Source organism: Rhizobium metallidurans, assembly GCF_014196505.1.
In the GTDB taxonomy this organism is placed as follows: Bacteria; Pseudomonadota; Alphaproteobacteria; order Rhizobiales; family Rhizobiaceae; genus Rhizobium; species Rhizobium metallidurans.
Genome location: NZ_JACIDW010000011.1, coordinates 1 through 111644, shown reverse-complemented (window position 1 = coordinate 111644; position 111644 = coordinate 1). Strand labels below are relative to the sequence as shown.

At 63.2% G+C, this 111644-nt stretch carries 113 protein-coding genes and 1 tRNA gene (1 of these 114 running past the window's edge); 69 read left to right on the top strand and 45 right to left on the bottom strand.

Annotated elements, in window-relative coordinates; all coding sequences use genetic code 11:
* A protein-coding gene (locus GGQ67_RS16665; RefSeq protein WP_183901262.1) for an ABC transporter permease crosses the window boundary here: on the top strand, positions 1–231 show its final stretch. 744 nt of this gene lie to the left of the window's left edge; 231 of the gene's 975 nt are visible here — the last part of the coding sequence; its start codon lies off the left edge, out of view; its stop codon occupies positions 229–231.
* 61 nt (positions 232–292) lie between these two features.
* Entirely contained in the window at positions 293–1309 is a 1017-nt protein-coding gene (locus GGQ67_RS16660) for a zinc-binding alcohol dehydrogenase family protein (protein ID WP_183901261.1), read from the top strand.
* On the opposite strand, the gene GGQ67_RS16655 is transcribed toward GGQ67_RS16660, so the two are convergent.
* Positions 1306–2028, bottom strand: coding sequence for a copper homeostasis protein CutC (locus GGQ67_RS16655; protein ID WP_183901260.1), 723 nt, complete (start codon positions 2026–2028; stop codon positions 1306–1308). The genes GGQ67_RS16660 and GGQ67_RS16655 overlap by 4 nt on opposite strands.
* 284 nt (positions 2029–2312) lie before the next feature.
* Here GGQ67_RS16655 and osmF point away from each other — a divergent pair, with 284 nt between their 5' ends.
* The 6 genes from osmF to GGQ67_RS16625 all read left to right on the top strand — a co-directional run bounded on the left by osmF (position 2313) and on the right by GGQ67_RS16625 (position 9052).
* Complete coding sequence (osmF, locus tag GGQ67_RS16650) at positions 2313–3221, top strand: glycine betaine ABC transporter substrate-binding protein OsmF (protein ID WP_183901259.1); 909 nt, start codon at positions 2313–2315, stop codon at positions 3219–3221.
* Between the two features lie 64 nt (positions 3222–3285).
* On the top strand, positions 3286–4452 hold the full coding sequence (locus GGQ67_RS16645; protein ID WP_183901258.1) for an ABC transporter permease: 1167 nt from the start codon (positions 3286–3288) through the stop codon (positions 4450–4452).
* Positions 4449–5393 carry an ABC transporter ATP-binding protein gene (locus GGQ67_RS16640; protein ID WP_183901257.1) on the top strand — a complete coding sequence of 315 codons (945 nt, stop codon included), beginning with the start codon at positions 4449–4451 and terminating at the stop codon, positions 5391–5393. The genes GGQ67_RS16645 and GGQ67_RS16640 overlap by 4 nt, the downstream gene beginning before the upstream one ends.
* Positions 5390–6139 carry an ABC transporter permease gene (locus GGQ67_RS16635; protein WP_183901256.1) on the top strand — a complete coding sequence of 250 codons (750 nt, stop codon included), beginning with the start codon at positions 5390–5392 and terminating at the stop codon, positions 6137–6139. The genes GGQ67_RS16640 and GGQ67_RS16635 overlap by 4 nt, the downstream gene beginning before the upstream one ends.
* Before the next feature lie 45 nt (positions 6140–6184).
* Entirely contained in the window at positions 6185–6580 is a 396-nt protein-coding gene (locus GGQ67_RS16630; RefSeq protein WP_183901255.1) for a VOC family protein, read from the top strand.
* 9 nt (positions 6581–6589) lie between these two features.
* On the top strand, positions 6590–9052 hold the full coding sequence (locus tag GGQ67_RS16625) for a glycoside hydrolase family 2 protein (protein ID WP_183901254.1): 2463 nt from the start codon (positions 6590–6592) through the stop codon (positions 9050–9052).
* Positions 9053–9163: 111 nt separating this feature from the next.
* Here the strand turns inward: GGQ67_RS16625 and GGQ67_RS16620 are convergent, their stop codons facing one another.
* The gene (locus tag GGQ67_RS16620) at positions 9164–9556 is read right to left on the bottom strand and encodes a PRC-barrel domain-containing protein (RefSeq protein WP_183901252.1); all 393 of its coding nucleotides are present in this window, start codon (positions 9554–9556) and stop codon (positions 9164–9166) included.
* 267 nt (positions 9557–9823) lie between these two features.
* Here GGQ67_RS16620 and GGQ67_RS16615 point away from each other — a divergent pair, with 267 nt between their 5' ends.
* Positions 9824–11524, top strand: coding sequence for a long-chain fatty acid--CoA ligase (locus GGQ67_RS16615; protein WP_183901250.1), 1701 nt, complete (start codon positions 9824–9826; stop codon positions 11522–11524).
* 420 nt (positions 11525–11944) lie between these two features.
* Entirely contained in the window at positions 11945–13570 is a 1626-nt protein-coding gene (gene pgi / locus GGQ67_RS16610) for a glucose-6-phosphate isomerase (RefSeq protein WP_183901248.1), read from the top strand.
* Positions 13571–13667: 97 nt separating this feature from the next.
* Here pgi and GGQ67_RS16605 read toward each other — a convergent pair whose 3' ends face one another.
* Both GGQ67_RS16605 and GGQ67_RS16600 read right to left on the bottom strand, forming a co-directional pair.
* Complete coding sequence (locus GGQ67_RS16605; protein ID WP_183901247.1) at positions 13668–13811, bottom strand: hypothetical protein; 144 nt, start codon at positions 13809–13811, stop codon at positions 13668–13670.
* A 95-nt stretch (positions 13812–13906) separates the two neighbouring features.
* Positions 13907–14770, bottom strand: a complete 864-nt coding sequence (locus GGQ67_RS16600) for a DMT family transporter (protein ID WP_183901245.1) — start codon at positions 14768–14770, stop codon at positions 13907–13909.
* Positions 14771–14860: 90 nt separating this feature from the next.
* On the opposite strand from GGQ67_RS16600, the gene GGQ67_RS16595 reads away from it, so the two are divergent.
* Entirely contained in the window at positions 14861–16291 is a 1431-nt protein-coding gene (locus GGQ67_RS16595) for an aminotransferase-like domain-containing protein (protein WP_183901244.1), read from the top strand.
* A gap of 83 nt (positions 16292–16374) precedes the next feature.
* Positions 16375–17175, top strand: coding sequence for an alpha/beta fold hydrolase (locus GGQ67_RS16590; protein WP_183901299.1), 801 nt, complete (start codon positions 16375–16377; stop codon positions 17173–17175).
* A gap of 3 nt (positions 17176–17178) precedes the next feature.
* On the opposite strand, the gene GGQ67_RS16585 is transcribed toward GGQ67_RS16590, so the two are convergent.
* Both GGQ67_RS16585 and GGQ67_RS16580 read right to left on the bottom strand, forming a co-directional pair.
* On the bottom strand, positions 17179–18105 hold the full coding sequence (locus tag GGQ67_RS16585) for a carbohydrate kinase family protein (RefSeq protein WP_183901243.1): 927 nt from the start codon (positions 18103–18105) through the stop codon (positions 17179–17181).
* 91 nt (positions 18106–18196) lie between these two features.
* The gene (locus GGQ67_RS16580; RefSeq protein WP_183901242.1) at positions 18197–18886 is read right to left on the bottom strand and encodes an orotate phosphoribosyltransferase; all 690 of its coding nucleotides are present in this window, start codon (positions 18884–18886) and stop codon (positions 18197–18199) included.
* Positions 18887–19319: 433 nt separating this feature from the next.
* Here GGQ67_RS16580 and GGQ67_RS16575 point away from each other — a divergent pair, with 433 nt between their 5' ends.
* Together GGQ67_RS16575 and GGQ67_RS16570 are read left to right on the top strand one after the other, a co-directional pair.
* Entirely contained in the window at positions 19320–20222 is a 903-nt protein-coding gene (locus GGQ67_RS16575; protein WP_183901241.1) for a GGDEF domain-containing protein, read from the top strand.
* Positions 20223–20331: 109 nt separating this feature from the next.
* The gene (locus GGQ67_RS16570; RefSeq protein WP_183901240.1) at positions 20332–21603 is read left to right on the top strand and encodes an MgtC/SapB family protein; all 1272 of its coding nucleotides are present in this window, start codon (positions 20332–20334) and stop codon (positions 21601–21603) included.
* Between the two features lie 10 nt (positions 21604–21613).
* On the opposite strand, the gene GGQ67_RS16565 is transcribed toward GGQ67_RS16570, so the two are convergent.
* The 6 genes from GGQ67_RS16565 to GGQ67_RS16540 all read right to left on the bottom strand — a co-directional run bounded on the left by GGQ67_RS16565 (position 21614) and on the right by GGQ67_RS16540 (position 27892).
* Positions 21614–22792: a GGDEF domain-containing protein gene (locus tag GGQ67_RS16565; protein WP_183901239.1), complete on the bottom strand. Its 1179-nt coding sequence runs from the start codon at positions 22790–22792 to the stop codon at positions 21614–21616.
* 182 nt (positions 22793–22974) lie between these two features.
* Positions 22975–24015, bottom strand: a complete 1041-nt coding sequence (gene pyrC / locus GGQ67_RS16560; RefSeq protein WP_183901238.1) for a dihydroorotase — start codon at positions 24013–24015, stop codon at positions 22975–22977.
* Positions 24016–24118: 103 nt separating this feature from the next.
* On the bottom strand, positions 24119–24745 hold the full coding sequence (locus tag GGQ67_RS16555) for a nucleoside triphosphate hydrolase (RefSeq protein WP_111561617.1): 627 nt from the start codon (positions 24743–24745) through the stop codon (positions 24119–24121).
* Positions 24742–25524, bottom strand: coding sequence for an ATP-binding cassette domain-containing protein (locus tag GGQ67_RS16550; RefSeq protein WP_183901237.1), 783 nt, complete (start codon positions 25522–25524; stop codon positions 24742–24744). The genes GGQ67_RS16555 and GGQ67_RS16550 overlap by 4 nt, the downstream gene beginning before the upstream one ends.
* The gene (locus tag GGQ67_RS16545; RefSeq protein ID WP_183901236.1) at positions 25524–26603 is read right to left on the bottom strand and encodes an ABC transporter permease; all 1080 of its coding nucleotides are present in this window, start codon (positions 26601–26603) and stop codon (positions 25524–25526) included. The genes GGQ67_RS16550 and GGQ67_RS16545 overlap by 1 nt, the downstream gene beginning before the upstream one ends.
* A 263-nt stretch (positions 26604–26866) precedes the next feature.
* The gene (locus tag GGQ67_RS16540) at positions 26867–27892 is read right to left on the bottom strand and encodes a sugar ABC transporter substrate-binding protein (RefSeq protein ID WP_183901235.1); all 1026 of its coding nucleotides are present in this window, start codon (positions 27890–27892) and stop codon (positions 26867–26869) included.
* 234 nt (positions 27893–28126) lie between these two features.
* Here GGQ67_RS16540 and GGQ67_RS16535 point away from each other — a divergent pair, with 234 nt between their 5' ends.
* Complete coding sequence (locus GGQ67_RS16535) at positions 28127–29374, top strand: ROK family transcriptional regulator (RefSeq protein WP_183901234.1); 1248 nt, start codon at positions 28127–28129, stop codon at positions 29372–29374.
* Positions 29358–29834, top strand: a complete 477-nt coding sequence (locus GGQ67_RS16530) for an RbsD/FucU family protein (protein ID WP_183901233.1) — start codon at positions 29358–29360, stop codon at positions 29832–29834. The genes GGQ67_RS16535 and GGQ67_RS16530 overlap by 17 nt, the downstream gene beginning before the upstream one ends.
* An 18-nt stretch (positions 29835–29852) precedes the next feature.
* On the opposite strand, the gene GGQ67_RS16525 is transcribed toward GGQ67_RS16530, so the two are convergent.
* The 4 genes from GGQ67_RS16525 to GGQ67_RS16510 form a co-directional block, all read right to left on the bottom strand.
* Positions 29853–30890, bottom strand: coding sequence for a 4-hydroxyproline epimerase (locus tag GGQ67_RS16525; protein WP_183901232.1), 1038 nt, complete (start codon positions 30888–30890; stop codon positions 29853–29855).
* A gap of 61 nt (positions 30891–30951) precedes the next feature.
* Positions 30952–32199, bottom strand: a complete 1248-nt coding sequence (locus tag GGQ67_RS16520) for an NAD(P)/FAD-dependent oxidoreductase (protein WP_183901231.1) — start codon at positions 32197–32199, stop codon at positions 30952–30954.
* Positions 32200–32721: 522 nt separating this feature from the next.
* A complete protein-coding gene (locus GGQ67_RS16515) occupies positions 32722–33096 on the bottom strand; it encodes a surface protein (protein WP_183901230.1) in 375 nt (124 codons plus the stop codon).
* A gap of 130 nt (positions 33097–33226) precedes the next feature.
* The gene (locus GGQ67_RS16510) at positions 33227–33553 is read right to left on the bottom strand and encodes a hypothetical protein (protein ID WP_183901229.1); all 327 of its coding nucleotides are present in this window, start codon (positions 33551–33553) and stop codon (positions 33227–33229) included.
* A 143-nt stretch (positions 33554–33696) separates the two neighbouring features.
* Between GGQ67_RS16510 and GGQ67_RS16505 the strand changes: the two genes are divergently transcribed.
* A complete protein-coding gene (locus GGQ67_RS16505; RefSeq protein ID WP_183901301.1) occupies positions 33697–33909 on the top strand; it encodes a hypothetical protein in 213 nt (70 codons plus the stop codon).
* Positions 33910–34008: 99 nt separating this feature from the next.
* Here the strand turns inward: GGQ67_RS16505 and GGQ67_RS16500 are convergent.
* From GGQ67_RS16500 to GGQ67_RS16490, 3 genes are all read right to left on the bottom strand, one after another.
* Positions 34009–34085: transfer RNA gene (locus tag GGQ67_RS16500), tRNA-Arg, on the bottom strand.
* Positions 34086–34207: 122 nt separating this feature from the next.
* On the bottom strand, positions 34208–35734 hold the full coding sequence (locus GGQ67_RS16495; protein ID WP_183901228.1) for an ATP-binding protein: 1527 nt from the start codon (positions 35732–35734) through the stop codon (positions 34208–34210).
* A gap of 154 nt (positions 35735–35888) precedes the next feature.
* On the bottom strand, positions 35889–37886 hold the full coding sequence (locus GGQ67_RS16490) for a methyl-accepting chemotaxis protein (RefSeq protein WP_183901227.1): 1998 nt from the start codon (positions 37884–37886) through the stop codon (positions 35889–35891).
* Between the two features lie 448 nt (positions 37887–38334).
* On the opposite strand from GGQ67_RS16490, the gene rpmH reads away from it, so the two are divergent.
* The 4 genes from rpmH to yihA all read left to right on the top strand — a co-directional run bounded on the left by rpmH (position 38335) and on the right by yihA (position 41485).
* On the top strand, positions 38335–38469 hold the full coding sequence (gene rpmH, locus GGQ67_RS16485) for a 50S ribosomal protein L34 (RefSeq protein ID WP_065689331.1): 135 nt from the start codon (positions 38335–38337) through the stop codon (positions 38467–38469).
* 20 nt (positions 38470–38489) lie between these two features.
* On the top strand, positions 38490–38891 hold the full coding sequence (gene rnpA, locus GGQ67_RS16480) for a ribonuclease P protein component (RefSeq protein ID WP_183901226.1): 402 nt from the start codon (positions 38490–38492) through the stop codon (positions 38889–38891).
* Entirely contained in the window at positions 38891–40690 is a 1800-nt protein-coding gene (gene yidC / locus GGQ67_RS16475) for a membrane protein insertase YidC (protein ID WP_183901225.1), read from the top strand. The genes rnpA and yidC overlap by 1 nt, the downstream gene beginning before the upstream one ends.
* A gap of 138 nt (positions 40691–40828) precedes the next feature.
* On the top strand, positions 40829–41485 hold the full coding sequence (gene yihA / locus GGQ67_RS16470; protein WP_183901224.1) for a ribosome biogenesis GTP-binding protein YihA/YsxC: 657 nt from the start codon (positions 40829–40831) through the stop codon (positions 41483–41485).
* 52 nt (positions 41486–41537) lie between these two features.
* Here the strand turns inward: yihA and GGQ67_RS16465 are convergent, their stop codons facing one another.
* From GGQ67_RS16465 to GGQ67_RS16455, 3 genes are all read right to left on the bottom strand, one after another.
* A complete protein-coding gene (locus GGQ67_RS16465) occupies positions 41538–42095 on the bottom strand; it encodes a fasciclin domain-containing protein (RefSeq protein WP_183901223.1) in 558 nt (185 codons plus the stop codon).
* 105 nt (positions 42096–42200) lie between these two features.
* Positions 42201–42929 (bottom strand): anti-sigma factor, encoded by a 729-nt coding sequence (locus GGQ67_RS16460; RefSeq protein WP_183901222.1) that lies wholly within the window; start codon positions 42927–42929, stop codon positions 42201–42203.
* The gene (locus tag GGQ67_RS16455) at positions 42926–43465 is read right to left on the bottom strand and encodes a sigma-70 family RNA polymerase sigma factor (RefSeq protein ID WP_183901221.1); all 540 of its coding nucleotides are present in this window, start codon (positions 43463–43465) and stop codon (positions 42926–42928) included. The genes GGQ67_RS16460 and GGQ67_RS16455 overlap by 4 nt, the downstream gene beginning before the upstream one ends.
* Before the next feature lie 160 nt (positions 43466–43625).
* Here GGQ67_RS16455 and argB point away from each other — a divergent pair, with 160 nt between their 5' ends.
* Positions 43626–44519 (top strand): acetylglutamate kinase, encoded by an 894-nt coding sequence (gene argB, locus GGQ67_RS16450; RefSeq protein ID WP_183901220.1) that lies wholly within the window; start codon positions 43626–43628, stop codon positions 44517–44519.
* Between the two features lie 221 nt (positions 44520–44740).
* Here argB and GGQ67_RS16445 read toward each other — a convergent pair whose 3' ends face one another.
* The gene (locus tag GGQ67_RS16445) at positions 44741–45511 is read right to left on the bottom strand and encodes an isocitrate lyase/PEP mutase family protein (RefSeq protein WP_183901219.1); all 771 of its coding nucleotides are present in this window, start codon (positions 45509–45511) and stop codon (positions 44741–44743) included.
* A gap of 120 nt (positions 45512–45631) precedes the next feature.
* Here GGQ67_RS16445 and GGQ67_RS16440 point away from each other — a divergent pair, with 120 nt between their 5' ends.
* From GGQ67_RS16440 to GGQ67_RS16430, 3 genes are all read left to right on the top strand, one after another.
* Positions 45632–46339, top strand: a complete 708-nt coding sequence (locus tag GGQ67_RS16440) for a pyrimidine 5'-nucleotidase (protein ID WP_183901218.1) — start codon at positions 45632–45634, stop codon at positions 46337–46339.
* A gap of 110 nt (positions 46340–46449) precedes the next feature.
* Complete coding sequence (locus GGQ67_RS16435) at positions 46450–47091, top strand: EF-hand domain-containing protein (RefSeq protein WP_183901217.1); 642 nt, start codon at positions 46450–46452, stop codon at positions 47089–47091.
* A gap of 108 nt (positions 47092–47199) precedes the next feature.
* A complete protein-coding gene (locus GGQ67_RS16430) occupies positions 47200–47619 on the top strand; it encodes a DUF2442 domain-containing protein (RefSeq protein WP_183901216.1) in 420 nt (139 codons plus the stop codon).
* A gap of 16 nt (positions 47620–47635) precedes the next feature.
* Here the strand turns inward: GGQ67_RS16430 and GGQ67_RS16425 are convergent, their stop codons facing one another.
* Positions 47636–48502 carry an LOG family protein gene (locus GGQ67_RS16425; protein ID WP_183901215.1) on the bottom strand — a complete coding sequence of 289 codons (867 nt, stop codon included), beginning with the start codon at positions 48500–48502 and terminating at the stop codon, positions 47636–47638.
* Positions 48503–48690: 188 nt separating this feature from the next.
* Here GGQ67_RS16425 and dapD point away from each other — a divergent pair, with 188 nt between their 5' ends.
* The 3 genes from dapD to GGQ67_RS16410 all read left to right on the top strand — a co-directional run bounded on the left by dapD (position 48691) and on the right by GGQ67_RS16410 (position 51485).
* Entirely contained in the window at positions 48691–49551 is an 861-nt protein-coding gene (dapD, locus tag GGQ67_RS16420; RefSeq protein ID WP_183901214.1) for a 2,3,4,5-tetrahydropyridine-2,6-dicarboxylate N-succinyltransferase, read from the top strand.
* 157 nt (positions 49552–49708) lie between these two features.
* Positions 49709–50902 (top strand): succinyl-diaminopimelate desuccinylase, encoded by a 1194-nt coding sequence (gene dapE, locus GGQ67_RS16415; protein WP_183901213.1) that lies wholly within the window; start codon positions 49709–49711, stop codon positions 50900–50902.
* On the top strand, positions 50889–51485 hold the full coding sequence (locus GGQ67_RS16410; RefSeq protein ID WP_183901212.1) for a hypothetical protein: 597 nt from the start codon (positions 50889–50891) through the stop codon (positions 51483–51485). Before dapE ends, GGQ67_RS16410 begins: the two co-directional genes overlap by 14 nt.
* Here the strand turns inward: GGQ67_RS16410 and arsC are convergent.
* The 7 genes from arsC to GGQ67_RS16375 all read right to left on the bottom strand — a co-directional run bounded on the left by arsC (position 51482) and on the right by GGQ67_RS16375 (position 56536).
* The gene (gene arsC, locus GGQ67_RS16405) at positions 51482–51883 is read right to left on the bottom strand and encodes an arsenate reductase (glutaredoxin) (protein ID WP_183901211.1); all 402 of its coding nucleotides are present in this window, start codon (positions 51881–51883) and stop codon (positions 51482–51484) included. The genes GGQ67_RS16410 and arsC overlap by 4 nt on opposite strands.
* Entirely contained in the window at positions 51861–52667 is an 807-nt protein-coding gene (gene truA, locus GGQ67_RS16400; protein WP_183901210.1) for a tRNA pseudouridine(38-40) synthase TruA, read from the bottom strand. Before truA ends, arsC begins: the two co-directional genes overlap by 23 nt.
* Positions 52667–53602 (bottom strand): methionyl-tRNA formyltransferase, encoded by a 936-nt coding sequence (fmt, locus tag GGQ67_RS16395; RefSeq protein ID WP_183901209.1) that lies wholly within the window; start codon positions 53600–53602, stop codon positions 52667–52669. The genes truA and fmt overlap by 1 nt, the downstream gene beginning before the upstream one ends.
* 41 nt (positions 53603–53643) lie before the next feature.
* Positions 53644–54063, bottom strand: a complete 420-nt coding sequence (locus GGQ67_RS16390; RefSeq protein ID WP_183901208.1) for a type II toxin-antitoxin system VapC family toxin — start codon at positions 54061–54063, stop codon at positions 53644–53646.
* Complete coding sequence (locus GGQ67_RS16385; protein ID WP_183901207.1) at positions 54060–54356, bottom strand: FitA-like ribbon-helix-helix domain-containing protein; 297 nt, start codon at positions 54354–54356, stop codon at positions 54060–54062. Before GGQ67_RS16385 ends, GGQ67_RS16390 begins: the two co-directional genes overlap by 4 nt.
* Positions 54357–54421: 65 nt before the next feature.
* On the bottom strand, positions 54422–54940 hold the full coding sequence (gene def, locus GGQ67_RS16380) for a peptide deformylase (RefSeq protein ID WP_183901206.1): 519 nt from the start codon (positions 54938–54940) through the stop codon (positions 54422–54424).
* Positions 54941–55036: 96 nt separating this feature from the next.
* On the bottom strand, positions 55037–56536 hold the full coding sequence (locus GGQ67_RS16375) for a globin-coupled sensor protein (RefSeq protein ID WP_183901205.1): 1500 nt from the start codon (positions 56534–56536) through the stop codon (positions 55037–55039).
* Between the two features lie 194 nt (positions 56537–56730).
* Here GGQ67_RS16375 and GGQ67_RS16370 point away from each other — a divergent pair, with 194 nt between their 5' ends.
* From GGQ67_RS16370 to GGQ67_RS16360, 3 genes are all read left to right on the top strand, one after another.
* Complete coding sequence (locus GGQ67_RS16370; protein WP_183901204.1) at positions 56731–57954, top strand: DNA recombination protein RmuC; 1224 nt, start codon at positions 56731–56733, stop codon at positions 57952–57954.
* Positions 57955–58005: 51 nt separating this feature from the next.
* Positions 58006–58905, top strand: a complete 900-nt coding sequence (locus GGQ67_RS16365; RefSeq protein ID WP_183901203.1) for a ribokinase — start codon at positions 58006–58008, stop codon at positions 58903–58905.
* Positions 58906–59131: 226 nt separating this feature from the next.
* Positions 59132–61495 carry a methyl-accepting chemotaxis protein gene (locus GGQ67_RS16360; protein ID WP_183901202.1) on the top strand — a complete coding sequence of 788 codons (2364 nt, stop codon included), beginning with the start codon at positions 59132–59134 and terminating at the stop codon, positions 61493–61495.
* 74 nt (positions 61496–61569) lie between these two features.
* On the opposite strand, the gene ptsN is transcribed toward GGQ67_RS16360, so the two are convergent.
* From ptsN to lptC, 6 genes are all read right to left on the bottom strand, one after another.
* Complete coding sequence (gene ptsN, locus GGQ67_RS16355; RefSeq protein WP_183901201.1) at positions 61570–62034, bottom strand: PTS IIA-like nitrogen regulatory protein PtsN; 465 nt, start codon at positions 62032–62034, stop codon at positions 61570–61572.
* Positions 62035–62096: 62 nt separating this feature from the next.
* Complete coding sequence (gene hpf, locus GGQ67_RS16350; protein ID WP_026282950.1) at positions 62097–62672, bottom strand: ribosome hibernation-promoting factor, HPF/YfiA family; 576 nt, start codon at positions 62670–62672, stop codon at positions 62097–62099.
* 256 nt (positions 62673–62928) lie between these two features.
* A complete protein-coding gene (rpoN, locus tag GGQ67_RS16345; RefSeq protein ID WP_183901200.1) occupies positions 62929–64491 on the bottom strand; it encodes an RNA polymerase factor sigma-54 in 1563 nt (520 codons plus the stop codon).
* A gap of 175 nt (positions 64492–64666) precedes the next feature.
* A complete protein-coding gene (gene lptB, locus GGQ67_RS16340; protein WP_183901199.1) occupies positions 64667–65452 on the bottom strand; it encodes an LPS export ABC transporter ATP-binding protein in 786 nt (261 codons plus the stop codon).
* 37 nt (positions 65453–65489) lie between these two features.
* The gene (locus tag GGQ67_RS16335; protein WP_183901198.1) at positions 65490–66110 is read right to left on the bottom strand and encodes an LptA/OstA family protein; all 621 of its coding nucleotides are present in this window, start codon (positions 66108–66110) and stop codon (positions 65490–65492) included.
* A 13-nt stretch (positions 66111–66123) separates the two neighbouring features.
* Positions 66124–66789 carry an LPS export ABC transporter periplasmic protein LptC gene (gene lptC / locus GGQ67_RS16330; protein ID WP_183901197.1) on the bottom strand — a complete coding sequence of 222 codons (666 nt, stop codon included), beginning with the start codon at positions 66787–66789 and terminating at the stop codon, positions 66124–66126.
* A gap of 211 nt (positions 66790–67000) precedes the next feature.
* On the opposite strand from lptC, the gene sppA reads away from it, so the two are divergent.
* The 4 genes from sppA (at position 67001) to GGQ67_RS16310 (ending at position 69811) form a co-directional block, all read left to right on the top strand.
* Entirely contained in the window at positions 67001–67951 is a 951-nt protein-coding gene (sppA, locus tag GGQ67_RS16325; RefSeq protein WP_183901196.1) for a signal peptide peptidase SppA, read from the top strand.
* 29 nt (positions 67952–67980) lie between these two features.
* Positions 67981–68280 (top strand): integration host factor subunit beta, encoded by a 300-nt coding sequence (locus GGQ67_RS16320; RefSeq protein ID WP_018898213.1) that lies wholly within the window; start codon positions 67981–67983, stop codon positions 68278–68280.
* Between the two features lie 122 nt (positions 68281–68402).
* Positions 68403–68735, top strand: coding sequence for a LapA family protein (locus GGQ67_RS16315; RefSeq protein WP_183901195.1), 333 nt, complete (start codon positions 68403–68405; stop codon positions 68733–68735).
* A 170-nt stretch (positions 68736–68905) separates the two neighbouring features.
* On the top strand, positions 68906–69811 hold the full coding sequence (locus GGQ67_RS16310) for a S1C family serine protease (protein ID WP_183901194.1): 906 nt from the start codon (positions 68906–68908) through the stop codon (positions 69809–69811).
* A gap of 5 nt (positions 69812–69816) precedes the next feature.
* On the opposite strand, the gene GGQ67_RS16305 is transcribed toward GGQ67_RS16310, so the two are convergent.
* Positions 69817–70254 carry a GNAT family N-acetyltransferase gene (locus GGQ67_RS16305; protein WP_183901193.1) on the bottom strand — a complete coding sequence of 146 codons (438 nt, stop codon included), beginning with the start codon at positions 70252–70254 and terminating at the stop codon, positions 69817–69819.
* A gap of 70 nt (positions 70255–70324) precedes the next feature.
* A complete protein-coding gene (locus tag GGQ67_RS16300) occupies positions 70325–70777 on the bottom strand; it encodes an SRPBCC family protein (protein WP_183901192.1) in 453 nt (150 codons plus the stop codon).
* A 117-nt stretch (positions 70778–70894) separates the two neighbouring features.
* Between GGQ67_RS16300 and GGQ67_RS16295 the strand changes: the two genes are divergently transcribed.
* The 5 genes from GGQ67_RS16295 (at position 70895) to olsB (ending at position 76677) form a co-directional block, all read left to right on the top strand.
* Positions 70895–71998: a class I SAM-dependent methyltransferase gene (locus tag GGQ67_RS16295; RefSeq protein WP_183901191.1), complete on the top strand. Its 1104-nt coding sequence runs from the start codon at positions 70895–70897 to the stop codon at positions 71996–71998.
* Positions 71995–72855, top strand: a complete 861-nt coding sequence (locus GGQ67_RS16290; RefSeq protein ID WP_183901190.1) for a TrmH family RNA methyltransferase — start codon at positions 71995–71997, stop codon at positions 72853–72855. The genes GGQ67_RS16295 and GGQ67_RS16290 overlap by 4 nt, the downstream gene beginning before the upstream one ends.
* Entirely contained in the window at positions 72852–73355 is a 504-nt protein-coding gene (gene lspA / locus GGQ67_RS16285) for a signal peptidase II (protein WP_183901189.1), read from the top strand. Before GGQ67_RS16290 ends, lspA begins: the two co-directional genes overlap by 4 nt.
* A 55-nt stretch (positions 73356–73410) precedes the next feature.
* Complete coding sequence (locus GGQ67_RS16280) at positions 73411–75693, top strand: hybrid sensor histidine kinase/response regulator (RefSeq protein ID WP_183901188.1); 2283 nt, start codon at positions 73411–73413, stop codon at positions 75691–75693.
* Between the two features lie 108 nt (positions 75694–75801).
* Positions 75802–76677 carry a l-ornithine N(alpha)-acyltransferase gene (gene olsB, locus GGQ67_RS16275; protein ID WP_183901187.1) on the top strand — a complete coding sequence of 292 codons (876 nt, stop codon included), beginning with the start codon at positions 75802–75804 and terminating at the stop codon, positions 76675–76677.
* A gap of 223 nt (positions 76678–76900) precedes the next feature.
* Here the strand turns inward: olsB and GGQ67_RS16270 are convergent, their stop codons facing one another.
* Positions 76901–79183 carry an NADP-dependent malic enzyme gene (locus GGQ67_RS16270; protein ID WP_183901186.1) on the bottom strand — a complete coding sequence of 761 codons (2283 nt, stop codon included), beginning with the start codon at positions 79181–79183 and terminating at the stop codon, positions 76901–76903.
* Between the two features lie 305 nt (positions 79184–79488).
* Here GGQ67_RS16270 and mutS point away from each other — a divergent pair, with 305 nt between their 5' ends.
* The 4 genes from mutS to murJ all read left to right on the top strand — a co-directional run bounded on the left by mutS (position 79489) and on the right by murJ (position 87266).
* Positions 79489–82209 (top strand): DNA mismatch repair protein MutS, encoded by a 2721-nt coding sequence (mutS, locus tag GGQ67_RS16265; protein ID WP_210279674.1) that lies wholly within the window; start codon positions 79489–79491, stop codon positions 82207–82209.
* A gap of 4 nt (positions 82210–82213) precedes the next feature.
* Entirely contained in the window at positions 82214–82489 is a 276-nt protein-coding gene (locus GGQ67_RS16260) for a hypothetical protein (protein WP_183901184.1), read from the top strand.
* Between the two features lie 110 nt (positions 82490–82599).
* Positions 82600–85476: a [protein-PII] uridylyltransferase gene (locus tag GGQ67_RS16255; protein ID WP_183901183.1), complete on the top strand. Its 2877-nt coding sequence runs from the start codon at positions 82600–82602 to the stop codon at positions 85474–85476.
* Positions 85477–85682: 206 nt separating this feature from the next.
* Positions 85683–87266: a murein biosynthesis integral membrane protein MurJ gene (gene murJ, locus GGQ67_RS16250; RefSeq protein ID WP_183901182.1), complete on the top strand. Its 1584-nt coding sequence runs from the start codon at positions 85683–85685 to the stop codon at positions 87264–87266.
* A gap of 28 nt (positions 87267–87294) precedes the next feature.
* Here the strand turns inward: murJ and GGQ67_RS16245 are convergent, their stop codons facing one another.
* The gene (locus GGQ67_RS16245) at positions 87295–87717 is read right to left on the bottom strand and encodes a YcbK family protein (RefSeq protein ID WP_183901298.1); all 423 of its coding nucleotides are present in this window, start codon (positions 87715–87717) and stop codon (positions 87295–87297) included.
* 865 nt (positions 87718–88582) lie between these two features.
* Between GGQ67_RS16245 and GGQ67_RS16240 the strand changes: the two genes are divergently transcribed.
* The 19 genes from GGQ67_RS16240 to trmB all read left to right on the top strand — a co-directional run bounded on the left by GGQ67_RS16240 (position 88583) and on the right by trmB (position 103643).
* Entirely contained in the window at positions 88583–88987 is a 405-nt protein-coding gene (locus GGQ67_RS16240) for a VOC family protein (RefSeq protein ID WP_183901181.1), read from the top strand.
* Positions 88988–89075: 88 nt separating this feature from the next.
* Entirely contained in the window at positions 89076–90140 is a 1065-nt protein-coding gene (gene trpS / locus GGQ67_RS16235; RefSeq protein WP_183901180.1) for a tryptophan--tRNA ligase, read from the top strand.
* Between the two features lie 110 nt (positions 90141–90250).
* The gene (locus tag GGQ67_RS16230) at positions 90251–90682 is read left to right on the top strand and encodes a cupin domain-containing protein (RefSeq protein WP_183901179.1); all 432 of its coding nucleotides are present in this window, start codon (positions 90251–90253) and stop codon (positions 90680–90682) included.
* Between the two features lie 89 nt (positions 90683–90771).
* Positions 90772–91263: a universal stress protein gene (locus tag GGQ67_RS16225; protein WP_112943828.1), complete on the top strand. Its 492-nt coding sequence runs from the start codon at positions 90772–90774 to the stop codon at positions 91261–91263.
* 110 nt (positions 91264–91373) lie between these two features.
* Positions 91374–91940 carry a NifU family protein gene (locus GGQ67_RS16220; protein ID WP_183901178.1) on the top strand — a complete coding sequence of 189 codons (567 nt, stop codon included), beginning with the start codon at positions 91374–91376 and terminating at the stop codon, positions 91938–91940.
* 96 nt (positions 91941–92036) lie between these two features.
* A complete protein-coding gene (gene tsaB / locus GGQ67_RS16215) occupies positions 92037–92696 on the top strand; it encodes a tRNA (adenosine(37)-N6)-threonylcarbamoyltransferase complex dimerization subunit type 1 TsaB (protein WP_183901177.1) in 660 nt (219 codons plus the stop codon).
* Positions 92693–93193 (top strand): GNAT family N-acetyltransferase, encoded by a 501-nt coding sequence (locus GGQ67_RS16210; RefSeq protein ID WP_183901176.1) that lies wholly within the window; start codon positions 92693–92695, stop codon positions 93191–93193. Before tsaB ends, GGQ67_RS16210 begins: the two co-directional genes overlap by 4 nt.
* Positions 93194–93229: 36 nt before the next feature.
* Entirely contained in the window at positions 93230–93658 is a 429-nt protein-coding gene (locus GGQ67_RS16205) for a Fur family transcriptional regulator (RefSeq protein WP_183901175.1), read from the top strand.
* A gap of 30 nt (positions 93659–93688) precedes the next feature.
* Positions 93689–94489 carry a lyso-ornithine lipid O-acyltransferase gene (gene olsA, locus GGQ67_RS16200; RefSeq protein WP_183901297.1) on the top strand — a complete coding sequence of 267 codons (801 nt, stop codon included), beginning with the start codon at positions 93689–93691 and terminating at the stop codon, positions 94487–94489.
* Between the two features lie 41 nt (positions 94490–94530).
* Positions 94531–94824, top strand: coding sequence for a BrnT family toxin (locus GGQ67_RS16195; protein ID WP_183901174.1), 294 nt, complete (start codon positions 94531–94533; stop codon positions 94822–94824).
* Entirely contained in the window at positions 94802–95083 is a 282-nt protein-coding gene (locus tag GGQ67_RS16190; RefSeq protein ID WP_183901173.1) for a BrnA antitoxin family protein, read from the top strand. The genes GGQ67_RS16195 and GGQ67_RS16190 overlap by 23 nt, the downstream gene beginning before the upstream one ends.
* Positions 95084–95125: 42 nt before the next feature.
* Positions 95126–96535, top strand: a complete 1410-nt coding sequence (gene miaB, locus GGQ67_RS16185) for a tRNA (N6-isopentenyl adenosine(37)-C2)-methylthiotransferase MiaB (protein ID WP_183901172.1) — start codon at positions 95126–95128, stop codon at positions 96533–96535.
* 18 nt (positions 96536–96553) lie between these two features.
* Positions 96554–97606 carry a PhoH family protein gene (locus GGQ67_RS16180; protein WP_111561572.1) on the top strand — a complete coding sequence of 351 codons (1053 nt, stop codon included), beginning with the start codon at positions 96554–96556 and terminating at the stop codon, positions 97604–97606.
* Positions 97606–98121 (top strand): rRNA maturation RNase YbeY, encoded by a 516-nt coding sequence (gene ybeY / locus GGQ67_RS16175; protein WP_183901171.1) that lies wholly within the window; start codon positions 97606–97608, stop codon positions 98119–98121. The genes GGQ67_RS16180 and ybeY overlap by 1 nt, the downstream gene beginning before the upstream one ends.
* Entirely contained in the window at positions 98118–99266 is a 1149-nt protein-coding gene (locus GGQ67_RS16170) for a hemolysin family protein (protein ID WP_183901170.1), read from the top strand. The genes ybeY and GGQ67_RS16170 overlap by 4 nt, the downstream gene beginning before the upstream one ends.
* A gap of 78 nt (positions 99267–99344) precedes the next feature.
* Positions 99345–100946: an apolipoprotein N-acyltransferase gene (lnt, locus tag GGQ67_RS16165; protein WP_183901169.1), complete on the top strand. Its 1602-nt coding sequence runs from the start codon at positions 99345–99347 to the stop codon at positions 100944–100946.
* 150 nt (positions 100947–101096) lie between these two features.
* Positions 101097–101516 carry a helix-turn-helix domain-containing protein gene (locus tag GGQ67_RS16160; protein WP_018898182.1) on the top strand — a complete coding sequence of 140 codons (420 nt, stop codon included), beginning with the start codon at positions 101097–101099 and terminating at the stop codon, positions 101514–101516.
* A gap of 180 nt (positions 101517–101696) precedes the next feature.
* Entirely contained in the window at positions 101697–102938 is a 1242-nt protein-coding gene (metK, locus tag GGQ67_RS16155; protein ID WP_183901168.1) for a methionine adenosyltransferase, read from the top strand.
* A 3-nt stretch (positions 102939–102941) separates the two neighbouring features.
* Positions 102942–103643, top strand: a complete 702-nt coding sequence (gene trmB / locus GGQ67_RS16150) for a tRNA (guanine(46)-N(7))-methyltransferase TrmB (RefSeq protein ID WP_183901167.1) — start codon at positions 102942–102944, stop codon at positions 103641–103643.
* A gap of 98 nt (positions 103644–103741) precedes the next feature.
* Here the strand turns inward: trmB and GGQ67_RS16145 are convergent, their stop codons facing one another.
* Positions 103742–103999, bottom strand: a complete 258-nt coding sequence (locus GGQ67_RS16145; RefSeq protein WP_018898177.1) for a BQ00720 family protein — start codon at positions 103997–103999, stop codon at positions 103742–103744.
* Positions 104000–104049: 50 nt separating this feature from the next.
* Complete coding sequence (locus tag GGQ67_RS16140) at positions 104050–104481, bottom strand: Hsp20 family protein (protein WP_183901166.1); 432 nt, start codon at positions 104479–104481, stop codon at positions 104050–104052.
* A 276-nt stretch (positions 104482–104757) separates the two neighbouring features.
* Here GGQ67_RS16140 and GGQ67_RS16135 point away from each other — a divergent pair, with 276 nt between their 5' ends.
* The gene (locus GGQ67_RS16135) at positions 104758–105702 is read left to right on the top strand and encodes a nucleoside hydrolase (RefSeq protein WP_183901165.1); all 945 of its coding nucleotides are present in this window, start codon (positions 104758–104760) and stop codon (positions 105700–105702) included.
* A 44-nt stretch (positions 105703–105746) separates the two neighbouring features.
* Here the strand turns inward: GGQ67_RS16135 and grpE are convergent, their stop codons facing one another.
* Complete coding sequence (gene grpE, locus GGQ67_RS16130; RefSeq protein WP_183901164.1) at positions 105747–106367, bottom strand: nucleotide exchange factor GrpE; 621 nt, start codon at positions 106365–106367, stop codon at positions 105747–105749.
* 219 nt (positions 106368–106586) lie between these two features.
* Here grpE and GGQ67_RS16125 point away from each other — a divergent pair, with 219 nt between their 5' ends.
* Positions 106587–107021, top strand: coding sequence for a GFA family protein (locus tag GGQ67_RS16125; RefSeq protein ID WP_183901163.1), 435 nt, complete (start codon positions 106587–106589; stop codon positions 107019–107021).
* A gap of 2 nt (positions 107022–107023) precedes the next feature.
* Here GGQ67_RS16125 and hrcA read toward each other — a convergent pair whose 3' ends face one another.
* Positions 107024–108112: a heat-inducible transcriptional repressor HrcA gene (gene hrcA, locus GGQ67_RS16120; protein WP_183901162.1), complete on the bottom strand. Its 1089-nt coding sequence runs from the start codon at positions 108110–108112 to the stop codon at positions 107024–107026.
* A gap of 183 nt (positions 108113–108295) precedes the next feature.
* Between hrcA and rph the strand changes: the two genes are divergently transcribed.
* From rph to hemW, 4 genes are all read left to right on the top strand, one after another.
* Complete coding sequence (rph, locus tag GGQ67_RS16115) at positions 108296–109012, top strand: ribonuclease PH (protein ID WP_112982013.1); 717 nt, start codon at positions 108296–108298, stop codon at positions 109010–109012.
* 195 nt (positions 109013–109207) lie between these two features.
* A complete protein-coding gene (locus GGQ67_RS16110) occupies positions 109208–109612 on the top strand; it encodes a VOC family protein (RefSeq protein ID WP_183901161.1) in 405 nt (134 codons plus the stop codon).
* A gap of 9 nt (positions 109613–109621) precedes the next feature.
* Positions 109622–110266: an RdgB/HAM1 family non-canonical purine NTP pyrophosphatase gene (rdgB, locus tag GGQ67_RS16105; protein WP_183901160.1), complete on the top strand. Its 645-nt coding sequence runs from the start codon at positions 109622–109624 to the stop codon at positions 110264–110266.
* Between the two features lie 8 nt (positions 110267–110274).
* Complete coding sequence (gene hemW, locus GGQ67_RS16100) at positions 110275–111477, top strand: radical SAM family heme chaperone HemW (RefSeq protein ID WP_183901159.1); 1203 nt, start codon at positions 110275–110277, stop codon at positions 111475–111477.
* Positions 111478–111644: the final 167 nt, after the last annotated feature.

Here is a 111644-nt window from a genome sequence, read left to right as displayed (position 1 = left end):
GCGGACGGCTGGGAACTGCAGGCGATCGCCTCGTCGGTCATCGGCGGCACCTCGCTGTTCGGCGCGGTCGGCTCCGTGCATGGCCCGCTGATCGGCGCCTTCATCCTCGCCACGATCAACAACGGCGCGAACCTGCTCAACGTCAATTCGTTCTGGCAGCGCATCATCACCGGCCTCTTGATCATCGTGATCGTCTACTTCGACCAGCTGCGCCGTCGCCGCAGCTCCTGAACGCCAATATAAGGCGCCGGCCTTGCCGCCGGCTTCCTTTCAATCGAATGCAGGATCCGTCATGAAAGCCGTGCTTTGCCAACAACCGGGTGTTCTCGAGATCGTCGAGCGCCCCTCCCCCGGCACGCCGGCTCCAGGCTGGGCGCGGCTCGCCGTCAGCCATGTCGGCATCTGCGGCACCGACTACCATATCTTCGAGGGCAAGCATCCGTTTCTCGAATATCCGCGGGTGATAGGCCACGAGATCTCCGCGACCGTGGTGGAAACCGGCGCCGGCGTCGAGATCGCGGTCGGCACGCCTGTCATCGTCAATCCATATATCTCGTGCGGCCAATGCGTGGCCTGCCGCAAGGACAAGGCGAACTGCTGCATCAATATCAAGGTGCTCGGCGTCCACACGGACGGGGCGCTCTGCGAGGAGATCACGGTTCCGGCGGGCAATCTCTATGCGGCCCAGGGGCTGAGCCTGGAGGCGGCGGCGACGGTGGAATTCCTGGCGATCGGGGCGCATGCCGTGCGCCGATCGCTTTCGCCTGAAGGCTCGCGCGCGCTGGTCATCGGCGCCGGTCCGATCGGCCTTGGGGCCGCGATCTTTTCGCGGATCGCCGGCCATGACGTGACCTTGCTCGACACCAGTGCCGAGCGGCTGGAGATGGCCGCCGAACGCTTCGGCTTCGCATCCGGCATCATCGCCGACGATACGACGCTCGACGCGGTCAAGGCGAAAACCGGCGGGGACGGCTTCGACGTCGTTTTCGACGCGACCGGCTACGGCCCGTCGATGGAAAAGGCGTTCCAGTTCGTCGCGCATGGCGGCGCGCTGGTTCTGGTCAGCGTCGTGAAGGACGATATCCGCTTTTCGGACCCCGAGTTCCACAAACGCGAGATGATGGTGATCGGCAGCCGCAACGCGACGCGGATCGATTTCGAGCATGTGGCGGCCTCGATCGCCAACGGCCTCGTGCCAGTGGACCGGCTGATCACCCACCGCACGACGCTTTCCGATACGCCGCGCGATCTGGCGCGCTGGGCGCATGAGAAGAGCGGCCTGATCAAGGCCGTCATCAAAGTCGGCTAAAGACTGTCGATCGCCTCGCGCATCTGGCGCACGATGGACGCGTCCGTCCGGTTGGGCGATGCGGCCTCGAAACCGAAGGCGACGGCGCGGGGATCGACATTGCTCACAGGCGAGCTGCAGGAGCCGTGAATTTCGCGGGCGCCGGTGGCGCGCAGGATCTGCGGCGCGTTGGCGGGGCGCACGCCGCTGCCCGGCATGATCGATATCCGCCCGGCCGCCTTCCTCGACAGCCGCGTCAATGTTTCCAGGCCGTCGATGGCCTTGGGAATGCAGCCGGAAGTGAGGATGCGCTCGCAGCCGAGCTCGACGGCCTGCTCCAAGGCCGCGTCGGGATCGGGAACGAGATCGAAGGCGCGATGCAGGGTCGAGCCGAGGCCGGCGGCATGCGCTTTCAAGCGGCGCAGCAGCGGCATGTCGAGCGTGCCGTCCTCACGGTTTGCCCCGATGACCACGCCGGCGAGGCCGAAGGCTCTGACGGCATCGATATCCGCCATCATCGCCGCTTCGTCGCCGCTGTCGAACACGAAGGGGCCGGCATGCGGGCGGATCATCGCGTAGACGGGGATGGGCGCGGCGGCGGCCGCCTTCATCATGCCGGCGACAGGCGTGAGCCCGCCGATTTCAAGCGCCGAGCACAGTTCGATACGATCGGCGCCGCCTTCTATGGCCGCCGCCAGACCGCGCGGGCTATCCACGCATACCTCAAGCAAGATTGTCACGCTTTCCTCCCTCGTACCCTCATGATCGTCCAAGCCTAAGCCTGATCTTCCGGTTAGCATCGCAGAGTTGGATTTGCGAGCGGAGACCTGAAGACAGCAACCATCGATCGATTGGACATTATCGTGAACAGTATTTTCGCAATCGCATCGATTTTTCAATCGTACACACTATGTCAGTTAAACATTGGATCGGTCGCCGACAGCCAGCTGTCTTCGCCGGGGAGTCTGTAGCGGTTCGCCTTGCGCCAAGGCTTGCCGCGCTTTCAAGGAATAAGGGGATGGTCATGCTGAAAAGAATAGCCCTTGCGGTATCGCTCTGCGCACTGACTGCAGGTGCGGTGCAGGCGGCGGATGTCGTGGTGTCTTCGAAGATCGACACGGAGGGCACGCTGCTCGGCAACGTGATCGCGCTGGCGCTCAACGCCAATGGCATCAAGACGAAGGACCGCATCGCGCTCGGCGCCACGCCCGTGGTGCGCAAGGCGATCACCGCTGGCGAGATCGACATCTATCCCGAATACACCGGCAATGCCGGCTTCTTCTTCAACAAGCCCGACGATGCCGCCTGGAAGAACATCCAGCAGGGCTACGACATGGCCAAGAAGCTGGATTACGACGCCAACAAGATCGTCTGGCTGACGCCCTCGCCCGCCAACAACACATGGGCGATCGCCGTGCGCAACGATGTTGCCGGGAAAAACAAGCTGAAGAGCATGTCCGATTTCGGCAAGTGGGTTGCCGGTGGCGGCGAGGCCAAGCTGGTGGCCTCGGCCGAGTTCGTCAACACCGCCGGCGCGCTGCCGGCGTTCCAGACGACATATGGCTTCACACTGAAGCCGGAGCAGGAAATCGTGCTCTCGGGCGGTGATACCGCCGCGACGATCAAGGCCGCCGCCGACCAGACGAACGGCGCCAATTCCGCCATGGTCTACGGCACTGACGGCGCGATCGAGGCCGCCGAGCTCACCGTTCTCGAAGACGACAAGAGCGTGCAGCAGGTCTATGCGCCGACGCCGATCATCCGCGAGGAGGTCCTGAAGGCCAACCCGAAGATAGAAGAAATCCTGGCGCCGATCTTCAAGAGCCTGACGGCCGACGAGCTGCGCAAGCTGAACGGCAAGATCCAGGTCGATGGCGAGCCGGCGAAGAGCGTTGCCGAGGCCTACCTGAAGGAAAAAGGCTTCCTGAAGTAATCGCCGACGCTCCGTATCCAGCCATGGGTGCGGAGCCGTTTTGCTTCCAGGCTGGGATGGATCGATGGAAGAAACCTTAGCGGTCCGCAGACTGGACCGGCTCGGCGTCGTTCTCGTGGCGGCAGGCGTCGTTGCGGCGGGATTGCTGCCATTCATCTACGTGAAGGCGAACCGGATCGCATCGGGCAAGCCGATGCTGCTGATGCAGCTTCTGGACCAGCCCGCCGTCCTAATCCTCACACTGCTCCTCGTTCTCTCGGCCGGCGCGGTGCTGTTTCTCGAAAACGCCTATGCGCGGCTTGCGATCTCGACGCTCTGCCTGGCGGCATTGCTGGCTGCGATCGGCTTCGTGGCGACGTCGTTTACGCCGGAAGGCAGCACGGCGGCGCGCATGACGCCGGGCGGTGGGTTCTGGGTGCTGCTCGCGGTGACGGCGCTGATCATATCGGATGCGCTGGTAAAGGTGCGGCTGCGCCCATGGATGCGGGTCGCGGCGCTCATCGCCTACGCCTGTCTGCTCGGTGTTTTTCTCTGGTCGGGGCTGCTCGACAGTCTCTCGATCATGCGCGAATTCGCCAATCGCGGCGACCAGTTCTGGGCCGAGGCGTGGACGCATGTGCAGCTGGCCTTCGGGTCGCTGGCGATCTCGGTCTTGATCGGCCTGCCGCTCGGCATCGCCTGTTTCTGGGTGCCCAGGCTTCGCGCGGCGCTCTTGCAGGGGTTGAGCCTGATCCAGACGATCCCGAGCCTCGCGCTCTTCGGCCTGCTGATGCTGCCGCTCGGCTATCTCGCGGCGCAAGTTCCGCTGGCTGCCGCGATCGGGATCAGCGGCATCGGCGCGGCCCCCGCGTTGATCGCGCTGGTGCTCTACTCGCTGCTGCCGATCGTGGCCAACACGGTGGTCGGTCTCGAGGGCGTCGATCCTGCCGTGCGCGACGCAGCCGCCGGCATGGGGCTGACGCGGCGCCAGATCCTCACCGGCATCGATTTGCCGCTGGCGCTGCCCGTCATCCTCACCGGTATCCGCATCGTGCTGGTGCAGGCGATCGGGCTGGTAACGGTGGCCGCGCTGATCGGCGGTGGCGGGTTCGGCGTCTTCATCTTCCAGGGGCTTGGCCAGACGGCCATGGACCTCGTTCTCCTCGGCGCCGTGCCGACCGTCATCTTCGCCTTTTCCTCGGCCGTCATTCTCGATGCGGTCGCCGACAGCATACGGGGACCTGCCGCATGAGCATGATCGACATCCGCAACGTCACCAAGCGCTACGGCGATACGACCGTGGTCGACAACGTGTCGATGGCGGTCGAGAAGGGCGAGATCACCGTCATCGTCGGCACCTCGGGCTCCGGCAAGTCGACGCTGATCCGGATGATCAACCGGCTGGTGCCGATGACCTCGGGCGAAATCCGCGTCGGCGGGCGCAACGTGGCCGATGTGCCGGAGACGGAACTGCGTCGCAATATCGGCTACGTGATCCAGGGCAACGGCCTCTTTCCACACCGCACGGTGGCGCAGAACATCGCGACGGTGCCGCAGCTGCTCGGCTGGGAGCGTGGCAGGATCGATGCGCGCGTCGACGAACTGCTCGGCCTATTCAATCTCGAGCCCAAATCCTTCGCCAGGAAATATCCGCATCAGCTTTCCGGAGGCGAGCAGCAGCGCGTCGGCGTCGCGCGGGCGCTGGCGGCGGGGCCGGAGGTGCTGATCATGGACGAACCCTTCGGCGCGCTCGATCCCGTCATTCGCGGCAAGGCGCAGGACGACCTTCTGGCGATCCAGAAGCAGTTCGGGACGACGATCATTCTCGTCACCCACGACATGGACGAGGCCTTCCACCTCGGCAACCGGATCGCGGTGATGCGCGGTGGCGGGCTGCTGCAATATTCGACGCCGGAGAAGATCATTACCGAACCCGCCGACCCCTTCGTGCAGCAGCTGACCGGAACGACGGACCGGGCGCTGAAGCGCATGTCGCTGCTGCCGCTGACATCGGGCATGGCGCCCGCCAAGGCCGGGCTCGACCACGGCCTGCCGCAATCGCTCAGCCTGCGCGACGCGCTGGCTGAGATGATCTGGCAGGGGATCGACGAGGCGGCCGTCGAAAACGAGAAGAAGGCGGCCATCGGCTCGATCTCGATGTCGCACCTGCTGGAGCTGGGCCGCAAGGAATGAAGCTGCTGACCGCCAATCTCTTTCGCGTCGCGGCCTTGGCGCTGCTCCTGATCCTGTTGTTCCGGACGGAGTGGCTGTCCTTCCTGCTGACGCCGCTCACCAAGAACGACGCGCCCGCCGTCTACACGCAAAGCAGCCTACCGCTTCTGGCGCTCGGGCATCTGCAATTGGTGCTGATCTCGATTGTCGGGAGCGCCGTGGTCGCCATTCTGGGCGGCGTTTTCGTGACGCGGCGGAGCGGCGCCGATTTCCTGCCGCTGTCGCGCGCCATCGCCAATGCCGGACAGACCTTTCCGCCGGTCGCGGTGCTGGCGCTGGCTGTGCCGGCCATGGGCTTCGGCGCCGGGCCGACGCTGGTAGCGCTGTTTCTCTACGGGCTGCTGCCGATCTTCGAGAACACCATTTCCGGCCTGCGCCAGGTGTCTCCCGCCGTGCTCGATGCCGCCGACGGCATGGGCATGAACCCGACGCAGCGGCTGTTCCAGGTGGAGCTCCCCCTGGCGCTGCCGCTGATCATCGAGGGCGTGAAGGTGGCGACCGTGATCAATATCGGAACGGCGACGATCGGCTCGACGGTGGCGGCCAAGGGGCTTGGGGAAGTGATCATCGCCGGGCTGATATCGGATAACACCGCCTTCATCCTGCAGGGCGGCCTGATCGTCGGGCTGATGGCGCTCCTGATCTATGACGCGGTGGGACTGGCGGAAAGCGCGATGACGCGAAGAATGGGCTTGCACACCGCCTAAGGCAGCAGCTACCGAAGCGGCCTGATACGCACGATGGAGGCAGCCTTGGCCAAGATGATTCACTCGATGATCCGCGTTCTCGACGAAGCGCGCTCGGTCGAATTCTACGGCAAGGTCTTCGGGCTCGAGGTCGCCGACCGCATCGACTTCGACACCTTCACGCTGATCTATCTCAGCAACAGCGAGACCGGCTTCGAGCTTGAACTGACCGTCAACAAGGGCCGCGTTGAACCCTATAATCTCGGCGACGGCTACGGGCATCTGGCGGTGTCGGTCGACGAGGTCGCCGTGGAGCACAAGCGGCTGACGGAAGCCGGGCTCAATCCCGGCAAGCTCACGGAACTCAACCGCGACGGCAAGCTGCTTGCCCTGTTCTTCTTCATCACCGATCCCGACGGCTACAAGATCGAAGTCCTGCAGCGCCACGGCCGCTATCTCTAAGAGACCCCGATGATATCAAAGACAGACCTGCATACCGGCTGGACCCTCAACTGCAACGTTGCAGGAAAGCCTGATCTGCCGAAAGCGGTGCCGGCGCATGTGCCCGGATGCGTGCATCTTGACCTTCTGGCGAGCAGGTTGATCCCCGACCCCTATGTCGATGTCAACGAGATCACCAATGACTGGATCGGCCGCGAGGACTGGACCTATCATTGCGGCTTCGACGCATCGCCCGATGCCGATCTCGTGCAGGAGCTTGTCTTCGACGGGCTGGATACGGTGGCGACGATCTCGCTCAATGGCGAAGAGATCGGCCAGACGTTCAACATGCACCGGACCTACCGCTTCGACGTCTCCGATCGCCTGAAGGCCGAGGGCAACGAGCTGGTCGTGACCTTCCGCTCGGCGTACGCCTACGGCGGGGAGATGGAAGCGCATTATGGCTACCGACCGAACAACTATCCCGGCCCCGGCAACCTGATGCGCAAGATGGCCTGCAATTTCGGCTGGGACTGGGGGCCGACGCTGGTGACGGCGGGGATCTGGAAGCCGGTGCGGCTGGAGCGCTGGGCTAAGGCGCGGCTTGCCGAAACGCTGGTTTCGGCGACGCTTGCCGGTGGAGACGGGCTGGTGACGGTGCGGGCAAGGATCGCGCGCGCTGGCGACGCCGGCGACGCCGGCGACTGCCGCATCACGGCGAGCATCGGCGGCGTCATGCATAGCGAGATCGTCGCGGCCGGAAGCGACGAGGTCAGTTTTCAGGTGCGCGTGCCCTCGCCGCAAATCTGGTGGCCGCATCATCTCGGCGCGCAGCCGCTTTATCCGCTGCGGGTCGAACTGCTCGATGGCAAGAGCGATGAACTGCTCGACGACTATGTGAAGCAGATCGGCTTCCGATCGGTGCGGCTCGACACCTCCCCGGACGCGCATGGCTCGGCCTTTACCTTCGTGATCAACGACGTGCCGCTGTTTGTCTGCGGCGCCAACTGGATCCCCGACGATTGCTTCCCCTCGCGGGTCACGGCCGAGCGCTATGCCTCGCGGATCGACGAGGCGAAGGCCGCCAACATCAACCTGTTGCGGGTATGGGGCGGCGGCATCTTCGAGCGGGACGAATTCTACGAGGAATGCGACCGCGTGGGCATGCTGGTGTGGCAGGATTTCCTGTTTGCCTGCGCTTCCTATCCCGAGGAGGAGCCGCTTCGTGGCGAGGTCGAGGCGGAGGTGCGCGACAACGTCGCGCGGCTGATGCCGCATCCGTCCCTGATCGTCTGGAACGGCAACAACGAGAATATCTGGGGCTTCGACGAGTGGGGCTGGCGGCCGATCATCAAGGACGGCGAGAGCTGGGGGCTCGGCTACTATCTCGATATCCTGCCGAGGCTCTGCGCCGAGCTCGATCCCGACCGACCCTACTATCCCGGCAGCCCCTATTCCGGCACGATGGAGATCGAGCCGAACGCGGATGCGCATGGGTGCAAGCACATCTGGGATGTGTGGAACGACGTGGGCTACGAGATCTACCGCAACTATATCCCGCGCTTCTGCTCCGAATTCGGCTGGCAGGCACCGCCCAACTGGGCGACACTGGAAGAAAGCGTGCACGACGCGCCGCTGACGCCCGTCTCCAACGGCGTCTTCCATCACCAGAAGGCGACGCAGGGCAACGACAAACTGATCCGTGGGTTGGCCGGCCATCTGCCCGAGCCACGGACGATGGACGACTGGCACTTCGCAACGCAGCTGAACCAGGCGCGCGCCATCCGCTTCGCGGTCGAGCACATGCGCTCGCATCGCGATATCTGCAAGGGTGCGGTCGTCTGGCAGTTCAACGACTGCTGGCCGGTGACGTCCTGGGCGGCACTGGATTCGGCAGGCCGACGCAAGCCGCTGTGGTATGCCATGCGGCAGGCTTTCGATCCCAGGCTTCTGACGATCCAGCCGCGCGAAGGCGGGCTCGCCGCCGTTGCCGTCAACGAGCGGACGCTGTTCTGGCGGGCGAAGATATCGGGCAAGCGGCTGCGGCTCGATGGAACTGTTCTGGCCGAGTTCGAATTCTGGCGGCTGCTCTGCGACCGGTTCGAGGCGAAGGCATTCACGCTGCCTCAGGATATCGCGACCGCCGACGATCCCGGCAATGAAATGGTCGTCGTCGATATGCTGGACCGGCGGGCGTTTCACTATTTCGTCGAGGATATCGACCTCAAGCTGCCGAAGCCGGAGATGAGGATCGAGGTCAGCAAGCGGGAGGGCGGTTACGCGGTCGCGGTGACCGCCGTAAGCCTGCTGAAGGATCTCTGCCTGATGGCCGACCGTCTCGATCCGGATGCGGTGGTGGATACGATGCTGATCACGCTTCTACCGGGCGAGACGCATGTGTTCGAGGTGGATACGCCGGCGGCGATCGGTGTGGCCGATATCGTGGTGGGGACGGTGCTGCGTTCGGCCAACGATCTCGTTTCAGCGGCTTGAGATAGACCGGCGCAATTCATGCAAAAACCTCCGACTTTCGCCGGAGGTTTTTGTGGCCGTCGGTGGATCCCGCACGCGGCGGGACCCTTCCGTTCCGGCCTCGCGGGAGACTTACATCCAGTAGGGCGGCACGCCGTAGTAGTCATAGACGCGGCGGCCGTTGTCGTTGTACCAGGTGTCGTCATCATCCGCGTAGCTTGGCGCGCCTTCGATCTGTTCCTTGGTCAGGTCGATGCGGTAGCCATCCAGCTGCGTATCGTAGGACAGCTTTTCCCAGGGCAGCGGATAGTGATCGTGGCCGATGCCCATGAAGCCGCCGAAGCTCAGCACCGCATAGGCGACGCGGCCATCCCTCTTCCCGAGGATCAGGCGCTCGATCGAGCCGATGTGCTTGCCATCGGCGCCGTAGACACGGGTCCCTTCCACGCGGTCGCTGGCGATCAGCGTGTGCGTATCCTTGACGTTCGGGTCGCGAAGGGTCTTGTCGTTGTCCTGTTGCAGCATGTCTCTACTCCCTTTCGGTTGGTTCCTCGTGCCTGGCTGTCGTTGCGCCAAGCGTATGAATTGAAAACGTCGCCCGATGCCCGTTGTTCCCGAATTTGATCCGCAATTTTGGCGGGCGTCGCAATATTGACGTTTACGTCAAGGTTATTGTAGCTTCATGTTGCTTGAACCATTCGAGCAATGACATAAGCTGCCGTATTGGAGGATGGAGGATCATCCAGTAGTTTCGACGGGCGCCCCGCCGGCAGCGACAGGGAGAGAGACACGATGAACAGCATTTCCGCCCATCCTGGCGGTGAAAGGCCCGATAAGCCGTGGCTTGCCACCTATCCGGCGATCGTACCGGCCGAGCTTCCGGCGCTGGAATACGAATCACTGGCGGAGTTGCTTGAGGAATCCTGCGTGCGTTATGCCGACCGCATCGCCTTTTCCAGCATGGGCAAAACGCTCACCTATCGCCAGCTGGAAAGCCAGACTCGCAAGATCGCGGCATGGCTGCAGGCAAGCAGCCTGCAGAAGGGCGATCGCGTCGCGGTGATGATGCCGAACGTGCTGCAGAACCCGATCGCCGTCTATGGCATCCTGCGCGCCGGGCTTGTGGTGGTGAACGTCAACCCGCTCTATACGCCGCGCGAACTGGAACACCAGCTGCGCGATTCCGGCGCCAAGGCGATCTTCGTTCTGGAGAACTTCGCCCATACCGTTCAGCAGGTGCTTGATCATACCGACGTGCGCCATGTGGTGGTGACCTCGCTCGGCGAAATGCTCGGCGCCAAGGGGCTGATCGTCAATCTTCTCGTCCGCAAGGTGAAGAAGCTCGTTCCCGCATGGTCTATCCCACGGCACAAGACTTTCAAGCAGGTGCTTGGCGAGGGTGACGGCGCGACGCTGAAGCCATCAGGTCTTGTCGGCAGCGACATTGCCTTCCTGCAATATACCGGCGGCACGACAGGGATCGCCAAGGGCGCCGTGCTGACGCACAAGAACCTCTTGTCGAACAAGCTGCAGCTGGAACTCTGGCTGAAATCCGCCTTCGAGAAGCGCCAGCGGCCGGATGTGCTGAACTTCCTCTGCGCGCTGCCGCTCTACCATATCTTCGCGCTGACGGTGAATTCGCTGATGGGCATGTCGCTTGGCGCCCATAACATTCTTGTCGCCAATCCGCGCGACATCCCTGCCCTGGTGCGCGAATTCTCCAAATCCAACGTCCATGTCTTCCCAGGGCTCAACACGCTGTTCAACGCGCTGATGAACAATCCCGATTTCGCCAAGGTCGACTTCTCGTCGCTGGTGATTTCGCTCGGCGGCGGCATGGCCGTGCAGCGGCCGGTGGCGGAGCGCTGGCTGACGATCACGGGATCGCATATCACCGAGGGATACGGTCTTTCCGAGACATCGCCGGTCGCCACCGCCAACCGCTTCGATTCGCCCGAATTCACCGGCTCGATCGGTCTGCCGATCTCCTCCACCGATCTCGATATCCGCAACGAGGACGACGCGTCGCTGCCACTCGGCGAGATTGGCGAGATCTGCATTCGCGGACCGCAGGTGATGGCCGGTTACTGGAACAAGCCGGAAGAGACGGCGCGCGCCATGACCCCCGACGGCTATTTCCGCACCGGCGACATGGGCTTCATGGATGCCCGCGGCTACACCAAGATCGTCGACCGCAAGAAGGACATGATCCTCGTCTCCGGCTTCAACGTCTATCCAAACGAGATCGAGGAAGTGGCGGCGATGCACCCGGGCATCCTGGAAGCCGCCGCCGTTGGCGTGGCCGATGGGCATTCCGGCGAGGCGGTGAAACTCTTCGTGGTGCGCAAGGATCCTGACCTGACCGAGGCGGATGTGAAGGCGCATTGCGTGGCCAACCTTACCAACTACAAGCGGCCGCGCTTCATCGAGTTCCGCACCGAACTGCCGAAGTCGCCGGTCGGCAAGATCCTGCGCAAGGATCTGCGCACGTAATATTTTCACAATTGAGCACAACCCAAAACTGTGCTGCTATCCGCTTGTTTTGAGGCAGAAGCAGCACAGGTCGCGGCGATGCGACCTATCGGCGAGGATGGGTCGCGCCGACTTCGGCAAGAGCCTTGCCATCAGAACGGGAGGTGATGATATGTGGTTTCGACCGCTTAGCGTCACGCTTACGGTAAGGAAAACCCGGACGAGCTGGTCACTCAGCGTCCGGGTCACATTCCATACCTAAGTAAGCGCAGCAGGTGGAGTTACCGCTCCGCCTGCAACCTCTCCAATATAGCCCGACTGCGCTGGCGTATCAAGCGCGACGTGCGCACGCATTTTATGAATAGTTTCGGACACAACTTGATTTGCACCCGGTAAAGCGAATAGTTTCCGCGACCCTCACGCCCTGCAAAGGAGCCTCCCATGAATGCCATCGTCGACCAACTGAAAAGCACCGCGGCTGCCACCAAGGCCACCGATATCCGTGCTGCCTTCGCGGCCGATCCGAAACGCTTTTCGCGCTTCACCGCCTCGCTCGACGACCTCCTGATGGATTTCTCGAAGACATCAGTGAACGACGAAGTGCTGGCCCTTCTGGTCAAGCTCGCCGAGACCGGTGGCGTCGAGGCCAAGCGCGACGAGATGTTCTCGGGCAAGGCGATCAACTTCACCGAAAACCGCGCAGTGCTGCACACCGCCCTTCGCAACCGCTCGAACACCCCGGTTCTGGTTGACGGCAAGGACGTGATGCCTGACGTCAACGGCGTGCTCGCTGCCATGGGCAAATTCGCCGACGGCATCCGCTCGGGCGCGCTGAAGGGCGCGACCGGCAAGGCGATCACCGACGTCATCAACATCGGCATCGGCGGCTCCGACCTCGGCCCCGTCATGGCGACGCTGGCGCTGGCGCCTTATCATGACGGCCCGCGCGCGCACTTCGTCTCCAACATCGATGGCGCGCATATCGCCGACATCCTGAAGCTGGTGCAGCCGGAAACGACGCTCTTCATCGTCGCGTCCAAGACCTTCACCACCATCGAGACGATGACGAACGCCCAGACGGCGCGTAAGTTCATCGCCGATGCGCTCGGCGAAGCCGCCGTTCAGCATCACTTCGCGGCCGTCTCGACGGCGCTGGACAAGGTTGCCGCCTTCGGCATCGAGAGCGAACGCGTGTTCGGCTTCTGGGATTGGGTCGGCGGCCGCTACTCGATCTGGTCGGCCATCGGCCTGCCGCTGATGATCGCCGTTGGCCCCGAGAACTTCGGCAAGTTTCTCGATGGCGCGCATTCGATCGACAACCACTTCCGCACGGCGCCGATCGCCAAGAACCTGCCGATCCTGCTCGGCCTCATTGGCTTCTACAATCGCAACGTCCTCGGCTACGCCACCCGCGCGATCCTGCCCTACGACCAGCGCCTGTCGCGCTTCCCTGCTTACCTGCAGCAGCTCGACATGGAATCGAACGGCAAGGGCGTGACCATCGACGGCACGCCGGTCGAGGGCAATTCCGGCCCCGTCGTCTGGGGCGAACCCGGCACCAACGGCCAGCACGCCTTCTACCAGCTGATCCACCAGGGTACGAGCGTGATCCCGGCCGAGTTCATGATCGCCGCCAACGGCTTCGAGCCGGAGCTGCGCCACCAGCACCAGCTTTTGATGGCAAACTGCATCGCGCAGTCGGAAGCGCTGATGAAGGGCCGCACCTTCGAGGAGGCCAAGAAGCAGCTGACCGACAAGGGCATGGACGACAAGCAGGCCGATTTCATCGCGCCGCACCGCGTCTTCACCGGCAACCGCCCGTCGATCACCTTCGTCTATGACAAGCTGACGCCGTTTGCCTTCGGCCGCCTCGTGGCACTCTACGAACACCGCGTCTTCGTCGAAGGCGTGCTGTTCCGCATCAACTCCTTCGACCAGTGGGGCGTCGAGCTCGGCAAGGAACTGGCGACCGGCCTGCTGCCCGTCATCGAAGGCAAGGAAAGCGCTGCCGGCCACGATTCGTCGACGCAGGGCCTCGTTGCCGAACTGGCGAAGCTCGCCAAGTAACGCGCGCAACGTTCAACAAACGCTCCCGTGGTGACCGCCGCGGGAGCGTTTTCTATTTGGGCGATATGACTGCCTCAGGACCACCCCTTGATGGCGGTCAGGGCCTGGCGCCCTTGCCTGATGGTACGGTGCTCGCGGCCTGCTTGACCTGCGATCCCGGCTGCGAGGCGACTGCCGGAGCGGACTTGTCCTTCTTCGGCTTGCGCGCTTCACGCGTGCTACGGATTTGACCCTTTGCCATTTCAAGCTCCCTGATTGCGCCACACCGAGCGATGCGGCGCAATCAGCAGGCGCGCTTACGCGGCAAAATGCAAATCCATTCTCACCTGCAACGCGCTAACGAGCGAACTTCTTGGCGCCGGCAACACAGCCGACGATGGCGATGGTGACGACGAGCATGATGGGGCTGACCTGCTCACGCAGCAGCGTGGCCGCCAAGAGCAGGCCGAAGAAGGGCTGCAGCAGTTGCAGCTGGCCGACACCCGCGATGCCGCCCTGCGCCAGACCGCGATACCAGAAGAAGAAGCCGATCAGCATGCTGAACAGCGAGACATAGGCGAGGCCCGCCCAGGCGGGCGCAGCGATCACCGCAAACGACGGCGGCAGATTGACGAGCGCGAGCGCCAGCATGACGGGCAGCGAGACAACCAGCGCCCAGGAGATGACCTGCCAGCCGCCGAGCCGGCGCGACAGCTTGGCGCCCTCGGCATAGCCAAGGCCACAGGCGATGATGGCGGCCAGCATCAGGAGATCGCCGAGCGGGGCAGCGGTTACGCCTTGCGACAGGGCGAAACCCGCGACCAGCGCGCTGCCGAGGCAGGAGAAGATCCAGAAGGCCGGATGCGGACGCTCGCCACCCCTAATGACGCCGAAGATCGCGGTCGAGAGCGGCAGCAGGCCGATGAAGACGATGGAGTGCGCCGAGGTGACGCGGGTGAGCGCCAGCGCGGTCAGCAGCGGGAAGCCGATGACGACGCCGAAGGCGACGATAACAAGCGACGGGAGGTCGCTCAGCGACGGCCGCCTTTCGCGAAACAGCGCGAGCAACGCCAGCGCGATCAGCCCGGCGATCGCCGCGCGGGCGACGGTGAGAAAGACGGGATCGAAGCCCATCACCGCCATGCGCGTCGCGGGCAGCGAGCCGCTGAAGATCAGAACACCGATAAAACCATTCAACCAACCGGCCGCCGTGCGGTCCATGGCACACTCCTTCACGATCAATAGCCATCTTATGGTCCTTCACGGCGTGGCCATGCCAGTTACGGTATGGTACGGTTTCGCCAAACTGTTATGCACCGGAGAGCAGTACGGATGGCCGATAACGTAGTCGTTGGCACGACCCGCGTGGCGATGGTGATGAACACGATCAGGCAGCGCATCGCCGGCCGCAGCCTGACGGCGGGGGCGAAGCTGCCCTCGGTGCGGGCGCTTGCGGGGTCGCTGAAGATTTCGACATCGACCGTCGTCGAGGCCTATGAGCGGCTGGTTGCCGAGGGCGCGATCCTGTCGCGGCCGGGCTCCGGCTTCTATGTCGCCAACCAGGCCGCCCCCTTCGCGCTGTCGGAAGTCGGGCCACGTCTCGATCGGGAGATCGATCCGTTCTGGGTGTCGCGCCAGTCTCTGGAGGCGGGCGATATCGGGTTGAAACCGGGCTGCGGCTGGCTGCCGCCGGCATGGCTTCCGGAGGATGGCGTTCGGCGCGCCGTGCGGGCGCTGGCGCGCGCCGACGGGCCGGTGCTGCTTGCCTACGGATCGCCGCTCGGATTGCCGCCGCTCAGGCAGCTGATCGCGCGGCGGATGGCCGACAAGGGGATCGGCGCCTCGCCCGACCAGATCATCCTGACGGAGTCAGGCATCCAGGCGATCGACCTGCTCTGCCGCTTCCTGATCGAGCCGGGCGATACCGTGATGGTCGATGATCCCTGCTATTTCAATTTCCACGCCCTGCTGCGCGCCCACCGCGCCAAGATCGTCAGCGTGCCCTACACGCCCTCCGGCCCCGATATCGACGTCTTCGCCCGCGTGGTGGCCGAACACCGGCCGAAGCTCTACGTGACCAATTCGGCGCTGCATAACCCGACCGGCGCCATCCTCTCGCCGGTAACCGCGCATCGGGTGCTGAAGATTGCCGAGCAGTTCGACCTGACGATCATCGAGGACGATATCTTCACCGATTTCGAGCACGTGACGGCGCCACGGCTCGCCGCCTTCGACGGGCTGGAGCGCGTCATCCATATCGGCAGTTTCTCGAAGACGCTGTCGGCCTCGGCGCGCTGCGGCTTCATCGCCGCCAAGCCGGACTGGATCGGCGGACTGACGGATCTGAAGATCGCCACCTCGTTCGGCGGCGGGCGGCATGCGGCGCAACTGGTCTTGAGCGTGCTCAGTGACGGCAGCTATCGCAAGCATATCGACACACTGCGTAGCCGGCTATCGAAGACGATGTTCGATGTCTCGGGCAAGCTCAAGAACCTCGGCATCGTGCCCTGGATCGAGCCGCAAGCGGGGATGTTTCTGTGGTGCCGGCTGCCAGATGGCATCGACGCCGCCGATGTGGCGCGCGCCGCACTGGAGCGGGACGTGGTGCTGGCGCCGGGCAATGCGTTCAGCCTGTCGCAGACGGCGACCGATTTCATGCGGTTCAATGTTTCGCAGACGGAAGACCCGAGGGTTTACGAGGTACTGCGCGAGGCCATGAAGGCGGCGCGGGGCAAGGCTTAGTTCGGGCGGCGCGACGATAATTTAGGTCGAGGTGTCGAGATCAAGCCGCGTCATCCGTCTAAAGAGAATGAAGGATTGGGAGGATCGATATGACCGACGACGAGCTGGAGCGATTTGCGGCACAGGGAGCGGAGGCTTTGCCTGAAGGTGACGACGGCATGGTCACGCATGATGGCGCCAATATCTGGTACAGCGCCTATGGCTCCGGGCCGGCTGTGATCCTGCTGCATGGCGGGCTCGGGAATAGCGGCAACTGGGGCTACCAGGTGCCGGCGCTGTTGCGATCAGGGCGGCGCGTGGTGGTGATCGACAGCCGTGGGCACGGCCGCAGCACGCGGGACGGCAAGCCCTATACCTACGAGCTGATGGCATCGGACGTGCTTGCCGTGATGGATCATCTGGAGATCGACAAGGCAGCGCTTGTCGGCTGGAGCGATGGGGCGTGCACGGCGGTGATCCTCGCCGACCAGCACCCTGAGCGTGTCGACGGCGTGTTCTTTTTCGCCTGCAGCATGGACCCATCAGGCGTAAAGCCCTTCGTGCCGACGCCCGTGATCGATCGCTGCTTCAACAGGCATCGGATGGACTACGAGGCGCTCTCGCCGACGCCGGATCAGTTCGACCGTTTCGTCGAGGATGTGAGCCTGATGATGTCGACCGAGCCGAATTATTCGGCGGCCGACCTGAACCGCATCCGTGTGCCGGTAACGGTGGTGCTCGGCGACAAGGACGAGTTCATCAAGCCGGAACATGCCGCCCATCTGGTGCGCAGCATTCCCGGCGCGACCTTCGTGCCGCTGGAGGGCGTCAGCCACTTCGCGCCGCTGCAGCGGCCCGATGAGTTCAATCGGACCGTGCTCGGCTTCCTCGATCAATTGCCGTGAGGCTCAGAGGCCGATCTCGTTGGCCCATGGCGGGTTGGCGCCGGCGCGGGAGACGGTGACGGCGGCGGCCTTGGCGCCGAGCGAAAGCGCGTTCTGCAGCGCCTTTTCGTCGAGCGAGGCAACCTGCGCCTTGGTGAGCAGACCATCCATTTTCAGCGAAGCGAGAACGCCGGCATCGAAGGTATCGCCGGCGCCGACGGTGTCGATCACCGTGACGCGCTGGCTGGGAACGGTAACCTTGCGCTGGCTCGTGTAGCCCGTCGCGCCCTCGGCGCCCTTGGTGATGACGACGAGCTTGGCGCCGTGCTGAAGCCAGTGGGCGGCGAGATCGTCATGGCTGCCGTCCATGCCGAACCATTCCAGGTCCTCGTCGGAGAATTTCAGGATGTCGGACTTGGCGGCCATTCGCTTGATGCGCGCCATGTGCGCCTGCTTGTCCTTGATGAAGCCGGGGCGGATGTTCGGGTCGAGCGAGATGACACGGCTGGCCGCCTCGCGGTCGAGCAGCGCCTCGTAGGTTTCGCCGCAGGGGCTGGGGATCAGGCTGATGGCGCCGAAGTGCAACGCCTCGCAATCATCGCCGAGGACGGGCAGATCGTCTGTGGTGATCATGCGGCCGGCGGTGCCTTCGTCATAGAAGGCGTAGGTCGCCTGGCCGTTGACCAGCTTGACGAAGGCGAGCGTCGACGGGCGCTGCGCGATGGCGCAGAGGCTGAAGTCGACATTGCTCGCCTTCAGCGTCTCCTGCAGGATTTCGCCCATCATGTCGTCGGCGAGACCGGTGAAGAAAGAAGTCGGAATGCCCAGACGCCCAAGCGCGATCGCCGTGTTGAAGATGGCGCCGCCGGCATAGGGGGCGAAGCCCTTTTCGCCGAGCGTCGTCTCCCGCGGCAGCATGTCGATCAACGCTTCTCCACAGCACAAAATCATGTCCGTCTCCCAAGGGCATTACGATCCGTCGATGCTCAATTGGATTAGATAACTTCGTGGCAAAAGCAAAGCGCCGTGAGCAATTATTCACTCAAAGTGATGAAATACCGCCGTTGCGGCCGGACCATGCGAGCGGCGCGTCGAGGAAGGATTCCACCTCGTTCAACGTGTTCTGATCGAACAGCTGCTGCTCCTTGGCGACGGCCAGCACATCGCGCCAGGTGGCGATGTAATGCAGCTTGACCTTGCCATCGGCGAAGCGCAGCGCGCCTTCATCGAAGATGCCGTAATAGAAGAGCGCGATGCCATGATCGACAATGCCGCCGGCGGCGCGCACCGCGTCGATGAACTTGAACATGCTGCCGCCCGCCGTCGTCAGGTCCTCGATGACGAGAACGCGCGAACCCTCGGGCATGTTGCCCTCGATCTGGGCGTTGCGGCCGTGGCCCTTCGGCTGCTTGCGGACATAGATCATCGGCAGGCCGAGGCGGTCGGCGAGAAGAGCGGCGAAGGGGATGCCCGCGGTTTCGCCGCCGGCGATGCAATCGAACTTCTCGAAGCCCGCCTCGCGCAACACGACGCTGGCGGCGAAGTCCATGACCGTCGAGCGGATGCGCGGGAAGGAGAGAAGCTTGCGGCAGTCAATATAGACGGGGCTCGCCATGCCGGAGGCGAACTTGTAGGGCTGGGTGGCATTGAAGTGAACGGCCTTGATCTCCCAGAGCATCTTGGCCACCAGTTCGGCCATGACTTTGCGGTCGGTGAATGTTGCCTGGATCATCGTTCTCTCCTTGCCTCGATCTTGTGCTCAAACTTATGGGCCAATAGCAGCAAGTGGGGCAAGTTTCCAGAACGCGCGAGGCTCAAAGGCAAGAATGGCAATTGCACGCGCCTGCGTTGCCGTTGAAGCCGTCTTTCGCCTTGCCAAACTGTCCGCCCGACGAACGCGCCACGGCACGGCCATTTCACCGTTTTCGCGAGGCGTACTCCGGGAGAAAAACCATCGCTGGTATTTCCGTTGCGGACAACTTAAATTTCCACAACCTGTTCATAATTTTAGACATTCATCATACGTATTGTTCGACAGGCATTTGCATGGAGCACGATGCCCGATGAAGCCTAGAACGCTCAAATTTGAATGATTTCGTTAACAACGGGGTGAAACTTCCCGCGCCATTTTCGCTGCGCCCAAAGACACCATGAAGGAGTCCAGAATGCGCCTCACGAGGTTCACACCGTTCCAGCAGTTCAACCAATCGCTGACCCTCAAAATCTTCTCCATTTGCTTCGTCTCGACGCACGTGCCGCTGCTGGCGCTCGTCGTTTATCTCGTCACCGGCTTTCGGAGCGAGGCGACGCCCGTGCTTGTCCTCGTGCTGGCGGCGACGCTGATCGGCACGGCCTTTTGCCTGGCATGCGTCTGGGCATTCATCCGGCCGTTGCACCAGATCGCGGGCGTGGTCGAAACCTACCGCTCCACCGGCGTCGTGAAGTCGGTCCGCAGCCAGCGCAAGGACGAGGTCGGGATCGTGACCAACGGTATCTCGATCCTGATCAAGGAACTCGACGCGACGCTGGCGCAATTGCGCCGGCAGGCGACCACCGACGTCCTGACCGGCCTCGGCAACCGCCGCTGGCTGAAGGATATCGGAGCGCTGGAGATTGCCCGCGCCGCGCGCGAACGGGCGCCGATCTCGGTCGTGGTCTTCGATCTCGATCACTTCAAGTCGATCAACGACCAGTTCGGCCACGACGTCGGCGACCAGGTGCTGGTGATGGCCGGCGCCACGATCCAGCACAATCTGCGGCCCTATGATATCGCCGCGCGCATCGGCGGCGAGGAGTTCTGCCTGGTGCTGCCGCGCACGGATATCGATGCCGCGGTCAACATCGCCAACAGGCTGCGCATGCAGTTCGAAAGCAAGGCCGTCGGCCCGTTGCCGGCCAAGCGCGTGACGGCAAGCTTCGGCGTCTATCGCGGCGATCCCGCCAGCGAAACGCTGAAGTCCATGCTGACGGCGGCCGACCGGGAGCTCTACGCCGCCAAGAACGGTGGCCGCAACATGGTTCGCTCGGCGGTCGCCCTGTCGATCAGGGACGCGAAGATCCGTGCCTGATCATGCCCGCGTCAATGCGCCGGCGCGACACGGCGGGTCGGCTCTAATGCGCCAATGGTTTCAAATGTTTGCGCTTGCTTAGCGGCGCGGCGGCGATATCGTGCAGGGCATGGACCATATCGAACTCTTCCGCCGTCTCGGCGTGGCGCTTGCCATCGGCCTGCTCGTGGGTGTCGAGCGGGGCTGGACCGAGCGCGACGTGCGCGTTGGCGGGCGCACCGCCGGGCTTCGGACGTTCGGCCTCACCGGCTTTCTCGGCGGCATCGTCGGCACGCTGCAGCCGCTGACCGGCCCGTTCCTGCCGGCCACGATCGCCGTTCTTCTCGGCGCCGTCTACATCGCGGGCAAGTGGCAGGAGGCGATCGAGGACAAGGATTACGGCATCACGTCCATCATCGCGGCCCTTTGCGTGTTCGCGCTCGGCATGCTTGCCGCCCTTGGCGACCTGATAACGGCAGGGGCCGGCGCGGTCGCGGTCACCGTCGTGCTCGCGGCCCGCACCAGCCTTCACGGCTTCCTGCAGGGGCTGACATGGGTGGAGCTGCGGTCGGCGCTGATGCTGCTGGCCATGACTGTCATCGCTCTGCCGCTGCTGCCGGACAAGGCGCTCGACCCCTGGGGCGCGCTCAACCCCTATTCGCTCTGGCTTCTGACGATCACCATCGCTGCGCTGTCGTTCGCCGGCTACGTGGCCATCCGGCTCATGGGATCGAGCCGCGGGATATTGCTCGCGGGAGCGGCCGGCGGGCTCGTCTCCTCCACCGCGCTGACGCTCTCCTTCGCACGCTATTCGATGGAAGCCCCGCAAGGGGCGCGGCATCTGGCGGCGGGAGCGGCGATAGCAGGCGCGCTGTCCTTCGCGCGCGTTCTCGTCATCGCCAGCGCCCTTTCGCTCGCCATGTTCGCGCCGCTCTCGTCGGCGCTCATCCCCGCCATCATCGGCTTCCTGGCAACCAGCCTGTTTCTGGCCTGGCGCTCCGGCTCCTCGACGCAGGCACCGAAGATCGAGCTGACCAATCCGTTCGAGCTCCGGACGGTGATCTCCTTCGCGCTGCTGCTCGGGCTGATCAGCCTCGTCTCGAAGATCGCGACCGAATATGTCGGCGCCTCGGCACTTTACGTCGTCGCCGCCATTTCCGGTCTCGTCGATGTAGACGCGATCACGCTCTCGACCGTGCGCCTCGTGGGCACGGCGATCAGCGCCACGACGGCGGCCGACGTGACGCTGATCGCCGTTCTGGTCAACATGGTGACGAAGGTGGCCTTGGCCTTTACCGCCGGACGCCGAGACTATGCCGTGACGCTCGGGCTCGCCTCGGCGGTGGCCATCCTGCTCGGGGCGGTCGGATATCTGTCGACGCGCGGCCTTTGGGCTGCCTGAGGCGAGCGGGTCAAGAGGCGGTGCGGGCCGTGTCGGTCGGGACGGCCTGAAGGTGGCTCGCAAGCTCGACACGGTTGCGGCCGGCGCGCTTGGCCGCATAGAGCGCCTTGTCGGCGGCGCTCAGCATGGCATCGAATGGCAGCGGCTTGGTGCGACCGGATGCGACGCCGACGCTGACGGTGCACTTGCACAGCTCTCCGTCGATGTCGAGTTCGCGTTCCTCGAACGCCTTTCGGATGCGCTCGGCCACGATTTCGGCACGGCCAGGCATGACCTCGTGCAGCACCATGGCGAACTCTTCCCCACCGTGACGGGCAACCGTGTCGCTCAGCCGGCAATTGGCGGTCAATTCGGCGGCGAAGATCTTGAGGACGCGGTCGCCGACCGCGTGACCGAAGCTGTCGTTGATCGACTTGAAATGGTCGATGTCGAAGACCAGCACCGCCGTCGTCGGCCCCATGACGCCGGCGCCGTGGCGATCGAAGAGCGCGCGGCGGTTAAGCAGGCCGGTCAACGGATCGGTTGCCGCGTCGATGCGATGGCGGGCGGCCATGCGCCATTGGTGCAAGGCAAGCGACAGCGCGCCGATGCCGGTCATGCTGGCGATGCAGACGGCGAGGCTGAGATCTTCCGCCCAGTTCTTGGGAGCCACTCCAAGGACGAGCTTGCCCTGATAGATCAGGACAACGGCGCAGAGAACGAACGAAAAGGCCGTCAGGCAGTAAAGGGCGGTAATCCCCGTCAGCGGCACGGCGGCCTCGGATCGCGCGCGCCAGTATTGATAGGCGGTGGCGAACAGGAACGCGGCAATGACGGTGTTGTCGATGATGAAGGCCAGACCGTCGTAGCCGAGCAACATCGGCAGCGACGCCGCCACCGTTGTGAGAGCGGCAGAGGCCGCCACGCGCATGCGCGGGAACTTTCCCGATCGGAACTGGCACCCGGCCCCCCACACCATCGCGAAGCCGGGAAAGAGGAGCGCGAAATTGACGATGCCGACGGTCACGTTCGGCTGGTCGACATAGAGCCCATAGGCAAAGATGCCGCTGACGATCAGAATGAGGCCGATCCCGCAGGCCAGCAGAAATGTTTCGGTCCGCCGGGCAATCCAGCTCGCCAGCACGGTAATGGCGAGACATGCCGCCGAGACCGCCAACGCGGTCAGCAATGAATTATAGTCAAGCGTCATGCTTTGAACTCCGCGGCTTCTGCCACGCTTTCTCTTTCAGAAAATGGAATTCGCCCGAGAGCGAATGTGTTATCAATTTCGTTAAAAAAACATGTAATTAAAGCATAGATGTTAGCGTAATAACATATCTGTGCGGAAAGATACTCTCCTCCCAGTAGAAAATTATGGGTTTACGAGCGCTGTCAGCGCTCGACATCCCAGTGAAGCGGGAACATGGGGTCGAATACGGTCACGGGACCGGCGCCGGTCTCGATCCTGGCCGGAAACGACACAGGCTCGGCGCGCTTCACCAGCGTTATTCTTTCCTCGTTGACAGGAAGGCCATACCAGGCCGGGCCGTTCAGCGACGCGAAGGCTTCCAGTCGGTCGAGGGCATTGTCCTGTTCGAAGACGTGGGCAAGGCAGCTCATCGTGTTGATCGAGGTGTAGATGCCGGCGCAGCCACAGCCGCATTCCTTGAGCGGGTCGACATGTGGGGCGGAATCGGTGCCGAGGAAGAAGCGGGCGTCGCCGCTCGTGGCGGCCTGACGCAGCGCGACACGGTGATGTTCGCGCTTGGCGACCGGCAGGCAGTAATAGTGCGGACGAATGCCGCCGACGAGTATGGCGTTGCGGTTGATGATTAGGTGGTGGGTGGTGATCGAGCCGGCGAGGTTGCGCTCGGCCGACTTGATGTAGTCGATGCCGTCCTTGGTGGTGACGTGTTCCATCGTCACCTTCAGCTCCGGCAGGCGCTTGCGCAACGGGTCGAGCACGGTTTCGATGAAGACGGCTTCGCGATCGAAGATATCGACGTCCGATGTCGTGACTTCACCATGGACGCAAAGCGGAAGGCCGATCTTGGCCATGCGCTCGAGGACCGGCATGGCCTTGTCGATATCGCGCACGCCGCCATGCGAGTTGGTGGTGGCGCCGGCTGGATACAGCTTGACGGCGGTGATCAGGCCGCTCGTCTTGCCCTTCTCCACGTCGTCGGGATCGGTGTGCTCCGTGAGATAAAGCGTCATCAGCGGCTCGAAGCGATCGCCCTTTGGCAGCGCGGCCATGATGCGGCCGCGATAGGCCTCGGCGTCCACCGTCGTGACGACCGGCGGCACGACGTTCGGCATGATGATGGCGCGGGCGAAGTCGCGGCTTGAATCGGCGATCACGCCTTCCAACATGGCGCCATCACGCAGGTGAAGATGCCAATCATCGGGGCGGCGGATGGTGATCGATTGCATGACTGTAACTCCGGCAAGGCTGCGCTTCAGGCTCAGTCTTGGGAATTACATCCAAGCATGTTCGATGGCAAATGGTTTGCCCATCGCAGCCGGGCAAATGCGATCAGGCGATCTCGAGGGTGACGTCGGCGCGTCGGCGATTGCCGAGAATGAGGCGGCCGTTCGGAAGGTCGTTCTCATAGACCTTGCGCGCCGACTCCTCCTCGCTCAGCTTGTAGCCGCGCCAGCGCGCCCACAACCGCTCCTCGAGCACCTCGATCGGCGGGGCGAGCATGATAGAATAATCGAAGACGCCTTCGAGCTCCGCCCACTTGCCGAGGCTGAAAAGCAGGTAGTTGCCCTCGACGATGATGAAGCGATGCTCCGGGCCGATGGGCCGCGCCGAGGCGATGGCGAGTTCGCGCGAGCGATCGAACACCGGCACCAACACTTCCTGATCGGCCAGGCGAACGGCGCGGATGATATCGAGGAAGCCGCGCACGTCGAAGGTCTCGGGGATGCCCTTGCGGGCAAGCTGGCCGCGCTCGATCAGGATGGCATTGTCCATGTGGAAGCCGTCCATCGGCAAGACTGCCGCCGTTTCGCCGCCGGCGCGCAAGGCGTCGGCGATGTGGTCTGCCATGGTGGACTTGCCGGCGCCGGGCGGACCGGCGATGGCGATCAGAAAGCGCTTTGCGTCGCCGGCGCGGGCAAGAACCTCGCCGGCGATATCCTCGATCGTCATCGTCATGCGGCAACAGGCTCCGTAGGAACTGACTTGGCGCCGGTCATGAAGGCGACGGCATCCGACATTGTGTATTCCTTCGGATTGATGACCGTCAAGCGACGCCCGAGGCGGTGGATGTGGATGCGATCCGCCACCTCGAAGACATGCGGCATGTTGTGCGAGATCAGCACGATCGGGATGCCGCGCGAGCGGACGTCGAGGATGAGTTCCAGCACGCGCCGGCTTTCCTTGACGCCCAATGCCGCCGTCGGCTCGTCGAGGATGATGACCTTGGAGCCGAAGGCAGCGGCGCGTGCAACCGCCACGCCCTGGCGCTGGCCGCCGGAGAGGGTTTCGACCGCCTGGTTGATGTTCTGGATGGTCATCAGGCCGAGCTCGGTGAGCTTCTGCCGCGCCATCTTTTCCATCGCCGAGTGATCGAGCTTGCGCATGACCTTGCCCATGAAGCCCGGTTTGCGGATTTCGCGGCCGAGGAACATGTTGTCGGCGATCGACAGCGCCGGCGACAGGGCAAGGTTCTGGTAGACGGTCTCGATGCCGGCCTTTCTGGCTTCCATCGGCGAATGGAAGTTGATCGGCTGGCCCTCCAACCGGATCTCGCCTTCGTCGGGGCGCACGGCGCCCGAGATCGCCTTGATGAGCGAGGACTTGCCGGCGCCGTTGTCGCCGATCACGGCCAGGATTTCGCCCGGATAGAGATCGAAATCGGCATGATCGAGGGCGGTGACGCGGCCGTAGCGCTTGACGAGACCACGCGCCATGAGAAGGGGTTCGGTAGCCATCAGCCTGCTGCCTTTCTGATCCACTGGTCGATTGCGACGGCGACGATGATGAGGACGCCGATCAAGAGGTAGGTCCATTGCACGTCCGTGCCGAGCAGGCGCAGACCGAGCGAGAAGACGCCGACGATGAGCGCGCCGAACATCATGCCGAGCACGGAGCCGCGACCGCCGAAGAGCGAGATGCCGCCGATCACCACCGCCGTGATGCTTTCGATGTTGGCGAACTGGCCGGCGGTGGGCGATACCGAGCCGATGCGGCCGATGAGGGCCCAGCCGGCGAGCGCACAGATGATGCCTGACAGCACATAGACCGAGATCAGCATGCGCTTGACGTTGACACCCGACAGCTCCGCCGCTTCCGGATCGTCACCGACGGCATAGAGATGGCGGCCCCAGGGCGTATGGTTCAGCACGTACCAGAGGAAGGCCACCAGCAGCACCATGGCGATGACGCCATAGGTGAAGACCGCGCCGCCGATGCGGAAGGTATCACCGAAGAGCTGGAGGAGCGGCGCCGTGGTTTCGATTTCCTGGGCGCGGATCGTCTCGTTGGCGGAGTAGAGGAAGTTGGTCGCGAGAACGATCTGCCACATGCCGAGCGTGACGATGAAGGGCGGCAGCTTCATGCGGGCGACGAGCCAGCCATTGATGAAGCCGCAGATCGCTCCGACGGCGAAGCCGCAGAGGATGGCGAGCTCGACCGGAAGGCCGTAGCGAAAGACGAACTGGCCCATGACGACCGAGGACAGCACCATGATGGCGCCGACCGACAGATCGATGCCCGCCGTCATGATGACAAGCGTCTGCGCGGCGCCAACGATGCCCGTAATCGCCACCTGCTGAAGAATGAGCGTCAGCGAGAAGGCGGAGAAGAACTTGGTGCCCAACAGGGCGCCGAAGATGACCAGCGACAGCACGAGCACGATCAGCGATACCGCCGATGGGCTCGAATGCAGGAAATGCCGGAACTTTTGAAGGAAACTCTTGTCGTCCGTGTCGAACGAGGCGACGTCGGTCGAACTGTCCTTGAGGACTTTTTCGTAATCGTGATGCGGCGATGCCGCGGTTGGCTCACTCATGGATGTTCCTCCCGGAATCCTGTCCGCCGTGCGTGCGCGGGACGATTGCATGTGAGTGGTGGTCTTTCCCCAGGCTGCCTTGCGTCCGCCTGGGGTGACAGTCGTTGCACCGGGAAAGTCCCCCTCTGGCCTGCCGGCCATCTCCCCCACAAGGGGGGAGAAGACTTGCGGCACCCCCTCGCCTCAATCGAGGCTCAGCGGGTCCCGCCAGGTTAGGCCCTCCCCTTGTGGGGAGGGTTGGGAGGGGTCTCAGGCCCGATCGCTTAGCCCCAGCACTTGCCGAGGCCTTCCTTGGTGTCGATCGACTTGACGCCGGAGACCGGCTTGTCGGTGACGAGCGTGACGCCGGTGTCGAAGAAGTTCTTGCCTTCGGTCGGCTTCGGCTTTTCGCCGCTGTCGGCGAACTTCTTGATCGCCTCGATGCCGAGTGCCGCCATCTGCAGCGGATACTGCTGCGAGGTGGCGCCGATGACGCCGTCGGCGACGTTCTTGACACCCGGGCAACCACCGTCGACGGAGACGATCAGCACGTCCTTCTCACGGCCGACGGCCTTCAGCGCTTCATAGGCGCCGGCGGCAGCCGGTTCGTTGATGGTGTGGACGACGTTGATGGTCGGGTCCTTCTGGAGAAGGTTTTCCATCGCGGTACGGCCGCCTTCCTCGTTGCCGTTGGTGATGTCGTGGCCGACGACGCGCTTGTCGTCCTCGTCGCCGATCTTGTTCGGGTCCTTCGGATCGATGCCGAAGCCCATCATGAAGCCCTGGTCGCGGAGCACGTCGACCGATGGCTGCGACGGGGTCAGATCGAGGAAGGCAACCTTGGCGTCAGCGGCCTTGTCGCCCAGCGTTTCCTTGGCCCACTGGCCGATCAGCTTGCCGGCGAGCAGGTTGTCGGTGGCAAAGGTCATGTCGGCGCTGTCGATCGGCTCAAGCGGGGTGTCGAGCGCGATGACGAGCAGGCCGGCGTCGCGGGCCTTCTTGACGTTCGGCACGATGCCCTTGGTGTCGGAAGCAGCAATCAGGATACCCTTGGCGCCATCGGCGATGCAGGTTTCGATCGCGGCCACCTGGCTTTCCGAGTCACCATCGATCTTGCCGGCATAGGACTTCAGGTTGACGCCGAGTTCCTTGGCCTTGGCGGTCGCGCCTTCCTTCATCTTGACGAAGAAGGGGTTGGTGTCGGTCTTGGTGATCAGGCAGGCGGAGACGTCCGCGGCCTTTGCGGGCGCCGAGAAGGCGACGCCGAGAGCCAGCGCGGCGAGCGCGGTGGAAAGCACTGATTTCTTCATTTACTCCTCCCAGAGTGTAGCCGGACCGCCCCATGGCTTGCCGGAATTTTAAAGCACGAACACCGCCTCAGACGACCGCTGATGGCTTCCTCCAAGCCGTTTCGTGCTGTTTACGGTACTAATTAAGGGCGAAAGAATTTGGCTTGTCAATAAATAAATCCAATTGAATTATTAATTCCCTGTGGCATGCTCGGCGAAAATAACGCATAGGCCGATCAACGGGAGGAATGGCCAATGTCGTCGATGAGAGGTCCGGTTCACTTGCCGGCCCAGCTGCCAGGTGTCAGCCCGGCAGGCGGCGCGAACCAGGTTCGGGTTCGCGCCTACAATGAAAGACTGGTGCTTTCTTTGGTGCGCCTGCATGGCGCCCAGTCGAAGGCGGATATCGCACGCCGCACGGGCCTTTCGGCGCAGACCGTATCGGTGATCATGCGGGTGCTGGAAAAGGAAGGGCTGCTTTCGCGCGGCGAGCCGATCCGCGGACGCGTCGGGCAACCCTCGGTTCCGATGCGGCTCAATCCGGATGCGGTCTATTCCTTTGGCGTGAAGATGGGGCGGCGCAGCGCCGACCTGGTACTGATGGATTTCGTCGGTAAGATCCGCATGCAGCTGCATGTCACCTACGCCTACCCCCTGCCCGACCTGTTTCTCAAATTCATCGTATCAGGCATACAGGAACTGGAAAGCCGGTTGAGCGCGGACGAGCGCAGCCGGATCGCCGGCGTCGGCATCGCGGCACCTTTCGAATTGTGGAACTGGGAAGAGGAAGTGGGCTCGCCCAAGGGCGCGATGGACGTCTGGCGCGATTACGACCTGCATGCCGAGGTGGCGGCGAGCCTCCCCTACCCTGTCTATCTGCAGAACGACGCGACCAGCGCCTGTGGCGCGGAACTCGTCTTCGGCATCGGCCCGCAGCATCCCGATTTCGTCTATTTCTTCATCGGCTCCTTCATCGGCGGCGGCATCGTTCTGAACTCGGCGATCTTTTCCGGCCGCACGGGGACCGCCGGCGCCATCGGCCCGTTGCCAGTGCGCGGGAAGAACGGCGAGACGCTGCAGCTGCTCGAGGTCGCCTCGATCTTCGTGCTCGAAAACATGCTGCGCGAACGCGGCATCGATCCGGAACCACTCTGGTATTCGGCCGACGACTGGATCGACTTCGGCGAGCCGCTCGAATTGTGGATACAAGACACCGCCAAGGCGCTGGCGCAGGGCATCGTCGCGGCCGCCTCGATCATCGATTTCAGCGCCGCCGTCATCGATGGCGGGTTCCCGCCCTGGGTTCGCGAACGGATCGTTCAGGCGACGATATACGAAGCGGACAATCTCGACCTGCAGGGCGTCGTCATGCCCGATATCATCGAAGGCGCGGTGGGTGCCCACGCGCGCGCCATCGGCGGCGCCAGCCTGCCGATCTTCGCCCGCTATCTGACCGACCAGAACGTGCTCTTCAAGGAGGTGGAGAATGCTGAAGGGACTTAACCCGATCCTGAGCCCGGAGCTGCTCTCGACGCTTCGCGCCATGGGCCATGGCGACGAGATCGCCATCGTCGACGGCAACTATCCGGGCCTCGAGGACGCGCGGCGGCTGATCCGGCTCGATGGGCACGGCATCATCCCCGTGCTCGACGCCGTGCTCAGCGTGCTGCCGATCGACGAGTTCGTACCGGAGGCGATCTTCCGCGCCACGGTGAAGGGCGAGCGCGACAAGCTCGACCCCGTGCACGAGGAGATGATCGATTGCTGCGCGCATTACGAGCCGCACCGACAGGTGGTGCCGCTGGTCGGGCCGGATTTCTACAATAGGGTGAAGGCCGCGCATGCGCTGATCCAGACCAGCGAGCCGCGCCTCTACGCCAACATCATCCTGCGCAAGGGCGTGATCCATCCGGGCAAGCCGGGCGACAGGAGCAAAGCCCAGGTCGACCCGTTTCCTTACTGACGGCGGCTGGGCCGGCGATCAGATCTCTCCGGCGAGCGGCCCCCAGACATCCGTCAGTGCGAAGCCGCCGGGATGCGGATCGAAGGGATCGAGCGCCACCTGCGACAGGCCGAAGGTGAAGCCGCGTCCCGTGATCGTCGGGATGACGGCCGGGCGGCCGGCGACGGTGGTCTCGGCCAGAAGCCCGATCTCGAATTCGGAATCGATGATCGAGCGCGACTTGAAGACATCGCCGACCTTCGCCTTGCCGCGCGCATGCAGCGTCGCGAGATTGGCGGAGTTGCCGGTGCCGCAGGGCGAGCGATCGGCCCGGCCCGGCCACATGGTGGTGCAGGTGCGCACCGTGCCATCGGCCTCGAGATCGCGGAACATGACATAGGCCACGCCCGAGATCGCCGGGATTTCCGGGTGCACGACCTTGATCTCGCGGTTGATCCTTTCCTTGATCACCATGCCGGCGGCTACCAGGGCGGCGGCATTGGACTTGGCGATCGTCAGACCGATCTGGCCGACATCGACAAGCGCGTAGAAGATGCCGCCGTAGCAGAGGTCGAGCTTGATCGTGCCCCACTGCTCGGTCTCCAAGGACACATCGAGCTCGTGCACGAAGGACGGCACCATTGTCAGTTTGACCGTTTCGCAGCGGCCATCGCGGCAGGTGGCGGTCGCCTTGACGAGGCCGGCCGCCGTTTCCAGCGTGACCACCGTTTCCGGCTCGTGCATCTCGACGATACCGGATTCGAGCAACGCCGTGGTGACGCAGATCGAGTTCGAGCCGGAGCTTGCATGCGCCTGATCGGGCTGCAGGATGATGAAGGCGGCGTCGGCATCCGGATGCTTGGGCGGCAGCAGCAGATTGACGGAGCCGATCGGCGCGCCGCGCGGCTCGAGGCAGAGGAAGCGGCGAAGCTCCTGGCCCTTCGGATCTGTGTTCAGCCAGTGCAGCTGCTCGGCAACGGTGTTGCCCGGGATCTTCGGAACGCCGCCGATCGCGACCTTTCCGATCTCACCTTCGGCGTGAACATCCAGAAGCTGGATCGTGCGCTTCCATCTCATCGGCGTCTCCCATCATCCGCCGGCAGGGCGACCCCGTCGCCGCCGGCTCTCATGTTATGTCTCAATAGCGGTCGATACGGAACGGCGTCATGTCGACGGCGGGTCTGGCTCCCGTCACCATATCCGCGATCAGCCGCGCGGTGGTGGCCGAATAAGTGAGGCCGAGATGGCCGTGACCGGTCGCGTACCAGACGCCCTGCATTTTCGAGGACGGCGAGATGATCGGGATCGTATCGGGCAGCGCCGGGCGATGGCCCATCCACTCGCTGGCGTCCTTGACCTCAAGGCCCGGCACGGCGCGCTGGGCATGACGCACGAGGACGCGGGCGCGGCGAAAATCGGGCGCGGCATCCAGCCCCGCCAGCTCGACATTGCCGCCGACGCGGATGCCGCCAGCCGTCGGCGTGATCATGAAGGCGCGGTGCGGCCAGATCACCGAATAGCGCATCGAGACGCCCGGCTGCATGATCTGCGTGTGGTAGCCGCGCTCGGTCTCGAGCGGGATGGGCTCGCCGAGCTTTTGCGCCAGGAAGCGCGTGTGAACGCCTGCCGCCAGCACGACGAAATCGGCCGCGATACGCTCGCCGTTTTCAAGCAGCACGACGGAGGTGCCGTCGGCATTCTTCTCGACCGTGCGCGCGGCGCCGGACACGAAGGTCGCGCCGCGTTCGCGGGCGGCGGCGGCGAGCTTGACCACCAGGCGATAGGGATCGCGGATGGTCTTGTTGTCGGGCAGCAGAACCGCCTTGGCGATCGACGGCGAGAGCGAGGGCTCCAGATCGCGGATGGCGGCGCCTTCGAGCACGTCGAAATCGAAGCCGTAGCGGCGCATGAAATCGATATGGCCGCGATCGCCTGTAAATTCCGCCTCGGTCTCGTAGATCGCCAGGCAGCCTTCGTCGGTCATCAGATCGGGTGCCGCGATCGTATCCAGCATGGCGCGGAAATCGGCGAGCGCGGGATTTGAAAGGCTCATGCCCGCATCCTCGATGTCACGCAGCCGCGAGGGCCTGCCGGCGGCGATGAAGCGCAGGAACCAAGGCGCCATCTTCAAGGCATAGGCGGGACGCAGCCAGACGGGGCCTTCGGGATCGAGCAGCCAGCGGGGTATCTTGCGCCAGGTATTGGGACCGGAGCCGGCGGCGAAATCGAGCGCGATGCTGGCCATGTTGCCGTAAGAGGTACCGCGCCCGGGCTCGCCCTTGTCGATCAGCGTCACCTGCAGGCCGCGCCGCTGCAATTCGAGCGCGATCGCAGCACCGATGACACCTGCGCCAACTACCGCGACCGTCCGTTTCCTATCGTTCATTTCCTCACCGCCCATTCGCGCGGCGGACCATGCCGCCGACCGCACTGTGATATATCAGAACCCAGGCGACTTCCATCTGAATTTTCGGCACGCCCAACCGCCGCCAAATGGCGCTACCTTGATGGCGACGATGGCGCCGCCGAATCAAGAATGCAGGTCAGCAATTAAAATCGGGAAGAGAGGTCCGAAATAGAAAAGAGCCCGGTGCGGGAGGAGGTGCACCGGGCTCTTGATCCTGACTGACAACTGGGAGGAGGAGTGTTGTCAGTCCGATGAAGGAGCGCTGGGAGGAGGAGTGCGCTGCCTTCGAGGAGATAGATAGCCTATGATTTCGATCAGGAATAGGGAGATTCCCGCAACGCAGCAATGCACAAAACGCATAACATGGGGATCGGGACCGTTAAACGCCGTCGGCTTGTGCACATCATTTCATCAAATCAACCAAGGCTTGAGCAATTTCAGCTTGAGTTCCCACTTGAAGGGTCGAAGGCGACGGCATGGGCCGCCGCCTTCGCGACAACTTTACCAGCCGTTGCCGCACGGCATCGAGCCGTCGCCATTGGTGCCGCCGAATGTACCCTGACAATAGGTCTGGCTGTGCATCGGTTGCATCTGGGTGGGCACCGGCCGCTGGGTGATCGATCCGGTGGTTTGGCGGTCGATGCCGAAGGCGGCGTCCGGATACCAGTAGCCATCGGTGTGGCGGCGGGTGCCGGGACGCTCGGTGCGCGAGCCGCGATAGCCGTTCCAATAGCCCGGCTGGGTCTGCGCCACCTGGACGACCGACGCCTGCTGCATGGACGAGCCGGCCGGCGCGGCCTGAACGGGCATCGCCGCCGAAAGCGCCGCGATGAGGCCAAGCGACAGGGCGGATGGGATATGACGGGAGATTTTCATGATAAACCCTCCTTCAGGTTCACATGAGGAAAATGCCGTCTGAACTTGCAAAGTTCCGCGCCTGCACGCGCGCTCCAACAGTCGTGATCGCAGGCGATTGCGCGTGATCCGGGCCTCTACCGCCGGCCGTCTACTGATCGTAGATCGCGCGGTAGCCCTGGCTGGAAATGCAGGTGACATACTGACGGCGCGCCGCCGCCCTCGCCTGCGCTTCCTGATTGGCGGGATCGATCGCGTAGCGCGACATCTGCGCCCGCGCCTCGTATTGCCGGCGCGCTTCACCATACATGACGTTGCCCTCGGCGACGCACATGGTGTGCGCGATGCCCGGCGGATTGAGCGGCGGGTCGAGCGGATTGACGGGCGACAGCATCGGCCCGTTGGCGCGATCGACGCAACCGGCCAAGGCTGCCGCCGACGCCAAAAACACCAGTCCACGAACCATATTGCTCAGCATTCAATCTCTCCGGCCCGCGGCCACGGCACTTCCTGCCCAAACGGCATCTTGCGGAGACAATCGTCTGGCAACATTGTGCCAGGCTAGCGCCGGGCAAAATGCCCGCGTCGCGTGGATGCCAACACCGAAACGGAGGATTGAACGTGACAGCCATTCAAGACGACCTCTCATCCGACAGCCCCTCGCATCCGGAGGAGATGAAATCGGTCTTCGACCTTCGCGTCGGAAAGCACATCACGCTACAGGGTAGCGCCAGAACAACGCCCGCCGGCGTCATCAGCACGGCGATCGCCGTGGCGGCGATGACGTTCGCCGTGGGGTATCTGATTTCGTCGGTCAATCGGCGGCGGTGGTGAGACGGGTTGAGAATAGGCGTCCGGGAACGGCATCGGAATGCGTGGAAACGCGACCGATTTTCAAACTGACTGGAAGCCCTGAAATATAATGGAAGTTGATGGCGCACCCGAAGAGATTCGAACTCCTGACCCCCAGATTCGTAGTCTGGTGCTCTATCCAGCTGAGCTACGGGTGCGTCTGCAGCGGTGTGTCCCGCTGGCGTGAGCGGTTCTCTAAAGGGTCATCTGAACGAATGCAATAGGGTTTGTAAAAAAAGTGACGTCTTTCTTGTCGGGCAACCGGGATCGCGGGATCGCATCACTTTTCGGACAGGCTGCGGCCGCGATAATCCTCCAGGGACACCGGGCGATCCGGGATTTCGATGCGGAACTGCGTGCCGATCGAAGGCTTTTCCACAAGCGCGATGGTGCCGCCGTGGGCCAGCACCAGCTCGCGGGCGATGGCAAGGCCGAGGCCGGTGCCACCGGAGCGGGCGGAGCCGCGGAAGGCGGCGAAGAGGTTCTGGCGGGCCTTCTGCGGCATGCCGGGACCGGTGTCGTCGACGGTGATGCTGACGACGCTGCCGATGCGGTGAGCCGAGACGGTGATGCGCCGCGGCGTGTCGCCGGCACTGCCCCCGCCATTGCCTGATGTCAGTGCCTGCAACGCGTTGCGACACAGATTGTGAACCACCCGGAACAGCTGTTCGTTGTCGGCATCCACCTCCAGATCGGCGCCGATCTGCTCGACGAATTCGACGCCGCTCTGCGGATCGATCGCCAGCATGTCGCGGACATCCTCGACAAGCGTGATCACCCGCACGAGGCGGCGGCGGGGCGCCGATTCGCTGGCCTGGCCATAGGAGAGAACTTCGGTCGTGTAGCCGACGGCGCGGTCGATGGTGCGCAGCAGCTTCGGAGCGAAGCGCTTCACCATCGGATCATCGACGTCGACCAGGCGGTCGGACATCAGCTGCGCGGAGGCGAGGATATTGCGCATGTCATGGTTGATCTTGGAGACGGCCAGACCGAGGGCCGCGAGATTGCTCTGCTGCTTCAGCGTCTTCTGCAGCTGCAGCTGCATGGCGGTCAGGTGGCGGCCGGCGATCGCCAGCTCGTCGCGTCCGCCTTCGCCGACAAAGACATGCTGCGGATTTTCAGGATCGGCGGAAAACTGCTGCATGCTGCCCGTCAGCCTGCGGATCGGCCTGATCAGAATGCGGTTGATCGCGAAGAAGACCAGCGTCGCGGTAAACAGCGCGATCATGATCGACAACATGAAGACGTTGCGCGCGTAGAGCAGCATCGCATTGCGCAGATACTTGTCCCTCATCAGCACTTCGACGCCGATATTGGTGTCCCGCACCGGACCATAGACGCGAATCATCCGGTCCCCGCCAAAGACGAGCGTGTCGAGCGCATCGCGAATGGCGGTGACGGGAGGCACGCTGGTCAGGTCGTACTGCGCGTCGACCGACGCCGGCATGTCCCAGGTGGCGAGCAGGCGCGAGGTACCGTCCTTGCGCAGCACGATCGCCTTCGTGCCCGTCGCTTCCAAGGTCTGCCTCTGCAGGTCGGCCGGAAGATCCGCGGGCTGCAGGCCATCGATGGCAATGGCGGCGCCGGCCGCGGCGTTCAACCGCTCGTCCAGCCAGCGCAGGCGCATCGACGCCACGGAGGGAAAGAAGATCAGCACTTCGGCAAGCATGATGCAGACGACCGTCAGCCACAGCAGCTTGCCGGATATGCCGCCGAATATGCCGACGGGCCGGCAGGCGGCTCGCGCGGCATCGGTCACCGTGGTCAGTGCTTCGGGAACAGTTTGGCCTTGATCAGGGGCGGGCATCGCTTCTCGTCCAACGGGCGTCTCGCGCCACGACTACAATCTCTATATTAGACGATTCCGCGCCGCGTTCAAATCTTTGCGAGCGGTGCGACATATTGCCGAAACGCGAACGCCGCCCGAAGGCGGCGCTCTCAGTCATCTCGGCATCGCGAAATCAGAATTCTTCCCAGCTCTGATCGACCGCGGCGTTGCCGTTGAAGGCGCGGGCAACGTTGCCCATGGCGCGGCGGGCGGGCGAGGCAACCGGCCGATGTTCCTCGTATCTGGCGACGGCAACGGGTGCCGCCTGCTGCACGTTGGACACCTTGAAGCGCGAGATCAGGCGCACGAGGCTATCGGCTTCGGACGACAGCTTGTGCGTGGCGGCCGAGGTCTCCTCGACCATGGCGGCATTCTGCTGCGTCACCTGGTCCATCTGGTTGACGGCGGTGTTGACCTCCTTGAGGCCGGTCGACTGCTCCTTGGCCGCCGTGGCGATCGAGTGGATATGGTCGTTGATCGCATTGACACGGCGTTCGATCTGCGAGAGCGCGTCGCCGGTTTCCTGCACCAGCTTGACGCCGATCTGGACTTCGCCGCCGGATTTGGTGATCAGGCCCTTGATGTCCTTGGCGGCCGTTGCCGAGCGCTGGGCGAGCTCGCGGACTTCCTGCGCGACGACGGCAAAGCCCTTGCCGGCTTCACCGGCGCGCGCGGCCTCGACACCGGCGTTCAGCGCCAGAAGGTTGGTCTGGAAGGCGATCTCGTCGATGACGTTGATGATCTGGCTGATTTCGCGCGATGCCTGCTCGATGCGGCCCATGGCATCGACGGCGTTGCGAACGACGACGCCCGACTTGCCGGCATCGTCCTTGGCCTCGGAAACCATGACGCTGGCTTCCTGGGCGCGATCTGTCGAGTTGTTGACGACGGCCGTGATCTCATCCAGCGCGGCGGAGGTCTCTTCCAGCGCCGCCGCCTGCTGTTCGGTGCGCTTGGAGAGGTCGTCGCTGGCGGAGCGCAGCTCGTTGGTGTTGCCGTGGAAGCCCTCGGCGGTTTCGCGCACTTCGCGCATGGTCGATTGCAGCGTGGCGAAGGTGCTGTTGACGTTCTTCTGCAATTCCGCGAAGGCGCCCTGGAAATTGCCGCGCATGGTCTGCGTCAGGTCGCCTTCCGAGAGGCTGGCGATGACGCGGCGGGTTTCGCCGACGCCGCCATCGACGCCCGACAGCAGGTGATTGATGTTGCTGGCGAACTGGTTGAGGTTCTCGTCGCCGTAGTCCTTGTCGATCCGGCGCGAGAAATCGCCGGCGGCGGCGGCGGCCACCACGACCGACATGCTGGACTGCAGGTCGTCGCTCTTGGCGCGCATGGCCGCTTCCTGGGCATTCATGCGGCGCACGGCAAGGCCATTTTCCTTGAACACGGCAACGGCCGCGGCCATCTCGCCGATCTCGTCGTTGCGGCCGGGGAACGGAACTTCGGTATCGAAGTTGCCGTCGGCGACATTGTTGATGGCTTCGGTGACTTTCTTGATCGGACGGGAAAGATGGATGGTGCCGACATAAAGACCCATGCCGATGCCGGCCGCGATGCCAACGCCGGTGATGCCGAGAACCAGCCACAGGATCGACGTGCGGAAGCTTTCGACTTCCTCGTTGACGGCGTCAAGCGTTGCCCTGTCGGTGGCGACAACCGCGTCGATCTCGGCCTGGAAGGCCTTGCGGTTGGCGCGGTTGGCGTCGTTGTTGCCCTGCTCGTTGGCGGCTTGCGGGCTGACTTCCGTGCCGAGACGCGCGGTTTCCGCGCGGAAGGTCCGGAATTCGGCGGCGCGCGCCTTGAGCTTGCTGAACGCCTCCATCTGATTTTCCGGAACCAGAGGCGTCCAGGATGCGATGGTGGCGTCCACCTGATCGAGGGCTGCAAGCAGACCCTTGGCGAAGCTTGCGGCTTCCTTCGTGGAGGGGGCGCCATAGATGCCGCGCGCTTCCATCACGGTCGCGGTCACATAACGGTTCAAGCGCTCGCCGGAATAGGCACGGCTGGCGGCATCCTCGTAGGCGGTGAGATTTTCGTTGTAGCGCTGCACGGCCCAAAGAGCCGTCGCGCCGATAACCAGCGCGACACAAGACATGGCGCAGACAAGTATGTTGATCTTAACTCGAATTTTCAAAGGACCCCCCCAATAAACATAGAAGCCGAAAACTGGATGCCCGGCCGTTGCTTCAAATTGGGCTAAAACAATTAATGTTGAATTTCCGATACTTTCGTCGGCTACTATAAAAAATCACCTGTAAACGATGATTGCCGCCGATATTTTTTCGCGGGAAAAGTATATAAACCGATTGAACGCACGTTTTGGCTGCATAAAAAGAATAAAATGATAGCGACCATGATATTGACCGGTCGACGCAATCATTAACAGCAATCGCTAATTTTCACACTCAAATGGCGAGCAGGCGGGATTCTGGCTGGTATAATTGACTTTCGCGACCTTCGTCCGTATAAGCCGCCGCACGTCCGGTCACACAAGGCTTTTTGAGCCTCTCGCCGTTCGAAAAACAACGCTCCTTGCATTATGCAAATTCAAGAAGGGCCGCACTCCGCGGTGATTAAAATAAATGAAGCGTACTTACCAACCTTCCAAGCTTGTTCGCAAGCGTCGTCACGGTTTCCGTGCACGTATGGCTACCAAGGGCGGCCGTAAGGTCATCGTTGCTCGTCGCGGCCGCGGCCGCAAGCGTCTTTCGGCCTAAGGCCGGAAGTGCCCGATCAGATGACGGGCGATCCGACGACCAAAGATCCCAAAATAACTGCCGGGCGGCTGAAAAGCCGCCCGCAGTTTCTTGCTGTTCGCAATGGCGAAAAACGCAGGGGTGGATTCTTCCTTCTCGAGGTGCTCGACAGGAAGGAACCCGACACCGAAGCCCGCGTCGGCTTCACCGTCACCAAGAAGCACGGCAACGCAGTCGAGAGAAACCGCATGCGGCGGCGCCTGAAAGAGGCGGTGCGACTTCATGCAGGGTTTGCAATGCAGCCCGGACACGACTATGTGGTTGTCGCGCGAAGGGACGTGCTCCAAGCATCCTTCAAAGAATTAGCCGCTGAGCTCAAGGCTCGCGTCCAGACGAAGCCGAAACACAAGCGGTCCGGAGACGGCCGCCCCAGGAACGTATGATGCAAAACAACCGCAACTACTTCATTGCGATCGCCCTCTCCGTGCTGATCGTTCTCGGGTGGCAATTCCTTTACATGAATCCGCGCATCGAAGCGCAGCGCAAGGCCGAGCTTGCCCAGAAGGCACAGCAGACGACCCAGCAGACGCAGACACCGGCAGCCAACGGGGCAGCCGGTGGCGCGCAGCCGGGCGGCGCTGCTCCGACAGGCCAGGCACCGGCCACCACGTCGCTTGCCGACGCGCTCGCCAAGAACCCGCGCGTCGTCATCGACACCGCGGCACTGACCGGCTCGATCAACCTTGCCGGCGGCCGCCTCGACGACCTGAAGCTCAAGGGCTACCGCGAGACGGTCGACGACACCAGCCCGCTCATCACGCTCTTCAGCCCGTCCGAGACCAAGGATGGCTACTTCACCGAGCTCGGCTACATCGGCGACGCCAATACCGGCAATGTTCCCGGTCCCTCGACGCTCTGGACGGCCCCCGAAGGCGCCAAGCTGACCGAGAAGACCCCTGTTACCCTGACCTACACCAACGACAAGGGCATCACCTTCGCCCGCACGATCGCGGTTGACGAACGCTACATGTTCACGATCACCGACAAGATCACCAATGCCGGTCAGGCAGCCGCGGCACTTTCCTCCTATGGCCGCATAACGCGCTACAACAAGCCGGCTGTTGCTCCGACCTACGTTCTGCATGAAGGCTTCATCGGCGTCATCGGCGACGATGGCCTGATCGAAAGCAAGTATACGGCCGTCGAGAAGGAAGCCGTGACGCCGGCAACGGCGACCGGCGGCTGGCTCGGGATCACCGACAAGTATTGGGCCGCGACGATCATTCCGCCGCAGACGACCGCCTACGACGCTCGCTTCAGCCACTTCACGGATGGGCAGCCGCGCTTCCAGGCCGACTACAAGCAGAACGCCGTGACGGTCGCCCCCGGCCAGACGCTCGAATTGAAGAACCTCGTCTTCGCCGGCGCTAAGGAAGTTCCCGTCATCGACGGTTACGAAGCCACTTACCAGATCCCGCGCTTCGACCGCCTGATCGACTGGGGCTGGTTCTACTTCCTGACGAAGCCGATGTTCAAACTGATGGACTTCTTCTTCCGTTACTTCGGCAACTTCGGCGTCGCGATCCTGATGACCACGATCGTCGTCAAGGCGCTGTTCTTCCCGCTCGCCAGCAAGCAGTACGCTTCGATGGCGAACATGAAGCGCGTGCAGCCGAAGATGGAGGAGCTGAAGGCGAAGTTCGGCGACGACCGCATGGCGCTGCAACAGGCGACCATGGCGCTCTACAAGGAAGAGAAGATCAATCCGATCGCCGGTTGCTGGCCGATCGCGCTGCAGATCCCGATCTTCTTCTCGCTCTACAAGGTGATCTACATCACCATCGAGATGCGGCATGCACCGTTCTTCGGCTGGATTCAGGACCTTTCGGCGCCCGATCCGACCTCGTTCATCAACCTGTTCGGCCTGCTGCCGTTCGCCGCTCCGACCTTCCTGCATCTCGGCGTCTGGCCGCTGATCATGGGCGTCACCATGTTCCTGCAGATGCGCATGAACCCGACCCCGCCCGATCCGACGCAGGCGATGATCTTCAACTGGATGCCGCTGGTCTTCACCTTCATGCTGGCAAGCTTCCCGGCCGGTCTGGTCATCTACTGGGCCTGGAACAACACGCTTTCGGTGATGCAGCAGGCGGTGATCATGCGCCGCCACGGCGTGAAGATCGAGCTCTTCGACAATCTGAAGGGGCTGTTCAAGCGAAAGCCGGCGCCGACGGAAAAATAGCGACAAGCCCTGCTTCGGCGGGGCTTTTTCTTTTGTGGCATCCCGCTTTTCAGGACATTCTTCGCTGCCGGTTGACAAAATCGCCCGAAACCTGAATGCCATAGGTTCACTGGAATTGGACGCGCTGGAAAAGGCCGAATGACCGACAACAACGACAAGCCCCTCTTCGGCCGCCCCTGGATCTTCATCCGCGGCGTGCCGTCCCTGAAGTTTCTGCCGCCTGAAGGGCCGGCCGAGGTCGCCTTCGCCGGCCGCTCGAATGTCGGCAAGTCGTCGCTGATCAACGCGCTCGTCGGCCAGCATGGTCTGGCGCGCACCTCCAACACGCCGGGCCGCACGCAGGAACTGAACTATTTCGTGCCCGAGGGCTATTCCGGAGAGGCCGGCGATCTGCCGCCGATGGCGCTCGTCGACATGCCGGGCTACGGCTACGCCAAGGCGCCCAAGGAGCATGTCGACGCCTGGACCAAGCTGGTGTTCGACTACCTGCGCGGGCGCGCGACGCTGAAGCGCGTCTATGTGCTGATCGACAGCCGCCACGGCATCAAGAAGAACGACGACGAGGTTCTCGACCTGCTCGACAAGGCCGCCGTCTCCTATCAGGTGGTCCTGACCAAGACCGACAAGATCAAGCCGCCAGCCGTGGTCAAGCTCCTGGCGGAGACGGCCGAAAAGATCAAGAAACGCCCCGCCGCCTATCCCGGCATCATCGCCACCTCCTCGGAGAAGAGCGAGGGGCTGGACGATCTGCGCGCGGCGATCGCGCTGACCGTTGGCGTCGACAACTGGAAGTGAAAGAGGCGCCCCGGGCATATGGGGCGCCCCCCGTTGCTGCCTGAACTATCGGTTACATCTTCGGCAGCAGAACCTTGTCGACGACGTGGATGACGCCGTTCGACTGCTTGACGTCGGCGATCGTGACATTGGCGACACCGCCGCTCTCGTCGGTCAGCGTGATCTTGCCCATGCTTTCCTTGGCCTTCAGCACGCAGCCGCCGACGGTCTTGATGTCGTGCTCGCCACCGTCATCCTTGATCATCTTGGCGACGGTCTTGGCCATCGCGTCGGCGGCAACGACGTGGCAGGTGAGAATCTTCACGAGCTTTGCCTTGTTCTCCGGCTTCAGCAGCGTATCGACGGTGCCGGCGGGCAGTGCCGCGAAGGCTTCGTTGGTCGGCGCGAAGACCGTGAACGGACCCTTGCCTTCGAGCGTCGAGACCAGGCCGGCTGCCTTGACGGCGGCCACGAGCGTCGTGTGATCCTTCGACTTCATGGCATTTTCGACGATGTTCTTGGTCGGATACATGGCGGCGCCGCCGACCATCGGGTTCTTGGCCTGCGCGGTGAAAGCGATTGCGGATACGGCGACTGCAAGGGCTGCCGTGCGCAGCGCGGACTTGATCATGACTGTTCTCCTCATCAGTCCGCTCGCGGGTCGCCGGCTGAATGCATCGGCGTCGCACGGACATGAGGATCTACGAAGGGTGGATGGAAAAAGTTTCAGCCTGTCTCACGGCCGGCGCGCGGCGCCGCTTGCGACCACGGGGCCGGTCGGCGCGCCCGTCGGCGAGCCGCCGAAGGGCTCGAGGCTGACCGCGAAATTCGTGCCCTCGCCGATCGCGGAGCGCATGTCCACGGGGATCACCAGTTCGCCATCGCCGCCTTCTCCCGCGGCGAAGATGCCGAGCGATTTCGGCGTGCCGCTCTCGGGCAGCAACCACAGTTCGAGCGACTTCTCCTCCGGCTTGCCCGCTGCGACCGGAACGATCCGCATCCGGCCGGTCTGCGCCTCGTAAGACGCGAGCAGATTGACCTGGCCGGCGGGTGCCGACAATTGAGCGACCAGCGGCGGGACGGTCGGCTTCAACGGCGAGACCGTCGCCACCGTCAGCGACAATGCCGCCGAGGTGATGACGAGCGAGACGGCGGCGAGACAGCGCCAGAAGAAGATGGAGTTCCAGACGCCCCTGCCCGGCGCGGCGACCTGCTGCGGTACGCCGAACAGACGCGCTTCGACCTGCTTGAAGGTTTCCTGACTGGGGGTAACGGCATCGTAGTCGTCGTTGAACGTTGAGAGGTTCGCTTCCCAGCGACCGACGATCGCCGCGAACTGCCGGTCGACGCGCATGCGGTCCTCGACGACACGGCGATCCTGAAAAGACAGAACGCCGAGAACATACTCGCCGGCGAGTACCTCATCGCGGGAGCGACCTCCCTTGCTTTGATCGGACGACGTCATCGTTCCAGGCACTCTCTCAGCTTCAATAGGCTGCGCCGCAGCCATGTGCGCATCGTATTCAGGGGCACGCCGAACTCATCGGCCAGTTCCTGATAGCTCAGCCCTTCGACATAAGCCCGCCTGACCGCCACCGCGCGATCAGCTTCCAACTGTTCCATGCAGGTGTCAATCCGCCTTCCTTCATCGCGGATCACAGTTGTATCCTCGGGACTGAGTTCGCCATCTGCAAGGTCATATGCACTGCCCAGTTCATCCGCGACCGGCTTGCGGCTTCTCAGAGTATCGATCGCCTGGTTGCGCGCTATCGCGGCAAGCCAGGATGAAGGCGTTCCCGAAGAGACCGCGAAGGCCGAAGCGCGCTGCCAGATCTTGATGTAGACCTCCTGCAGTGCTTCCTCCGCCTCCGTCCTGTCCTTCAAGATACGCAGACAGATGGCGAAAAGTTTCGGGCTTGTCTGGCGATAGAGGGCTGTGAACGCCTGCCGGTCGCGCATTGCGACCCTACCGATCAACGCTGCGATTTCCTCGCTCGTCATGCCACGCCTCTTGCCCGATCTCCCTGCTAACTATGGAGGAGCCGGCGCGCTTGGCAAGACGGCGCGCGCCGGCAAATAGCGCAAACTTATCCGCTCTTGATTATTCCATCTGTCAAAAACTTGCGATAAAAGGCCGCAACCATTTTCCGCGGGGTATCCGATGACCGAGACCGAGACCGAAAGCGTAATCCAGGCACGGCTGCTGGCGCAGGCGCTGCCCTTCATGCAGCGTTACGAGAACAAGACGATCGTCGTGAAATACGGCGGCCATGCGATGGGCAATCCCGAGCTCGGCAAGGCGTTTGCCAGCGATATCGCGCTCCTGAAGCAATCGGGCGTCAATCCGATCGTCGTTCACGGCGGCGGACCGCAGATCGGCGCCATGCTGACGAAGATGGGCATCGAATCGAAATTCGAAGGCGGCCTGCGCGTCACCGACGCCAAGACGGTCGAGATCGTCGAGATGGTTCTCGCCGGCTCGATCAACAAGGAAATCGTCGCCCTCATCAACCAGACGGGCGAATGGGCGATCGGCCTGTGCGGCAAGGACGGCAACATGGTCTTCGCCGAAAAGGCGCGCAAGACCATCAAGGACCCGGATAGCAACATCGAGCGCGTGCTCGACCTCGGCTTCGTCGGCGAGGTCGTGGAAGTCGACCGGACGCTGATCGACCTGCTCGCCCGCTCGGAAATGATCCCCGTCATCGCCCCGGTCGCCCCGGGCCGCGACGGCGCGACCTATAACATCAACGCCGATACCTTCGCAGGCGCGATCGCCGGGGCGCTCAACGCGACGCGCCTCCTGTTCCTCACCGACGTTCCCGGCGTGCTCGACAAGCAGGGCAACCTGATCAAGGAACTCTCCGTCTCGCAGGCGCACCAGCTGATCGCCGACGGCACGATTTCCGGCGGCATGATCCCGAAGGTCGAAACCTGCATCGACGCCATCAAGGCCGGCGTCCAGGGCGTCGTCATCCTCAACGGCAAGACCGCCCATTCCGTGCTGCTCGAGATCTTCACCGAGCGCGGCGCGGGAACGCTGATCGTTCCCTGAGGGCGGTATTTTTTCTGCTGCGGTCGGGATGAAGTCCCCTCCCCAACCCCTCCCCACAAGGGGGAGGGGCTAACTTGTTGCGCCCTTTGTGCCATCTCACATCATCAGCATATGTCTAGAGGCTTCGGTCTCGTGGAGAGGGCGCGCCCAGCAAGCCCCTCCCCCTTGTGGGGAGGGGTTGGGGAGGGCTCTATCTTACGTCTATCTCACAGGGGTCTACCTCACAGCGTCCCGTAAACCGCCGCAGCCGCTTCTTTCAACTTCTCCATCATCGCCCTGTACGGCCCCGGCCCATAGCTGACACGGGCGACGCCGAGCTTCGCCAGCGTCTTCACATCAGGCGCGCCCGGCCGCATCATGATGTTCACCGGCAGCGGCGACGCGGCGCAGATCTTCTCGATCAAGGCTTCATCGATAAGCCACGGCACGAAGAAACCATCGGCACCAGCGGCCGCATAGGCCTTGCCACGCTCCAGCGCCTCCTCGACCAGACCGGCATGTTTCGAAAGATCGCCCTCGCGCAAGAACAGGTCGGTGCGCGCATTGATGAAGAAGGGGATGCCGCGGCGATCCGCCATCTCGCGGATGGCGCGGATGCGAGCGGCCTGCTTCTCGACCGGGTGCAGCCCATCACCGCCCACCACCTGATCCTCGAAATTGATGCCGATCGCGCCGGCATCGATCAGTTGCTCGACATTCGCGGCGGCGCCTAAGGGATCGGTGGAATAGCCGCCCTCGAAATCGACGGAGAGCGGCAGGTCGTTGGCCGCGGTGATCTGGCGGGTCGTTGCGACCAGCGCTTCCATCGGGATCTTCTCGCCATCGCCATAGCCCTGCGCGGCCGCGACCGACCAGCTGCCGGTCGCCAGCGCCTTGGCGCCGGCCTCGGTCACGGCCTTTGCCGTTCCCGCGTCCCACACATTGTAGAGAACGACAGGATTGCCCTTCTGGTGCAGCGCGCCGAACGTCTTTGCCTTCTCAGCCTGTTTCATCGTCTCCTCCTCACTTCGTGTGCCGGAAAGCTAGTGCGATCACGTAAGGCGATCAATCAACGGGCGTGAATGGTCGCATTCCGGATTTCAATCGAACGCGACGCGTGCCATAAGGCAGGCATGAGCAAGATCGATCGCACGCCCACCCATTCCGACTTCGCGCATGTGACAGAGTGGGTCTTCGACCTCGACAACACACTCTATCCGCATCACGTCAATCTGTTCGCGCAGATCGACACGAACATGACGTCCTATGTCTCGACGCTGCTGCAAATGGAGCGCAATGAGGCGCGCAAGCTGCAGAAGCAGTATTATCTGGAGCATGGCACGACGCTGCAGGGGCTGATGATCCACCACGGCGTCGACCCCAACGACTTCCTGGAGAAGGCGCATGCGATCGATTATTCCAGCCTGACGGCGCAGCCGGAACTGGGCGCCGCGATCAAATCCCTGCCGGGCCGCAAGTTCATCTTCACCAATGGCAGCGTCAAGCATGCGGAAATGGCGGCCGGCGCCCTCGGCATTCTCGACCATTTCGACGACATCTTCGATATCGTCGCGGCGGAATTCGTGCCGAAGCCGGCGCAGGAAACCTATGACAAGTTCACCCAGCTGAAGCGCGTCGAGACGCGCAAGGCGGCGATGTTCGAGGATCTGCCGCGCAACCTGACAGTGCCCAAGGCGCTTGGCATGCAGACCGTTCTCCTAGTGCCCAACAACCTCGAGGACACGGTCGTCGAGTGGTGGGAAAAGACCAGCGGCGAGGACGACCACATCGACTTCGTGACCGACGATCTCACTGATTTCCTTGGCAAGATCTCGGGCTAAATTACGAAAGTTTCATCCAGCTTACCGATGTTTAACTGGGTAATCGGGCGAGCGCGCCCTACCTTTTCGTCTGTGATCCGCATTGAGATCGCACAGTGAAAGGAACCCAAATGTCTCGGAACAAGCTGATACTGGCCGCACTTTCCTCCGTCCTGATCGTCGGTGCCGCAGCCGGCAGCAGTTTTGCCGCGCCCGGCGACAAGCAGAAGCATCCGCAGAAGCCCCGTCACATGATGATGGGCGGCGAAATGCGCGGACCTGTCATGCGCGAAGTCGTCTTCGTGCGCATGCTGCAGCAGTTCGACACCAACAAGGATGGCCAGATCTCCAAGGACGAAGCCACGACCGGCATGACGACGATCTTCGCGGCGATCGATACCGACAATGACGGCTCGCTGACACCAGGGGAAATCCGCAAGTATCAGGAAGCGCAGATCGCCAAGATCAAGGCATCCGCGGACGACATGGCCGCCGACGACGAAGCACCACCGGCACCGCCGCCGGCCGATGCCGACGCGGGCCAGCCCGCACCGCCGCAGCCCGAAGCCAACCGTGGTCCCGGCCGCAACGGCATGCGCGGCCCCGGCATGATGCGCGACCTGATGCTGATGCAGCGGATCGACACCGACGAGAACGGCCAGATTTCCAAGCAGGAAGCCGAAGCGGCCTTCGAGAAGTTCTTCACGCGCATGGACACCAACAAGGACGGCGTCATCTCGATCGCCGACATGCCGCAACGCCCGTTCCTGTAAGACCGGGCCTGTAAGGCAGGAAACGACCGACAACCGAGCCCGCCGCGACCATCGCGGCGGGCTTTTCGTGCAATTGAAATACCCAAGTTGTTGGGTTATTTTTTTGCCATGGCCACAAACAAGATCACCGACGCCGAACTCGCGGAGGCGAAGCAGCGCTGGGAGGCGGAGCGTGCCGAACGACCGATACCCGCGACGGTTCGCTTCGACGCCGCTTCGGAGCGCATCATCCTGGATTTCACCAATGGCGCATCGTTTATCTTCCCCGCGCGGGCGCTGCAGGGATTGGAAGAGGCGACCGTGGCCGAGCTTGCGGAGGTCGAACTGCTTGGCGAAACCGGCCTTCACTGGGAAAGCCTCGATGCCGACTACACGATATCAGGCCTGATGAACGGCGTGTTCGGCACCAGAAGCTTCATGGAGGCGCAACGCCGTGGCGGGCAATCCCGCTCGCCCGCGAAAGCGGCCGCCAGCCGGGCGAACGGCGCCAAGGGCGGCCGGCCGAAGAAGGCCGGCGACGCCCCGTGAGCGGCCCTTGAGCGCCCTACTCCGGGTGCTCGTAGAATTCCTGAATGATCTTCCAAGCGGCGTCGGCGGTGTCGACGAAGCTGATCAGGTTGACGTCGTCGGGCGCGATCGTGCCGAATTCGGCAAGCGCGTCGAAATTGACGATGCTTTTCCAGAATTTTTCACCGAAGAGGATGAGCGGCATCTTTTCCATGCGGCCTGTCTGGATCAGCGTCAGGCACTCGAAGAATTCGTCCAGCGTGCCGAAGCCGCCCGGGAAGACGGCGATCGCCTTGGCGCGCATCATGAAATGCATCTTGCGGATGGCGAAGTAGTGGAAGTTGAAGCTGAGTTCCGGCGTCACATAGACGTTCGGCGCCTGCTCATGCGGCAGCACGATGTTGAGACCGATGGAGGGCGCGCCCTCGTCGGCGGCACCCCGGTTACCCGCCTCCATCACGCCCGGACCGCCGCCGGTCACGACGACATATTCGTGGAAATCGAAGCCGGCGGCGTGTTTCGAGCACAGGCGGGCGAACTTGCGCGCCTCGTCGTAATAGACGGACGCCGCTTCCAGATTGGTGCGCTGGGTTTCGTTGCGGGCAGCCCAGGCGCTCTGGCCGGGCGCCGGAATACGGGCGCCGCCGAACATCACGACGGTCGACTTGATGCCGAGCTCGGTGAGCAGCATCTCGGGCTTCAGCAGCTCCAGTTGCAGGCGGATCGGCCGCAGTTCCTCGCGGCACAGGAAGTCCTGATCGGCATAGGCAAGGCGATAGGCCGGCGACAGGGTCTGCGGCGTTTTCGGCACGGCTTCGGCGCGCTGCTTGTCTGTCTCGCTTGATTTCAACGGATCCCAGACGCCGTCCTTGCGCCGCAACCTGCCGTTTTTCGCCTTTGTCATTCCAATGCCTTTCAGTCCTGCGGCAGCACCTGCCGTATGTCGTTGCGCAGCCGTGATCGGGAACCCGGCCGTCCCGAAAAATCATTCCATTTTAGCCCTGCATGCGATAGAGCAGATCGCATCCCGCCAATCACAATTCCCGGAGGCCCTCGCCTCCAACGATAAAGATCGAAGTTTAAGGAATTCTCATGAGCGCCACCGACCTCTCCGCCCTCGAAAAGACCCTCGAAGCCGCCTTCGACAACCGCGACAGCGTCAACACCTCGACCAAGGGCGACGTGCGCGATGCGGTCGAAACCGCGCTCGAGCTTCTCGACGGCGGCAAGGTGCGCGTGGCCGAGCGCGGCGCCGACGGCGTCTGGAAGGTCAATCAGTGGCTGAAGAAGGCCGTTCTCCTGTCCTTCCGCCTGAACGACATGGAAGTCGTCAAGGGCGGTTCCGGCAATTCGACCTGGTGGGACAAGGTGCCGTCGAAGTTCGAGAACTGGGGCGAAAACGAATACCGCGCCGCCGGCTTCCGCGCCGTGCCGAACTGCGTCGTGCGCCGCTCGGCCCATATCGGCAAGAACGTCGTGCTGATGCCGTCCTTCGTCAACCTCGGCGCCTTCGTCGACGAGGGCACGATGGTCGACACCTGGGCCACCGTCGGCTCCTGCGCGCAGATCGGCAAGCACGTGCATCTCTCGGGCGGCGTCGGCATCGGCGGCGTGCTCGAGCCGATGCAGGCCGGCCCGACCATCATCGAAGACAATTGCTTCATCGGCGCCCGTTCGGAAGTCGTCGAGGGCTGCATCATCCGCGAGGGCTCGGTTCTCGGCATGGGCGTCTACATCGGCAAGTCGACGAAGATCGTCAACCGCGCCACCGGCGACGTCTTCTACGGCGAAGTACCACCCTACTCGGTCGTCGTCGCCGGCTCGATGCCATCGGGCAACGCCACCATGCCGAACGGCCTTGCCGCGCCGCATCTCTACTGCGCCGTGATCGTCAAGACGGTCGACGAGAAGACCCGCTCGAAGACCGGCATCAACGAACTGCTGCGCGACTGATCAAGACCCGATCCGGTGCCGCGCGTGAACGATCCCATGCGCGGCAACGCACCGGTTTCCGCCCGATATCGAGCCGGTGAAAGCCGGACGCGGCTTTCACCGGGCGCAACTCTTCCTTGCCTTTTCTTTGCCATTACCGCCGGATAGTTCCACTGTCATGACCGCTACCGATCCCATTGCCAATCTCCAGACCCTGATCCGCTGCCCATCCGTTACGCCCGCCGAAGGCGGCGCGCTTTCGGCGCTGGAAGCCATGCTGTCGCCGCTCGGCTTCAAGGTCGACAAGGTCAAGGCGACTGAGCCGGGCACGCCGGATATCGAGAACCTTTACGCCCGGCTCGGCAATGACGGCCCGCACCTGATGTTTGCAGGCCATACCGATGTCGTGCCCGTGGGCGACGAAGGCGCGTGGACGCATCCGCCCTTTGCCGCCGAGATAGCGGGCGGCGAGCTGTTCGGCCGTGGCGCGGTCGACATGAAGGGCGGCATCGCCTGCTTCGTGGCCGCGATCGCCCGCCATATCGAAAAGCATGGCGCGCCTGATGGATCCGTGTCCTTCCTGATCACCGGTGACGAGGAAGGTCCCGCCATCAACGGCACGATCAAGCTTCTGCAATGGGCGGCCGAGCGCGGCGAGCGCTGGGATGCCTGCCTTGTCGGCGAGCCGACCAACCCGAACAAGCTAGGCGATATGATCAAGATCGGCCGCCGCGGATCGCTGACGGGCAAGATCACCGCCCATGGCGTGCAGGGGCATGCCGCCTACCCGCATCTGGCCGATAACGCCGTGCGCGGCATCCTGCAATTGACGCAGGCATTGATGCACCCGCCCTTCGATGCCGGCACCGAGAACTTCCAGCCTTCCAACCTCGAAGTGACGACCGTCGATGTCGGCAATCCAGCGACGAACGTGGTTCCGGCCAAGGCGACGGCGAGCTTCAACATCCGCTTCAACGACACCTGGACGGCGGAAACGCTGCAACAGGAGATCATCCGCCGCCTCGACGCCGCCGCCTCCGAAGGCGTGCTCCGGCCGGGTCGTGCTCCGTTCAAATACGATCTCGTCTGGGCGGAGCGCCCGAGCCACGTCTTCCTCACGCGCAACAACGCGCTGATCGCCTCGCTGTCTTCGGCGATCGAAAGCGTGACAGGCCAGTCGCCGGCGCTGTCGACCACGGGCGGCACGTCGGATGCGCGCTTCATCAAGGATTATTGCCCCGTCGTCGAGTTCGGCCTCGTGGGTCAAACCATGCACATGGTCGACGAACGCGTCGTGGTTGATGACCTCGAGCGGCTGACCGTCGTCTATGAAACCTTCATCGCGCGCTGGTTCGAGAATGCCGGGATTTAGGGAAGTCCAATATTATCTGGCCGGCCTCTGGTTGCTGATCCGAATGGATCCGGCCGGCTTCCGCTTTCTCGACATGTCGGACCGGGGCGTCAACCGCTCCTTCTGGGCCTTCGTCTGGTGCCTGCCGCCGATGGGGATTTCGTGGCTCTGGTGGCGCGAATCCTTCCTGCGCACGATGCCGCCGCAAACGGATGTCAGCCCGGTCTTCTATTTTCGCCTGGGGCTGGTGGAGGCGGCGAACTGGTTCGTGCCGCTGGTGCTGGCAGGCCTGCTGCTGCTGATCATGAAGAAAGGCGAGCGCTTCGGCCATGTGATCGTCAGCGTCAACTGGCTGGGCGTGCCGCTCTCCTATATCAACGGCCTGCTGCTGGCGCTGGTGTTCTTCTTGCCCGGCACGATCGGCATCGTCTCGCTGCTGCTGCTCGCCTTCATGCTGGCCCAGGTCTTCGCCATCGCCCGCATCCTCAGGATGATCTTCAACGGCAACGGCCCGCTGATCGGCGCGATGACCCTCGTGCTGTTCGTGCCGGCGCTGATGCTGTCGGAATTCATGCAGCGGTTCCTGGGGATCTACCCGGTTTAAGGGCCGCCGACGATCTCGCCGTCTTCCTTGGTGAAGACGCCGATCGGGTTCTCCAGGATTTCCAGCACGACTTCCGACGGGCGACAGAGGCGAGTGCCTTTGGCGGTCCGGACGATCGGGCGGTTGATGAGGATCGGGTGGGCGAGCATGGCGTCGAGGAGGTGTTCGTCGTCGAGATCCGGATCGGCAAGGCCGAGGTCGTGGTAGGGCGTGCCCTTCTCCCTGAGCAGCGCGCGGGCGGGGATGCCCATTTCGGCGATCAGCGCGACCAGCGTCTCGCGGCGCGGCGTGTTCTTCAGATATTCGATGATAACCGGTTCCTCGCCCGACTGGCGGATCATGGCCAGCACGTTGCGCGAGGTGCCGCAGGCGGGATTATGATAGATCGTCGTCGTCATCGGTTGTTTCCGTTTCCTGTCTGCGGTCGACGATCACGTCGGGATAATCGACCTGCATGAAATAGAGCCCGTCGGGCGGAGCGACCGGGCCGCAGGCCTTGCGGTCCCTCGCCTCCAGCGCCGCGCGCACATCATCCGGCGTCCAGCGCCCCTCGCCCGCGAGCTTCAGCGTGCCGGCGAAGGAGCGGATCTGGTTGTGCAGGAAGCTTTGCGCGGTGGCGCGGATTTCGATGAGATCGCCTGATCGCGTCACATCCAGACGGTCGAGCGTGCGCACCGGGCTGTTGGCCTGGCAATGGGCGGAGCGGAAGGTGGTGAAATCGTGCTTTCCCACCAGCGTCTGGGCGGCGGCGTGCATGACCTCGTGATCCATGGTCTTCGCCACGAACCATGCCTTGCCGGCCTCCAGCGCCAGCGGCGCACGGCGGCTGATGATGCGGTAAAGATAGTGGCGGCGCAGCGCCGAGAACCGTGCGTCGAAGAATTCGCTGGCGCTTGTCACATCGAGGATCGCGACGCGCTCGCCTGCCAGCCTCAGATGCGCGTTCAGCGCGTTCTGCAGCTTGAAGGGCGACCATTCCCTGGAGAGGTCGGCATGGACGACCTGGCCCATGGCATGCACGCCGGAATCGGTGCGGCCTGCACCGCGGATCGACACCACATCGCCGCTGGCCGACAGGATGGCCTTCTCGATCGCGCCTTGCACCGAGGGACCATTCTCCTGCCGCTGCCAGCCGACATATTGCGAGCCGTCATATTCGACGATCATGCGATAGCGGAACATCAGGCGAGCCTCGTGCCCTTGGCAAGCGGCGTGCCGCGCAGGAAGTCGGCGGCTGCCAACGGCTTGCCGCCGGCCTTCTGCAGCTTGGTCAATCTCACGGCGCCGGTGCCGCAGGCGACGACGAGATGGTCGCTCAACAGTTCACCCGCAGCGCCCGATCCCTCGGCGCGCTCGGAGCCCAGCACCTTGACGCGCTCGGGCTTGCCGCCGAACTCAAGCTCGAACCAGGCGCCCGGAAACGGCGCCAGGCCGCGAATGTGGTTGTGAACGTCGGCGGCGTCACGGGAGAAATCGATACGCGTCTCGGCCTTGTCGATCTTCGACGCGTAGAGCACGCCCTCCCCGGGCTGCGGCGTCAGCGGCAGATCGTCCATCTCGAGCTTGACCATGGCCTCGGCCATCGCCCTGGCGCCCGTGAGCATCAACCGGTCGTGCAACTCGCCCGACGTCATGTTTTCGCCGATCGCCACTTCGCTGGTGATGGCGACGGCGCCGGTGTCCAGGCCCTTGTCCATCTTCATCACCATCATGCCGGTCTTTTCGTCTCCGGCCATGATCGCGCGCTGGATGGGGGCGGCGCCGCGCCAGCGCGGGAGCAGCGAGGCGTGGCCGTTGTAGCAGCCATATCGCGTGCCGTTGAGGATCGCTTCGGGAAGCAGCAGCCCGTAGGCGACGACGACGGCGACGTCGGCTTTATGGGCGGCGAAGCGCTCGCGCTCTTCCGGATCCTTGAAATTGACGGGCGTGAAGACCGGCAGGCCCAGGAGCTCGGCCGCCTGATGCACCGGCGACTTCTGCAGATCCAGCCCGCGACGCCCGCCGGGACGCGGCGGCTGGGTGTAGACGGCGAGGATCGTATGGCCGGCATCGACCAGCGCGCGCAGCGTCGGAACGGAGAACTCGGGCGTACCCATGAAGACGATGCGAAGAGACATTGTGTGCCGCCAATTCCTGGCTCAAAGGCCAATCTTGAAGATCAGCCGCCTTCAAACGGGTTTACGAGCTTGAGATCAAGCCCTTCGAAGTCTTTTGTGTTGCGCGTGGCGAGCGTGGCGCCGTGGATGAGGCAGATTGATGCGATCATGGCGTCCTGTACAGAAATCGGCCGACCGACGGATTCGCGGCGGGCGAGGAGCTTGCCTGTTTCGATTGCCATGTGCCGCTCAAGCGCAAGGATACGGCCGCCGTAGGCGGCCAACACCTCGTCGAGCTTGTCCTTATATCGCAGCGAGGCGGACCGAAGCCAAAAGCGTTCGGCCCCGTAGGATTGCTCCATGATGGTGACGTCGGTCAGATAGAGATCCGACATGCTTTGCGCCGCGAACCAAGCTTCGACTAAAAGGCTCGGCGTTGGTTTGCTCGTCTCGGATATGACGTTGGTATCCAGAACAATCATTCCGTAGCTTCGAACGGGCGGCCGAAGTCCTTCTTTCGCTTCGCCTCGATCTCGTCCATGATCTTCGCGTATTCCTCGGCTTCGCGAGCTTCCGCTTCGTTTTTCGGCGCAAGGATTTCGCGCATGGCTTCCCATGCCGACTTCGTCGGCACATCGGCCTTTGCACTATCGATTATGGCCTTCTGCAAGAGGTTCTTCGCTTCATCGGAAAGGCTGTTGCCGCTCTTCTCGGCGCGCGCGGAAATATCGCGCTTCAACGCGTCCGAGATATTGCGGATCAGAAGATCACCCATCGGCACCTCCTATTTTGATATCACTGATATCATAGAAGAACCGAGCGGCATTTTCAACCTTCAGCTCAGATCGCCTTGGTGGTCTTGGAGGCCTTGGTGAACTTCTTGATGACCATCTCGCGCTTCAGGCGGGAGATGTGATCGATGAAGAGCACGCCGTTCAGGTGGTCGATCTCGTGCTGCAGGCAGGTGGCGAGCAGGCTGTCTGCTTCCATCGTCTGCTCCTTGCCGTCGCGGTCGAGATACTTGACGCCCACGGTCGCCGGGCGCTCGACCTCGGCATAGTAATCGGGAATCGAGAGGCAGCCCTCTTCATAGACCGAGCGCTCGTCGGAGGAGGTGACGATCTCGGGATTGATGAAGACGAGCGGCTGCTTTTCCTCGCCCTCGCGCGAGACGTCGATGACGAGCATACGGCGCGCAACGCCGATCTGGATGGCGGCGAGCCCGATACCAGGAGCATCGTACATGGTCTCCAGCATGTCGTCGGCGAGACGCTGCAGATCGCTGTCGACGCGCTCGACCGGCTTGGAAACCTGGCGAAGCAACGGATCGGGAAGAATGATGAGTGGCTTGATGGTCATGGCGTTCCCATAACGCATCTTTTTGCGGGATGGAATTATCCGAAAGCCGGAGGCGGCGCTTTTTTACGCCGCCGTCGTCATTTCGACACTTTCGCCTCAGGCGGCGCGGCGCGGCGCCTCGTGGGCCGGTCGCGTGGCGCCACCGATGCGGAAGCGCTCGAGCAGGCCGACCAGGCCTTCCACCTCGTTGCGGAGGCGGCGGGTTTCGGCGGACGTGCGCTCGACCATTCCCGAATTCTGCTGGGTGATGGTGTCCATGTTGCGGATGGCGACGCTGACCTCGTTGACGCCGGTCGCCTGATCGCGGGCGGCGGCGGCGATATCGGCGACGAAGCTGTTGATGATGTCGATACGATCGATCATGTCGCTCAGGGATTCACCGGTGCTGCTGACGATGTCGACACCCTGATTCACCTGCGCGGAGCTCTCGGAGATCAGCTTCTTGATCTCCTTGGCGGCATCGGCCGAGCGCTGCGCCAGCTGGCGGACTTCCTGGGCGACGACGGCAAAACCCTTGCCCGCCTCGCCGGCGCGCGCCGCTTCGACGCCTGCGTTCAGCGCGAGAAGGTTTGTCTGGAAGGCGATGTCGTCGATGACGCCGATGATCTTGGTGATCTCGCTCGACGACTTCTCGATGCCGGCCATGGCGGAGACGGCGCTGGTGACCAGTTCGCCGGAGTTCTTCGCCTTCTGTTGTGTTTCGCGCACGGCCGCGGACGCCTTCTCGGCGTTGGATGCCGTCTGGCCGACGCTGACGGAGAGCTGCTGCAGCGCGGCCGAGCTTTCCTCGACGCCGGCTGCCTGCTGGGCGGTGCGCAGCGCCAGATCGTCGGAGCCCTTGGCGATCACATCGGTGCCGCGCAGGATCTCGCCGGACGTGCTGCGAACCGATGCGAAGGAGGCGCGCAGCGCCGCGACGGCGCGGTTGTAATCGTCGCCCATGTCCTTGAAGTTGCCCGGCAGATCATCGGGCAAGGTGGCTTCGAGATCACCGCGCGACAGAGCTTCGAGACCACGGCGCAGATGGCTTAGCGCCATCGCCTGATCGGCTTCCGCCTTCTGGCGCTCCTCCTCGAGCTTCAGCCGCTTTTCTTCGAGCGCTTCGAGATAAACCGAGATCGAGTAGTCCATGTCCAGCATCGCGGCCTTGACGACGGCGGTCAGCTTTTCGGCGAGCAGCTTGCCCTGACCGCGACCGAAGCGCGATGGCCATTCCTTGGCCATCAGGCCCTTGATCAGATCGCTCATCAAGAGCGCGTAGCCGCCGATGTACCAGCGTGGCTCGAGGCCGATGCGCGCATGCGTCTTGCCGACCGCGACGACGCCCTTGACGTAGGCTTCGTCGAAGTTGCCGCCCGCGAGATTGGCCCAGTGGGTCTCCTGCCGCGACTTGGCATGGTTCATGTGCGATTTATCGGAAAAGAAGCTCGCGACCTGAGGCGTGCGCGCCAGCTTTCCGTAGAACCGGTCGAGCGCCCCACCCAGCATTTCCGAAATCGCCGGCCGCATCTGGCGGAGCGATTGACGCGCGCTGTCATCCAGCTCGATGAAATCGAGACGCTGCTTAAGACCGTTTTCTGGCTGCTGGCTGCTCATAATATATATCTGCTTCTTCATGTGATGAGGTGCAATTTGCGCGCAGCTTTTGCCGAATATAGTTTCGTAAGCGTTAAATTACCCCGTCATTTCTTAGCTGGCATTCGTGTGGCATCTCCCGCGCAAAGGTGGGCCGATCAATCATGTTCACGTTTTGATCTGGAAAGGCCGTGCGAATTTGCTATGGTGCGCGCATGACAACCAGCACCGACTCGCTCTCCGCCACCCTTTCAGGCTTCAGCCCCATGTCGCTCGCCCTTGCCGGCGCGGCCCTTGCGGCACTGATCGTGCTGATGATCATCCTTCTCGTTCGTGGCGGCCAGCTGCGGCGCGAACAGGCGGAAGAGGCGCTGGAGCGCGCCGCCGAAGCGGATGAGCGGATGAGGGAGCTGTTGCGGATCCAATCGGAAATGCAGGGGCGGATGGCCGCGATGGCGGAGGTGTTCGGTTCCCGGCAGTCGGAACTCAACCAGGCGATCAGCCAGCGTCTGGACGGCATGTCGCAGCGCGTCAGCTCGACCATAACGGAGCAGACCAAGTCCACGCATGAAAACCTCCGGAAGCTGCAGGAGCGGCTGGCGGTGATCGATGCGGCGCAGAACAACATCCAGACGCTCGCCAAGGATGTCGTCGGGCTGCAGGCGATCCTGTCCAACAAGCAGACGCGCGGCGCCTTCGGCCAGTCGCGCATGGAGACGATCGTAGCCGACGGCCTGCCGATCGGCGCCTATGCCTTCCAGCAGACGCTCGGCAACGGCTCGCGCCCGGATTGCACCATTCGCATGCCCAATGGCGCGCCGCCGCTGGTGATCGATGCCAAATTCCCGCTCGAGGCATGGAACGCCATTCGCGAAGCCGGCGGGCCGGAGCTTGCCAAGGCCGCGTCGCAGCAGTTTCGCCGGGACATGGATATCCATATCCGCGATATCGCGGAGAAATATCTGATCCAGGGCGAAACCCAGGATACCGCGTTCCTGTTCGTGCCGTCGGAATCGATCTTCGCGGAAATTCACGAGAATTTCGAGACGATCGTGCAGAAGGCGCATCGCGCCCGCGTGGTCATCGTTTCGCCCTCGCTGCTGATGTTGTCTATCCAGGTCATCCAGGCGGTGTTGAAGGATCAGCGGATGCAGGCGCAGGCGCATGTCATCCAGGGCGAGGTCGCCAATCTTATGGACGATCTCGGCCGCCTCGACGATCGCGTTCGCAAGCTGCAAGGGCATTTCGCCATGGCGCAGAAGGATGTCGACATGATCGTCACCTCCGCCGACAAGCTGACCAGACGCGGCGCCAAGATCGAGGCGCTGGAATTCGAAGGCGCGGAGGCGGGCCGCGCGGCGGACGAGGAAGCGCCCGCGTCGAAATCCGTCGAGAGCAGGACGGGACTTCTCAAGCTGAGGGTGGTTGACGACGAGTGACGCCTTCGGCAGTGTCGCGCCCGACAGAGAACTGGAAGGGACACCCGCAGCATGATCACCGTTTTCGGCTCCATCAACATGGACCTCATCGCCACGACGCAACGGCTTCCGAAGCCGGGCGAGACGGTGGCCGGCAACGGCTTTTCGACGGCGGCGGGCGGCAAGGGCGCCAACCAGGCGCTGGCCGCGCGTCGCGCCGGACGCAGCGTGACCATGGCGGGCGCGGTCGGCCATGACGGCTTCTCCGACGAAGCGCTTGCCCTCCTCAAGGAGGCCGGTACCGATCTCCAGTCCGTCAAGCGCGCGGACCAGCCGACGGGAACCGCGATCATCCTCGTGGGTGGCGATGGCGAAAACATGATCGCCGTCGTGCCGGGCGCGAACGGCACGGTCACGCCGCGGGATGCGGAACAGGCCGTCGGCGCGATGAGCAAAGGCGACGTGCTGATGCTGCAGTTCGAAATTCCGCCGGCGTCGGTCGAACGCGCGCTTGTCGCCGCCCGCGCCAAGGGGGTGACGACGATCCTCAATCTCGCGCCGCTCATTGCGGATGCCGGGCGTCTCGGGCGCCTCGCCGATATCGTCATTGCCAACGAAACCGAGTTCGAGCTTCTGGCCGGGCAGGAAAACATGAGTGCCGAGGATCGCGAGGCCGCATTGAGGCGCCTCAATGCCGAGACAGGACAGACGCTGATCGTCACGCTTGGCGGCGATGGCGTGGTGGCGATCCGGGACGGCGCGATATCGCGTGCGAAGGGGCTGAAGATCGAGCCGGTGGATACGGTCGGCGCGGGCGATACCTTCTGCGGATACTTCGCCGCCAGCCTCGACGAAGGGCTCGATTTCGAGCCCGCGCTTCGCCGCGCGGCCGTTGCCGGCTCGCTCGCATGCCTCAAGCCGGGTGCCCAGCCATCCATCCCTTCGCGGGATGACGTCGCAAACAAACTATAAGCATTATCAACCGGCGACATCGGCGCCGCGTTTGCTTGCGATGGGGCGAAAATTCATCGCATTTCACTCAAATTTAACAGGTTTCCGGCGATCTTCCGCGTGATCGCCGGCTCCCTTCTCCAGGGGATACGGCACTCGCCACGGCGGCTCCATGATGAAGCCCGCCCTTGCTTCTTGTGCCGGCGGATGCCTTGCCCGGCCCATCCTTGATCTCCCCGAGGAATCCATGTTCATCTTTCGCATGAAATCGCTTGCGGCCAAACTCATTGTGATCACCGGCAGCGCGATCGCGCTGGTTCTGTTGATCTCCAATTTCTTCCTCATCAACCAGACACGTGATCGCGTGGACACGCTGACCATGGATCAGGCCAATCTCGAGGCAAAGGCAATCGCCAACGAAGTTGCTTCCTCGGTCGGCGAACTCGCCGGCGCGGCGCGCTCCATGGCCGGCGTGATCGGCCGAGGCCAGGAAGGCAAGTATCTCGACCGCAAGGCGATCGTCGATATGCTGAAGGCCAATGTCGAGCGCAACCAGTTCGCCTTCGGCAGCTGGTTCGGCGAAGAGCCGAACGCATTCGACGGCCAGTCGCCGTCGTTCGCCGGCCGCACGGATCTCGGCTCGGACAAGACGGGCGCTTTCAATGCCTACTGGACCAAGAAGAAGGATGGCGGCTTCACCTTCTCCGTCTTCGGGTCGGACTACAAGGCCGAATGGTATAGCCTGGCCGCCGCAAGCAAGAAGGGCGCGATCTCCTCGCCTTACGCTGAAGCCACCACCGGCGAGAACACCGCGATGACCTCCATCGCCTACCCGGTCATGTCTGGTGGCAAGATGATCGGCGTCAGCGGCGTCGATATCTCGCTCAAGGCTCTGTCCGACAAGCTCGGCGGATTGAAGCCGTTCGGCACCGGCCGCGTGACCCTGCTCTCGCAGGGCGGCAACTGGATCGTCCCGCCAGCCAAGGATCTGGCAATGAAGCCCTACGAGGGTGAGGGTACCGATGCCGTGAAGAGCGGTCTTGCGACCCTTACACCCTCCATCGTCAAGGATCTCTCGGTCGATGGCGGCGAGCTGTTCGACCGCGTGGTCTATCCCTTCGCGCTGCCCGACGTGAACACGAACTGGGTCATCCTCGTCGATGTGCCGCACAGCGCGGTCGCCGGGCCGGTGCAGGACCAGACCTTCATGATGATCGTGGCAGGCATCATCGTTCTGGCCGCTGTCATGCTGGCGCTCTACTTCGCCGTCCGCACCTTCGTGCAGAAGCCGCTCGGTGGCCTCGTCGCCGGCGTCAGGATGCTGAGCGAGGGCCGCTATGACCAGCCGGTTACCGGCCAGGAACGTTCGGACGAGACGGGTTCGGTCGCCAAGGCGCTCGAAGGCTTCCGCCACGCGCTGGCCGACAGCCGCCGTCTCGAAGCCGAGGCCAGGACCCAGCGCCAGGAAGCGGAAGACGAGCGTGGTCGTTCGGAAAGCGAGCGCCAGCAGTCGGTTTCGCTGCAGCGCCAGATCGTCTCGATCGTCGGCGCCGGTCTTTCGGAGCTGTCGCAGGGCAATCTCGGCCACCGCATTACCGACGACTTCCCGGGCGAGTACAACAAGCTGAAGCAGGACTTCAACGCCGCCTTGGCCGCGCTCGAAGAGACCATCACGACGATGAACCTCAGCGTCGTCAACATCGGTTCCGGCACCAGCGAAATCAGCGGCAGCGCCTCGGATCTCGCCAAGCGCACCGAGCAGCAGGCGGCAAGCCTGGAAGAGACGGCAGCGGCTCTGAACGAGCTGACCGCGCAGGTCAATTCCAGCGCCGACAATGCCCGTACGGCCGCCGACAACGTCAACCATGCCTGCGAGGATGCGGAGCGCTCCGGCGATGTCGTGCGCAAGGCGATCGCCTCGATGCACGGCATCGAGCAGTCCTCCACCGAGGTCTCGCGCATCATCGGCGTCATCGACGAGATCGCGTTCCAGACCAACCTGCTGGCGCTCAACGCGGGCGTCGAGGCCGCGCGTGCCGGTGAAGCCGGCAAGGGCTTCGCCGTCGTTGCCCAGGAAGTTCGCGAACTGGCCCAGCGTTCGGCGAACGCCGCCAAGGAGATCAAGACGCTGATCAACACCTCGGCCGTCCAGGTCAAGGAGGGCGTCGATCTCGTCGGCCGCGCCGGCGATACGCTGCACAACATCTCCGAGCAGGTGATGCGCATCAACGGTCTGATCCGGGAAATCTCGGCATCGGCCAGCGAGCAGGCGATCGGCCTCAAGGAAGTCAGCCAGGCGATGAACCAGATGGACCAGGTGACGCAGCAGAACGCCGCCATGGTCGAGGAGACGACCGCGGCCAGCGTGACGCTGAACGAGGAGGCACAGACGCTGCAGCAGCTGGTCGCCCGCTTCCGCGTCGGCAACGGCAACCACGCGTCATCCCTGCGCTCCACGGCCCAGCAGATGCGGGCACCGACGCCGGCACCAAGCTACCGTCCGTCGTCGCAGCCGAGCTACCGCCAGGCAGCCACCCCCGCTCCGCGCCGCGCCGTCGCGCAGTCGCACGGATCGGCGGCCGTCGCGCAGGACAATTGGGAAGAGTTCTGAGCCGATCGACTGAGCCAAAACAAAGAGAGGCGCCGGAGCGATCCGGCGCCTCTCTTCATTTGAATCGGAGATGATCAGGCCGCGTTGGAGGTCTGTTCCTCGTTGAGGAAGGCATAGATCGCCGAGGCGCTGTCGGTGGCGCGCAGCTTGGCCACGAGATCGTGGTCGCGCAGCACGCGGGCGATGCGCGAGAGCGCCTTCAGATGATCGGCGCCGGCGCCTTCCGGCGCCAGAAGCAGGAAGACCAGATCGACCGGCTGATCGTCCAGCGCTTCGAAATCGACCGGCTGTTCGAGACGCGCGAAGATGCCGACGATGGAATTGACGCTTGCCAGCTTGCCGTGCGGAATGGCGATACCATTGCCGACACCGGTGGAACCAAGCCGCTCGCGCTGCAGGACGACGTCAAAGATCTCGCGCTCGGACAGCCCGGTGACTTTCGACGCCTTGGCCGACAATTCCTGCAGGAGCTGTTTCTTGGAGTTGACCCTGAGAGCGGGAATGATCGCATTCTGCTGCAGCAAATCTGCCAAAGCCATTTCTTTTTCCTTTTGTGCCAAGCCGGGGGAGCGGCAGATGCCCGCCGCTCCGCTCCGTTGCCTCAGCTTTTGATGTTGGCTGCGTCTATCCAGCCAATGTTGCCGTCGTGCCGACGGTAAACGATGTTCAACTGTTCGTTACCCGGGCTGCGGAAGAGCAGCAGGGGCTCGTCCGTCATGTCGAGCGCCATCACGGCGGTCGCGACGGACATGGTCTTCATCTGCTTGGTGCTTTCGGCAACGATCGCCGGTGCGAAATCATCGGCGATCTCGTCGTCATGATCCGGCATGCCATCCATGACGGTGTAGGCGACTTCGGCAAAACCATTCAGATGATTCCCGGCATGGTGATCCTTGAGCTTGCGCTTGTAACGGCGAAGTCGCTTCTCGATACGCTCGGAAGCGGCGTCGAATGCCAATTGAGGGTCCATTGCCTCGCCAGCCGCGTGCAAAATCACGCCACTGTCGAGATGAACCTTGCAATCGGCGGCGAAACGGGCGTTGGCCTTTTGTACGATCACTTGACCAGAATACCCTCCGTCGAAGTATTTCGTGACGGCCACGGCAATTTGGTCCTCTATCCGCTGACGGAACGAGTCACCAATTTCCATATGTTTACCGGATACACGCACACTCATGGAGTTTCCCTTCTTATGTGGTTTGCGAGTACCAGTTTACGCCAAGCCTGACTCTCATCCAAGCACTTCGCGCAATCTCAAGCAAGATCGGCCGAAGTTCTCGGCTGTGGGCGCCCTTTGGATTGATGGGGATAACCTCTAACGCCAGTCACAGCGTCAATTTGGCGCGGCTTCTAGCCAGAAGTTACCAAAAAGTCAACACGGGCCCTGTTTTCTCGCGGGGGCGGGACGCGTCGGCCGGAACAGACCGAACTCTTCAGAAGCCCGCGACCTTCGCGAGCGCTCGCTTTTCCCGCCGGCGCTGGACGGAGGAAGCGATATTCATGGCTTCACGATACTTCGCCACCGTCCGGCGAGCAAGCTCCACCCCACTCCCCTTTAGGATGTCTACGATATCATCATCTGAGAGTACGGCGTCGGGGCTCTCCTGCGCGATCAGCGCGCGGATCCTGTGACGCACGGCCTCGGCCGAATGGCTGTCGCCGCCTTCGACCGCGCTGATCGACACCGTGAAGAAATATTTGAGCTCGAACAGGCCGCGCGGCGTCAGCATGTACTTGTTCGACGTCACGCGGCTGACGGTCGATTCATGCATCTTGATCGCCTCGGCCACCGTCTTCAGGTTGAGCGGGCGCAGGTGATCGACGCCGTGGAGCAGGAAGGCATCCTGCTGGCGGACGATTTCGGTCGCCACCTTCATGATCGTCTTGGCGCGCTGATCGAGGCTGCGCGTCAGCCAGTTGGCCGTCTGCAGGCACTCCGACAGGAAAGCGTGGTCGTCGCCGTTCTTGGTGACCTTGGCGAAATAGGCCTGGTTCACGAGGACACGCGGCAGCGTATCCGGGTTCAGTTCCACCAGCCAGCTGCCATCGGAGCTCGGCCGCACGACGACGTCGGGCATGATCGCTTCGGACACCGCCGTCTCGAAGCCGCTGCCCGGCTTGGGGTTCAGCTGGCGGATCTCGCTCAGCATGTCGAGGAGGTCCTCTTCGTCGACGCCGCAGAGCCGCTTCAGCGTCGCGAAGTCACGACGGGCCAGCAATTCGAGATTGCCGACGAAAGCCTGCATGGCCGGATCGAGGCGGTCCTTCTGGCGAAGCTGGATCGCCAGGCATTCCGATAGATTGCGCGCGAAAACGCCGGGCGGATCGAGCGTCTGCAGCGTGGCCAAAACCCGCTCGACATCGGCCATGCCGGCGCCGAGCCGTTCGGCCGCTTCATTCAGATCGGCATGGAGATAACCTGCCTCGTCCAGCTGGTCGGCGAGATACTGGCCGATAAGCTGGTCGCCCATATCGGGCAGGACGAAAGGCATCTGCTGGGCAAGATGGTCGCGCAGCGAGACCTGGCCGGCGACGAAATCGTCGAGGTCGTAGCCATCCGCCCCCTCGCCGCCGCCCGGCATCGATTTCCACTGGCTGATCAGTTCGGGCGCGTCGGGCCGCTGCGGCACGCCGTCGTCGGGAAAGACGTTGGCGTAGTTGGCGTCGAGTTCGTCGCTCATCCTGACGGCGCCGGCGCCATCGGCGCGATCGGACCAGTCACCCGACATGACTTCGGAGCGGCTGTCGTATTCTTCGTCGAAGCTTTGTTCTTCGGCCTGCCGGGAATGGCCATCGTCGTCATCGCCGGCGCGATCACTGCCCGTTTCGGCGTCATTTGACGGAAACTCGAGCAGTGGATTCTTTTCGACTTCCTGGGCGATGAACTGGGTGAGTTCGAAGTGCGTCATCTGAAGCAGCTGGATGGATTGCATCAGCTGTGGTGTCATCACCAGCGATTGGCTTTGGCGCAGGTATAAATTGGCCGAAAGTGCCATGATGGACGCAAAACTCCCGCTCGGTTCCTCCGGGAAACAGTGTCCTATAACGGGGCCAAGACCACTGATATCCAAGTTGGCCCAAAAATTGCTTTTTTATGCTATTTGGTCAAGCGGAACTATGCGGGAAGGTGAATTTCCGCTGCGAAGGCCCCGCGATTACATGGGTGAGCTATCAGAGGCTGAAGTTGTCGCCGAGATAAAGCCTGCGGACTTCCGCATTGTTGACAATATCGTTCGCCCGACCATGCGTCAGCACTTCGCCGGCATGGATAATATAGGCACGATCGATCAGGCCGAGCGTCTCGCGGACATTGTGGTCGGTAATCAAGACACCGATGCCGCGCGCCGTCAGATGGTGGACGAGGTTCTGGATGTCCGACACCGAGATCGGATCGACACCGGCGAAAGGCTCGTCGAGCAGCATGAATGTCGGGTCGGTGGCCAGCGCGCGGGCGATTTCCAGGCGCCGGCGCTCACCGCCGGACAGGGATACGGCGGCGCTCTTGCGCAGCTTGCGGATGTGAAACTCGTCGAGAAGTTCGTCGAGCTTCTTCTCGCGCTGCGCCCTGTCCTTCACATGCACCTCGAGGACGGCGCGGATGTTTTCCTCGACCGTCAGCCCGCGAAAGATCGAGGCTTCCTGCGGCAGATATCCGACGCCGAGGCGCGAGCGGCGATACATCGGCATCGACGTGACGTCGTTGCCGTCGATCTCGATCGTGCCCTCGTCGACGGGGACCAGACCGGTGATCATGTAGAAACAGGTCGTCTTGCCGGCACCGTTCGGGCCGAGAAGGCCCACGGCCTCGCCACGACGCACGACCAGCGAAACGCCGTTGACGACGCGCCGGGTGCTGTATGTCTTCGTCAGACCGCGCGCGATCAGGGTGCCCTGATAGCGGCTCTTGTCAACGGCACCGCCATCTGCGGCGGCCTGTTGCCCGGTCTTGCCGAACATATTCGATAGCGAGAATAATTTCACGTGCTGGCCGGGGTCAGTTCTTTTTCTGGGATTGCGGATCGAGCTGAATCTGGACGCGGCCCCCGCAGCTTTCCAGTTGTGCCTGACCCGTCGCCATCTGCACCGTCAGCTGGCATCCTGTGAAGACGTTTCCGCCATCCGTCAGAACGACCTTGTCGCCCTTCAGGACGAAGAGCTGCTTTGCCATGTCGAACGAACCGTTGTCGGCGGTCGCGGTCTGCGTGCCGGAGGTGAGGAACACCTTGTTCGAGACGAGGATGCGGTCGATGTCGGCGCTGCTCGACGAGAGGCCGGATGCCGGTGTCGCGCTTTCGGCGGCCTTGGTGGCCGGCGCGCTACCATCGGTGGCGGCATCCTTCGCCTTGTAGAACACCCGCATTTGACCGGCCTGCAACGTGGTCGTCCCCTGGACGACCTTCACGTTGCCGGTGAAATCGGCGATGCGTTCCTGATCCTTGATCTCGAGCTTGTCGCTTTCGATCTGGATCGGCTGATCCTTGTTGAGCTGCAGCCCGCTCATCTGGCTGGTTGTCGCCTGCGCCATCGCGGCTCCGGCCAACAGCAGGAGTGCAAGCGCACCGTTCGTGAATACTGCGCCCGCCTTGCGGGTAGAAATGCGACAATCTTTTGCCATGGTGACCCGGGTGTTAAGTGCCCTGTTTGCGAATAACGGTGGGATTCACGTTCATTCGAACGCTCCCCTCGAACGTGATCGTCCGTCCCTTATCTGTCATCTTGAGCGAGCGCGCAACAACAGAAGCGCCATCTTTTTTGATGTCGACGGGGTCGCTGGTGATGAGCTTTCCGCCTTTGACATCGACCTGCGCCGTCTGGAACTTGGCGGTCAGGCCGTCACTCATGTTGATGACGAAGGGCGAGGTGATATTGAGGTTGTCGGTCGCGCGGTCATAATCGGCGGTTGTCGCCTCGACGCGGGCGACCAGATCGTCCTTGACCGGAACCACGGCCTTGACGGTTTCGAGCGAGATCAGGTTCGGATTCTTGATGTCCTGCAGCGCCCGTTCGGCGAGCATCGAATAGTTGATGCCGGCGGCGTTGCGACCGGCGATCGCCGGTTTCAGCATCACGACCTTGCCGTTCTCGATCTTGGCGCCCTCGATCTTGATGTTCTCGGGCAGATAGGTGCGGATCACCGAGACGCCGATGAAGGCGAGCGAGACGATCACGGCGGCGACAGGCAGCAGAACCTTCAGCCGGCGGACGCGCTGGGAGTGAAACCGCGCCGCGCCATAGGCGCTTTGCGCAGGCTTGGCATAGGCAGCCTGCCCGCCATTATCCAAGGTGTTGAGCATTCATTCGGTCCGTGTCGATGATAGGACGGCGCATATAGGGAGCGCTTTCGCCCGATCACAGTTCGTTTCGCATTATTACACTGACTTGCCAATATGGATTTTTTTCTGCAACAAGCAAGAAAACCGCAAAACCAATCGACACAGCGTTTCCGCATATCTATTGCACTCTACGTCAAAAGAGTTGTGTGAGACTTGCCGACCGGAGGAATAGATGGACAGTTCCATGATCGCGGATCGCCGCAGACTACGCCGCAAGGTCGGCTTCTGGCGGGTGGTGGCCGTGCTGCTGCTGCTCGGGCTCGCGCTCGCCCTTTACGGCTTCCTGTTCGCCGACAACGCCAACCGGCGCCCGCATGTTGCGCGGGTGACGATCTCCGGCCTGATCACCGACGACAAGGAACTGCTCGAGCGTCTGGACAAGATCAAGGACGACGATGCGGTGAAGGCGCTCGTCGTTTCCATTTCCTCGCCCGGCGGGACGACCTATGGCGGCGAGCGGATCTTCAAGGCGATCCGCGCGATCGCGGCCAAGAAGCCCGTGGTCTCCGACATCCGCACGCTCGCGGCATCGGCCGGCTACATGATCGCCACCGCCGGCGATACGATCATCGCCGGCGACAGCTCGATCACCGGCTCGATCGGGGTGATCTTCCAGTATCCGCAGGTCAAGCCTCTGCTCGACAAGCTCGGCGTCTCGATGGAGTCGATCAAGTCCTCGCCGCTGAAGGCGGAACCCTCGCCCTTCAATGCGGCGAGCGACGACGCCAAGGCGATGATCAACAACATGGTCGTCGATAGCTACGCATGGTTCGTCGATCTGGTCGCCGATCGCCGCAAGCTTCCACGCGAGGACGTGCTGAAACTGGCCGACGGCAGCATCTTCACCGGACGCCAGGCGTTCAAGGCAAAGCTTGTCGACCAGCTCGGCGGCGACGACGAAATCCGGGCGTATCTGGCCACCAAGAACGTCAGCAAGGACCTGCCCGAGATCGATTGGAACAAGAAGAGCACCACGCCGTTCCTGCTCGCAGGCGCGGCCTCGCAGATCCTGACGCTTCTCGGATACGGCGATCTCGCCAGAAGCCAGGACCTCACGGGAATTCTGCCGCAGAAGTTGCTTCTTGACGGGCTCGTTTCAGTTTGGCAGGTTGGCAATGATTGATAAGAAATCAATAATTTAAGGGGGCCACCGTGATCAAGTCCGAGCTGGTGCAGATAGTTGCGGCTCGCAACCCGCATCTTTACCATCGCGATGTGGAAAATATCGTGAACGCGGTTCTCGACGAGATCACCGATGCGCTGGCGGCGGGCAACCGCGTCGAGCTGCGCGGTTTCGGCGCCTTTTCGGTCAAGAACCGTCCCTCGCGCTCGGGCCGCAACCCGCGTACCGGCGATACCGTGTTCGTCGAGGAGAAGTGGGTTCCGTTCTTCAAGACCGGCAAGGAGCTGCGCGAGCGGCTGAACCCCGGACAGGCCGACCAGGACGATTGATCGCCGCCCGCCTCACACGCCCGCGACGAAACCGCACTTGAACTTCACGACAGCTTTTCTATCCTGTGGCTGAAACAACGCGCCGCTTTTTACGAGCGTGCGCAAGCATGTGGAGGCCTGCGATGGCGAAGAAGATTATCAACCTCCTGATTTTGCTGCCGCTCGGCATCATCCTGATCATTTTTTGCGTCGCCAACCGGCAGAGCGTGACGTTGGCGTTCAATCCGTTCCGGCCCGAGGACCAGGTGCTGTCGCTATCGGCGCCCTTCTTCGTCTTCCTGTTCATCGCGCTCATCATCGGCATGTTCGCGGGCTCGGCGGTTACCTGGGTGAACCAGGGCAAGCATCGCAAGCGGGCGCGCAACGAGGCCAAGGAGGCCGTTCGCTGGCAGGGCGAAGCCGACCGTCACAAGGCGCGCTCCGAAGACATCGCCGGACAGCTGCCGTCACGCTAACACTTCAAGTTTTTCAGCATTGCCTGACATAATGCGCCCGGTGATTTCGGCTTGCCAAGGCCTTGCACCGCGCCACCTGTCTTCATAGCTATGTCCAATAGAACCCGTTGCGGCCGTCTTTGGAAAAGCAGTTTCACTGCCTCAGCGCGTCGCTTCATGAGGATGAAACCATGAACACAGATCAGATCCTGAAATCGGTCGTCGCCGTCCGCAGCACCATACCCGATGACGCCTTCACGGCTGATACGCTGGGTACGCGGCGCGAGGGCAACGGCGTGGTCATCAAGGACAGCGGTCTGGTGCTGACGATCGGCTATCTGATCACCGAGGCCGAGGAAGTGTGGCTCACCGCCCATGACGGGCGGGTCGTGGCGGCCGATCCGCTCGGCTATGACCAGGAGACCGGCTTCGGCCTCTTGCAGGCGCTCGGCCCCCTCAACCTGCCGGCGCTGGAATTCGGGGACGCGACGGCGGCCGAGCTTGGGCAGGCCGTGATGCTGATCGACGGGACCGGCGAGTTCGTCGATGCCAGGATCGTCGCCAAGCAGGAATTCGCCGGCTACTGGGAATATCTGCTTGACGAAGCGATCTTCACCACGCCCGCGCACCCCTCCTGGGGCGGGGCGGCGCTTGTCGATGGCGAGGGCAAGCTGATCGGGATCGGTTCGCTGCGATTGCAGATGAGCCAGGGCGGTGATGTGGCCGATATCAACATGATCGTCCCGATCAACCTGCTGACACCCATTCTCGACGACCTGACGACGCGCGGCCAGGTCAACAAGCCGGCACGCCCCTGGCTCGGCGCGTTCTCGGCCGAAAGCAACGGCGACGTGATCGTGATGAGCGTCGCCGAGGGCAGCCCGGCGGATCAGGCCGGGCTCAAACGCGGCGACGTCATCTCGGAAATCCGCGACGGAGAGGTCGACGGGCTGGCCGACTTCTACCGCAAGATCTGGAGCAGCGGCCCGGCCGGCGCAGAGATCCCCATGCGCATCCTGAGGGATGGCCGCGAGGCGTGGCTGCGCGTGCACTCCGCCGATCGCAACAGCTTCCTGCGCAAGCCGCAGATGCAGTGACAGTCTCAGCGCTCGGGAAAGAAGGTCATCTCTTCGTATTCGCCTTCACGCGATGCCCCCTTGCCGGTCACCACGAAGCCATGGGCGCGATAAAAGGCCTTGGCACGCTCGTTGCGGTCGAGACATTTCAGCCGGTAGGTCTTGTCGGGCCAATAGGGCAGCGCCCTTAGAAGAGACTGGCCGACGCCGATGCCGCGATACTGTTTCCTGATATAGAGCATGTGGATGAAGTCGTCGGGCGACCATAGCGTCATGAAGCCCGATATCTCGCCGTCCGGCATTTCGGCGAGCCACAGCAGTTCGCCCTGCGTGTGCGCCGCGAAATCCTCGTGGCGGAAAGCCTGCGGATCGACCCAGGTGAAGGTATCGCGACGCACCGCGAGATAGATATCCGCGAGCTCTTCCAGGTCTGCCTTTTCTGGCGATCGGATGATCCAGTGCATGGCTATGGATGTAGCCGAGACGGCAGGGGCTGCCAATTGCCTCGTTGGTCTCTTGTTCGGCAACGGCCTCTTATTCCGCTGCCTTGGCACTGACGGCCGCGTTGAAATCGGAAAAGAAGCGTTGCGCGAGCTTTTGCGACGAGGAATCGATCAGCCTGGCGCCAAGCTGGGCGATCTTGCCGCCGACATCGGCGCCGGCGCGAAAATGCAGGATGGTTTCGCCGCCATCGTCCTCCAGCGTTACATCGGCCGATCCCCTGGCGAAGCCGGCGATGCTGCCCTTGCCTTCCGCCGTAAGCGTGTAGCTCAATGGCGCATCGATGTTGGAGACGCGGATTTCGCCGGTAAAAGTCAGCGGCACCATGCCGATCTTGACCCTGATCGTGGCGACGAGCTCGTTCGGACCCGTAAACTCCAGCGACTGGCAGCCGGGAATGCATTCCTTGAGGATATCGGGATCGTTGAGGCCAGCCCACACGACGTCGCGCGGCGCGGTGATACGCTCTTGTCCGACGAAGTCCATCACAATCCTCCCATTTTCACGTCATCGAACATATCGCGGCGGGAAAGCGCTTTGCCAAGGTGAAAATGGGATGCTATTTGCACGGGCTCTATCAAATTCAGCACGCGGAACACCACGTTGAGACAAAAAGAACGCCGGCCGGGCCAGAAATCCGGCACGGGCCCCGCCAGTGGACGCCGCGGCGACGAGCGCGGCAACAGCCGCCCGCCGAAGCCGGCGAACAGGCCCGCGCCCCCGCAACAGGCCGCGCGCGAGCCCGCCTCCGCGCCAGCGGCGCCGGAGCGCCCATTGATGGAGCGCAGCGGCGAGCGCCCGCCCGAGCGCGTTCCCGTCATTCTCGAATCCCTCGGCGCCGGCGATTTCCATCTGATCGACAGCGGTAACGGGGAGAAGCTCGAGCAATACGGCCCCTACCGGATCATTCGCCCGGAAGGACAGGCGCTGTGGAAGCCGTCGTTTCCCAGCCATGTCTGGGACAAGGTCGACGCGGCCTTTACCGGCGACACCGACGAGGAAGGGACCGGCCGCTGGCGTTTTCCCAAGGAAGCGCTGGGCGAGACCTGGCCGCTCAACCTTCTCGGCGTCGATTTCCTCGGCCGCTTCACGTCGTTTCGCCATGTCGGCGTGTTTCCCGAGCAGATCGTTCACTGGACGTGGATGAAGCAGCAGGTCGAAGCCGCCGGCCGGCCGCTGAAGGTGCTGAACCTTTTCGGCTACACGGGCGTTGCCTCGCTGGTGGCGGCCGCGGCCGGCGCCGAGGTCACGCATGTCGATGCCTCCAAGAAGGCGATCGGCTGGGCGCGCGAGAACCAGGCGCTGAGCGGGCTTGAAAAAGCGCCGATCCGCTGGATCTGCGAAGACGCGATGAAGTTCATCCTGCGCGAGGAGCGCCGCGGAAACAGCTACGACATCATTCTGACGGACCCGCCGAAGTTCGGCCGCGGACCGAATGGCGAAGTCTGGCATCTGTTCGAGCACCTGCCCGTCATGCTCGACATCTGCCGCGAGATCCTGTCGCCGAAGGCGGTCGGCCTCGTGCTGACAGCCTATTCGATCCGCGCCAGCTTCTATTCCATCCATGAGCTGATGCGCGAGACGATGCGCGGCGCCGGCGGCGTGGTCGAATCCGGAGAGCTGGTGATCCGCGAGGCCGGACTTGACGGCAACACGCCGGGCCGCGCGCTCTCCACGTCCCTCTTTTCCCGCTGGGTGCCGAAATGAGCCACGAACACCGCGACAATGGTCCCCGCAGGGTCGGCCAGGTGAAGGAAGTCACCTCGCTTGCCAATCCGATCATCAAGGACATCAAGGCGCTCAGCGACAAGAAGACCCGCGAGCAGAGCGGCACCTTCATGGCCGAGGGCCTGAAGCTCGTCATCGACGCGATCGAGCTCGGCTGGACGATCCGCACGCTTGTCTACGCCAAGGCCGCGAAGGGCAAGCCGCTGGTCGAACAGATGGCGGCGAAAACGGTTGCCTCCGGCGGGCTGGTGCTCGAGGTCAGCGAAAAGGTTCTCTCCTCGATCACCCGCCGCGACAATCCGCAGATGGTGGTCGGCGTGTTCGAAAACCGCTGGAAGCCGCTGCGCGACATTCGCCCGGCCAAGGGCGAGACATGGATCGCGCTCGACCGCGTTCGCGATCCCGGCAATCTCGGCACGATCATCCGCACCGCCGACGCGGCCGGCGCTTCCGGCGTCATCCTGGTCGGCGAGACCACCGACCCGTTCTCGCTAGAGACGGTGCGCGCCACGATGGGCTCGGTCTTCGCCATGCCCGTCTCGCGGGCGACGCCGGAGGAGTTCATCGCCTGGAAGAAGCAGGCGGGCGTTTCGCTGGTCGCCACGCATCTGGCCGGTTCCGTGGACTACCGCACGATCGACTACAAGACCAAGCCGGTCGTCATCCTGATGGGCAACGAACAATCCGGCCTGCCGGAGCAGCTTTCGCGCGAGGCCGATGCTCTCGCGCGCATTCCGCAGCAGGGCCTGGCCGATTCACTCAACCTGGCGGTCGCCAGCGCCGTCATGATGTTCGAGGCGCGCCGCCACCTTCTCTCACTGTCCGAGGCCAAATGACCGATCAGACACAAGACCGCCCGACGCTGTTTTCGCGCCCGCTGCCGATCCTGATCGGCGTCATCGCCGCCGTGTTGCTCGACCAGATCATCAAGATCGCCGTCGATCGCACGCTTCCGTTCCAGGAGGCGGTGCAGGTCATCCCGATGCTGGCGCTTTACCGCACCTATAATTACGGCGTCGCCTTCTCGATGCTGTCGGGCATGGACGGGTGGTTCATCGTCGGCATGCGGCTGATCATCGTCGCCTTCGTGCTCTGGCTCTGGCGCCGCACCGACAAGCACCGCACCTTCGCCCATCTCGGCTACGCATTCATCATCGCCGGCGCGCTGGGCAACATCCTTGACCGTTTCCTTTATGGACACGTGGTCGATTACATCCTGTTCTATACCGAGACATGGTCCTTCGCTGTTTTCAACCTGGCCGATATTTTCATCACGACGGGCGCGGGATGCGTGATTTTGGACGAGCTATTGCAACCCAAGACCAGCGATAAATAAAATCTTAGCGTTTTGCTGAAGGCATTTGGAACAGCCGGCGTGCTAATTTGAACCTATGGTCGGACTGGGTCAGTTACACGATAAGCTTGCCGACGCCTTCGGCGCGCCTGCCGCTCATCGCCAAGATGAGCAGGCCGCGATCCCGGCTGACATGTCCCATACCGCACAGGAGCAAGGCCCCGTCGCCGCCGCTCCCGTGATCGCCACCTCGGCCCGCAGACTGCTCTCCTACTGGCTCGGCGGCGCCGGCATCGTCTCGGCCATCCTGCTGCTCGCGCTCGGTCATGTCGGCGGCCCGCTGCTGATGTCGATCGGCATCGGCGCGCTGGTGCTTGCCGCGATCGTCTGCTTCGCCGTCTTCTCGACCCGCCGCCATCACGCCAGGGCACGCGCCGGCGACGACGCCATGCGCGGCGGAAGCGATACCGCGCTCTTCGCCAGCATTCACGACGCGCTCGGCGACATCACCGTGACCCGGACGATCGATCGCCGGATCGTTGCCGCCAACGACCTGTTCCGGCGGCTGACCGGGCGACCGAACCCGATCGGACAGACCTGCGAGGAAATGGGCATCGCCTTTAGGCCCGGCACGGAACCGCATCGCTACGATGTCGAGATCTCGACGCCGGAGGGGCAGCGCATCTTCTTCTGGCGCGATGTGGTGACGCGCAACCCCGCCGACGGAAAGCTGCTTTTGCACAGTATCGCCCGCGACGTCACCGCCGATCGCATCGCGGCGCAGGAGCGCGAGGAGGCGCGGCAGAAGGCGGAGTTCAACAGCGCCTCGAAATCACGGCTGCTTGCCACCGTCAGCCACGAACTGCGCACGCCGCTGTCGGGCATTCTCGGCATGACGCATCTCCTGACCGAAACGCGGATGACCCAGGAGCAGGACAACTACCTGACCGGCATCCGGCAGTCCGGCCATGCGCTGACCCAGCTGGTCGAGGACCTGCTCGATTTCTCGACCATCGAGGTCGGCCGCTTCCAGCTGCGCCCGCGGTCGGAATCGGTGCGCAAGCTGCTCGAAAGCGTCGTCGAGATGCTTGCCCACCGCGCCCACGAAAAGGGCATCGAGATCGGCTCGACCGTTTCGTCGGACGTTCCCGAACTGATGAACTTCGACGCCGCGCGCCTGCGCCAGGTGCTGTTCAACGTGATCGGCAACGCGGTGAAATTCACCCAGGTCGGCGGCGTGTTCATTCGCGTGTCGCTGCAGGACGGCGAGCTTTCGATCACGGTCACCGATACCGGGCCGGGCATGACGGAAGAAGAGCAGGCGCGTGTCTTCGGCGAATACGAACAGGCGGGCACCATGGTGGAAAAGAGCAACGGCACCGGCCTTGGCCTTGCCATCTCGGCGCGCATCATGCGCGAATTCGGCGGCGCGCTGACGGTCGCCAGCGAAAAGGGCACCGGCACGGAATTCAGCATCCGCTTCCGCACCGAAGGGGACGAACAGCCCGCGCCGCGACGCGACGCTTTGCTCGCGGGCAATCTCGTCGTTCTGCTGGCGCCGGCGGGGGCCGCCCGCATGGCGATTTCGGAGACCATCCGCACGCTCGGGGGCCAGTGCCACTTCGTCGAGGACGGCGAGACGGCGCGCTGGATCCTGCTCGACATGGCGGCGAACGGACGGCGCCCGACCGACATCATCGTCGACCACCGCATGTCGGCGGAGTTCGCCGCGAACCTGGCCGACCGGACGGATATCGCAGCCCTTGGCCTGCGCAAGATCTTCCTGGTCAACCCGGAAGAGCGCAACGCCCATTCTCTCGACCTCTTCGACGCCTGGCTGATCCGGCCGCTGCGCGAACAGTCGCTGATCGACGTGCTGCGCGGACGCATGCGCGGCATGGAAAAGCGCGACGCGCTGAACGACAACCAGCCCGGCTTCAGCCCGGGCATTCCGGATGCGGGCATTCAGGGCGGGCTGAGGATCGTGCTGGCCGAAGACGATCCGATCAATGCCATGCTGATCCGCGCCATGCTCGAAAAGGCCGGCCACAGCGTGCAGCATGTCGAGCATTTCGAGGCGCTGCTCGACGCGGCGCTGGCGGAAGGAAGCGTGCGGCCGGATATCGTCATCAGCGATCTTTCCATGCCCGGCGGCGACGGCATCGAAATGATTGGCCGGCTACGCGGCCATGAGCGCCGGCTCGACATTCCCTCGGTGCCGATCATCGTCCTGACCGCCGACAAACGCGACGAATCGCGTCGTCAAGTCTTGCTGAACGGGGCAAACCGCGTCATGCTGAAACCCATAGACCCCATACGGCTGTTGACGGAAGTCCAGGCCGTCGCCGCGCTTTCCGCCCGCCGCGCGGAAGCACTGTAGCGATAAAGCACCCATGTGCCTCTTGCGTATTTGGGGGTTTAAAATGTCACTTTGCTGTCGCATATAAGTGTTTTATGGCGTCCTGAAGCCGGCAATGAAAGATTCGTCATGTCCGTGGATATCTGCAACCGTGAGCCCCTCATCGACGCCCTTCCCCCCGCGCGGAAGGCCGAACAGATCGAGAGCGACGTGTTCGGCCGGATCGGCAATCTCGAAACGCGCCTTGCCCGCACGCCCGGCGAGATCGACGCCGCGCAGTCCGTGCGCTACCGGGTTTTCGTGGACGAGATGAAGGCGCAGCTTCCGGCGGAAGCGATGCGCCGCAAGCGCGACTTCGATGCCTACGACGCCTTCTGCGACCACCTGCTGGTGCTCGATCGCTCGATCGAGGGCGACAGCGAGGACCAGATCGTCGGCACCTACCGTCTGCTGCGGCAGGACGTGGCGATGGCCAATGGCGGCTTTTACTCGGCTTCCGAATTCGACATCAACTCGCTGATCGCGCGCCATCCGGATAAGCGTTTCATGGAGCTCGGCCGCTCCTGCGTGCTGCCGGACTACCGTACCAAGCGCATCGTCGAGCTTCTGTGGCAGGGCAACTGGGCCTATGCGCTGAAGCACGGCATGAGCGCGATGTTCGGCTGCGCCTCCTTCCCCGGCATTCACCCGGAACAGCATGCGCTGGCGCTCTCCTTCCTGCGCCACAACGTCGCCGCCAAGGACGAGTGGGCCGTCGACGCCCTGCCGCACCTTGCCCGCGACATGGACCTGATGCCGGTCGAGGCCGTCAATCCGAAACGGGCGCTGATGGCGCTGCCGCCGCTGATCAAGGGCTACCTGCGCCTCGGCGCGATGGTCGGCTCCACCGCCGTGGTCGACAAGGCGTTCAACACGACGGATGTGCTGATCGTTCTGCCGATATCAAGCATCTCGGATCGGTATGTGAATTATTACGGTGCCGATGCCGGGCGGTTTGCCAGCTGATTTGGTTGGCGTAGTTAGCTGCATTTAGCGTTGTGCCGTGTGGCCCCCTCATCCGCCCTTCGGGCACCTTCTCCCCGTTGGGGCGAAGGGGAGGTTGAGCGAGCGGCCTGCCACACACCCCTTCTCCCCAGCGGGGAGAAGATGGCGGCAGCCAGATGAGGGGGCCACACGGCAAACCCTCACCCATAACCACTTCACCAAACCACCTCACCCCATTATCACCTCACGACCCCGTATAAGCCGCAATCGCGGCCATGTTCACGATGTCGCTGTCCTTCGCCCCCATCGAGGTGATCTGCACCGCCTTGTCGACGCCGACGAGAATGGGGCCGATCACCGTCGAGCCGCCGAGTTCCTGCAGCATCTTGGTGGAGATCGAGGCAGAGTGGAAGGCCGGCATGACCAGCACGTTGGCCGGGCCCGACAGGCGGCAGAAGGGATACTGCTCCATGGCCTTGCGGTTCAGCGCCACGTCGGCCGACATCTCGCCGTCATACTCGAAATCCAGATAGCGGCGATCGAGGATGGCGACGGCTTCGCGGACACGCTCGGAGCGCTCGCCGGAGGGATGGCCGAAGGTCGAGTAGGCGAGCATCGCGACGCGCGGATTGTAGCCCATGCGGCGCGCGAAGCCGGCGGCTTCCACCGCGATATCGGCAAGCTCCTCGGCCGACGGCATGTCGTGGACCGCCGTGTCGGCGACGAAGACGGTGCGGCCGCGGCAGAGCGCGATCGACACGCCGATGACCCGATGGCCGGGCTTCTGGTCGATGCAGCGGCGAACATCCTCGAGCGCCGTCGAATAGTTGCGGGTGATCCCGGTCACCATGCCGTCGGCATCGCCGAGCGCCACCATGCAGGCCGCGAAGTGGTTGCGGTCGTTGTGGATCAGGCGCTGGGCATCGCGGTGCAGGTATCCCTTTCGCTGCAGGCGGGCGTAGAGATAGTCGATATAGGCCTCCACCCTTGTCGAGATGCGGGCGTTGACGATCTCGAGGCCGGGGCGGTTGAGATCGATGCCGGCGCGCTCGGCGGTCGCCTTGATCAGGTCCTCGCGGCCGAGCAGGATGGCGGTGCCGAGCTGCTGGTTGGCGTAGGAAAGCGCGGCGCGCATGACCTGCTCCTCCTCGGCCTCGGCGAAGACCACGCGCTTGGGATGACGGCGCACGCGCTCATAGAGGCTGGCGAGCGTCGAGGCGATGGGATCGCGCCTGGCCGACAGCTCGCGGGCATAGGCGGCCATGTCGGGTATCGGCTTGCGGGCGACGCCGCTTTCCATCGCGGCCTCGGCGACCGCCACGGGGATCGCCGAAATCAGGCGCGGATCGAAGGGGACCGGGATGATGTATTGCGGACCGAAGCGCGGGCGATTGCCCTGGTAGGCCGCGGCGACATCGTCTGGAACGTCCTCGCGGGCGAGGCTCGCCAGCGCCCGGACGGCGGCGATCTTCATATCGTCGTTGATCGTCGTGGCGCGGACATCGAGCGCGCCACGGAAGATGTAGGGGAAGCCCAGGACGTTATTGACCTGGTTGGGATAATCCGAGCGGCCGGTCGCCATGATGGCGTCGTCGCGAATGCGCGCAACCTCTTCCGGCGTGATTTCCGGGTCGGGATTGGCCATCGCGAAGATGATCGGGCGGTCGGCCATCGACAGGATCATCTCCTCGGAGAAGGCGCCCTTCTGCGACAGGCCGAAGACGACATCGGCGCCCTTCATCGCTTCTTCCAGCGTGCGGGCCTTGGTCTTGACCGCATGCGCCGATTTCCACTGGTTCATGCCTTCGGTGCGGCCCTGATAGATCACGCCCTTGGTATCGCAAAGCGTGATGTTCTCGGGCGCGAAACCCATGGCCTTGATGAGCTCGACGCAGGCGATGGCGGCGGCGCCGGCGCCGTTGCAGACCAGCTTCGCCGTCTTCAGGTCGCGGCCGGTCAGTTCCAGCGCGTTGATGAGGCCGGCGGCGGCGATGATCGCGGTGCCGTGCTGGTCGTCATGGAACACCGGGATGTCCATGAGCTCGCGCAGGCGGCTCTCGATGATGAAGCAGTCCGGCGCCTTGATGTCCTCGAGGTTGATGCCGCCGAAGGAGGGGCCGAGAAAGCGGACGCAGTTGATGAACTCGTCGACATTTTCGGTATCGACCTCGAGGTCGATGCTGTCGACATCGGCGAAGCGCTTGAAGAGCACCGACTTGCCTTCCATGACCGGCTTGGAGGCCAGCGCGCCGAGATTGCCGAGGCCGAGGATGGCGGTACCGTTGGAAATGACCGCAACCATGTTGCCGCGCGACGTGTAGTCATAGGCGGTGGCGGGATCGGCGGCGATGGCCTTGACGGGAACGGCGACGCCCGGCGAGTAGGCAAGCGAGAGATCCCGCTGCGTGGCCATCGGCTTGGTCGGGTTGACTTCGAGCTTGCCGGGTTTTCCCTGCGAATGGAAGTCGAGCGCTTCCTTGTCGGTAATGCCGTTGGCGGGGCGCTGCTTGCTGTTCATGTCGGGCATATCTCCTCCAAATCTCCTGACAACCGGCCTTCGATTGCGCTGGTCGACCCTCTATAGACACGGTTCCCGGGGCTGACACGACGCGTTGCGAAAAAGCCGTACGGCTACAATCGATTAAAATATCCGTTGAAACTGACAGGCTCCCCTTACAAGGGGTTCCCGACCTTGCGGCTCGTCGAATACCTCCCTCAATCCTCCTGTGGGCTAACGGCTCCCATTTCCCGATAGCTGTTGTCTTCTATAGCCGCGCTTCGATAGGGTGGCACCCTGTTTTTTAGAGAAAAGCCCACTCCGTGAACGATCGAATGACCTTGAGACACGAAGCCTTTTCGGCTGCCGAGCTTGCAACGGAAGAGAGCCGCGCCTCGGCCACGCCGATGATGGAGCAGTTCATCGAGATCAAGGCGAACAATCCGGATTCACTGCTGTTCTACCGCATGGGCGATTTCTACGAGCTGTTCTTCGAGGACGCGCTCGACGCCTCGCGCGCGCTCGGGATCACGCTGACCAAGCGCGGCCAGCACATGGGGCAGGATATCCCGATGTGCGGCGTACCGGTTCATGCCGCCGACGACTATCTGCAGAAGCTGATCGGGCTCGGCTTCCGGGTGGCGGTCTGCGAGCAGGTCGAGGACCCCGCGGAAGCCAAGAAGCGCGGCAGCAAGTCGGTCGTCAAGCGCGACGTCGTGCGCCTGGTGACGCCGGGAACGATCACCGAGGAAAAGCTGCTTTCGCCCTCGGAATCGAACTATCTGATGGCCTTGACGCGCATCCGCGGCGCCTCCGAGCCGCTGATGGCGCTTGCCTGGATCGATATTTCCACCGGCGTTTTCCGCCTGGCGGAGACCGAGGCGTCGCGACTGTTGGCCGATATCTCGAGGATCGATCCGCGCGAGCTGATCGTGCCGGATACGATGTTTTACGATCCGGAGCTGAAGCCGGTGTTCGACGTTCTAGGCCGCACCGCCGTGCCGCAGCCATCGGTGCTGTTCGACAGTGCCACGGCGGAGGGCCGGATCGCGCGCTATTTCGGCGTCTCGACGCTCGATGGCTTCGGCACCTTTTCGCGCTCGGAACTCGCGGCAGCGGCAGCGGCCGTCGCCTATGTGGAGAAGACGCAGATCGCCGAACGGCCACCGCTCGGCAAGCCGGAGCGCGAAAGCGCCGCCTCGACGCTGTTCATCGACCCGGCCACGCGCGCCAATCTCGAACTTGCGCGCACGCTTTCCGGCGACCGCAACGGCTCGCTTTTGAAAGCCATCGACCGCACCATCACCGGCGGCGGGGCGCGCCTGCTCGCCGAACGCCTGATGTCGCCGCTGACCGATCCAGCGCGGATCAACGAGCGGCTGGATTCGATCGGCTTCCTGATCGAGGAGCCCTCGCTCTCTGGCGACCTGCGCGATCTCCTCAAGCACGTGCCCGACATGCCGCGCGCGCTGTCGCGACTGGCGCTCGAGCGCGGCGGTCCGCGCGATCTCGCGGCGATCCGCCAAGGGCTGAATGCAGCCACAGACGTGGCGCGGCTGCTCGAAACCGCGATGCTGCCCGAGGAACTGGCCGACGCGCTGGCCGGCCTCATCGCCCTGCCGCAACAGGTGGCGGCACTGCTCAGCGAAACGCTCGGCGACGAGCTGCCGCTTCTGAAGCGCGACGGCGGCTTCCTTCGCGACGGGGCCAATGCCGAGCTGGACGAGGTGCGCGCGCTGCGCGACCAGTCGCGCCGGGTCATCGCCGGCCTGCAGCTGCAATATGCCGACGAGACCGGCATCAAGTCGCTGAAGATCAAGCACAACAATGTGCTCGGCTATTTCATCGAGGTCACGGCGGGCAATGCCGGGCCGATGACCGACACGCCGGAGGCCAAGGCGCGGTTCATCCATCGCCAGACGATGGCGAACGCGATGCGCTTCACCACCACCGAGCTTGCCGATCTCGAAAGCCGCATCGCCAACGCCGCCGACCAGGCGCTGTCGATCGAGCTTGCCGCTTTCGACCGCATGAGCGCGGCTGTCGTCGCCGAGGCCGAAACCATCAAGGCCGGCGCGCGGGCGCTTGCCATCATCGACGTCGCCGCGGGCCTCGCGCTGCTGGCAGACGAGCAGGCCTATTGCCGGCCGCTGGTCGATGGTTCGACCATGTTCGCCATCGAGGGCGGGCGGCATCCCGTGGTCGAGCAGGCGCTACGCCGGCAGTCCACCGGGCCGTTCGTCGCCAACAATTGCGACCTCTCGCCCGAGGGTGACGGCAAGGATGGCGCGATCTGGCTTTTGACCGGCCCGAACATGGGCGGTAAATCGACCTTCCTGCGTCAGAACGCGCTGATCGCCATCCTGGCGCAGATGGGCTGCTTCGTGCCGGCGACGTCCGCGCATATCGGCATCGTCGACCGGCTGTTCTCGCGTGTCGGCGCTTCCGACGATCTGGCGCGCGGGCGCTCGACCTTCATGGTCGAAATGGTGGAGACCGCAGCGATCCTCAACCAGGCGACCAACCGCTCGCTTGTCATTCTCGACGAGATCGGGCGTGGAACCGCCACCTTCGACGGCCTGTCGATCGCCTGGGCGTCTGTCGAGCATCTGCATGAGGCCAACCGCTGCCGCGGGCTGTTCGCCACGCATTTCCACGAACTGACGGTGCTATCCGAGAAGCTGGCGCGGCTTTCCAACGCGACGATGCGGGTGAAGGAATGGGACGGCGACGTGATCTTCCTGCACGAGGTCGGCCCCGGTGCCGCCGACCGCTCCTACGGTATCCAGGTGGCGCGGCTTGCCGGCCTGCCGGCCTCGGTCGTTTCGCGTGCCCGTGATGTGCTGACGCGGCTCGAGGACGCCGACCGCAAGAACCCGGCGAGCCAGCTGATCGACGACCTGCCGCTCTTCCAGGTGGCGGTGCGGCGCGAGGATGTGGCGCGCGGTCCATCGAAGGTCGACGAAGCGCTGAAGAACATGAGCCTCGACGACATGACGCCGCGCGAGGCGCTGGACGCGCTCTACGACCTCAAGAAGAAGCTGAAGCAGGGGTAAGCGCATGTTCATGGACCGCCTGCTTGCCGAAACGCAGCTGCTCGCAAACATCTTCACGGCGATCGAGGCGCTTCGCCTCGCCGACGAGGACGGCACTCCGCGCGGCTGGGCCTCGCCTTTCGGGCTGTTGCAGATCACCCGCTGCTGCGCCCGGATCTCCGATCTGACGGCATCGATCGCCAAGGCCGGCTACCGCGAATGCGACCGGGACATGCTGGAGGAGATCGCCAGCGAGACGCGCAAGGTTCTCTACTCGGTGAACGCGCAGATCGCCGCGTAAGCGGGACCGCCTCTTGCGCCGCGTCGGCGCGCGATCACCTTTTCGCCAAAATTAAAGGTTCTTGCAGTATGAAAGCCCGTGTCAAATAGCGGACAAAAAGGCTATAGCGCATGCAGACGAAACGAGAGGCGCAGCAGATGGCCGCGCCGCGCGAACAGGAAGCCGCCCAGCGCATGGCGCCGACGAACGACATCGATTTCTCCGACATTCTCGATACCGACTATCTGCGCAAGCAGTGCGACGCCGTGGTCGAAGCCAACAAGAACCGGCCGGACGCGATGCGTTCCGATCTGCTCGGTATCTTCAAGAAGGCCAGCGCGGACGGGCGCAACAAGGCCCGCGAACTGCTCTCGGCCGACGGCAGCGGACTGAAATGCGCGCGGCGGATCTCCTGGCTTCAGGACCGGATCATCACGGTTCTCTACGAATTCGCCACCGACCACGTCTTTCCCAAGCAGAAGGACAAGTTTTCGGTGACGGCCGTCGGCGGCTACGGCCGCGACACGCTGGCGCCGGGCTCGGATATCGACCTGCTCTTCCTGTTCCAGCCGAAGCCGGCGGAAGAGACGCACAAGGCGGTCGAATTCATGCTCTACATGCTGTGGGACATGGGCTTCAAGGTCGGCCATGCCACCCGCACCCTGGAAGAGTGCATCGCGCTGTCGAAGTCCGACATGACGATCCGCACGGCGATCCTCGAAATGCGCTACATCTGCGGCCTTCGTTCGCTCGAAACCGAGCTCGAGGCCCGCTTCGACAAGGAGATCGTCACCGGCACCGGCCCCGAATTCATCGCGGCCAAGCTCGCCGAACGCGACGAGCGCCACCGCAAGGCAGGCGACACGCGCTATCTCGTCGAGCCGAACGTGAAAGAGGGCAAGGGCGGGTTGCGCGACCTGCACACGCTGTTCTGGATTTCCAAATATTACTACCACGTGCGCGACACCGCCGAACTGGTAGCGCTCGGTGTTCTCTCCAAGCACGAATATCATCTGTTCGAGAAGGCCGACGACTTCCTCTGGGCGGTGCGCTGCCACATGCACTTCCTCACCGCCAAGGCCGAGGAACGGCTCTCCTTCGACATCCAGCGCGAGATCGCCACCGCGCTCGACTATCATTCGCGCCCCGGCCTTTCGGCGGTCGAGCGGTTCATGAAGCACTACTTCCTGGTCGCCAAGGACGTCGGCGACCTGACGCGCATTCTCTGCGCGGCGCTGGAGGACCAGCAGGCGAAATCGACGCCAGGGCTTTCGGGCGTGTTCAGCCGCTTCACCCACCGCACCCGCAAGATCGCCGGCAGCACCGACTTCATGGAGGATCGCGGCCGCATCGCGCTCGCCGGCGCGGACGTGTTCAAGCGCGATCCCGTCAACATCATCCGGCTGTTCCATGTGGCCGACATCAACGGGCTCGAATTCCACCCGGATGCCCTGAAGCGCGTGACGCGCTCGCTCAGCCTGATCGACAACAGCGTGCGCGAGAGCGAGGAAGCCAACCGGCTGTTTCTCTCCATCCTGACCTCGAAGCGAGACCCGGCGCTGATCCTGCGGCGCATGAACGAGGCCGGCGTGCTTGGCCGCTTCATTCCCGAATTCGGCAAGATCGTCGCGATGATGCAGTTCAACATGTATCACCACTACACGGTCGATGAGCATCTGCTGCGCAGCGTCGACGTGCTCTCGGAGATCGACAAGGGCAAGGCCGAAGAGCTGCATCCGCTCGCCAACAAGACGATGCCCGGGATCGAGGACCGCGAGGCGCTCTATGTGGCGGTGCTCCTGCACGACGTCGCCAAGGGCCGCCAGGAGGATCACTCGATCGCCGGCGCCCGTGTCGCCCGCAAGCTCTGCGCCCGCTTCGGCCTGTCGCACAAGCAGACGGAGACCGTCGTCTGGCTGATCGAGGAGCACCTGACCATGTCGATGGTGGCGCAGACGCGCGACCTCACCGACCGCAAGACGATCACCGACTTCGCCGACCGCATGCAATCGCTGGAGCGGCTGAAGATGCTGATGATCCTGACGGTCTGCGACATCCGCGCCGTCGGACCCGGGGTCTGGAACGGCTGGAAGGGGCAGCTCCTGCGCACGCTCTACTACGAGACCGAGCTTCTGCTTGCCGGCGGCTTCTCGGAAGTTTCGCGCAAGGAGCGCGCGGCGGTCGCCGCCGAGGCGCTGTTCAACGCGCTTGCCGACTGGACGCAGAAGGATCGCAAGATCTACAGCAAGCTGCACTACCAGCCCTACCTGCTTTCGGTGCCGCTGGAAGATCAGGTGCGCCATGCCGGCTTCATCCGCCAGGCCGACAAGGCCGGACAGGCGCTGGCGACGATGGTGCGCACCGACAGCTTCCATGCCATCACCGAGATCACGGTGCTGTCGCCCGACCATCCGCGCCTGCTCGCCGTCATCGCCGGCGCCTGCGCCGCGGCCGGCGCCAACATCGTCGACGCGCAGATCTTCACGACCTCGGACGGCCGGGCGCTCGACACCATCCATGTCAGTCGCGAATTCAAGGACGACGCCGACGAGCTGCGCCGCGCGGCCACCGTCGGACGGATGATCGAGGACGTGCTGTCCGGCCGCAAGCGCCTGCCCGAGGTGATCGCGACCCGCACCAAGAACCGCAAGAAGAGCAAGGCCTTCGTCATCCCGCCGTCGGTGCATATCTCCAACAGCCTGTCGAACAAGTTCACCGTCATCGAGGTCGAGTGCCTCGACCGGCCGGGTCTTCTGTCCGAGGTGACCGCCGTGCTGTCGGATCTGTCGCTCGACATCCAGTCGGCGCGGATCACGACCTTCGGGGAGAAGGTGATCGACACCTTCTACGTCACCGATCTCGTCGGCCAGAAGATATCGGGCGACAGCAAGCGCTCCAACATCACCGCCCGCATGCGGGCTGTCATCGCCGAGGAACAGGACGAGCTGCGCGAGCGCATGCCGTCGGGCATGATCGCGCCGGCCGACACGGCCGAGAGGACGCGATAGGTGGTCGCCAAGCCCTCTCTCCCTCATTCCTGTGCTCGTCACGGGAATCCAGCCAGCCCAAGTCCTTGGGCTGAAAAAGAGTCTTTCGCCGCGCAGACGCGCGGCAGCTGGATTCCTGTGACAAGCACAGGAATGAGGGGGTTCTGTGGGATCGGCGCATCCAAGCAATTGCACTCTCACCCTTCCCATGAAGGAATTTTAGCCGCATGAGCCTCGTCAAGAAATTCGCCACCGTCGGCGGCGCCACGCTGGGCAGCCGGTTGTTCGGCTTCGCCCGCGAAACGCTGATGGCGGCGGCGCTCGGCACCGGGCCGATGGCCGACGTGTTCTACGCGGCCTTCCGCTTTCCGAACCTGTTTCGCCGGCTGTTCGCCGAGGGCGCGTTCAACGCCGCCTTCGTGCCGCTCTTCGCCAAGGAGATCGAGGCGAACGGCACCGACGGCGCCAAGCGGTTTTCCGAGGAAGTGTTCGGCGTCCTGTTTTCCGTATTGCTTCTCATCACCATCGTGATGGAACTGTCGATGCCGCTTCTGGTGCGCTTCGTCATCGCGCCGGGCTTTACCGACGATCCGGAGAAATTCTCGATCACCGTGCGCATGGCGGCGGTGATGTTTCCCTATCTGATGTGCATGTCGCTGACGGCGATGATGAGCGGGATGCTGAATTCGCTGCATCATTTCTTCGCCGCCGCCGTGGCGCCGGTCTTCCTCAACGTCGTGATGATCGGGGCGCTGTTCTACGCACTCTATACCGGCGCCGAACCGCTGCAAACCGCCTGGTATCTCTCCTGGGGCGTGCTGCTGGCGGGCGTCCTGCAGCTCGCGGTCGTCTATTTCGGCGTGCTGCATGCCGGCATGAGCATCGGCATCCGCTTTCCGAGGATCACGCCCAACGTCAAGCGGCTGCTGATCCTCGCCATCCCCGCCGCCGTGACCGGCGGCATCACGCAGATCAACCAGATGATCGGCCAGGCGATCGCCTCCAGCAAGGAAGGTGCGATCGCGGCCCTGCAATATGCCGACCGCATCTACCAGCTGCCGCTCGGCGTGGTGGGCGTCGCCGTCGGCGTCGTGCTCCTGCCGGAACTTGCGCGCGCGCTGAAGGGCGGCAATCTGCGCGAGGCAGGCAACCTGCAGAACCGCTCGATCGAATTCGTGATGTTTCTGACGATCCCCGCCGCCTTCGCGCTGTGGATCTTGTCCGACGAGATCATCCGCGTGCTCTACGAGCGCGGCGCCTTCCAACAGGAAAACACGATGATCGTCGGCTCGATCCTTGCCATCTACGGCATCGGGCTGCCGGCCTTCGTGCTGATCAAGGCGCTGCAGCCGGGCTTCTACGCCCGCGAGGACACCAAGACGCCGATGCGCTTTTCGGCGGTCGCCGTCGGCGTCAACTGCGCCACGGCGCTGACGCTGTTTCCCTATCTCGGCGCGCCGGGCATAGCGGTCGCGGAAGCCACGGCCGGATGGATCAGCACCGTTCTTCTGTTCACCACGCTCATCAGGCGCGGCCACCTGAAATGGGAATGGGCGCTCGCGCGGCGAACGGCGCTGCTCGTCGTTTCGGCCGCCGTCATGGGCGGGGTGATCATGTATCTGCAGCAGCGCTGGGAGCCGTGGCTCGCCTCGAGCGCTTCGCTCGCAACCAAGGTCGGCACGCTCGGCCTGCTGATCGGCATCTCGATGGTGGTCTATTTCGCCACGGCGTTTCTGATCGGCGGCGCGAACCTCGGCATGATCCGCCGCAATCTCAAGCGCAAGCCGGCGGCCACCAAGACGGACGGCTGATCCGCCACCCCGGGACCGGCGCCGCCGCTCAACATCTGGTCCAGTGGCGCTTCGGGCCGACATCGACATGGATGATGCCGTTGCAATAACGGCCAATGCCGCCGATGCCGGGCGCCTGCGCGGCAATGGCGATGATCGTCTTGTCGGAAACGCCGGACACCCGGATATCGGCGGCGGCGCAGTGACGGTGCTGCGAGCGGCCGGAATTCGCCCTCAGGCCCGAAGTGACGAGCGGCCGGCGCCCTGCCCTGTCGGCAATGTAGGCGAGGATACCTCGCAGTTTCGGCGGAAAGCAGCCGGCGCGGACGCTGACGGTCTGCAGGCCATAGGCAAGCGTTTCATTTTTCTTCAGCGGTCCGATCGACAGCTTTCGCATGTTCTGAGCGTTCGCGCCGTCGATGCAGGAGAGGCTGAAAAGGCCGGCCAGTACGATTGAGAATGCAGGATGCATCATTTCGTCCCCCACTTGAGAGCACCGCACAGCGCGGCGCTCATGTTTGCGGGCGGCAAAACTCTCCTCAAAAATGGCCAATTTAAGGAACATTCTACCTAGTATATCACGTACATGCCTTATTTTACGTCGAATTTATACATTCAATATACCTAAAATGGGGTATGAATTGCCCTTTTCGCGAGAGCGCCGGAGCATATTCACACCAAATCGGGGCGTCGATTTTCCCCGCTCGAAAAACCTCGCCCTACAATAAAGGCGTCCCGTCATCGGATACCCCGGCAGGCGTGCCGGCGAGGCGGGATCGGCGCGGAGCGTGAGGGGATGACGCAAAACCTCACGGTCCGGGTCCGCGGAAAATGATCTCCCTCCGGTGACGGCGGGTTCCATCGCGAGATGGTGCCTGAGTTGAGCCCGGACGTGCCTGTGAGGCACACATGGTTCCGCCGCGAAGTTGGGCGGAAAGGCAGAGAGATCGGAGTCGCGGGCATAAACCGCCGAACGGGGCGCTGGGAAGCGCCATATCTTACTTACTCAATCGAGGTGATTTCCAGCGCCCCGTCCGAGTGAAGTGCATGGTGGAGACACGGGCTTTCGGGCGGCGTGGGGATTTGGTGTGTCGTTAAGGATGTGACGGTCGCGAAGTGTTGCCGTGGGATACCCCCCTCTGCCTGCCGGCATCTCCCCCCACAGGTGGGGGAGAAGACTCGCGGTGACCGCCCAAATCAATCGTGGCTTCGGCAGCGCCGCAAGTTAAGCCCCCCCCCTTGTGGGGAGGGTTGGGAGGGGTCTTCATTCCAGCCCTTCCCGCTTGACCGCCCGCCAGTCCCCGGCAACAAACTCAAGACCACAACAGGAGCCATCCATGTCCCAATCGCTCTTCCTCATTACGCTCGTCATCGACGACTACGATCGCGCCAAGGCGTTCTACTGCGATGCGCTGAGCTTCGAGTGCCTGCAGGACGAGGTGCAGCCGGAGGGGAAGCGGTGGGTGGTGGTGAAGCCGAGGGGCGCAAGCGGGGCCGCGTTTCTGCTGGCGCAAGCGGCCAACGAGCGGCAGAAGGCCGTGGTCGGAAATCAGACCGGCGGGCGTGTCGGGTTCTTTCTTTCGACCGACGACTTTGCCCGCGACCACGCCGCGATGACCAGGGCCGGCATACGCTTCCTGGAGGCGCCGCGGCACGAGGTCTACGGCACCGTCGCGGTGTTTTCCGATCCTTACGGCAACACCTTCGATCTCATCCAGCACGCCACCGCCACAGCCCCTTGATCACAAGCCATCCGACGTGCATAAGCCGCGACGTTAGCAACATGGGCCGTTGGCCCTGGGGCCCTCCACAAGCCTAATCGAGGACATGATGAACGAATTCAAGAAACTGGTCTTTTCTGGCGTTCAGCCGACCGGCAATCTCCATCTCGGCAACTATCTCGGCGCGATCCGCAAGTTCGTGGCGCTGCAGGACGGCAACGACTGCATCTATTGCGTGGTCGACATGCATGCGCTGACCGCGCAGCTGGTGCATGAGGACATGCCGAACCAGATCCGTTCGATCGCCGCCGCCTTCATCGCCGCCGGTATCGACCCCAAGAAGCATATCGTATTCAACCAGTCGGCCGTGCCGCAGCATGCGGAACTCGCCTGGATCTTCAACTGCGTGGCGCGCATCGGCTGGATGAACCGCATGACGCAGTTCAAGGACAAGGCCGGCAAGGACCGCGAGCAGGCCTCGCTCGGTCTCTACGCCTATCCGAGCCTGATGGCCGCCGACATTCTCGTCTACCGCGGAACGCATGTTCCCGTCGGCGACGACCAGAAGCAGCATCTGGAACTTGCCCGCGACATCGCGATGAAGTTCAACCTCGATTACGCCGAGCATATCCGCAAGGCTGGATACGGGGTCGACATCACCGTCGGCAAGGAGCCGGTGCATGCCTATTTCCCGATGGTCGAGCCTATGATCGACGGCCCGGCGCCGCGCGTCATGTCGCTGCGCGACGGCACCAAGAAGATGTCGAAGTCGGACCCATCCGACCTGTCGCGCATCAATCTGATGGACGACGAGGACGCGATCTCCAAGAAGATCCGCAAGGCCAAGACCGATCCGGACGGCTTGCCGAGCGAACTCGACGGCCTGCAGGGCCGCCCGGAGGCCGACAACCTCGTCGGCATCTACGCGGCACTCGCCGACACGTCGAAGGCCGAGGTGCTCGCGGAATTCGGCGGACAGCAGTTCTCGGTGTTCAAGCCGGCGCTGATCGACCTCTCGGTCAAGGTGCTTTCGCCGATCACCGCCGAGATGCGCCGTCTGATGGCCGACACCAGCCATATCGACGCGATCCTGCGCGATGGCGGCGAGCGGGCTCGGGCGCGCGCCGAAGTGACGATGAAGGAAGTCCGCGACATCGTCGGCTTCCTCTACTAGCAAGTTGAGCCGGGCGGCTTCGGCCGCCCGGGCTTCCTGGGCCTCGAAGGCCCACACTTGTCGAAGACCGGACTGCGGCGTACTCTCCTTCAAGCCATGAGGAGGCCAAGATGCGCGACCGGAACCTCATTCAGATCGGCATGATGGAGGTTCGGCTGCTGGTCGATGAGGACCAGAGCGCGGGCAGCATGGTCATGTTCGAGTTCGTGGTCCCCTACCAGTCTCGCGTGCCGGCGGCGCATTATCACGAAGATGTCGACGAGGTGATCTTCGGTCTTTCCGGAACGATGACGACCACCGTCGACGGCGAGCGCTGCGAGGTGCGGGCCGGCGACACGGTGTTCATTCCGCGCGGCATCGTCCACACGCATGAGAACCTGCACCAGGAAACGGCGCGCGCGCTGATCACCATGACGCCGGGGCTGATCGGCAGGCGGTTCTTCGAGGAGATCGCCTCGGCCATCAATGTCATCGGCAAGCCTGACATCGAGCATGTGAAGGAAATCATGCTGCTTTACGGACTGGTTCCCGCCGGACGATAGGTCCGGCTGCATGCCTGTCGGGGACCGGACAGTTCGCGGCAAAAACGGGGACTTGCAAATCTCCCGGATCAAGTGTCAGAGTCGCGTTCATGGTATCAAAACGACTCTCACGGCTCGAAGGTCACCGCCGCAAGTTCATGGCCGTGATCGATGACACGCCCGAATGCCAGCGCGCCGTCCATTATGCCGGCCGGCGCGCCAAGAATTCCAATGGCGGATTGGTGCTCGTCTACGTGATCCCCGACGGCGACTTCCAGCAATGGCTGGGGGTCGAGGAGATCATGCGGGCCGAGGCACGCGAGGAAGCCGAAGCGGTCGTGGCCAAATCGGCGCAGCTGGTGCGAGAGAACATCGGCATCGAGCCCGAGATCGTCATCCGCGAGGGAAGCGCGGCCGAGCAGATCAACGCCGTCATCGAGGACGACCGCGACATCGCCATTCTCGTGCTGGCCGCGAGCTCCGCCAAGGAGGGGCCCGGACCCCTTGTGTCGTCGGTTGCCGGCCGGGGTGCGGCCTTTCCCATCCCCGTCACCGTCTTGCCTGATACACTGAGCGATGAGGAACTGGACGCGTTGGCATAAAGCGCTTTCTTGAGTATCAGTCTCTTGAATAGCAACGCCAAACGGCTTATTTCTACTTTTGAAGAATTCTAAATACGTCGCGGGCGCGCGCCTGCCGCACGGAGAGCACCATGTTTATCCAGACCGAAGCCACGCCGAACCCGTCCACGCAGAAGTTCCTGCCGGGCAAGATCGTCATGGAGAGCGGCACCGCCGAGTTCCGCAACCGCGAGGAAGCGGCCGCCTCGCCGCTCGCGGCTCGCCTGTTCGAGATCAACGGCGTGACCGGCGTCTATTTCGGCTACGATTTCATCAGCGTCTCCAAGGAAGACCAGGAATGGCAGCATCTGAAGCCCGCCATCCTCGGCTCGATCATGGAGCACTTCATGTCCGGCAAGCCGGTCATGGGCGCTTCCTCCGTACTCGGTGAAGCAGCCGATGCCGATGGCGAGTTCTTCGACGAGGGTGACGAGACGATCGTGCTGACGATCAAGGAACTGCTGGATACGCGCGTGCGTCCCGCCGTTGCCCAGGATGGCGGCGACATCACCTTCCGCGGCTTCAAGGACGGCACCGTCTACCTCAACATGAAGGGCTCGTGCGCGGGTTGCCCGTCCTCGACGGCAACGCTGAAGCACGGCGTCCAGAACCTGCTGCGCCATTTCGTGCCCGAGGTCCAGGAAGTCGAAGCCGTCTGACGAGCTGAACCGACATTCGCGACGACGCGGCGTTTGCAAGCGCGGCGTTTCGCGATGTATGGAAAGTCAGGAACGGTTTATTCGGAAATAGATGCCATGATCATACTGGCGCTCGACACCGCGGGGGTGGATTGCGCTGCTTCTGTCTATGACAGCAGCAGGAATACGGTGCTGGGGGAGGCATCGGACATGATCGGCAAGGGGCATGCGGAGCATCTGATTGGGATTATCGACCGCGCGCTGGATCAGGCGGGCGTTCGGCTCTCCGATGTCGGGCGCGTTGCCGTCACCATCGGCCCGGGGTCATTCACCGGTATCCGCGTCGGTGTAGCCGCCGCCCGTGGCTTTGCCCTTTCGCTTGGCGTGCCCGCCGTCGGCATCACGACGCTCGCCGTCATGGCCGAGGCCGAGCATGAACGCTCGCCGGGCCGACGGGTGCTGGCCGCCATGGATGCCAAGCGCAACGAGATCTATCTGCAGGCCTTCGACGCCGATGGCACGCCGCTCGATGAAGCCAGGGCCGTGACCGTCGAGGATGCGCAGGCCTTCGCGGCGTCGTTCGATGGCGTTATCACCGGCTCGGCGACGCCCTTGCTGCGGCCTGATGCTACCGGCGAACACGCCAACCATTTCCCCATCTCCATCGTGGCGCGCCTTGCCGCCGCCGCCGATCCCTCTTCCGGAAAGCCGAAGCCACTTTATCTGCGCGGACCCGACGCCAAGCCGCAGGCCGGGTTTGCGATTGCGCGAGTATGACCATGCTGGAATCCTATCTTTCGCTGAAACCGGAATTCGAGATCATCCCGATGGATGCCGATGACTGCCATGCGGTCTCGACATTGCACGGCGAACGCTTCGCGCGTCCCTGGGGCGATGGCGAATTCTACAGCCTGCTTAGCCAGAACAACGTCTTCGGCTTCGTGGCGCGGCAGACCAACGCCTTCCTGAAAAAGCCGCTGCCGGGCTTCGTCCTGGCGCGCGAGGTTGCCGGCGAGGCCGAGATCCTGACGATCGCCGTGCAGGCCAAGGTCGGGCGGTCGGGTCTCGGGTGGCGGCTGATGCAGGCGGCGATGCGCGAAGCCAAGCAGCGCGGCGGCGAAAGCATCTTCCTCGAGGTCGACAAGGGCAACGCCGCCGCACTCGGCCTCTACCGCAAGCTCGGCTTCGATCAGGTCGGAGAACGACGTGGATACTACAAGGACGCCAATGGCGAGGTATCCACGGCGCTTGTCATGAAGCGCATTCTTCGCTAGTTCCGTCTTGAAACGCAGACTATCGGAAGGCACCTCATGACGGAAGCTGACAAAACCCTTGAGGATCTTTGCACCGAGCGCGGCATGCGCATGACCGAGCAGCGCCGCGTCATCGCGCGCATTCTCGAGGAATCCGCGGATCATCCCGACGTCGAGGAGCTCTATCGCCGCTCGGTGAAGGTCGATGCCAAGATCTCCATCTCCACCGTTTACCGCACCGTCAAGCTGTTCGAGGATGCCGGCATCATCGCCCGCCACGACTTCCGCGACGGGCGTTCGCGCTACGAGACGGTACCGGAAGAGCATCACGACCACCTGATCGACCTGAAGACCGGTATCGTCATCGAGTTCCGCTCGCCGGAAATCGAGGCGCTGCAGGAGCGGATCGCCCGCGAGCACGGTTTCACGCTGGTGGACCACCGGCTCGAGCTCTACGGCATACCGCTCAAAAAGGACGATCACTGATATCATGCGTGCAGCCGCGGAGTGTTCGATTTGATCGCCTGGCTGCGCGTCGCCTTCGCCGGCATCGTCATCCTCCTCGCCAGCATCCTGCTCATGCCCTGGCAACTTCTGGCCCTGCGCTACGACTGGAAGATGCGCCGCCGGCTGCCGCGCGTCTGGCATCGCATCATCTGCTTTTCTCTCGGCATTCGGGTGCGCGTTCACGGGCGGATTGAGACGCACAGGCCCTTGATGCTCTGCGCCAACCATTCGTCGTGGATGGACATCATGGTGCTGTCGTCGATCGCCGATGTCGCCTTCATCGCCAAGAACGAGGTGCGCGACTGGCCGATCTTCGGCACGCTCGCAAAGCTGCAGAAAAGCGTCTTCGTGGTGCGCGAGGAAAAGCGCAACACCGGCAACCAGGTGAACGAGATCGCCGCGCGCATGGCCGACGGCGAAATCGTCGTCCTGTTTCCCGAGGGCACGACGTCCGATGGCAACCGGCTGCTGGAGGTGAAATCCTCGCTGTTCGGCGCCGCCGCCATGGCCATTCCCGCCTCGCCGACCGGGACCGTCATCGTGCAGCCGGTGGCGATCGCCTATACCGGCGTGCACGGGCTACCCATGGGCCGCTATCACCGCCCGCTCGCCTCCTGGCCCGGCGATGTCGAGATGCTGCCGCACCTGAAGGACATGCTGCGCTGCGGCGCCTTCGAGGTCGACGTCCATTTCGGCGAAGCGGTCTCCTACGGCGCCGAGACCAACCGCAAGCAGGTCAGCTCGACGATCGCCCAACGCATCCGCGCCATGCTGGGTGCGGCGCTTAGGGGCCGGGACGGCCAAGCTTAAGCAGAGTTGCGAAAATCTACATAATTATGTAGATTTGAAGCATGGGTCAGAACGAGAAGTGCTCATGGGATGATGGCAAGTGTTCGCTGAACATCATCAACCATGGCTACGACTTCGCCGACATTGAAGAAGCGTTCGACGGCCGGTTCCTGATAACACGCCAAGACAATCGCCGAGACTACGGTGAATTGCGATATAATTCCCTGGTCGAGTTTAAAGGCCGCGTGATCAACATCACTTTTACGCCACGCGGTGGCAGAATACATTTGATCTCGGTGCGCCCAGCAAGCCGCGAAGAAAGGACAGTCTACCATGACAAAGTCAAAAGCCGCTAAGGGCACAGATTGGGCACGCGTCCAGGCGCTCTCCGATGACGAGATCGAGCGCATGGCGATAGAGGATGCCGAGAACCCCGCCAGCGCGGCAGCCGATTGGGCCGATGCTGCAGTTGGGCTTCCTCCGCTGAAGGCACCTGTTAATGCCAAGTTCGACGCCGATGTGGTGGAGTGGTTCAAGTCGCAAGGGCGCGGTTACCAGACGCGCATGAACGCTGTGCTGCGGATGTATATGGAGAGCCACCGGAAGACCGGATAACAAGCCCTTTTCTCGCGCGTCAAAAACCACTAAATAGCCGCCATGACCCAGGACAGCGCCCTCCTCCCGGCCCCGGAGACAACACTCCGCGATGGCAGCAACAGCCGCAAGGTTTTCATCAAGACCTATGGCTGCCAGATGAACGTCTATGACTCCACGCGCATGAGCGATGCTCTGGCGCGCGACGGCTACGAGCCGACGGAGGACATGGAGCAGGCCGATCTCGTGCTGCTCAACACCTGTCATATCCGCGAGAAGGCGGCCGAGAAGGTTTACTCGGCGCTCGGGCGGCTGCGCGACATGAAGAAGGAGCGCACCAAGGAAGGCCGCGAGTTCATGATCGGCGTGGCCGGCTGCGTGGCGCAGGCCGAAGGCGAGGAAATCCTCCGCCGGGCGCCCGCCGTCGACGTCGTCATCGGGCCGCAGACCTATCACCGCCTGCCGGAAGCGTTGCGCCGCGCCAAGGAAGGGCAGCGCATCGTCGATACGGAATACGCGCTGGAAGACAAGTTCGAGCATCTGCCGATCGCCGAGAAGACCAAGATCCGTGCGCGCGGCGTGACCGCGTTTCTGACCGTGCAGGAAGGCTGCGACAAGTTCTGCACCTTCTGCGTCGTGCCCTATACGCGCGGCTCGGAAGTGTCGCGCCCAGTCTCGCAGATCGTCGAGGAAGCGCAGAAGATGGTCGAGGGCGGCGTGCGCGAGATCACGCTGCTCGGCCAGAACGTCAATGCCTGGCACGGGCTTGGCCCTGATGGCGAGGAGTGGACGCTGGGCGACCTGCTCTACCGGCTGGCCGATATCCCCGGCCTTGCCCGCCTTCGCTACACCACCAGCCATCCGCGCGACATGGACGACCGGCTGATCGAGGCGCATCGCGACCTCCGCGCACTGATGCCCTACCTGCATCTTCCGGTGCAGGCGGGCTCCGACCGGATCCTGAAGGCGATGAACCGCCGCCACACCGCGGCCGAGTATCTGACGCTGGTCGAGCGCATCCGCGCGGCGCGTCCCGATATCGCGCTCTCGGGCGACTTCATCGTCGGTTTTCCGGGGGAGACAGACGCCGATTTTGAGGATACACTAAAGCTCGTTGAGAAGGTCCGCTACGCGCAGGCCTTCTCGTTCAAATACTCGACGCGGCCGGGTACGCCCGGCGCTGATCTGAAGGACCAAGTGCCGGAAGAGATCAAGGCAGAAAGGCTCGAACGTCTGCAGGCGCTTCTCCTGAAGCAGCAGCAGGAATTTGCCGAATCCTGCGTCGGGAAGACCATCGAACTGTTGCTCGAAAAGCCCGGTCGCATGTCTCAACAACTTATCGGCCGTTCCCCCTGGCTTCAGTCGGTGAATGTTGATGCAAAAGCATCGCAAATCGGTGACATTATCAATGTGCGAATCACAGGTACCGGACCCAACAGCCTGTTTTCCGAGATCGTAGAGGCTGGTGCCTAACTCAAGGAGCTCGACCGCTTGAACGGACAAGAATTGGTTTCTTCTTCACCGCGCCACCCACGCATCGCGAGCGACGCCAATCACTTTATTCTGACGTTCGAAAACAACCGGTTCGCCAGCGAACTGTTTGGGCAATTCGACCAGAACCTCAAGCTTCTCGAGGAACGCCTGAACATCGACGCCCGAGCGCGAGGCAACTCCGTCGTGATCTCGGGTGACATCGTCACCACCAACCAGGCGCGCCGCACGCTGGACTATCTCTACGACAAGCTCCAGAAGGGCGGCAGCGTGGAACGTTCCGACGTCGAGGGCGCGATCCGCATGGCTGTGGCCGCCGATGATCAGCTGAGCCTGCCGACGATGGAGAAGAAGGCCAAGCTGACGATGGCGCAGGTTTCCACGCGCAAGAAGACCATCATTGCCCGCACGCCGACGCAGGACGCCTATCTGCGCGCGCTGGAGCGTTCCGAGCTCGTCTTCGGCTGCGGTCCCGCCGGTACCGGCAAGACCTATCTCGCCGTCGCCCACGCCGCCCAGCTTCTGGAGCGCGGCGTCGTCGAAAAGATCATTCTCTCGCGTCCGGCCGTCGAAGCCGGCGAGCGCCTCGGCTTCCTGCCCGGCGACATGAAGGAGAAGGTCGATCCCTATCTGCGCCCGCTCTACGACGCGCTCTATGACATGATGCCGGCCGACAAGGTCGATCGCGCCATCACCGCCGGCGTCATCGAGATCGCGCCGCTCGCCTTCATGCGCGGTCGTACGCTGTCCAACGCCGCCGTCATCCTCGACGAGGCGCAGAACACGACGTCGATGCAGATGAAGATGTTCCTGACGCGTCTCGGCGAGAACTCGCGGATGATCGTGACCGGCGACCCGAGCCAGATCGACCTGCCGCGCGGCGTCAAATCCGGCCTGGTCGAGGCGCTGCAGCTCCTGAACGGCGTCGAGGGCATCTCGATCATCCGCTTCAAGGACACGGACGTCGTGCGCCATCCGCTGGTCGGCCGCATCGTTCGCGCCTACGACGCGACCTATCTGACGGATACACCAGAGGCCGCGCAGCAGGACTGATGGCCGAACTCGACATACAGATCAGCATCGAGGAGGGCGAATGGCCCTCCGAAGACGCGCTTCAGGCGCTGGCAGACCGCGTGCTGGAAACGGCCGCGACCTATCTGCGCGAGACCGAGAAGCAGCCGTTTCCGAAAATGGTGCCCGAGGTGTCGCTGGTCTTCACCGACGATGCGTCGATCCAGGACATCAACGCGGAATGGCGCGGCAAGGACAAGCCGACCAACGTGCTTTCATTCCCCGCCTTCCCGGTTCAGCCGGGCAAGGTTCCGGGGCCGATGCTTGGCGATATCATCATCGCCAGGGAGACCGTGGCCCGCGAGGCGGTCGAGCTCGAGAAGAGCTTCGACGACCATCTTACCCACCTGATGGTGCACGGCTTCTTGCATCTCTTCGGCTACGATCATAATAATGATACCGAAGCCGAGATAATGGAGGGGCTGGAGACTCGCATTCTGGCGAAACTCGGCCTATCTGACCCATACGAGGGTCAAGACCTTAAAATGGAACCATGAGCGACTTTACGACGAGACCGGCCACCGAGGCCAAGGACACCGCCGATCAATCATCCTCCGACGAGGGTGGCAGTAGTAGCAGGCAGTCCGGACGATCCCAATCCTTCTGGTCGCGGGCTGCCCGCATTTTGAGACCACAGCAGGGTTCGCGCATCCGCGAGGACCTGGCCGACGCGCTGATGACGGACGCGGCCGATGGCGATGCCTTCTCCGCCGACGAGAAGGCGATGCTCAACAACATCCTGCGCTTCCGCGAAGTGCGCGTTGCCGACGTGATGGTGCCGCGCGCCGATATCGAGGCCGTGGACCAGACGATCACAATCGGCGAGCTGATGATCCTGTTCGAGGAATCCGGCCGCTCGCGCATGCCCGTCTACGCCGAGACGCTGGATGATCCGCGTGGGATGGTGCACATCCGCGACCTCCTCTCCTATGTCGCCAAGCAGGCGCGCAACAAGCGCCGCGGGCCGACCAAGGCCGCCAAGGGCGCCGATCCGATCGTCGAGGTCGCGCCCGAGAACCTGAAGGCGCCGCGCTCGGCCAAGCCGAACTTCGACCTTGCCCGCGTGGACCTGCAGAAGACGCTTTCCGAAGCGGGCATCATCCGCAAGATCCTGTTCGTTCCGCCCTCGATGCTCGCCTCCGACCTTCTGCGCCGCATGCAGGTGAACCGCACGCAGATGGCGCTCGTCATCGACGAGTATGGCGGCACCGACGGGCTGGCCTCGCATGAAGACATCGTGGAGATGGTCGTCGGCGACATCGACGACGAGCACGACGACGAAGAAGTCATGTTCAAGCGGGTCTCCGAGGACATGTTCGTGGCCGACGCCCGCGTCGAGCTCGAGGATATCGCGGAAGCCATCGGCCCGGATTTCGACATCACCGAACAGGTCGACGAAGTCGACACGCTGGGCGGGCTGATCTTCTCCGAGCTTGGCCGCATTCCGGTGCGCGGCGAAGTCGTTCAGGCGCTGCCCGGCTTCGAGTTCCACATTCTCGACGCCGACCCCCGCCGCATCAAGCGCGTGCGCATCACCCGCAAGCGCCAGGCGATCCGCCGGCGGGCGAAGAACGACGGCGACGGCGTGACGGGCCTTGATCACGGCGACGAACGGCAGAACGAGACGCCAACGGCAAATTGATCGGCGCGCACCGCGACAAGGTGCGGCTTTATTGAAACACTGCGACCTCAGTTGATTCGCGGATTTTTTGAGGTGCGCATGGAGCGGATTGCGGACAAGGTCATCCTGGTCTGGGGCTATAAAAGGGTGATGCTGGCAGTCCTTGCCGGTGCGTTCGGCGTTCTGGCCCTTCCACCCATCGGCTTCTTCGCCGCGATGTTCGTTTCCTTCACTCTTTTGGTGTGGCTGATAGACGGCGCCGCGTCCGCGCCCGGCAGCAGCCTGATCGGAAGGCTATGGCCTTCATTCGTGACCGGCTGGCTGTTCGGCTTCGGCTATTTCGTCGCCGGTCTATGGTGGCTCGGGCAGGCGCTGATGATCGAGTCCGACGAGTTCGCCTGGGCGCTGCCGCTGGCGATCCTCGGGCTCCCGGCATTCCTGGCGATTTTCTACGGCGTCGCAACGGCGCTGGCGCGCGTTTTCTGGTCGGACGGCGTTGGCCGAATCGCGGCGCTGGCCGCGAGCTTCGGCCTGCTGGAATGGACGCGAAGCGTGATCCTGACCGGTTTTCCCTGGAACGCCATCGGCTATGGCATGACGCCCGTGCCTGTCATGATGCAGTCGGCCCACATCATCGGGATCATGGGCATCACCGCTCTATCGGTCTTCGTCTTCGCCGCCCCCGCCCTGCTCGGCACCAAGCAGGGCGCCAGGACGGGCATCGGCCTGGCCGTGCTGCTGCTGGCGGCGCATCTGGGATACGGCACCTACGTGCTCTACGGCGCGCCGAAGCCAGTTGCCGCCCCGGGTACCAGCCCGGTCGTCAGGTTCGTGCAGCCGATGATCGACCAGAGCGACAAGATGGACAGCAATGGCGACCGCGCGGCGATCTTCGAGAAGCACCTGAAGCTTTCGGCGGAGGCGCCGAAGGATGGCGGCAAAAAACCCGACATCATCGTCTGGCCGGAGACCGCCATCCCGTTCATCCTGACCGACAACAAGGACGCGCTGACCCGGATCGCCGATACGCTCGACGACAACCAGGTGCTGCTTGCCGGCGCCGTCAGGGCCGAGGATATGGGCCCCGGCAACCCGCCGCGCTATTACAACTCGATCTACGTAATCGACGGTCGTGGCCAGATCATCGCCGCCGCGGATAAGATGCACCTCGTGCCGTTCGGCGAGTACATGCCGTTCGAGAGCCTTCTCAGCTCGTTCGGCATCCAGAATGTGGTCGAGATGCCCGGCGGATTTTCTCCGGCCGCCTCGCGGCAGCTTCTGACGCTGCCGAGCGGCCTGAAGCTCTACCCGCTGATCTGCTACGAGATCATCTTCCCCGGCGAAATGACCGGCGATATCGCCTCGGCATCGGCCATTCTCAACATCACGAACGATGCCTGGTTCGGCTCTACGCCCGGCCCCTACCAGCACTTCCTGCAGGCGCGCGTGCGCGCCGTGGAAACCGGCCTGCCGCTGATTCGCGATGCCAATAGCGGCATTTCCGCCATGATAAGCCCGCGCGGCGAAATTATTGCGGGGCTTGGACTGAACGAAACCGGCTTTTTTGACGCAACCCTTGATAGTTTCGTCTCTTCGGCCGATCTGCCGTCGTCACGCGAAAGGTACTTCTGGTTGATCGAGACACTTCTGCTTGCAATTGCACTCGTCTCGCGTTTTGGTTTTGTTTTCAAGCGTAATTGACCCAAAACCCCTAAAATTGCATAGTGGTTAGGATCGGCATTCTTAACGTATGGTTCAAGGTGAATAGATCGCGCTTTGCAACGTGGCGTTTTGGGGATGGGTTTGGGCGTGCCGGTTTAAACAAGGGCAGATTATTGTTAGGGCAGCACCATGATTGAGAATAAGAAGAAGCCGAACCCGATCGACATTCACGTCGGCAGCCGTATTCGCCTTCGCCGAACGATGCTTGGAATGAGCCAGGAAAAGCTTGGGGAGAGCCTCGGCATTACATTCCAGCAGATCCAGAAATACGAAAAAGGCACCAATCGTGTCGGCGCCAGCCGGCTCCAGAACATCTCCAGCATCCTCAACGTTCCGGTCTCCTTCTTCTTCGAGGACGCACCCGGCGAAAACGCCGGCATGGCGGGCGGCATGGCTGAAGCCTCCAGCTCCAACTACGTGGTCGACTTCCTGTCCTCGTCGGAAGGCCTGCAGCTGAACCGCGCTTTCGTGAAGATCACCGATCCCAAGGTGCGCCGCAAGGTCGTCGAACTGGTCAAGGCGCTGGCCGCCGAAGCCGACTCCGAATAAGCATCCCTCAGAAGTCACACTCGGGAAAGCGGCTGTAAAGGCCGCTTTTTTGCGTTTTTTGGGCATAATTTGCCATTTTGTCACAGATATAAAGATATATTTATGTCCTTCTGCGCTTGTTTTTCGGCCCTGAACTGAGTACCACTACGCAGCTTTTTATTCTTTGAGGGGAATCCCGGAATGCGTGCCAATTACCTCTTCACCAGCGAATCCGTAGCCGAAGGTCACCCGGACAAGGTCTGCGACCGTATCTCCGACGAGATCGTGGATCTGGTGTACCGCGAAGCCGCGAAGACCGGCGTCAATCCATGGGGCGTGCGTATCGCCTGCGAAACGCTGGCAACCACCAACCGCGTGGTCATCGCCGGTGAGGTTCGCCTGCCGCCGAGCCTGATGAAGAAGGACAAGAACGGCGCCGACGTCATCAACCCGTCGAAGTTCAAGACCGCCGCGCGCCGCGCCATCAAGGACATCGGCTACGAGCAGGACGGCTTCCACTGGAAGACGGCCAAGATCGACGTTCTCCTGCACTCGCAGTCCGCCGACATCGCACAGGGCGTCGACAACGCCGCCGACCAGCAGGGCGACGAAGGTGCCGGCGACCAAGGCATCATGTTCGGTTACGCCTGCAAGGAAACGCCGGATCTGATGCCGGCGCCGATCTACTACTCGCACAAGATCCTGCAGCTGCTCGCCACCGCCCGCAAGAGCGGCGACGGCGACGCCGCCAAGCTCGGCCCCGACGCCAAGAGCCAGGTCACCGTTCGCTACGTCGACGGCAAGCCGGCCGAGGTCACCTCGATCGTTCTCTCCACGCAGCACCTCGACGACAGCTGGGATTCGAAGAAGGTCCGCGCCGTCGTCGAACCCTATATCCGCGAAGCCCTCGGCGACCTGCCGATCGCCAGCGATTGCAAGTGGTACATCAACCCGACCGGCAAGTTCGTCATCGGCGGCCCTGACGGCGACGCCGGCCTGACCGGCCGCAAGATCATCGTCGACACCTACGGCGGTGCCGCGCCGCACGGCGGCGGCGCCTTCTCCGGCAAGGACACGACCAAGGTCGACCGTTCTGCCGCCTACGCCGCCCGCTACCTCGCCAAGAACGTCGTGGCCGCCGGTCTCGCCGAAAAATGCACGATCCAGATCTCCTACGCCATCGGCGTCGCCCAGCCGCTGTCGATCTATGTCGACCTGCACGGCACCGGCAACAAGGTGAGCGAAGATCAGGTCGAAGCGGCGATCCGCAAGACCATGGACCTGTCGCCGACGGGCATCCGCCGCCACCTCGACCTCAACAAGCCGATTTACGCCAAGACCTCGGCATACGGCCACTTCGGCCGCAAGGCTGGCCGTGACGGCTCGTTCTCCTGGGAAAAGACCGACCTGGTGAAGCCGCTCAAGGAAGCGATCAAGGCCTAAGACATGACTGACATGGAACGTCGCGGACGCGCGACCGAGGCTTTCTTCGGTCGCCGCAAGGGTAAGCAACTTCGCGGACAGCAGGCGGAGAAGCTCAGCACCCTCTTGCCGGCGTTCATCATCGACCTCTCGGCGGCTCCCCAGGAGCCGCTGAGCACGCTCTTTCCCGTCGAGACCAACCGGCTGAGACTGGAAATCGGCTTCGGCGGCGGCGAGCATCTGATCCACCGCGCCGTGGAAACGCCCTCGACCGGCTTCATCGGCGTCGAGCCCTTCGTCAATTCGATGCAGAAGCTGCTTGCCAGCGTCGACGATGCCGGCGCCCGCAACGTCCGCGTCTACAACGACGACGCGACGCAGCTGCTCGACTGGCTGCCGGACGGATCGATCGACCAGATCGACCTGCTCTACCCGGATCCCTGGCCGAAGCGGAAACACTGGAAGCGTCGCTTCGTATCGAAGACCAATCTCGACCGCTTTCACCGCGTGCTGAAGCCCGGCGGCCTTTTCTGCTTCGCCTCCGACATCGACACCTATGTGAACTGGACGCTTCTGAAGTGTCGCGACCACGGCGGCTTCGACTGGCAGGCCACCAACGCCGCGGACTGGCTGACGCCCTACGAGGGCTGGCCGAGCACGCGCTACGAGGCCAAGGCCCGGCGCGAAGGACGATCCTCGGCCTATCTGACGTTCAAGCGCGTGTAAACGATCATATCGGGCAATACGGGGCCATACAGTCGCCCCCTCAAAAACAAAACAACGGCGCTCCTGGGAACGCCGTCTGTTTTCATGCTGACCCGCCTTTAGTGCAGGCTGACCGTCTTCAACTCGTCTTCAGCGGCCTTGAAGAAGGTGCTGGAGCGGTTGTCCGTGAGGAGGATCGGGGTTCCGTCCGCGCCGAAGAGCGCCCAGAGATCGACGTTCGGATCAATATCGGGAGCTTCCGGAAAACACCGGGGAACATCCTCGGAGCGGATTTTCCTGATATAGGCGACCTCGCCATTGCCGATGCCGGCAAGCTCGGTCTTGGTCAGGTGCGAATTGGCTTCTTTCATCAACATTCCTGTACCTCCAGAGAGAAGGGACCAACGGTGCGATTTGCGCCGTTGTCCTACTGTGGGGCCGAAATGTTAATTTTCTTCACCATACGCGATGGCTCCGGGCGAATGAGATCCACCGACAGCAGCCCGTTCTTCAGGCCCGCCCCGAGAACCTGCATGCCATCGGCGAGCACGAAGGTGCGCTGGAACTGCCTGGCCGCGATGCCGCGATAGAGATATTCGCGCTCGCCCTGTTCAACCTGGCGACCACGGATGACCAGCTGGTTTTCCTCGACGGAGATGTCGAGTTCTTCCTCGCTGAAGCCGGCGACCGCGAGCGTGATGCGCAGGCGCTCCGGATCATCGGTGATGCGGTCGGCGGCAAGGCGCTCGATATTGTAAGGCGGATATCCATCACTCGCCTTGGAAATCCGCTCCAGCGTCTTTTCCATGGCGTCGAAACCCAGCAACAGCGGGCTGGCGAAAGGCGTCATACGGCTCATCAGCGTTCCAAGTCCTTGATGCAAGCGACCCTTCCGGACCTGAAGACAGCATCCGGATGTTGCTAATATGGGAAGGGATGGCGTCATTCGCAAGACAGCGGCGCAACACGGCAGCGCAAGACCTATGCGCCGTCCGCACGCTGTCGCGCCGCCTTGACAAAGCCCGCTACGCCTCGCATCAAATCCTGCCCCGCGCCGGCTGTGCCGATTTGCGTCGGGAAGATAAACAGATGGTGCATACATCGACATATGCACCGGGAGGATGGGACGTACGGAATGGCAAACCCGAGAAAGATCATTATCGACACCGACCCCGGTCAGGACGATGCGGCCGCGATCATGCTGGCCTTCGGCAGCCCCGAGGAACTGGAAGTGCTCGGGATCACCACCGTCGCCGGCAACGTGCCGCTCTCCTACACCAGCCGCAATGCGCGCATCATCTGCGAGCTTTGCGGCAAGACCGACACCAAGGTTTTCGCCGGCGCCGACAAGCCGATCGCCCGGCCGCTCGTCACCGCCGAGCATGTGCATGGCAAGACCGGCCTCGACGGTCCCGAGCTCGACGAGCCGACCATGCCCCTGCAGGCGGGACACGCCGTCGACTTCATCATCGAGACGCTGCGCAACGAGCCGGAAGGCACCGTGACGCTCTGCACGCTCGGGCCGCTGACCAATATCGGCCTCGCCTTCCAGAAGGCGCCGGATATCATCGGCCGCGTGCGCGAGCTCGTGATGATGGGCGGCGGCTTCTCCGAGGGCGGCAACATCACGCCGGCCGCCGAATTCAACATCTACGTCGATCCCGAAGCCGCCGACATCGTGCTCCGCTCCGGCGTCCCTGTCGTGATGATGCCGCTCGACGTGACGCACAAGCTCTTGACGCTGAAATCGCGCGTCAAGCGCATGGCCGAGATCGGCACGCGGCCGGCGATCGCGATGGTGGAGATGCTGGAGTTCTTCGAGCGTTTCGATATCGAGAAATACGGCTCGGACGGCGGCCCGCTGCACGACCCGACGGTCGTTGCCTACCTGCTCAAGCCCGAACTCTTCAAGGGACGGGTCTGCAATGTCGAGATCGAGGTGAAGTCGGAACTGACCGTCGGCATGACCGTGGTCGACTGGTGGCACGTGACCGACCGCAAGCGCAACGCGACCGTGATGCGCGATGTCGACGCGGACGGCTTCTTCGATCTCCTGATCGACCGCTTCGCCCGCATCTGACTGTCTTGAATGAGATCAGGCCCGCTTAGGCGGGCCCGGTCGGATCAGGCGTCCTTCTGGTCGAAGACCGAGTTGGTTTCGGCTTCGACGATCTTCGGGCCGCCCTTGGCGACGCCGACCATGGCGGGGCGCAGCACGCGTTCGCCGATGGAATAGCCGGCCTGGACGACCTGGACGACCGTGTTGTTCGGCACGTCGGGGTTCGGAACTTCGAACATCGCCTGGTGGAAGTTCGGGTCGAATTTCTGGCCGACCGGCTCCAGCTTGCGCACGCCATGGCGTTCCAGCGTGGTGAGCATCGAGCGCTCGGTCATCTCGACACCTTCGATCAGCGTCGTGAGCCCGGCATCGGCGCCAGCGCGGGCGTCTTCCGGGATGGCATCGAGCGCGCGGCGCAGGTTGTCGGAGACAGCCAGCATGTCGCGGGCGAAACCGGCCGCGGAATAGGACTTGGCGTCCTTGACTTCGCGCTCGGTGCGGCGACGCAGATTGTCCATGTCGGCGGCGAGGCGCAGATAGCGGTCGCGCAGCTCGGCATTCTCCGCCTTCAGGAGCTCGATCGGATCGGGCTCGGCTGCGGTCTCGTTCTCGACGTTTGCGGCGGCGTCGGCTGCGGCTTCTTGCGCGGCTGCGTCAGGTCCGTTCTTCGTCGTCTCGTCAGTCATGACGTTCTCCGGTCATTGGTGGCTTTTGGATGTGCCCGATATCGAACTTTGAACATCAAAAATCAAGTCTGCGTGACGAAGAAGGTCGGAAGCGCAGGCATCCACGGCCAGCCAGCACCGCATCGGAAACCGCCAGCGGGGCGGCTGCGACATGTCATTCTTACTTTCGCAAAACCTAATACGGTGCCACACTGATCCGCCAACCTGGGAGGTGCTGAGATGGCCGGCGAAAACGTCTATGTCGGGAAATGCTTTTGCGGTGCCGTCGAACTGACCGTGACCGGCACGCCTGTCGCGATGGGCTATTGCCACTGTCGCTCCTGCCAGCACTGGTCGGCCGGGCCGATCAACACCTTCACGCTGTGGCAGCCACAGGCCGTGCGGGTGACCAAGGGTGGCGAGCATGTCGAGAGCTTCCAGAAGACCGATTACAGCGTGCGCAAATTCTGCGACACCTGCGGCGGGCACCTCTACAGCGAACATCCGCTCTGGGGCGTGACCGACGTCTATGCGCCCGTCATCCCCGGTCTCGATTACAAGCCGACCATGCATGTGAACTACGAGGACACCATCCTGCACGTGAAGGACGGGTTGCCGAAGTTCAAGGACATGCCTTCGGAAATGGGCGGCTCCGGCGTGCAGCTGCCGGAATAACGCTATTTGGACGGGCGCGAGAGCCTTGCCATGAGCTGGGCGGTGTAATCGACCATCGGCACGATGCGCGAATAGTTGAGCCGCGTCGGACCGATGACGCCGACGGCGCCGACGATGCGGTCGTCCTCGTCGCGATAGGGCGCCACGATCAGCGAGGAGCCGGAGAGCGAGAAGAGCTTGTTTTCCGAGCCGATGAAGATGCGCACGCCTGGGCCACTTTCGGCCAGATTCAGCAGCTCCAGCAGACTGTCCTTCTTCTCGAGATCGTCGAAGAGCATGCGCAGGCGATCGAGATCATCGGGATTGCCCAGCCCCTCCAGGAGATTGGCGCGGCCGCGGATGATGAGCTGCGCCGGCTTGCCCTCGTCGGCGGTGCCGGACCAGACGGCGATGCCGCGCTCCACCAGATCCCGAGACAGCGCGTCGAGCTCGTGGCGCACGTCGTCCTTGAGGTGGCCGAGCTGGCTGCGCAGTTCGGGCAGCGTCTGGCCGGTCATGTGGGCGTTGAGGAAATTCGCGGCTTCGGTGAGCTGCGAGGAGGTGACGCCGGCGGGCAGTTCGATGATGCGGTTTTCGACCTGATCGTGATCGCCGACGAGAACGGCCAGCGCCTTCGTCGGTTCCAGGCGGATGAACTCGACATGCTTGAGAACGGGATCGCTCTTGGAGGTGATGACGAGACCGGCGCCGCGCGACATGCCCGACAGCATGCGGCTTGCCTCGTTCATCATCGCTTCCATCGGGCCGTCGCGGCTATCCGCCCGCACCTGCCGGTCGATATTGGCGCGGTCCTCGGCGGAGAGGTCGCCGACCTGCATGAAGGCATCGACGAAGAAGCGCAGGCCCACCTGCGTTGGCAGACGGCCGGCGCTGACATGCGGGGAATAGACGAGGCCGAGCTCTTCCAGATCGCTCATGACGTTGCGCACCGAGGCCGGCGACAGCGACATCGGCAAGATGCGCGAAAGATTGCGCGAGCCCAGCGGCTCGCCCGTCTCCAGATAACCCTCGACGATGCGACGGAAGATTTCCTTGGAGCGTTCGTCCAGCGCGGCAACGGCGTCCGAAATCGTCGACGACCTGAATTCCATTAAGCCTTGCGCACCCATGCTGACAATGATGTCGCAAAATATAGCCAATCTACCCGCGCGCGCAAAAGGGAATTTGCAAATGCGCGCCGCCAATCGTAGAAGCGGTCAACAACAGACCCGCACAGAGGATGAAGCCTGGGATCGCGCCCGCCTTCCCGGTCCCGTGCACCGAGGAGAATTAGGATGCGGCCATCAGGCAGAAAAACCGACCAGATGCGCAAGGTCACCTTCGAGCGCAACTTTTCCAAGCACGCCGAAGGCTCCTGTCTGGTGAAATTCGGCGATACGCATGTGCTCTGCACGGCGAGCCTTGAAGAAAAGACGCCGCCGTGGCTGCGCAACACCGGCAAGGGCTGGGTCACCGCCGAATACGGTATGCTGCCGCGCGCCACCGGCGACCGCATGAAGCGCGAAGCCGCCGCCGGCAAGCAGGGTGGCCGCACCCAGGAAATCCAGCGCCTGATCGGCCGCTCGCTGCGCGCCGTGGTCGATCTCAAGGAACTCGGCGAACGCCAGATCACGCTCGACTGCGACGTGATCCAGGCCGATGGCGGTACCCGCACGGCATCGATTACCGGTGCGTGGATCGCGCTCTACGATTGCCTGAAGTGGATGGAAAGCCGCAACATGATCAAGGTCGAGCGGGTCCTGAAGGACCACGTCGCCGCGATCTCCTGCGGCGTCTTCGCCAGCCAGCCTGTCATTGATCTCGATTACCTCGAGGACTCGTCGGCCGAGACCGACGCGAACTTCGTGATGACGGGCGCCGGCGGGATCGTCGAGATCCAGGGCACGGCCGAAGGTACGCCGTTCAGCGAAGAAGAGTTCGGCGCGCTGATGGCGCTTGCCAAGAACGGCATCGCCGAGCTGGTGGAGATGCAGAAGGCGGCGATTGCCTGAGGGTGGTCAAGGACAGCTGAGAGGCTGTAGCAAGCAAGACCCCTCCCCAACCCTCCCCACAAGGGGGAGGGCTTAACCCAGACGCCCCGTCGACGTTCAATTTGGGCAGGCGGTTGCCACGGGTCTTCTCCCCCCTTGTGGGGGAGATGGCCGGCAGGCCAGAGAGGGTCTTTTGGCGCCCCGGAGAATGACAGCATGATCGACGGCATTCTTGAAACCGCGCTTTATGTCGACGACCTCGATGCCGCCGAAGGGTTCTATGGCGATGTTCTCGGGCTTGAGAAAGTTCTGCGCCATGACAACCGGCACGTCTTCTTTCGCTGCGGACCGGGCATCCTCTTGATCTTCAACCGCCACGAAACGATCAAGCCGCCTTCATCGGACGCGCTGCCGGTTCCGCCGCATGGCACGACGGGCGCGGGGCATGCCTGTTTCCGGATGCGTGCGGAAGCGATTGACTTGATCACGGAAAAGCTCAACAAAGCGGGCGTTTCCATCGAAAGCGATTTTAGCTGGCCGAACGGGGCGCGATCGATCTATTTCCGCGATCCCGATGGCAACAGTCTGGAATGCGCCGAACCCAAACTTTGGAATCTTTGAAGGACCGCCATGCGCAAGCTCGATACCCGCACCATCGTCGTTGCCAGCCACAATGCCGGCAAGATCCGCGAGATCGCCGACCTGATCGGTCCCTTCGGCTTCTCGGCGAAATCGGCAGCCGAACTGAAATTCGAGGAGCCGGATGAGACCGGCACGACCTTCGAGGAAAACGCCGCGATCAAGGCGCTGGCTTCGGCCAAGGCATCCGGCCTGCCCGCCCTTTCCGACGACAGCGGCCTTGTCATCGACGCGCTCGGCGGCGCGCCTGGCGTCTACACCGCCAACTGGGCGGAGACGGCCGATGGTACGCGCGATTTCGCGATGGCGATGCAGAAGGTCGAGACGGCTCTCGAGGAAAAGAGTGCCACCACGCCGGAGCAGCGCAGCGCGCGCTTCGTCAGCGTGCTCTGCCTGGCATGGCCGGATGGGCATACCGAGTTCTTCCGTGGAGAGGTCGAGGGCTTCGTGGCCTGGCCGCCGCGCGGCACCGCCGGCTTCGGCTACGATCCGATCTTCCAGCCAGAGGGCTACGACACCACCTTCGGCGAGATGAGCGCCGAGGAGAAGCACGGATGGAAGCCCGGCGACGTGCAAGCCCTCTCGCATCGCGCCCGCGCCTTCAAGATCTTCGTCGAAACCTGCCTTAACGCCTAAGAGCGATCGTGGACACTTTGGAACAGCCCAACCTGACGCGCCATGCATCTCTTTTGCCCGATACCGGCGAGCCCGGCTTCGGCGTCTACGTGCATTGGCCGTTCTGTGCGGCCAAGTGCCCCTATTGCGACTTCAACAGCCATGTGCGTCACCAGCCTGTCGATCAGGAGCGCTTCACCGCCGCCTTCCTGAAGGAGATGGCGACGATGCGGCAGCTGAGCGGCCCGAAGACGGTCACCAGCATCTTTTTGGGCGGCGGCACGCCCTCGCTGATGAACCCCTCGACGGTCGCGGCCATTCTCGACGGTATCGCCAGGGAATGGAACATGCCCGATGGCATAGAGATCACCATGGAGGCCAACCCCTCCAGCGTCGAGGCGGAACGTTTTCGCGGCTACCGCGCCGCCGGCGTCAACCGCGTGTCGCTCGGCGTGCAGGCGCTGAACGATCGCGACCTGAAGTTTCTCGGGCGGCTGCACGATGTCGAGGATGCGCTGAAGGCGATCAAGCTGGCGCGCGACATCTTTCCGCGCATGTCCTTCGACCTGATCTATGCACGGCCGAAACAGACAGTCGAGGAATGGGAGCGCGAACTCAAGCAGGCGATCTCCTATGCCGTCGACCACCTGTCGCTCTATCAGCTGACGATCGAGGAGGGCACGCCCTTCTTCGGACTGCACAAGATGGGCAAGCTCGTGGTGCCCGACGACGACCAGTCGGCGCTGCTCTACGAGGCGACGCAGGCGATCACCGCCGCCGAGGGCATGCCCGCCTACGAGGTCTCCAACCACGCCCGCCCGGGTGCCGAGAGCCGCCACAACCTCACCTACTGGCGCTACGGCGACTATGCCGGCATCGGCCCCGGCGCCCATGGCCGCCTGACGCGCGGGCCGGTCAAGCTCGCCACCGCCACCGAACGCAAGCCGGAAGCCTGGCTCGAGCTCGTGGAGCGCGACGGCCACGGCATGCTCGACCAGGAGCAGCTCGGCTATGACGAACAGGCCGACGAACTGCTCTTGATGGGGCTGCGCCTCACCGAAGGCGTCGACCTCGCCCGCTGGCAGCAGCTCTCCGGCCGCGATCCCGACCCGAAGCGCGAAGAGTTTTTACTGGAACACGGGTTTATCGAACGGATCGGCAACTCGCGCATCCGCTGCACGCCATCGGGGATGCTGATTTTGGATTCGGTGGTGGCTGATCTGGCTTGTTGAGTTGGGGGGATGAGGGGCTTACGTTGTGCCGTGAAGCCCCCTCATCCGCCTGCCGGCACCTTCTCCCCTATGGGAGCCATTGCAAAATCCCACCGTTGTGATTCTCTGTCTTAACGATTAGCGGAGATGATGGGATGTCGGTTCGAGATGGTGGCCAGTTCAGTTTC

What these genes read in the sequence shown, in the direction of transcription:
- GGQ67_RS16515 (WP_183901230.1), bottom strand. Translation starts at nt 33,096, where the DNA reads ATGAAAATCTCCCGTCATATCCCATCCGCCCTGTCGCTTGGCCTCATC.
- GGQ67_RS16370 (WP_183901204.1), top strand. Translation starts at nt 56,731, where the DNA reads ATGACAACCAGCACCGACTCGCTCTCCGCCACCCTTTCAGGCTTCAGC.
- sppA (WP_183901196.1), top strand. Translation starts at nt 67,001, where the DNA reads ATGGACAGTTCCATGATCGCGGATCGCCGCAGACTACGCCGCAAGGTC.
- GGQ67_RS16110 (WP_183901161.1), top strand. Translation starts at nt 109,208, where the DNA reads ATGATCGACGGCATTCTTGAAACCGCGCTTTATGTCGACGACCTCGAT.
- metK (WP_183901168.1), top strand. Translation starts at nt 101,697, where the DNA reads ATGCGTGCCAATTACCTCTTCACCAGCGAATCCGTAGCCGAAGGTCAC.
- dapD (WP_183901214.1), top strand. Translation starts at nt 48,691, where the DNA reads ATGAGCGCCACCGACCTCTCCGCCCTCGAAAAGACCCTCGAAGCCGCC.
- mutS (WP_210279674.1), top strand. Translation starts at nt 79,489, where the DNA reads ATGACCTTGAGACACGAAGCCTTTTCGGCTGCCGAGCTTGCAACGGAA.
- GGQ67_RS16170 (WP_183901170.1), top strand. Translation starts at nt 98,118, where the DNA reads ATGAGCGACTTTACGACGAGACCGGCCACCGAGGCCAAGGACACCGCC.
- GGQ67_RS16550 (WP_183901237.1), bottom strand. Translation starts at nt 25,524, where the DNA reads ATGGCTACCGAACCCCTTCTCATGGCGCGTGGTCTCGTCAAGCGCTAC.
- dapE (WP_183901213.1), top strand. Translation starts at nt 49,709, where the DNA reads ATGACCGCTACCGATCCCATTGCCAATCTCCAGACCCTGATCCGCTGC.
- GGQ67_RS16460 (WP_183901222.1), bottom strand. Translation starts at nt 42,929, where the DNA reads ATGACGTCGTCCGATCAAAGCAAGGGAGGTCGCTCCCGCGATGAGGTA.
- arsC (WP_183901211.1), bottom strand. Translation starts at nt 51,883, where the DNA reads ATGACGACGACGATCTATCATAATCCCGCCTGCGGCACCTCGCGCAAC.
- miaB (WP_183901172.1), top strand. Translation starts at nt 95,126, where the DNA reads ATGACCCAGGACAGCGCCCTCCTCCCGGCCCCGGAGACAACACTCCGC.
- GGQ67_RS16310 (WP_183901194.1), top strand. Translation starts at nt 68,906, where the DNA reads ATGAACACAGATCAGATCCTGAAATCGGTCGTCGCCGTCCGCAGCACC.
- GGQ67_RS16145 (WP_018898177.1), bottom strand. Translation starts at nt 103,999, where the DNA reads ATGTTGATGAAAGAAGCCAATTCGCACCTGACCAAGACCGAGCTTGCC.
- GGQ67_RS16595 (WP_183901244.1), top strand. Translation starts at nt 14,861, where the DNA reads ATGCACCGGAGAGCAGTACGGATGGCCGATAACGTAGTCGTTGGCACG.
- GGQ67_RS16535 (WP_183901234.1), top strand. Translation starts at nt 28,127, where the DNA reads ATGTCGTCGATGAGAGGTCCGGTTCACTTGCCGGCCCAGCTGCCAGGT.
- GGQ67_RS16135 (WP_183901165.1), top strand. Translation starts at nt 104,758, where the DNA reads ATGGCAAACCCGAGAAAGATCATTATCGACACCGACCCCGGTCAGGAC.
- ptsN (WP_183901201.1), bottom strand. Translation starts at nt 62,034, where the DNA reads ATGGCTTTGGCAGATTTGCTGCAGCAGAATGCGATCATTCCCGCTCTC.
- truA (WP_183901210.1), bottom strand. Translation starts at nt 52,667, where the DNA reads ATGTTCCGCTATCGCATGATCGTCGAATATGACGGCTCGCAATATGTC.
- GGQ67_RS16195 (WP_183901174.1), top strand. Translation starts at nt 94,531, where the DNA reads ATGGGTCAGAACGAGAAGTGCTCATGGGATGATGGCAAGTGTTCGCTG.
- pgi (WP_183901248.1), top strand. Translation starts at nt 11,945, where the DNA reads ATGAATGCCATCGTCGACCAACTGAAAAGCACCGCGGCTGCCACCAAG.
- murJ (WP_183901182.1), top strand. Translation starts at nt 85,683, where the DNA reads ATGAGCCTCGTCAAGAAATTCGCCACCGTCGGCGGCGCCACGCTGGGC.
- GGQ67_RS16140 (WP_183901166.1), bottom strand. Translation starts at nt 104,481, where the DNA reads ATGAGCCGTATGACGCCTTTCGCCAGCCCGCTGTTGCTGGGTTTCGAC.
- GGQ67_RS16435 (WP_183901217.1), top strand. Translation starts at nt 46,450, where the DNA reads ATGTCTCGGAACAAGCTGATACTGGCCGCACTTTCCTCCGTCCTGATC.
- GGQ67_RS16545 (WP_183901236.1), bottom strand. Translation starts at nt 26,603, where the DNA reads ATGAGTGAGCCAACCGCGGCATCGCCGCATCACGATTACGAAAAAGTC.
- GGQ67_RS16305 (WP_183901193.1), bottom strand. Translation starts at nt 70,254, where the DNA reads ATGCACTGGATCATCCGATCGCCAGAAAAGGCAGACCTGGAAGAGCTC.
- GGQ67_RS16495 (WP_183901228.1), bottom strand. Translation starts at nt 35,734, where the DNA reads ATGCCCGCCCCTGATCAAGGCCAAACTGTTCCCGAAGCACTGACCACG.
- GGQ67_RS16520 (WP_183901231.1), bottom strand. Translation starts at nt 32,199, where the DNA reads ATGAACGATAGGAAACGGACGGTCGCGGTAGTTGGCGCAGGTGTCATC.
- GGQ67_RS16365 (WP_183901203.1), top strand. Translation starts at nt 58,006, where the DNA reads ATGATCACCGTTTTCGGCTCCATCAACATGGACCTCATCGCCACGACG.
- GGQ67_RS16555 (WP_111561617.1), bottom strand. Translation starts at nt 24,745, where the DNA reads ATGACGATGACGATCGAGGATATCGCCGGCGAGGTTCTTGCCCGCGCC.
- GGQ67_RS16220 (WP_183901178.1), top strand. Translation starts at nt 91,374, where the DNA reads ATGTTTATCCAGACCGAAGCCACGCCGAACCCGTCCACGCAGAAGTTC.
- GGQ67_RS16605 (WP_183901247.1), bottom strand. Translation starts at nt 13,811, where the DNA reads ATGGCAAAGGGTCAAATCCGTAGCACGCGTGAAGCGCGCAAGCCGAAG.
- GGQ67_RS16290 (WP_183901190.1), top strand. Translation starts at nt 71,995, where the DNA reads ATGAGCCACGAACACCGCGACAATGGTCCCCGCAGGGTCGGCCAGGTG.
- ybeY (WP_183901171.1), top strand. Translation starts at nt 97,606, where the DNA reads ATGGCCGAACTCGACATACAGATCAGCATCGAGGAGGGCGAATGGCCC.
- GGQ67_RS16425 (WP_183901215.1), bottom strand. Translation starts at nt 48,502, where the DNA reads ATGACAAAGGCGAAAAACGGCAGGTTGCGGCGCAAGGACGGCGTCTGG.
- GGQ67_RS16280 (WP_183901188.1), top strand. Translation starts at nt 73,411, where the DNA reads ATGGTCGGACTGGGTCAGTTACACGATAAGCTTGCCGACGCCTTCGGC.
- GGQ67_RS16270 (WP_183901186.1), bottom strand. Translation starts at nt 79,183, where the DNA reads ATGCCCGACATGAACAGCAAGCAGCGCCCCGCCAACGGCATTACCGAC.
- GGQ67_RS16210 (WP_183901176.1), top strand. Translation starts at nt 92,693, where the DNA reads ATGACCATGCTGGAATCCTATCTTTCGCTGAAACCGGAATTCGAGATC.
- trpS (WP_183901180.1), top strand. Translation starts at nt 89,076, where the DNA reads ATGAACGAATTCAAGAAACTGGTCTTTTCTGGCGTTCAGCCGACCGGC.
- GGQ67_RS16255 (WP_183901183.1), top strand. Translation starts at nt 82,600, where the DNA reads ATGCAGACGAAACGAGAGGCGCAGCAGATGGCCGCGCCGCGCGAACAG.
- GGQ67_RS16360 (WP_183901202.1), top strand. Translation starts at nt 59,132, where the DNA reads ATGTTCATCTTTCGCATGAAATCGCTTGCGGCCAAACTCATTGTGATC.
- GGQ67_RS16125 (WP_183901163.1), top strand. Translation starts at nt 106,587, where the DNA reads ATGGCCGGCGAAAACGTCTATGTCGGGAAATGCTTTTGCGGTGCCGTC.
- GGQ67_RS16660 (WP_183901261.1), top strand. Translation starts at nt 293, where the DNA reads ATGAAAGCCGTGCTTTGCCAACAACCGGGTGTTCTCGAGATCGTCGAG.
- GGQ67_RS16385 (WP_183901207.1), bottom strand. Translation starts at nt 54,356, where the DNA reads ATGGGTGATCTTCTGATCCGCAATATCTCGGACGCGTTGAAGCGCGAT.
- GGQ67_RS16640 (WP_183901257.1), top strand. Translation starts at nt 4,449, where the DNA reads ATGAGCATGATCGACATCCGCAACGTCACCAAGCGCTACGGCGATACG.
- hrcA (WP_183901162.1), bottom strand. Translation starts at nt 108,112, where the DNA reads ATGGAATTCAGGTCGTCGACGATTTCGGACGCCGTTGCCGCGCTGGAC.
- GGQ67_RS16625 (WP_183901254.1), top strand. Translation starts at nt 6,590, where the DNA reads ATGATATCAAAGACAGACCTGCATACCGGCTGGACCCTCAACTGCAAC.
- GGQ67_RS16205 (WP_183901175.1), top strand. Translation starts at nt 93,230, where the DNA reads ATGACGGAAGCTGACAAAACCCTTGAGGATCTTTGCACCGAGCGCGGC.
- GGQ67_RS16585 (WP_183901243.1), bottom strand. Translation starts at nt 18,105, where the DNA reads ATGATTTTGTGCTGTGGAGAAGCGTTGATCGACATGCTGCCGCGGGAG.
- GGQ67_RS16540 (WP_183901235.1), bottom strand. Translation starts at nt 27,892, where the DNA reads ATGAAGAAATCAGTGCTTTCCACCGCGCTCGCCGCGCTGGCTCTCGGC.
- GGQ67_RS16160 (WP_018898182.1), top strand. Translation starts at nt 101,097, where the DNA reads ATGATTGAGAATAAGAAGAAGCCGAACCCGATCGACATTCACGTCGGC.
- GGQ67_RS16445 (WP_183901219.1), bottom strand. Translation starts at nt 45,511, where the DNA reads ATGAAACAGGCTGAGAAGGCAAAGACGTTCGGCGCGCTGCACCAGAAG.
- GGQ67_RS16615 (WP_183901250.1), top strand. Translation starts at nt 9,824, where the DNA reads ATGAACAGCATTTCCGCCCATCCTGGCGGTGAAAGGCCCGATAAGCCG.
- GGQ67_RS16440 (WP_183901218.1), top strand. Translation starts at nt 45,632, where the DNA reads ATGAGCAAGATCGATCGCACGCCCACCCATTCCGACTTCGCGCATGTG.
- GGQ67_RS16260 (WP_183901184.1), top strand. Translation starts at nt 82,214, where the DNA reads ATGTTCATGGACCGCCTGCTTGCCGAAACGCAGCTGCTCGCAAACATC.
- rph (WP_112982013.1), top strand. Translation starts at nt 108,296, where the DNA reads ATGCGGCCATCAGGCAGAAAAACCGACCAGATGCGCAAGGTCACCTTC.
- rdgB (WP_183901160.1), top strand. Translation starts at nt 109,622, where the DNA reads ATGCGCAAGCTCGATACCCGCACCATCGTCGTTGCCAGCCACAATGCC.
- hpf (WP_026282950.1), bottom strand. Translation starts at nt 62,672, where the DNA reads ATGAGTGTGCGTGTATCCGGTAAACATATGGAAATTGGTGACTCGTTC.
- lptB (WP_183901199.1), bottom strand. Translation starts at nt 65,452, where the DNA reads ATGTTCGGCAAGACCGGGCAACAGGCCGCCGCAGATGGCGGTGCCGTT.
- GGQ67_RS16430 (WP_183901216.1), top strand. Translation starts at nt 47,200, where the DNA reads ATGGCCACAAACAAGATCACCGACGCCGAACTCGCGGAGGCGAAGCAG.
- GGQ67_RS16565 (WP_183901239.1), bottom strand. Translation starts at nt 22,792, where the DNA reads ATGACGCTTGACTATAATTCATTGCTGACCGCGTTGGCGGTCTCGGCG.
- pyrC (WP_183901238.1), bottom strand. Translation starts at nt 24,015, where the DNA reads ATGCAATCGATCACCATCCGCCGCCCCGATGATTGGCATCTTCACCTG.
- fmt (WP_183901209.1), bottom strand. Translation starts at nt 53,602, where the DNA reads ATGTCTCTTCGCATCGTCTTCATGGGTACGCCCGAGTTCTCCGTTCCG.
- GGQ67_RS16390 (WP_183901208.1), bottom strand. Translation starts at nt 54,063, where the DNA reads ATGATTGTTCTGGATACCAACGTCATATCCGAGACGAGCAAACCAACG.
- def (WP_183901206.1), bottom strand. Translation starts at nt 54,940, where the DNA reads ATGACCATCAAGCCACTCATCATTCTTCCCGATCCGTTGCTTCGCCAG.
- olsB (WP_183901187.1), top strand. Translation starts at nt 75,802, where the DNA reads ATGTCCGTGGATATCTGCAACCGTGAGCCCCTCATCGACGCCCTTCCC.
- osmF (WP_183901259.1), top strand. Translation starts at nt 2,313, where the DNA reads ATGCTGAAAAGAATAGCCCTTGCGGTATCGCTCTGCGCACTGACTGCA.
- lptC (WP_183901197.1), bottom strand. Translation starts at nt 66,789, where the DNA reads ATGCTCAACACCTTGGATAATGGCGGGCAGGCTGCCTATGCCAAGCCT.
- GGQ67_RS16530 (WP_183901233.1), top strand. Translation starts at nt 29,358, where the DNA reads ATGCTGAAGGGACTTAACCCGATCCTGAGCCCGGAGCTGCTCTCGACG.
- GGQ67_RS16315 (WP_183901195.1), top strand. Translation starts at nt 68,403, where the DNA reads ATGGCGAAGAAGATTATCAACCTCCTGATTTTGCTGCCGCTCGGCATC.
- rnpA (WP_183901226.1), top strand. Translation starts at nt 38,490, where the DNA reads ATGACGGGCGATCCGACGACCAAAGATCCCAAAATAACTGCCGGGCGG.
- GGQ67_RS16335 (WP_183901198.1), bottom strand. Translation starts at nt 66,110, where the DNA reads ATGGCAAAAGATTGTCGCATTTCTACCCGCAAGGCGGGCGCAGTATTC.
- GGQ67_RS16570 (WP_183901240.1), top strand. Translation starts at nt 20,332, where the DNA reads ATGGACCATATCGAACTCTTCCGCCGTCTCGGCGTGGCGCTTGCCATC.
- GGQ67_RS16240 (WP_183901181.1), top strand. Translation starts at nt 88,583, where the DNA reads ATGTCCCAATCGCTCTTCCTCATTACGCTCGTCATCGACGACTACGAT.
- lnt (WP_183901169.1), top strand. Translation starts at nt 99,345, where the DNA reads ATGGAGCGGATTGCGGACAAGGTCATCCTGGTCTGGGGCTATAAAAGG.
- GGQ67_RS16455 (WP_183901221.1), bottom strand. Translation starts at nt 43,465, where the DNA reads ATGACGAGCGAGGAAATCGCAGCGTTGATCGGTAGGGTCGCAATGCGC.
- GGQ67_RS16635 (WP_183901256.1), top strand. Translation starts at nt 5,390, where the DNA reads ATGAAGCTGCTGACCGCCAATCTCTTTCGCGTCGCGGCCTTGGCGCTG.
- rpoN (WP_183901200.1), bottom strand. Translation starts at nt 64,491, where the DNA reads ATGGCACTTTCGGCCAATTTATACCTGCGCCAAAGCCAATCGCTGGTG.
- rpmH (WP_065689331.1), top strand. Translation starts at nt 38,335, where the DNA reads ATGAAGCGTACTTACCAACCTTCCAAGCTTGTTCGCAAGCGTCGTCAC.
- argB (WP_183901220.1), top strand. Translation starts at nt 43,626, where the DNA reads ATGACCGAGACCGAGACCGAAAGCGTAATCCAGGCACGGCTGCTGGCG.
- GGQ67_RS16245 (WP_183901298.1), bottom strand. Translation starts at nt 87,717, where the DNA reads ATGCATCCTGCATTCTCAATCGTACTGGCCGGCCTTTTCAGCCTCTCC.
- GGQ67_RS16465 (WP_183901223.1), bottom strand. Translation starts at nt 42,095, where the DNA reads ATGATCAAGTCCGCGCTGCGCACGGCAGCCCTTGCAGTCGCCGTATCC.
- GGQ67_RS16375 (WP_183901205.1), bottom strand. Translation starts at nt 56,536, where the DNA reads ATGAGCAGCCAGCAGCCAGAAAACGGTCTTAAGCAGCGTCTCGATTTC.
- GGQ67_RS16600 (WP_183901245.1), bottom strand. Translation starts at nt 14,770, where the DNA reads ATGGACCGCACGGCGGCCGGTTGGTTGAATGGTTTTATCGGTGTTCTG.
- GGQ67_RS16525 (WP_183901232.1), bottom strand. Translation starts at nt 30,890, where the DNA reads ATGAGATGGAAGCGCACGATCCAGCTTCTGGATGTTCACGCCGAAGGT.
- GGQ67_RS16300 (WP_183901192.1), bottom strand. Translation starts at nt 70,777, where the DNA reads ATGGACTTCGTCGGACAAGAGCGTATCACCGCGCCGCGCGACGTCGTG.
- GGQ67_RS16645 (WP_183901258.1), top strand. Translation starts at nt 3,286, where the DNA reads ATGGAAGAAACCTTAGCGGTCCGCAGACTGGACCGGCTCGGCGTCGTT.
- yidC (WP_183901225.1), top strand. Translation starts at nt 38,891, where the DNA reads ATGCAAAACAACCGCAACTACTTCATTGCGATCGCCCTCTCCGTGCTG.
- GGQ67_RS16510 (WP_183901229.1), bottom strand. Translation starts at nt 33,553, where the DNA reads ATGCTGAGCAATATGGTTCGTGGACTGGTGTTTTTGGCGTCGGCGGCA.
- GGQ67_RS16580 (WP_183901242.1), bottom strand. Translation starts at nt 18,886, where the DNA reads ATGATCCAGGCAACATTCACCGACCGCAAAGTCATGGCCGAACTGGTG.
- GGQ67_RS16620 (WP_183901252.1), bottom strand. Translation starts at nt 9,556, where the DNA reads ATGCTGCAACAGGACAACGACAAGACCCTTCGCGACCCGAACGTCAAG.
- tsaB (WP_183901177.1), top strand. Translation starts at nt 92,037, where the DNA reads ATGATCATACTGGCGCTCGACACCGCGGGGGTGGATTGCGCTGCTTCT.
- GGQ67_RS16575 (WP_183901241.1), top strand. Translation starts at nt 19,320, where the DNA reads ATGCGCCTCACGAGGTTCACACCGTTCCAGCAGTTCAACCAATCGCTG.
- trmB (WP_183901167.1), top strand. Translation starts at nt 102,942, where the DNA reads ATGACTGACATGGAACGTCGCGGACGCGCGACCGAGGCTTTCTTCGGT.
- yihA (WP_183901224.1), top strand. Translation starts at nt 40,829, where the DNA reads ATGACCGACAACAACGACAAGCCCCTCTTCGGCCGCCCCTGGATCTTC.
- GGQ67_RS16190 (WP_183901173.1), top strand. Translation starts at nt 94,802, where the DNA reads ATGACAAAGTCAAAAGCCGCTAAGGGCACAGATTGGGCACGCGTCCAG.
- lspA (WP_183901189.1), top strand. Translation starts at nt 72,852, where the DNA reads ATGACCGATCAGACACAAGACCGCCCGACGCTGTTTTCGCGCCCGCTG.
- GGQ67_RS16225 (WP_112943828.1), top strand. Translation starts at nt 90,772, where the DNA reads ATGGTATCAAAACGACTCTCACGGCTCGAAGGTCACCGCCGCAAGTTC.
- grpE (WP_183901164.1), bottom strand. Translation starts at nt 106,367, where the DNA reads ATGACTGACGAGACGACGAAGAACGGACCTGACGCAGCCGCGCAAGAA.
- GGQ67_RS16230 (WP_183901179.1), top strand. Translation starts at nt 90,251, where the DNA reads ATGCGCGACCGGAACCTCATTCAGATCGGCATGATGGAGGTTCGGCTG.
- GGQ67_RS16410 (WP_183901212.1), top strand. Translation starts at nt 50,889, where the DNA reads ATGCCGGGATTTAGGGAAGTCCAATATTATCTGGCCGGCCTCTGGTTG.